At 69.3% G+C, this 109,202-nt stretch carries 111 protein-coding genes, 1 tRNA gene, 1 other RNA gene and 36 pseudogenes (1 of these 149 cut by a window edge); 93 read left to right on the top strand and 56 right to left on the bottom strand.

Features of this window, described 5'->3' with window-relative positions; translation table 11 throughout:
- Positions 1-1,534, bottom strand: a pseudogene (gene aceE, locus LP418_RS22195) (pyruvate dehydrogenase (acetyl-transferring), homodimeric type) (it extends 1,245 nt beyond the left edge of the window).
- A 257-nt stretch (positions 1,535-1,791) separates the two neighbouring features.
- On the opposite strand from aceE, the pseudogene LP418_RS22200 reads away from it, so the two are divergent.
- From LP418_RS22200 to LP418_RS22230, 8 genes and pseudogenes are all read left to right on the top strand, one after another.
- Positions 1,792-2,165 (top strand): annotated as a pseudogene (locus LP418_RS22200) (DUF3052 domain-containing protein).
- Between the two features lie 116 nt (positions 2,166-2,281).
- A pseudogene (locus tag LP418_RS22205) lies at positions 2,282-2,986 on the top strand (AMP-binding protein); the annotation flags it as partial.
- Positions 2,987-3,074: 88 nt separating this feature from the next.
- Positions 3,075-3,434 (top strand): annotated as a pseudogene (locus LP418_RS31320) (AMP-binding protein); the annotation flags it as partial.
- 81 nt (positions 3,435-3,515) lie between these two features.
- Positions 3,516-3,899, top strand: coding sequence for an AMP-binding enzyme (locus tag LP418_RS31325; RefSeq protein ID WP_336276117.1), 384 nt, complete (start codon positions 3,516-3,518; stop codon positions 3,897-3,899).
- Between the two features lie 99 nt (positions 3,900-3,998).
- Positions 3,999-4,404: pseudogene (locus LP418_RS22215) on the top strand (redoxin domain-containing protein).
- Positions 4,405-4,500: 96 nt separating this feature from the next.
- Positions 4,501-4,573: transfer RNA gene (locus LP418_RS22220), tRNA-Val, on the top strand.
- A 126-nt stretch (positions 4,574-4,699) separates the two neighbouring features.
- The gene (locus tag LP418_RS22225; protein ID WP_257953717.1) at positions 4,700-5,086 is read left to right on the top strand and encodes a hypothetical protein; all 387 of its coding nucleotides are present in this window, start codon (positions 4,700-4,702) and stop codon (positions 5,084-5,086) included.
- Between the two features lie 2 nt (positions 5,087-5,088).
- Positions 5,089-5,970 carry a serine/threonine-protein kinase gene (locus LP418_RS22230; protein WP_257953718.1) on the top strand — a complete coding sequence of 294 codons (882 nt, stop codon included), beginning with the start codon at positions 5,089-5,091 and terminating at the stop codon, positions 5,968-5,970.
- On the opposite strand, the gene LP418_RS31330 is transcribed toward LP418_RS22230, so the two are convergent.
- The 5 genes and pseudogenes from LP418_RS31330 to LP418_RS22250 form a co-directional block, all read right to left on the bottom strand.
- Entirely contained in the window at positions 5,971-6,129 is a 159-nt protein-coding gene (locus LP418_RS31330) for a winged helix-turn-helix domain-containing protein (protein WP_336276118.1), read from the bottom strand.
- Positions 6,130-6,362: 233 nt separating this feature from the next.
- Positions 6,363-6,644, bottom strand: a pseudogene (locus LP418_RS31335) (response regulator); the annotation flags it as partial.
- Entirely contained in the window at positions 6,629-7,168 is a 540-nt protein-coding gene (locus LP418_RS22240) for a sensor histidine kinase (RefSeq protein ID WP_257957142.1), read from the bottom strand. The gene LP418_RS22240 and the pseudogene LP418_RS31335, both read right to left, overlap by 16 nt.
- Before the next feature lie 82 nt (positions 7,169-7,250).
- Positions 7,251-8,123, bottom strand: a pseudogene (locus LP418_RS31340) (HAMP domain-containing protein); the annotation flags it as partial.
- Positions 8,062-8,826, bottom strand: coding sequence for a hypothetical protein (locus LP418_RS22250; RefSeq protein ID WP_257953719.1), 765 nt, complete (start codon positions 8,824-8,826; stop codon positions 8,062-8,064). The pseudogene LP418_RS31340 and the gene LP418_RS22250, both read right to left, overlap by 62 nt.
- 49 nt (positions 8,827-8,875) lie before the next feature.
- On the opposite strand from LP418_RS22250, the gene LP418_RS22255 reads away from it, so the two are divergent.
- The 5 genes and pseudogenes from LP418_RS22255 (at position 8,876) to LP418_RS22280 (ending at position 12,803) form a co-directional block, all read left to right on the top strand.
- Positions 8,876-10,147 carry an AMP-binding protein gene (locus LP418_RS22255; RefSeq protein WP_257953720.1) on the top strand — a complete coding sequence of 424 codons (1,272 nt, stop codon included), beginning with the start codon at positions 8,876-8,878 and terminating at the stop codon, positions 10,145-10,147.
- Positions 10,148-10,202: 55 nt separating this feature from the next.
- Positions 10,203-10,902, top strand: a pseudogene (locus LP418_RS31345) (CHAD domain-containing protein).
- Positions 10,903-10,912: 10 nt separating this feature from the next.
- Positions 10,913-11,167 (top strand): annotated as a pseudogene (locus tag LP418_RS22270) (Nif3-like dinuclear metal center hexameric protein); the annotation flags it as partial.
- Positions 11,168-11,288: 121 nt separating this feature from the next.
- Positions 11,289-12,032: a Nif3-like dinuclear metal center hexameric protein gene (locus tag LP418_RS22275; protein WP_257957143.1), complete on the top strand. Its 744-nt coding sequence runs from the start codon at positions 11,289-11,291 to the stop codon at positions 12,030-12,032.
- Positions 12,033-12,059: 27 nt separating this feature from the next.
- Positions 12,060-12,803 (top strand): zinc ribbon domain-containing protein, encoded by a 744-nt coding sequence (locus LP418_RS22280; RefSeq protein ID WP_257953723.1) that lies wholly within the window; start codon positions 12,060-12,062, stop codon positions 12,801-12,803.
- A 24-nt stretch (positions 12,804-12,827) separates the two neighbouring features.
- On the opposite strand, the gene yaaA is transcribed toward LP418_RS22280, so the two are convergent.
- The gene (gene yaaA / locus LP418_RS22285) at positions 12,828-13,160 is read right to left on the bottom strand and encodes a peroxide stress protein YaaA (RefSeq protein WP_257957144.1); all 333 of its coding nucleotides are present in this window, start codon (positions 13,158-13,160) and stop codon (positions 12,828-12,830) included.
- Positions 13,161-13,291: 131 nt separating this feature from the next.
- Positions 13,292-13,351: pseudogene (locus LP418_RS22290) on the bottom strand (hypothetical protein); the annotation flags it as partial.
- Between the two features lie 409 nt (positions 13,352-13,760).
- Here LP418_RS22290 and LP418_RS22295 point away from each other — a divergent pair.
- The 4 genes from LP418_RS22295 to LP418_RS22310 all read left to right on the top strand — a co-directional run bounded on the left by LP418_RS22295 (position 13,761) and on the right by LP418_RS22310 (position 16,398).
- Entirely contained in the window at positions 13,761-14,528 is a 768-nt protein-coding gene (locus LP418_RS22295; RefSeq protein WP_257953724.1) for an RNB domain-containing ribonuclease, read from the top strand.
- A 20-nt stretch (positions 14,529-14,548) separates the two neighbouring features.
- Entirely contained in the window at positions 14,549-15,109 is a 561-nt protein-coding gene (locus LP418_RS22300) for a hypothetical protein (RefSeq protein ID WP_257953725.1), read from the top strand.
- 107 nt (positions 15,110-15,216) lie between these two features.
- Positions 15,217-15,804 carry a protoglobin domain-containing protein gene (locus LP418_RS22305; RefSeq protein ID WP_257953726.1) on the top strand — a complete coding sequence of 196 codons (588 nt, stop codon included), beginning with the start codon at positions 15,217-15,219 and terminating at the stop codon, positions 15,802-15,804.
- Between the two features lie 9 nt (positions 15,805-15,813).
- A complete protein-coding gene (locus tag LP418_RS22310; RefSeq protein ID WP_257953727.1) occupies positions 15,814-16,398 on the top strand; it encodes a MarR family winged helix-turn-helix transcriptional regulator in 585 nt (194 codons plus the stop codon).
- A gap of 25 nt (positions 16,399-16,423) precedes the next feature.
- Here LP418_RS22310 and LP418_RS22315 read toward each other — a convergent pair whose 3' ends face one another.
- On the bottom strand, positions 16,424-17,341 hold the full coding sequence (locus tag LP418_RS22315) for a 1-phosphofructokinase family hexose kinase (RefSeq protein ID WP_257953728.1): 918 nt from the start codon (positions 17,339-17,341) through the stop codon (positions 16,424-16,426).
- Positions 17,342-17,555: 214 nt separating this feature from the next.
- Here LP418_RS22315 and LP418_RS22320 point away from each other — a divergent pair.
- The 10 genes and pseudogenes from LP418_RS22320 to LP418_RS34250 form a co-directional block, all read left to right on the top strand.
- A pseudogene (locus tag LP418_RS22320) lies at positions 17,556-17,936 on the top strand (DUF4874 domain-containing protein); the annotation flags it as partial.
- Entirely contained in the window at positions 17,933-18,526 is a 594-nt protein-coding gene (locus LP418_RS22325) for a DUF4874 domain-containing protein (protein ID WP_257953729.1), read from the top strand. The pseudogene LP418_RS22320 and the gene LP418_RS22325, both read left to right, overlap by 4 nt.
- A pseudogene (locus LP418_RS22330) lies at positions 18,411-19,015 on the top strand (DUF4832 domain-containing protein); the annotation flags it as partial. The gene LP418_RS22325 and the pseudogene LP418_RS22330, both read left to right, overlap by 116 nt.
- Before the next feature lie 301 nt (positions 19,016-19,316).
- Positions 19,317-20,426, top strand: coding sequence for an ABC transporter substrate-binding protein (locus LP418_RS22335; protein ID WP_442939978.1), 1,110 nt, complete (start codon positions 19,317-19,319; stop codon positions 20,424-20,426).
- Between the two features lie 10 nt (positions 20,427-20,436).
- Positions 20,437-20,811: a hypothetical protein gene (locus LP418_RS22340; RefSeq protein ID WP_257953731.1), complete on the top strand. Its 375-nt coding sequence runs from the start codon at positions 20,437-20,439 to the stop codon at positions 20,809-20,811.
- Positions 20,745-21,356 (top strand): carbohydrate ABC transporter permease, encoded by a 612-nt coding sequence (locus LP418_RS22345; RefSeq protein ID WP_257953732.1) that lies wholly within the window; start codon positions 20,745-20,747, stop codon positions 21,354-21,356. The genes LP418_RS22340 and LP418_RS22345 overlap by 67 nt, the downstream gene beginning before the upstream one ends.
- Positions 21,357-21,363: 7 nt before the next feature.
- Positions 21,364-22,179 (top strand): carbohydrate ABC transporter permease, encoded by an 816-nt coding sequence (locus LP418_RS22350; protein WP_257953733.1) that lies wholly within the window; start codon positions 21,364-21,366, stop codon positions 22,177-22,179.
- Positions 22,176-23,474, top strand: a complete 1,299-nt coding sequence (locus LP418_RS22355; protein WP_257953734.1) for a Gfo/Idh/MocA family protein — start codon at positions 22,176-22,178, stop codon at positions 23,472-23,474. The genes LP418_RS22350 and LP418_RS22355 overlap by 4 nt, the downstream gene beginning before the upstream one ends.
- Entirely contained in the window at positions 23,411-24,085 is a 675-nt protein-coding gene (locus tag LP418_RS22360) for an SIS domain-containing protein (RefSeq protein WP_257953735.1), read from the top strand. Before LP418_RS22355 ends, LP418_RS22360 begins: the two co-directional genes overlap by 64 nt.
- Before the next feature lie 297 nt (positions 24,086-24,382).
- Positions 24,383-25,051: pseudogene (locus tag LP418_RS34250) on the top strand (ROK family protein); the annotation flags it as partial.
- 435 nt (positions 25,052-25,486) lie between these two features.
- On the opposite strand, the gene LP418_RS22370 reads toward LP418_RS34250, so the two are convergent.
- Positions 25,487-26,185 carry a DeoR/GlpR family DNA-binding transcription regulator gene (locus LP418_RS22370; protein WP_257953737.1) on the bottom strand — a complete coding sequence of 233 codons (699 nt, stop codon included), beginning with the start codon at positions 26,183-26,185 and terminating at the stop codon, positions 25,487-25,489.
- A gap of 266 nt (positions 26,186-26,451) precedes the next feature.
- On the opposite strand from LP418_RS22370, the pseudogene LP418_RS22375 reads away from it, so the two are divergent.
- Positions 26,452-27,293: pseudogene (locus LP418_RS22375) on the top strand (class II fructose-bisphosphate aldolase).
- Between the two features lie 82 nt (positions 27,294-27,375).
- Positions 27,376-28,457: pseudogene (locus LP418_RS22380) on the top strand (ABC transporter ATP-binding protein).
- Positions 28,458-28,473: 16 nt separating this feature from the next.
- Here the strand turns inward: LP418_RS22380 and rnpB are convergent.
- Both rnpB and LP418_RS22390 read right to left on the bottom strand, forming a co-directional pair.
- Positions 28,474-28,862: RNase P RNA component class A (gene rnpB / locus LP418_RS22385), an RNA gene on the bottom strand.
- A gap of 17 nt (positions 28,863-28,879) precedes the next feature.
- Complete coding sequence (locus LP418_RS22390) at positions 28,880-29,164, bottom strand: hypothetical protein (protein WP_257953738.1); 285 nt, start codon at positions 29,162-29,164, stop codon at positions 28,880-28,882.
- An 87-nt stretch (positions 29,165-29,251) separates the two neighbouring features.
- Between LP418_RS22390 and LP418_RS22395 the strand changes: the two genes are divergently transcribed.
- Positions 29,252-30,121: a hypothetical protein gene (locus tag LP418_RS22395; RefSeq protein ID WP_257953739.1), complete on the top strand. Its 870-nt coding sequence runs from the start codon at positions 29,252-29,254 to the stop codon at positions 30,119-30,121.
- Positions 30,122-30,250: 129 nt separating this feature from the next.
- Here the strand turns inward: LP418_RS22395 and map are convergent.
- Positions 30,251-31,098, bottom strand: a pseudogene (map, locus tag LP418_RS22400) (type I methionyl aminopeptidase).
- Between the two features lie 24 nt (positions 31,099-31,122).
- Between map and LP418_RS22405 the strand changes: the two are divergent.
- Positions 31,123-31,347: a hypothetical protein gene (locus LP418_RS22405; protein WP_257953740.1), complete on the top strand. Its 225-nt coding sequence runs from the start codon at positions 31,123-31,125 to the stop codon at positions 31,345-31,347.
- Between the two features lie 7 nt (positions 31,348-31,354).
- On the opposite strand, the gene LP418_RS22410 is transcribed toward LP418_RS22405, so the two are convergent.
- The gene (locus LP418_RS22410) at positions 31,355-31,552 is read right to left on the bottom strand and encodes a hypothetical protein (RefSeq protein WP_257953741.1); all 198 of its coding nucleotides are present in this window, start codon (positions 31,550-31,552) and stop codon (positions 31,355-31,357) included.
- Positions 31,553-31,645: 93 nt separating this feature from the next.
- Between LP418_RS22410 and LP418_RS22415 the strand changes: the two genes are divergently transcribed.
- Entirely contained in the window at positions 31,646-32,026 is a 381-nt protein-coding gene (locus tag LP418_RS22415) for a hypothetical protein (protein WP_257953742.1), read from the top strand.
- 154 nt (positions 32,027-32,180) lie between these two features.
- Positions 32,181-32,414 carry a hypothetical protein gene (locus LP418_RS22420; protein WP_257953743.1) on the top strand — a complete coding sequence of 78 codons (234 nt, stop codon included), beginning with the start codon at positions 32,181-32,183 and terminating at the stop codon, positions 32,412-32,414.
- A gap of 4 nt (positions 32,415-32,418) precedes the next feature.
- Here LP418_RS22420 and LP418_RS22425 read toward each other — a convergent pair whose 3' ends face one another.
- The 10 genes and pseudogenes from LP418_RS22425 to LP418_RS22470 form a co-directional block, all read right to left on the bottom strand.
- Entirely contained in the window at positions 32,419-33,567 is a 1,149-nt protein-coding gene (locus LP418_RS22425) for a PQQ-dependent sugar dehydrogenase (RefSeq protein ID WP_257957145.1), read from the bottom strand.
- 38 nt (positions 33,568-33,605) lie between these two features.
- A complete protein-coding gene (locus LP418_RS22430; RefSeq protein WP_257957146.1) occupies positions 33,606-33,995 on the bottom strand; it encodes a 3-methyl-2-oxobutanoate hydroxymethyltransferase in 390 nt (129 codons plus the stop codon).
- Positions 33,996-34,074: 79 nt separating this feature from the next.
- Positions 34,075-34,164, bottom strand: a pseudogene (locus LP418_RS22435) (3-methyl-2-oxobutanoate hydroxymethyltransferase); the annotation flags it as partial.
- Positions 34,165-34,234: 70 nt separating this feature from the next.
- Positions 34,235-34,474, bottom strand: a pseudogene (locus LP418_RS31350) (3-methyl-2-oxobutanoate hydroxymethyltransferase); the annotation flags it as partial.
- A gap of 196 nt (positions 34,475-34,670) precedes the next feature.
- Positions 34,671-35,162, bottom strand: coding sequence for a hypothetical protein (locus LP418_RS22445; RefSeq protein WP_257953744.1), 492 nt, complete (start codon positions 35,160-35,162; stop codon positions 34,671-34,673).
- The gene (locus tag LP418_RS22450) at positions 35,159-35,668 is read right to left on the bottom strand and encodes a hypothetical protein (protein WP_257953745.1); all 510 of its coding nucleotides are present in this window, start codon (positions 35,666-35,668) and stop codon (positions 35,159-35,161) included. Before LP418_RS22450 ends, LP418_RS22445 begins: the two co-directional genes overlap by 4 nt.
- 38 nt (positions 35,669-35,706) lie before the next feature.
- Positions 35,707-37,023, bottom strand: a complete 1,317-nt coding sequence (locus LP418_RS22455) for an alpha/beta hydrolase (protein ID WP_336276119.1) — start codon at positions 37,021-37,023, stop codon at positions 35,707-35,709.
- Positions 36,981-37,886 (bottom strand): hypothetical protein, encoded by a 906-nt coding sequence (locus tag LP418_RS22460; RefSeq protein WP_257953746.1) that lies wholly within the window; start codon positions 37,884-37,886, stop codon positions 36,981-36,983. The genes LP418_RS22455 and LP418_RS22460 overlap by 43 nt, the downstream gene beginning before the upstream one ends.
- 7 nt (positions 37,887-37,893) lie before the next feature.
- A complete protein-coding gene (locus LP418_RS22465; RefSeq protein WP_257953747.1) occupies positions 37,894-38,235 on the bottom strand; it encodes a hypothetical protein in 342 nt (113 codons plus the stop codon).
- 224 nt (positions 38,236-38,459) lie between these two features.
- Positions 38,460-38,810, bottom strand: coding sequence for a ribonuclease E inhibitor RraB (locus LP418_RS22470; protein WP_257953748.1), 351 nt, complete (start codon positions 38,808-38,810; stop codon positions 38,460-38,462).
- A gap of 155 nt (positions 38,811-38,965) precedes the next feature.
- Here LP418_RS22470 and LP418_RS22475 point away from each other — a divergent pair.
- The 7 genes and pseudogenes from LP418_RS22475 to LP418_RS22505 all read left to right on the top strand — a co-directional run bounded on the left by LP418_RS22475 (position 38,966) and on the right by LP418_RS22505 (position 47,442).
- A pseudogene (locus LP418_RS22475) lies at positions 38,966-41,005 on the top strand (NAD(+) synthase).
- Positions 41,006-41,143: 138 nt separating this feature from the next.
- A complete protein-coding gene (locus LP418_RS22480; RefSeq protein WP_257953749.1) occupies positions 41,144-41,665 on the top strand; it encodes a hypothetical protein in 522 nt (173 codons plus the stop codon).
- A 61-nt stretch (positions 41,666-41,726) separates the two neighbouring features.
- Positions 41,727-43,064, top strand: a complete 1,338-nt coding sequence (locus LP418_RS22485; RefSeq protein ID WP_257953750.1) for a glutamine synthetase family protein — start codon at positions 41,727-41,729, stop codon at positions 43,062-43,064.
- Positions 43,065-43,509: 445 nt separating this feature from the next.
- A pseudogene (locus LP418_RS22490) lies at positions 43,510-43,854 on the top strand (bifunctional [glutamine synthetase] adenylyltransferase/[glutamine synthetase]-adenylyl-L-tyrosine phosphorylase); the annotation flags it as partial.
- A 118-nt stretch (positions 43,855-43,972) separates the two neighbouring features.
- Complete coding sequence (locus LP418_RS22495; protein ID WP_257957148.1) at positions 43,973-46,039, top strand: bifunctional [glutamine synthetase] adenylyltransferase/[glutamine synthetase]-adenylyl-L-tyrosine phosphorylase; 2,067 nt, start codon at positions 43,973-43,975, stop codon at positions 46,037-46,039.
- Between the two features lie 128 nt (positions 46,040-46,167).
- On the top strand, positions 46,168-46,623 hold the full coding sequence (locus tag LP418_RS22500) for a SatD family protein (RefSeq protein ID WP_257953751.1): 456 nt from the start codon (positions 46,168-46,170) through the stop codon (positions 46,621-46,623).
- Positions 46,624-46,728: 105 nt separating this feature from the next.
- The gene (locus LP418_RS22505; protein ID WP_257953752.1) at positions 46,729-47,442 is read left to right on the top strand and encodes a hypothetical protein; all 714 of its coding nucleotides are present in this window, start codon (positions 46,729-46,731) and stop codon (positions 47,440-47,442) included.
- 83 nt (positions 47,443-47,525) lie between these two features.
- On the opposite strand, the gene LP418_RS22510 is transcribed toward LP418_RS22505, so the two are convergent.
- Complete coding sequence (locus LP418_RS22510; protein WP_336276120.1) at positions 47,526-47,837, bottom strand: alkaline phosphatase PhoX; 312 nt, start codon at positions 47,835-47,837, stop codon at positions 47,526-47,528.
- Positions 47,838-47,850: 13 nt separating this feature from the next.
- Positions 47,851-49,527: a PhoX family protein gene (locus LP418_RS22515; protein ID WP_257953753.1), complete on the bottom strand. Its 1,677-nt coding sequence runs from the start codon at positions 49,525-49,527 to the stop codon at positions 47,851-47,853.
- Positions 49,528-49,646: 119 nt separating this feature from the next.
- Here LP418_RS22515 and LP418_RS22520 point away from each other — a divergent pair, with 119 nt between their 5' ends.
- The 3 genes from LP418_RS22520 to LP418_RS22530 all read left to right on the top strand — a co-directional run bounded on the left by LP418_RS22520 (position 49,647) and on the right by LP418_RS22530 (position 51,880).
- The gene (locus LP418_RS22520) at positions 49,647-50,327 is read left to right on the top strand and encodes a hypothetical protein (RefSeq protein WP_257953754.1); all 681 of its coding nucleotides are present in this window, start codon (positions 49,647-49,649) and stop codon (positions 50,325-50,327) included.
- A gap of 79 nt (positions 50,328-50,406) precedes the next feature.
- Positions 50,407-51,459: a PepSY-associated TM helix domain-containing protein gene (locus tag LP418_RS22525; protein ID WP_257953755.1), complete on the top strand. Its 1,053-nt coding sequence runs from the start codon at positions 50,407-50,409 to the stop codon at positions 51,457-51,459.
- A complete protein-coding gene (locus tag LP418_RS22530; RefSeq protein ID WP_257953756.1) occupies positions 51,410-51,880 on the top strand; it encodes a PepSY domain-containing protein in 471 nt (156 codons plus the stop codon). The genes LP418_RS22525 and LP418_RS22530 overlap by 50 nt, the downstream gene beginning before the upstream one ends.
- Here the strand turns inward: LP418_RS22530 and LP418_RS22535 are convergent.
- From LP418_RS22535 to LP418_RS22545, 3 genes are all read right to left on the bottom strand, one after another.
- Positions 51,867-52,145: an HU family DNA-binding protein gene (locus LP418_RS22535; protein ID WP_257953757.1), complete on the bottom strand. Its 279-nt coding sequence runs from the start codon at positions 52,143-52,145 to the stop codon at positions 51,867-51,869. The genes LP418_RS22530 and LP418_RS22535 overlap by 14 nt on opposite strands.
- A gap of 274 nt (positions 52,146-52,419) precedes the next feature.
- Positions 52,420-52,917, bottom strand: a complete 498-nt coding sequence (locus LP418_RS22540; RefSeq protein WP_257953758.1) for a macro domain-containing protein — start codon at positions 52,915-52,917, stop codon at positions 52,420-52,422.
- Positions 52,918-52,971: 54 nt separating this feature from the next.
- The gene (locus tag LP418_RS22545) at positions 52,972-53,610 is read right to left on the bottom strand and encodes a phosphotransferase (protein WP_257957150.1); all 639 of its coding nucleotides are present in this window, start codon (positions 53,608-53,610) and stop codon (positions 52,972-52,974) included.
- Between the two features lie 255 nt (positions 53,611-53,865).
- Between LP418_RS22545 and LP418_RS22550 the strand changes: the two genes are divergently transcribed.
- Complete coding sequence (locus tag LP418_RS22550) at positions 53,866-54,378, top strand: nucleoside deaminase (protein WP_257953759.1); 513 nt, start codon at positions 53,866-53,868, stop codon at positions 54,376-54,378.
- A 108-nt stretch (positions 54,379-54,486) separates the two neighbouring features.
- Here LP418_RS22550 and LP418_RS22555 read toward each other — a convergent pair.
- Both LP418_RS22555 and LP418_RS22560 read right to left on the bottom strand, forming a co-directional pair.
- Positions 54,487-55,726: pseudogene (locus LP418_RS22555) on the bottom strand (ISL3 family transposase); the annotation flags it as partial.
- A gap of 143 nt (positions 55,727-55,869) precedes the next feature.
- Positions 55,870-57,275, bottom strand: a pseudogene (locus LP418_RS22560) (IS1380 family transposase).
- Positions 57,276-57,649: 374 nt separating this feature from the next.
- On the opposite strand from LP418_RS22560, the gene LP418_RS34255 reads away from it, so the two are divergent.
- Positions 57,650-58,117, top strand: coding sequence for a glycosyltransferase family 2 protein (locus tag LP418_RS34255; protein ID WP_442939979.1), 468 nt, complete (start codon positions 57,650-57,652; stop codon positions 58,115-58,117).
- Positions 58,000-58,650, top strand: coding sequence for a hypothetical protein (locus tag LP418_RS22565; protein ID WP_257953760.1), 651 nt, complete (start codon positions 58,000-58,002; stop codon positions 58,648-58,650). Before LP418_RS34255 ends, LP418_RS22565 begins: the two co-directional genes overlap by 118 nt.
- 99 nt (positions 58,651-58,749) lie before the next feature.
- Here LP418_RS22565 and LP418_RS22570 read toward each other — a convergent pair whose 3' ends face one another.
- The 5 genes and pseudogenes from LP418_RS22570 to LP418_RS22590 form a co-directional block, all read right to left on the bottom strand.
- The gene (locus LP418_RS22570; protein WP_257953761.1) at positions 58,750-59,196 is read right to left on the bottom strand and encodes an integrase core domain-containing protein; all 447 of its coding nucleotides are present in this window, start codon (positions 59,194-59,196) and stop codon (positions 58,750-58,752) included.
- 545 nt (positions 59,197-59,741) lie between these two features.
- Positions 59,742-60,074 (bottom strand): annotated as a pseudogene (locus LP418_RS22575) (integrase core domain-containing protein); the annotation flags it as partial.
- Positions 60,075-60,738: 664 nt separating this feature from the next.
- On the bottom strand, positions 60,739-61,365 hold the full coding sequence (locus LP418_RS22580) for an endonuclease/exonuclease/phosphatase family protein (protein WP_257953762.1): 627 nt from the start codon (positions 61,363-61,365) through the stop codon (positions 60,739-60,741).
- Between the two features lie 1,147 nt (positions 61,366-62,512).
- Positions 62,513-63,914 (bottom strand): annotated as a pseudogene (locus LP418_RS22585) (IS1380 family transposase).
- Between the two features lie 817 nt (positions 63,915-64,731).
- Positions 64,732-65,280: a hypothetical protein gene (locus LP418_RS22590; protein ID WP_257953763.1), complete on the bottom strand. Its 549-nt coding sequence runs from the start codon at positions 65,278-65,280 to the stop codon at positions 64,732-64,734.
- Here LP418_RS22590 and LP418_RS34260 point away from each other — a divergent pair.
- On the top strand, positions 65,195-65,722 hold the full coding sequence (locus tag LP418_RS34260) for a hypothetical protein (protein WP_442939980.1): 528 nt from the start codon (positions 65,195-65,197) through the stop codon (positions 65,720-65,722). The two genes, LP418_RS22590 and LP418_RS34260, sit on opposite strands and share 86 nt — an antisense overlap.
- Positions 65,723-65,894: 172 nt before the next feature.
- On the opposite strand, the pseudogene LP418_RS22595 reads toward LP418_RS34260, so the two are convergent.
- Positions 65,895-66,926, bottom strand: a pseudogene (locus LP418_RS22595) (DUF222 domain-containing protein); the annotation flags it as partial.
- Between the two features lie 154 nt (positions 66,927-67,080).
- Positions 67,081-67,617 carry a ceramidase gene (locus LP418_RS22600; protein WP_257953764.1) on the bottom strand — a complete coding sequence of 179 codons (537 nt, stop codon included), beginning with the start codon at positions 67,615-67,617 and terminating at the stop codon, positions 67,081-67,083.
- On the opposite strand from LP418_RS22600, the gene LP418_RS22605 reads away from it, so the two are divergent.
- The 6 genes and pseudogenes from LP418_RS22605 to LP418_RS22625 all read left to right on the top strand — a co-directional run bounded on the left by LP418_RS22605 (position 67,616) and on the right by LP418_RS22625 (position 70,700).
- Positions 67,616-67,882 carry a hypothetical protein gene (locus LP418_RS22605; RefSeq protein WP_257953765.1) on the top strand — a complete coding sequence of 89 codons (267 nt, stop codon included), beginning with the start codon at positions 67,616-67,618 and terminating at the stop codon, positions 67,880-67,882. The two genes, LP418_RS22600 and LP418_RS22605, sit on opposite strands and share 2 nt — an antisense overlap.
- Before the next feature lie 10 nt (positions 67,883-67,892).
- Positions 67,893-68,117 (top strand): annotated as a pseudogene (locus LP418_RS34265) (arginine deiminase-related protein); the annotation flags it as partial.
- Positions 68,056-68,373: pseudogene (locus tag LP418_RS34270) on the top strand (arginine deiminase-related protein); the annotation flags it as partial. The pseudogenes LP418_RS34265 and LP418_RS34270, both read left to right, overlap by 62 nt.
- A 46-nt stretch (positions 68,374-68,419) precedes the next feature.
- Positions 68,420-68,929: an arginine deiminase-related protein gene (locus LP418_RS22615; RefSeq protein WP_257953766.1), complete on the top strand. Its 510-nt coding sequence runs from the start codon at positions 68,420-68,422 to the stop codon at positions 68,927-68,929.
- A gap of 7 nt (positions 68,930-68,936) precedes the next feature.
- On the top strand, positions 68,937-69,551 hold the full coding sequence (locus LP418_RS22620; protein WP_257953767.1) for a hypothetical protein: 615 nt from the start codon (positions 68,937-68,939) through the stop codon (positions 69,549-69,551).
- Positions 69,552-69,599: 48 nt separating this feature from the next.
- Positions 69,600-70,700 (top strand): methyltransferase domain-containing protein, encoded by a 1,101-nt coding sequence (locus LP418_RS22625; RefSeq protein ID WP_257953768.1) that lies wholly within the window; start codon positions 69,600-69,602, stop codon positions 70,698-70,700.
- Positions 70,701-70,873: 173 nt separating this feature from the next.
- On the opposite strand, the gene LP418_RS22630 is transcribed toward LP418_RS22625, so the two are convergent.
- A complete protein-coding gene (locus LP418_RS22630) occupies positions 70,874-71,281 on the bottom strand; it encodes a TetR/AcrR family transcriptional regulator (RefSeq protein ID WP_257953769.1) in 408 nt (135 codons plus the stop codon).
- 95 nt (positions 71,282-71,376) lie between these two features.
- Here LP418_RS22630 and LP418_RS22635 point away from each other — a divergent pair, with 95 nt between their 5' ends.
- On the top strand, positions 71,377-71,832 hold the full coding sequence (locus LP418_RS22635) for a cupin domain-containing protein (RefSeq protein WP_257953770.1): 456 nt from the start codon (positions 71,377-71,379) through the stop codon (positions 71,830-71,832).
- 15 nt (positions 71,833-71,847) lie between these two features.
- On the opposite strand, the gene LP418_RS22640 is transcribed toward LP418_RS22635, so the two are convergent.
- Together LP418_RS22640 and LP418_RS22645 are read right to left on the bottom strand one after the other, a co-directional pair.
- On the bottom strand, positions 71,848-72,714 hold the full coding sequence (locus LP418_RS22640) for a 5'-3' exonuclease (protein WP_257953771.1): 867 nt from the start codon (positions 72,712-72,714) through the stop codon (positions 71,848-71,850).
- Positions 72,632-72,859: a hypothetical protein gene (locus LP418_RS22645; RefSeq protein WP_257953772.1), complete on the bottom strand. Its 228-nt coding sequence runs from the start codon at positions 72,857-72,859 to the stop codon at positions 72,632-72,634. Before LP418_RS22645 ends, LP418_RS22640 begins: the two co-directional genes overlap by 83 nt.
- Before the next feature lie 131 nt (positions 72,860-72,990).
- Here LP418_RS22645 and LP418_RS22650 point away from each other — a divergent pair, with 131 nt between their 5' ends.
- Genes LP418_RS22650 through LP418_RS22660 form a run of 3 tightly spaced genes read left to right on the top strand, consistent with a single transcriptional unit; the run spans position 72,991 to position 74,937 of the window.
- Positions 72,991-73,698 carry a hypothetical protein gene (locus LP418_RS22650; RefSeq protein WP_257953773.1) on the top strand — a complete coding sequence of 236 codons (708 nt, stop codon included), beginning with the start codon at positions 72,991-72,993 and terminating at the stop codon, positions 73,696-73,698.
- Positions 73,674-74,261 carry a hypothetical protein gene (locus LP418_RS22655; protein ID WP_257953774.1) on the top strand — a complete coding sequence of 196 codons (588 nt, stop codon included), beginning with the start codon at positions 73,674-73,676 and terminating at the stop codon, positions 74,259-74,261. Before LP418_RS22650 ends, LP418_RS22655 begins: the two co-directional genes overlap by 25 nt.
- A complete protein-coding gene (locus LP418_RS22660; protein WP_257953775.1) occupies positions 74,212-74,937 on the top strand; it encodes a hypothetical protein in 726 nt (241 codons plus the stop codon). Before LP418_RS22655 ends, LP418_RS22660 begins: the two co-directional genes overlap by 50 nt.
- A 78-nt stretch (positions 74,938-75,015) precedes the next feature.
- Here LP418_RS22660 and LP418_RS22665 read toward each other — a convergent pair whose 3' ends face one another.
- A complete protein-coding gene (locus LP418_RS22665) occupies positions 75,016-75,333 on the bottom strand; it encodes a hypothetical protein (protein ID WP_257953776.1) in 318 nt (105 codons plus the stop codon).
- A gap of 34 nt (positions 75,334-75,367) precedes the next feature.
- Positions 75,368-76,345, bottom strand: coding sequence for an FAD-dependent oxidoreductase (locus tag LP418_RS22670; RefSeq protein ID WP_257953777.1), 978 nt, complete (start codon positions 76,343-76,345; stop codon positions 75,368-75,370).
- 92 nt (positions 76,346-76,437) lie between these two features.
- Here LP418_RS22670 and LP418_RS22675 point away from each other — a divergent pair, with 92 nt between their 5' ends.
- From LP418_RS22675 to LP418_RS34275, 11 genes and pseudogenes are all read left to right on the top strand, one after another.
- Entirely contained in the window at positions 76,438-77,409 is a 972-nt protein-coding gene (locus tag LP418_RS22675) for a LysR family transcriptional regulator (protein ID WP_257953778.1), read from the top strand.
- A 51-nt stretch (positions 77,410-77,460) separates the two neighbouring features.
- Positions 77,461-78,178, top strand: a pseudogene (locus tag LP418_RS22680) (DUF3375 family protein); the annotation flags it as partial.
- A gap of 64 nt (positions 78,179-78,242) precedes the next feature.
- Entirely contained in the window at positions 78,243-78,962 is a 720-nt protein-coding gene (locus LP418_RS22685; protein ID WP_257953780.1) for a DUF3375 family protein, read from the top strand.
- A gap of 76 nt (positions 78,963-79,038) precedes the next feature.
- Positions 79,039-79,599 (top strand): DUF4194 domain-containing protein, encoded by a 561-nt coding sequence (locus LP418_RS22690; RefSeq protein ID WP_257953781.1) that lies wholly within the window; start codon positions 79,039-79,041, stop codon positions 79,597-79,599.
- Positions 79,600-79,775: 176 nt separating this feature from the next.
- On the top strand, positions 79,776-80,129 hold the full coding sequence (locus LP418_RS22695; RefSeq protein WP_257953782.1) for an ATP-binding protein: 354 nt from the start codon (positions 79,776-79,778) through the stop codon (positions 80,127-80,129).
- Complete coding sequence (locus LP418_RS22700) at positions 80,126-82,909, top strand: ATP-binding protein (protein ID WP_257953783.1); 2,784 nt, start codon at positions 80,126-80,128, stop codon at positions 82,907-82,909. Before LP418_RS22695 ends, LP418_RS22700 begins: the two co-directional genes overlap by 4 nt.
- Positions 82,845-83,231, top strand: a complete 387-nt coding sequence (locus tag LP418_RS22705) for an SbcC/MukB-like Walker B domain-containing protein (RefSeq protein ID WP_257957152.1) — start codon at positions 82,845-82,847, stop codon at positions 83,229-83,231. Before LP418_RS22700 ends, LP418_RS22705 begins: the two co-directional genes overlap by 65 nt.
- A gap of 377 nt (positions 83,232-83,608) precedes the next feature.
- Positions 83,609-83,992, top strand: a complete 384-nt coding sequence (locus tag LP418_RS22710) for a hypothetical protein (protein ID WP_257953784.1) — start codon at positions 83,609-83,611, stop codon at positions 83,990-83,992.
- Positions 83,946-85,310 (top strand): hypothetical protein, encoded by a 1,365-nt coding sequence (locus LP418_RS22715; RefSeq protein ID WP_257953785.1) that lies wholly within the window; start codon positions 83,946-83,948, stop codon positions 85,308-85,310. Before LP418_RS22710 ends, LP418_RS22715 begins: the two co-directional genes overlap by 47 nt.
- Positions 85,301-85,828: pseudogene (locus tag LP418_RS22720) on the top strand (thrombospondin type 3 repeat-containing protein); the annotation flags it as partial. The gene LP418_RS22715 and the pseudogene LP418_RS22720, both read left to right, overlap by 10 nt.
- 29 nt (positions 85,829-85,857) lie before the next feature.
- Positions 85,858-85,983, top strand: coding sequence for a thrombospondin type 3 repeat-containing protein (locus LP418_RS34275; protein ID WP_442940306.1), 126 nt, complete (start codon positions 85,858-85,860; stop codon positions 85,981-85,983).
- A 114-nt stretch (positions 85,984-86,097) separates the two neighbouring features.
- On the opposite strand, the pseudogene LP418_RS34280 reads toward LP418_RS34275, so the two are convergent.
- Positions 86,098-86,744 (bottom strand): annotated as a pseudogene (locus tag LP418_RS34280) (SDR family oxidoreductase).
- Between LP418_RS34280 and LP418_RS34285 the strand changes: the two are divergent.
- The 5 genes and pseudogenes from LP418_RS34285 (at position 86,733) to LP418_RS22750 (ending at position 89,585) form a co-directional block, all read left to right on the top strand.
- Positions 86,733-86,918: a hypothetical protein gene (locus LP418_RS34285; RefSeq protein ID WP_442939981.1), complete on the top strand. Its 186-nt coding sequence runs from the start codon at positions 86,733-86,735 to the stop codon at positions 86,916-86,918. The pseudogene LP418_RS34280 and the gene LP418_RS34285 overlap by 12 nt on opposite strands.
- 247 nt (positions 86,919-87,165) lie before the next feature.
- Positions 87,166-87,396, top strand: coding sequence for a YciI family protein (locus LP418_RS22735; RefSeq protein ID WP_257953788.1), 231 nt, complete (start codon positions 87,166-87,168; stop codon positions 87,394-87,396).
- A 227-nt stretch (positions 87,397-87,623) separates the two neighbouring features.
- Positions 87,624-88,481, top strand: coding sequence for an RNA polymerase sigma factor (locus LP418_RS22740; protein WP_336275789.1), 858 nt, complete (start codon positions 87,624-87,626; stop codon positions 88,479-88,481).
- Positions 88,482-88,816: 335 nt separating this feature from the next.
- Positions 88,817-89,011, top strand: a pseudogene (locus LP418_RS22745) (SPFH domain-containing protein); the annotation flags it as partial.
- A 79-nt stretch (positions 89,012-89,090) separates the two neighbouring features.
- Positions 89,091-89,585 carry an SPFH domain-containing protein gene (locus tag LP418_RS22750; RefSeq protein WP_257953789.1) on the top strand — a complete coding sequence of 165 codons (495 nt, stop codon included), beginning with the start codon at positions 89,091-89,093 and terminating at the stop codon, positions 89,583-89,585.
- Here LP418_RS22750 and LP418_RS22755 read toward each other — a convergent pair.
- Positions 89,572-89,967, bottom strand: a complete 396-nt coding sequence (locus LP418_RS22755) for a VOC family protein (protein ID WP_257953790.1) — start codon at positions 89,965-89,967, stop codon at positions 89,572-89,574. The two genes, LP418_RS22750 and LP418_RS22755, sit on opposite strands and share 14 nt — an antisense overlap.
- Before the next feature lie 463 nt (positions 89,968-90,430).
- Here LP418_RS22755 and LP418_RS22760 point away from each other — a divergent pair, with 463 nt between their 5' ends.
- Genes LP418_RS22760 through LP418_RS34290 form a run of 3 tightly spaced genes read left to right on the top strand, consistent with a single transcriptional unit; the run spans position 90,431 to position 92,242 of the window.
- A complete protein-coding gene (locus LP418_RS22760; protein ID WP_257953791.1) occupies positions 90,431-91,720 on the top strand; it encodes an HNH endonuclease signature motif containing protein in 1,290 nt (429 codons plus the stop codon).
- Positions 91,721-91,761: 41 nt separating this feature from the next.
- Complete coding sequence (locus tag LP418_RS22765; protein WP_257953792.1) at positions 91,762-92,052, top strand: hypothetical protein; 291 nt, start codon at positions 91,762-91,764, stop codon at positions 92,050-92,052.
- Positions 92,027-92,242 carry a hypothetical protein gene (locus tag LP418_RS34290; RefSeq protein WP_442939982.1) on the top strand — a complete coding sequence of 72 codons (216 nt, stop codon included), beginning with the start codon at positions 92,027-92,029 and terminating at the stop codon, positions 92,240-92,242. The genes LP418_RS22765 and LP418_RS34290 overlap by 26 nt, the downstream gene beginning before the upstream one ends.
- Here the strand turns inward: LP418_RS34290 and LP418_RS22770 are convergent.
- Complete coding sequence (locus tag LP418_RS22770; RefSeq protein ID WP_257953793.1) at positions 92,208-92,483, bottom strand: GlsB/YeaQ/YmgE family stress response membrane protein; 276 nt, start codon at positions 92,481-92,483, stop codon at positions 92,208-92,210. The genes LP418_RS34290 and LP418_RS22770 overlap by 35 nt on opposite strands.
- A 105-nt stretch (positions 92,484-92,588) precedes the next feature.
- On the opposite strand from LP418_RS22770, the gene LP418_RS22775 reads away from it, so the two are divergent.
- The 13 genes and pseudogenes from LP418_RS22775 to LP418_RS22835 all read left to right on the top strand — a co-directional run bounded on the left by LP418_RS22775 (position 92,589) and on the right by LP418_RS22835 (position 100,160).
- Positions 92,589-93,071, top strand: coding sequence for a DUF6986 family protein (locus tag LP418_RS22775; protein WP_257953794.1), 483 nt, complete (start codon positions 92,589-92,591; stop codon positions 93,069-93,071).
- On the top strand, positions 92,968-93,972 hold the full coding sequence (locus LP418_RS22780) for a DUF6986 family protein (protein ID WP_257953795.1): 1,005 nt from the start codon (positions 92,968-92,970) through the stop codon (positions 93,970-93,972). Before LP418_RS22775 ends, LP418_RS22780 begins: the two co-directional genes overlap by 104 nt.
- Before the next feature lie 32 nt (positions 93,973-94,004).
- Positions 94,005-94,340: a hypothetical protein gene (locus tag LP418_RS22785; protein ID WP_257953796.1), complete on the top strand. Its 336-nt coding sequence runs from the start codon at positions 94,005-94,007 to the stop codon at positions 94,338-94,340.
- Positions 94,333-95,166: a hypothetical protein gene (locus LP418_RS34295; RefSeq protein WP_442939983.1), complete on the top strand. Its 834-nt coding sequence runs from the start codon at positions 94,333-94,335 to the stop codon at positions 95,164-95,166. Before LP418_RS22785 ends, LP418_RS34295 begins: the two co-directional genes overlap by 8 nt.
- Positions 95,163-95,507 carry a cupin domain-containing protein gene (locus tag LP418_RS22795; RefSeq protein ID WP_257953797.1) on the top strand — a complete coding sequence of 115 codons (345 nt, stop codon included), beginning with the start codon at positions 95,163-95,165 and terminating at the stop codon, positions 95,505-95,507. The genes LP418_RS34295 and LP418_RS22795 overlap by 4 nt, the downstream gene beginning before the upstream one ends.
- A 12-nt stretch (positions 95,508-95,519) precedes the next feature.
- A pseudogene (locus tag LP418_RS22800) lies at positions 95,520-96,053 on the top strand (cupin domain-containing protein); the annotation flags it as partial.
- Positions 96,054-96,060: 7 nt separating this feature from the next.
- Positions 96,061-96,774 carry a PAQR family membrane homeostasis protein gene (trhA, locus tag LP418_RS34300; RefSeq protein WP_442939984.1) on the top strand — a complete coding sequence of 238 codons (714 nt, stop codon included), beginning with the start codon at positions 96,061-96,063 and terminating at the stop codon, positions 96,772-96,774.
- Positions 96,775-96,975: 201 nt separating this feature from the next.
- The gene (locus tag LP418_RS22815) at positions 96,976-97,278 is read left to right on the top strand and encodes a tRNA (cytidine(34)-2'-O)-methyltransferase (RefSeq protein ID WP_257953798.1); all 303 of its coding nucleotides are present in this window, start codon (positions 96,976-96,978) and stop codon (positions 97,276-97,278) included.
- Between the two features lie 36 nt (positions 97,279-97,314).
- A complete protein-coding gene (locus LP418_RS22820) occupies positions 97,315-98,013 on the top strand; it encodes a condensation domain-containing protein (RefSeq protein WP_257953799.1) in 699 nt (232 codons plus the stop codon).
- A complete protein-coding gene (locus LP418_RS22825) occupies positions 98,010-98,621 on the top strand; it encodes a hypothetical protein (protein WP_257953800.1) in 612 nt (203 codons plus the stop codon). The genes LP418_RS22820 and LP418_RS22825 overlap by 4 nt, the downstream gene beginning before the upstream one ends.
- Before the next feature lie 272 nt (positions 98,622-98,893).
- Positions 98,894-99,082 (top strand): annotated as a pseudogene (locus LP418_RS34305) (GNAT family N-acetyltransferase); the annotation flags it as partial.
- A 237-nt stretch (positions 99,083-99,319) separates the two neighbouring features.
- Positions 99,320-99,838, top strand: a complete 519-nt coding sequence (locus tag LP418_RS22830) for a hypothetical protein (protein ID WP_257953801.1) — start codon at positions 99,320-99,322, stop codon at positions 99,836-99,838.
- Between the two features lie 16 nt (positions 99,839-99,854).
- Positions 99,855-100,160 (top strand): nucleotide disphospho-sugar-binding domain-containing protein, encoded by a 306-nt coding sequence (locus LP418_RS22835; protein WP_257953802.1) that lies wholly within the window; start codon positions 99,855-99,857, stop codon positions 100,158-100,160.
- Positions 100,161-100,322: 162 nt separating this feature from the next.
- Here the strand turns inward: LP418_RS22835 and LP418_RS22840 are convergent, their stop codons facing one another.
- From LP418_RS22840 to LP418_RS22865, 6 genes and pseudogenes are all read right to left on the bottom strand, one after another.
- Positions 100,323-100,514, bottom strand: a complete 192-nt coding sequence (locus LP418_RS22840) for a hypothetical protein (protein WP_257953803.1) — start codon at positions 100,512-100,514, stop codon at positions 100,323-100,325.
- Positions 100,511-100,786, bottom strand: a pseudogene (locus LP418_RS22845) (nucleotidyltransferase domain-containing protein); the annotation flags it as partial. The gene LP418_RS22840 and the pseudogene LP418_RS22845, both read right to left, overlap by 4 nt.
- Before the next feature lie 149 nt (positions 100,787-100,935).
- Positions 100,936-101,586, bottom strand: a complete 651-nt coding sequence (locus LP418_RS31355; RefSeq protein ID WP_336276121.1) for a replication initiator — start codon at positions 101,584-101,586, stop codon at positions 100,936-100,938.
- A 106-nt stretch (positions 101,587-101,692) separates the two neighbouring features.
- Positions 101,693-102,415 (bottom strand): annotated as a pseudogene (locus LP418_RS31360) (replication initiator); the annotation flags it as partial.
- Between the two features lie 33 nt (positions 102,416-102,448).
- Positions 102,449-102,655: a hypothetical protein gene (locus LP418_RS22860; protein ID WP_257953806.1), complete on the bottom strand. Its 207-nt coding sequence runs from the start codon at positions 102,653-102,655 to the stop codon at positions 102,449-102,451.
- A gap of 79 nt (positions 102,656-102,734) precedes the next feature.
- Positions 102,735-102,881 (bottom strand): hypothetical protein, encoded by a 147-nt coding sequence (locus tag LP418_RS22865; protein WP_257953807.1) that lies wholly within the window; start codon positions 102,879-102,881, stop codon positions 102,735-102,737.
- A 305-nt stretch (positions 102,882-103,186) separates the two neighbouring features.
- Here LP418_RS22865 and LP418_RS34310 point away from each other — a divergent pair, with 305 nt between their 5' ends.
- The 3 genes from LP418_RS34310 (at position 103,187) to LP418_RS22880 (ending at position 104,507) form a co-directional block, all read left to right on the top strand.
- Positions 103,187-103,372: a type II toxin-antitoxin system RelE/ParE family toxin gene (locus tag LP418_RS34310; protein WP_442939985.1), complete on the top strand. Its 186-nt coding sequence runs from the start codon at positions 103,187-103,189 to the stop codon at positions 103,370-103,372.
- A gap of 1 nt (position 103,373) precedes the next feature.
- Positions 103,374-103,694, top strand: a complete 321-nt coding sequence (locus LP418_RS22875; RefSeq protein ID WP_257953809.1) for a helix-turn-helix domain-containing protein — start codon at positions 103,374-103,376, stop codon at positions 103,692-103,694.
- A gap of 285 nt (positions 103,695-103,979) precedes the next feature.
- Positions 103,980-104,507: a hypothetical protein gene (locus LP418_RS22880; RefSeq protein ID WP_257953810.1), complete on the top strand. Its 528-nt coding sequence runs from the start codon at positions 103,980-103,982 to the stop codon at positions 104,505-104,507.
- A gap of 84 nt (positions 104,508-104,591) precedes the next feature.
- Here LP418_RS22880 and LP418_RS22885 read toward each other — a convergent pair whose 3' ends face one another.
- Together LP418_RS22885 and LP418_RS22890 are read right to left on the bottom strand one after the other, a co-directional pair.
- Complete coding sequence (locus LP418_RS22885) at positions 104,592-105,050, bottom strand: GNAT family N-acetyltransferase (protein WP_257953811.1); 459 nt, start codon at positions 105,048-105,050, stop codon at positions 104,592-104,594.
- 244 nt (positions 105,051-105,294) lie between these two features.
- Positions 105,295-105,489: a hypothetical protein gene (locus LP418_RS22890; protein ID WP_257953812.1), complete on the bottom strand. Its 195-nt coding sequence runs from the start codon at positions 105,487-105,489 to the stop codon at positions 105,295-105,297.
- A gap of 659 nt (positions 105,490-106,148) precedes the next feature.
- Here LP418_RS22890 and LP418_RS22895 point away from each other — a divergent pair.
- Positions 106,149-107,390 (top strand): annotated as a pseudogene (locus LP418_RS22895) (IS110 family transposase).
- A 423-nt stretch (positions 107,391-107,813) separates the two neighbouring features.
- Here LP418_RS22895 and LP418_RS22900 read toward each other — a convergent pair.
- Positions 107,814-108,098, bottom strand: a complete 285-nt coding sequence (locus LP418_RS22900) for a hypothetical protein (protein ID WP_257953813.1) — start codon at positions 108,096-108,098, stop codon at positions 107,814-107,816.
- 70 nt (positions 108,099-108,168) lie between these two features.
- A complete protein-coding gene (locus LP418_RS22905; protein ID WP_257953814.1) occupies positions 108,169-109,098 on the bottom strand; it encodes a hypothetical protein in 930 nt (309 codons plus the stop codon).
- Positions 109,099-109,202 lie beyond the last annotated feature (104 nt).

Below are 109,202 nucleotides of genomic sequence, written 5' to 3' on the forward strand. Positions count from 1 at the left end.
GTAGATCTCGTCGCCGGGGGAGCTTGAGCGAGCTGGCGCGCACCACGCGGCGTGGCACCGCACCGCCGAGCTGGCGACGGCGCTCCATCATGTACTCGATCTCGGGGGACTTCTCGCCCGGGTGGAAGAACGGCGCCCCGCCGGTCTTCTCGTAGGACGCCTCGAGGTCGCGGTCGCTGATCGGGAGGTAGAGACGGTCGCGGAACTTCTTCAGGTCGTCGGGGGTCAGCTTCTTCATCTGGTGGGTCGCGTTCTTGCCCTCGAGCGCGTCGATCGTCCAGCCCTTGATGGTGTGGGCGAGGATCACCGTCGGCTGGCCGACGTGCTTGGTGGCGGCGTCGAACGCGGCGTAGACCTTGCGGTAGTCGTGGCCACCGCGCGGCAGCTTCTCGATCTGCGAGTCGGACATGTGCTCGACCATCGCGCAGCCGCGGGTCGACGCCGAAGAAGTCCTCGCGGACGAAGCCGCCGTCCTCGGTGGAGTAGGTCTGGAACTGCCCGTCGGGGATCGTGTTCATCCGGTTGACGAGCACGCCGTCGACGTCCTTGGCGAGCAGGGCGTCCCACTCGCGACCCCAGATCACCTTGATGACGTTCCAGCCGGCACCGCGGAAGTTGGACTCGAGCTCCCGGATGATCTTGCCGTTGCCGGTGACCGGTCCGTCGAGCTGCTGCAGGTTGCAGTTGATGACCCGTGTGAGGTTGTCGAGCTCCTCGCGGGCGGCGACGCGGATCGCGCCGAGCGACTCGGGCTCGGCCATCTCGCCGTCACCCATGAACGCCCAGACGTGCTGCTGCGAGGTGTCCTTGATGTTGCGGTTGTGCATGTAGCGGTTGAAGCGTGCCCGGTAGATCGAGTTGATCCCGGTCAGGCCCATCGAGACGGTCGGGAACTCCCAGAAGTCCGGCATCAGGCGCGGGTGCGGGTAGGACGGCAGCCCCGCACCGACTCCGTGCTGAACCTCCCGGCGGAAGCGGTAGAGCTGCTCCTCGGTCAGACGCCCTTCGAGGAACGCGGGGAGTAGATGCCCGGCGAGCCGTGACCCCTGGATGTAGAGCTGGTCGCCGCCGCCGGGGTGGTCCTTGCCGCGGAAGAAGTGGTTGAAGCCGACCTCGTAGAGGCTCGCCGAGCTCTGGTACGTCGCAATGTGCCCGCCGACCTCGAGGCCCTTGCGGTTGGCGCTCGAGACCATGACCGCGGCGTTCCAGCGGATGAAGGCGCGGATGCGGCGCTCGACCTCCTCGTCGCCGGGGAACCACGGCTCACGCTCGGGCGGGATCGTGTTGATGTAGTCGGTGCTGCGCAGCGCAGGAACGCCGACCTGCTTCTCGCGCGCACGCTCGAGGAGACGCAGCATGACGTAGCGGGCGCGCTCGCGGCCCCGGTCGTCCAGCATGGCGTCGAACGAGTCGAGCCACTCGTTGGTCTCGTCGGGATCGATGTCGGGCAACTGGGTTGGCAGGCCCTCGTGGATCACGGCCCGCGCGGTCGGCGCGGGGGCTGGCGTGGGGGTCTGGGTAGGGGTGGCCTCATCACTCACCCGAGCATCGTTGCACGCCGTCAGGCGGGGAAAATCTACTGACGAGTTGCACAAGGAACGGGCCACCCAGCGGGACAGGGTTGCGTCGTCGGCACAACTCCGGTGGACTACCCCCACTCCGCCCCGGCCAGTGCCGAGCGGAGGAACGCAAGCCGCCATTGTGGCGGACATCGACGAACGGAGGCGTGGCGTGAGCTCGACGGTGGGTGGCGGAGCTACCCGGGCAACAGGTGCCGCAGAGCGGCTGGGCATGACGCCCGGCATGGTCATCCAGGGAACTCGGCTGGGACAACGACACCGACGACGAGCTCAGGGTCGCGATCGAGGACGCCATCGATGCGGACATGGTCGACGGTGACTACGGCAATGTCGTCGATGCGGTGCTCCTGTGGTGGCGCGAGGACGACGGCGATCTGGTCGACGGCCTCGTCGACTCCCTGACGGATCTCGTCGGTGGTGGCGCCATCTGGCTGCTCACCCCCGAAGGTCGGTCGCCCCAACTCCGTGGACGCCGCGGACATCGCGGAGGCGGCCCCGGTGGCCGGCCTCGCCCAGACGACGACGGCTGCGGTCAGCAAGGACTGGCAGGCCACGCGGCTGGTCACGCCGAAGACCCCTGCGTGACCCACACAGTCCAGTTCGACGACCCCGGGAACCGCTCATGAGTGAGCGAAGCGAGCGAATCATCCAACGCAGCAGCGTGGTGCCTCATGCGCGCACGGAGCGAAGCGAGTACGTGCATGAGCAAGTTGTCCGAACGCGCCGCAAACGTGGCCACCTCCGTCAAGGTGCTGGCGGGTGCGGGCATCATCCGGCCCTACGGGCCGCGCACCCCGGCCGGCCTCGGCAAGACGGTGCTCCGTTGGGGCACCGGCCCCGCGGGTGGGTTCGCGACCCTCGCCGTACGACACCCCGACCGGGTGGGGCTCATCGACGAGCTGGGTGAGCTGACCTTCGGCGAGATGCACGCGCGCAGCAACGCCCCGGCCCGGGGGTTGGTGGGGCTCGGCGTCAAGGAGGGCGACTCGGTCGCGGTGATGTGCCGCAATCACCGCGGGTTCGTCGACGCCACCATCGCGGTCGCCAAGCTCGGTGCCGACATCCTCTACCTCAACACCGCCTTCGCCGGCCCCCAGCTCGTGGACGTCATCGCGCGCGAGAAGCCGGCCGTCGTCGTCCACGACGAGGAGTTCACTCAGCTGCTGGGCGACGCCGATGTCGCCCGCCGGGTGATCGGCTGGAGTGACGGCGCCGAGCACGGCGGTGTGGAGACGCTCGAGTCACTCATCAGCGCCAACGACCAGTCCGACGTCGCGCCCCCGACGAGGCACGCCCGGATCGTGATCCTCACGTCGGGCACCACCGGCACCCCGAAGGGTGCCCCGCGCAGGGAGGCCGGCATCCCGGCCGCGGTGTCGCTGCTCTCCCGGATGCCGCTGGAGTTCGGCTGGCGCACGCACATCGCCGCGCCGCTGTTCCACACGTGGGGTTTCGCCCACTTCGCGCTGTCCATGCTGCTCGGGGTCGACGGTCGTGCTTCGTCGCCGCTTCGACCCGGAGGACGTCCTGCGCGTCGTCGAGGAGAACCACTGCGAGTCGTTGGTCGTCATCCCGGTCATGCTCCAGCGCATCCTCAATCTCGACGACTCCGTGCTTGCCGGCTACTCGATGCCCAGCCTGAAGGTCGTCGCCTCGTCGGGCTCGGCGCTGCCCGGCGAGCTGGCGCTCAGCTGGATGAACCGCTTCGGCGAAAACCTCTACAACATCTACGGCTCCACCGAGGTGGCGTGGGCGACCATCGCCACGCCCGAGGACCTGCGCGCTGCGCCCTCCTCGGCCGGCAAGCCCCCGCACAACACGATCGTGCGGCTCTTCGACGACGCCGACCAGCCGGTGCCCATGGGTGGCACGGGACGCATCTTCGTCGGCAACAGCCTGCTCTTCGAGGGTTACACCGGTGGTGGCTCCAAGTCCATGATCAACGGCCTGATGTCGAGCGGTGACGTGGGCCGCTTCGATGCCAACGGTCGTCTGTACGTCGAGGGGCGCGACGACGAGATGATCGTCTCGGGCGGCGAGAACGTCTTCCCCAAGGAGATCGAGGACTGCCTCGTGGGCCACGACGCCGTGGTCGAGGCGGCCGCGATCGGCATCGACGACCCCGAGTTCGGTGCTCGACTGCGGGCCTTCGTCTCCGTGTCCGCCGAGGTCACCGAGGACGAGCTCAAGGAGCACGTCAAGGCCAACCTCGCACGCTTCAAGGTGCCCAAGCAGATCGTCGTGATCCCCGAGCTGCCGCGCAACGCCACCGGCAAGGTCCTCAAGCGAGAGCTCGCGGCGTGGGAAGACCCCGCGTGACGGGCCTCCAGCTCGGAAGTCCGGCCCCCGACTTCACGCTGCGCGACCAGTTCGGCCAGGGACGTCACGCTGAGCAGCTACCGCGGCAGCAAGGCGGTGGTGATCCTCTTCTACCCCTACGCCTTCTCCGGAGTGTGCACCGGCGAGATGGCGGGCATCCGCGCGCCTCGACGAGTTCCTGACCTTCGACACCGAGGTGCTGGCAATCTCCTGCGACCCGGTCTACTCCCTGCGGGCCTTCGCCGACGCGGAGGGACTCAACTTCCCGCTGCTCTCGGACTTCTGGCCGCACGGTGAGATCTCGCGGGCCTTCGACGTGTTCAACGACGCCAAGGGGACCCCTCGCAGGTCGTCCTACGTCATCGACCGCGACGGCATGCTCGCCCGGGCGGTGCACAACGCCAACCCCGAGGGGCGCGACTCGGACGAGCACCCTGGCGCAGCTGCGGGCACTGGTCTGAACCACTTGGGAGAATTTTCACCCTGTTTTTGCACAAACCGCTGACAAGGCTTGGGTGCCCCATTAATCTTCTGGTTGTTGAACCGCTGGTGACCCGAGACGCCAGCGGTTCAGCCTCATTCTCATAGGGTGTTGCCCTGCGCGTCGGTAGCTCAGCGGTAGAGCACTCGGTTTACACCCGAGCGGTCGGCGGTTCAGAAACCGTCCCGACGCACTCGCTTCTCGATGAGAGTCCTCTCATCAACGCCTCATGGCGGCCTCACACCTCACGTCCACTGTGGATCCCGAGAGAGATCAACGGATCACCGGAGCCCGACAGGCTCCCGACGAGAGGAACCCCATGAAGAAGTTCATCCCCACCGCCCTGCTGGGCGTCGCCGGCGCCACCGTGATCGGGCTTCTCGGCATGCAGGCCCCGGCCGTGCAGGCCGGCCCGGCGGACGAGGCGCTCAAGCGCGAGGACGGCGCGGTCGAGCTCGTCCCGGTCGCCGACGACGATGACGACGACACGAACGATGACGACGACGGTGACGACGGGGACACCAACTCCCGCAGTCGTGAGACCAACGACAACACCGCCAGCAACTTCACCGGTGTGAGCCGCGACCGGGACAACAGCCGCGGTGACAAGACCCGGGACTGGACCCGCGACGGTGCGGGTGACAAGAAGCGCGACTGGTCGGCCAACCAGACCAACGACCGCAGCCGCAACGACACGCGCCGCTGACCGTGCGGACGACACCCGACAGCTGGCACCTGCACGAGGGTGACGCGATCACCACGGAGCTGACCGCCGTCCGCAAGCTCGGTGGCGGTGCGGCGTACGAAGCCCGGCTCTCGTTCGACGAGGTGACCTATGCGCCCGTCGTGGTCAAGCTGCTCCGGCCCGGTCAGCTCGACAGCTCCTCCTCCCGGCGCGGCCTGCGCCGGGAGGTCGCGGCGCTGGCCGCCGTCAACCACCCGGTGGTCGTGCGCGGCCTGCGCCACGACCTCGACGGGCCGCGACCGCACGTCGTTCTCGAGCACATCGACGGTCCCCGGCTCTCCTCGCTGGTACGCCGACACGGACCGCTGCAGGAGCAGCAGTACCTCCCACTCGCCATCGACATCGCGTCCGCCCTGCACTACCTGCGTCACATCGGTTGGACCCACCTCGACATCAAGCCGAGCAACGTGATCATGGGCTCCCCGGCTCGTCTCATCGACCTGTCGGTCGCGCGGCCGGCCCAGGACGCGCTGGAGCTGCGGCACCTGATCGGCACGGACGCCTACATGGCGCCCGAGCAGTGCGATCCGGGCGAGCGGGCGCCGTCCGCGGCCAGCGACGTGTGGGGACTGGGGGCGACGCTCTTCGAGGCCGTGGCCGGGCGACGCGCCTTCGCCGATCCGCGACCGCGGGCCGAGCTGCTGACGGAACGCTTCCCGCAGCTCACGGCGGACCCAGCCCCGCTGCCGGCCGGCGTGCCCGGCGAGGTGGAGAAGACGATCCCGGCGATGCTCGCGCGCGATCCGGCTGCCCGCCCGGCGCCGTACGAGATCGTGGACGCGCTGGTCCCGGTGCTCGAGCGCCAGCCGCGGGGGAGCCTTGCGGGCTTCAAGGTCCGTGGGTGATCAGGCGGGCCTGAAGCGGTAACCCACCCCGCGCACGGTCTCGACGGCGTCGCTGCCGACCTTCTTGCGGAGGTAGCCGACATAGACGTCCACGACGTTGGAGCCGGGGTCGAAGTCGTAGCCCCAGACGTGGTCGAGCAGCTGTTCGCGGGTGAGCACTGGCCGGGGTTGAGCATGAAGATCTCGGCCAGTGCGAACTCGCGGGCCGACAGGTCGAGCACGTTGCCGTTGACGGACACGCGTCGGGTACGGCGATCGAGCATCACCCCCGCCACCCGGAGGATCTCCTCGTGCGGGCGGGGGTCGCCGGCGTCGGCGGTGCGCAACCGCAGTCGCACCCGCGCCATCAGCTCGGCGAAACGGAACGGCTTGGCCATGTAGTCGTCGGCGCCGCTGTCCGGGGCAGTGACGGTGTCGGTGACCGAGTCGCGCGCGGTCAGGACGATCACCGGCATCCGGCTGCCCCGGGCGCGGAGCTGGTCGAGGACCGCGAAGCCGTCCGGGCCGGGCAGCCCGATGTCGAGGACCATCAGGTCGAACCGTCCGGAGAGCGCCTCGTCGAGGCCGGTGGGACCGTCGCCGACGACGGTCGGCCGGTGGCCCTCGGCGCGCAGGCCCTTGGCGACGAACGACGCGATGCGCTGCTCGTCCTCGACGATCAGGATCTGGGCCATGGTGTGGTGACCTCCTCGGTCGGCAGGGTGAGCTCGAAGCGAGCACCCTCGGGTTGGTCGTGGGGGTTCTCCGCCACCGAGACGGTGCCGCCGTGGGCCTCGGCGATCGCACGGACGATGGAGAGGCCGAGCCCGAAGCCCTCGTCGCCGGGTCGCACGGTGCCGCGCCCGAAGCGCTCGAAGATCAGCTCGCGGATCTCGGCGGGCACCGCCGGTCCGGTGTCGTGGACCCAGAGGGTCGCCGTGCTGCCGGAGATCGCGGAGCCGATGGCGATGGTGTCTCCCTGCTCGGTGTGCTTGACGGCGTTGTCGGTGAGCTGCAGCACGGCCCGGGTGATGCGCTGCTCGTCGACGACCACGGTGCCGTCGGCCGCGGCGTCGAGCACCCAGTCCCGATCGCCGAGGACGCGAGCCTTGGCCGGGAGGGCGGCGGTGAGCTGCCCGAGGTCGACGTGGGCGGTGGCCGGGAAGTCCGGGCGGCGGGTCTTGGCCAGCACGATCAGGTCGCCGACGAGTCGCGACATCCGGTCGACCTCGTCGAGCACCGGGTTGCAGGGTCTCGCCCACCTCGGTGGGGTCGCCGGGGTCGAGGAGCTCGAGGTGGCCGCGCATCACGGTCAGTGGCGTCCTGAGCTCGTGGCCCGCGTCGTCGAGGAACCGCCGCTGGTCGGTGAAACCCGCGTCGAGGCGTTCGAGCATCAGGTTGATGGTGCGCGTCAGCGCGGTGATGTCGTCGTTGCCCTGCTCCGGGATCCGGCGCGACAGGTCGGTCGCGGTGATGTCGCGCGCCGTCTCCTCGAGCGTGCGCAGCGGCGCCAGCAGGCGCCCCGACTGCAGTCCAGCGATGGCGGTGATCAGCCCCGGGGACAGCAGCGCCACGAGCGTGTAGGTGCGCAAGGTGCGGTCGAGCTCGGTGTGCTCGTCGGCCGGGAAGTTGACCAGCACCAAGGCGCCATTGCCCTGCGCGTTGCTGACCGGGACCAAGGTCACCCAGACCTCGCCGAACTGCTCGGACTCGATGACGCTGGTGCCGCCCTCGCGCGACGTGTCGTCGACCGCCCGCTGGTAGGCCGGTTCGTCGAGGACCTCCCGGCCGTAGCGGTTCTTCGTGGCGAGGGGCCGGGTGCCCTCGACGTAGCCCACCAGCATCTCGTCGTCGTCGGGCACGTTGCGGGTGAGGAAGACGTGCAGCAGCCGCTCGACGTCGTCGAAGCGCTCGCCGGTGCGTGGATCGATGCGCAGCTCGCGGAACTCGGCGATCTCCTGATCGATCTGCTCGTTGACCGCGCGCTCGATGCGCGACGACTCCAGCGTGTGCACCAGCAGTCCGGCGCCGGACATGGCCGGGGCGGTGAGCACGGCGATGACGACGGTGATGCGGGTTCGGACGGAGACTCGGGAGAACCGCCGCGGACGCTCAGTCGTCCCCGGCGTCGTCAGCGTCGTCCCCGCTCCCTGAGTCGTCATCGGCTCCATCATCGTCCCCGTCGTCCACCGTGGTGGGGTGCGGCGTCACCACACGTGCCGTGTCGTCGACGGGCTCCTCGGCGTCGTCGTCCGGCGCCCGGGTCGTCGTCGGTGGCGGTGCGTGCGTGGTGGCGGGCGGGGCGCTGCTGCCGCTCGGTGCGGTGGGCGAGCCCGGATCGGTCGGGGCAACCGGTGCCGTGGACGGGGTGGCAGGGGCGGTCGGGGCCGTCCGGCCCGGCGCCTTCGGCGTCTTCGGCGACACCGGCGAGGTGGCGTCGTTGATGATCAGCGGGCTCCTGTCGGCCGGCTCGCGCGCACCCGAGGGGGAGAGCGACACGGCGACGTACGCCGCGATCGGCACCACGAGGACAAGGGCGACAACGGCCTTCAACCGGGGGCTCATGAGGCCACGATGGACGAGCAGCGTGGCCACGAGGTGAGACGAGGATGAGAACTCTCTCATCGGAGGGTTCTGGCCGTGGGTGAGCCGTGCCAGAGTGGGCGCATGTTCGTGCCCTTCTCTGTCACTGACTTCCTCGATCGGGCGCGTGTCGTCTACGGCGAGCGGGTGGGGGTGATCGACGAGCCCGACCAGCCCGCGCCGTCGCTCGGCGACCTCACGTATGCCGAGGTGGCCGCGCTGGCCAAGCGGCAGGCGGCCAAGCTCGACGAGCTCGGCCTCGAGGTGGGTGACCGGGTCGCCGTGGTCTCCCACAACAGCGCGTCTGCTGACGTCGTTCTTCGGTGTCGCCGGTTCCGGTCGGGTGCTGGTCCCGGTGAACTTCCGGCTGCGCCCGGACGAGGTGTCCTACATCGTCGAGCACTCCGGCGCTCGGGTGTTGTACGTCGATCCCGAGCTCGAGGAGGCCCTCGCCGGTGTCGAGGCGGAGCACAAGTTCGTGCTCGGCAAGGACGACGACCTGTATGCGCCCGAGGGCGTCGAGCCTCGCGAGTGGGAGCCGGACGAGGCCGCGACCGCGTGCATCAACTACACCTCCGGCACCACGGCACGCCCCAAGGGCGTGCAGATCACGCACCGCAACATCTGGGTCAACGCGGTCACCTTCGGCATGCACACCGGAGTCACCGACCGCGACGTCTACCTGCACACGCTGCCGATGTTCCACGCCAACGGCTGGGGCATGCCCTACGCCATGACCGGCCTCGGGGTCCCGCAGGTGGTGCTGCGCAAGATCGACGGGGCCGAGATCCTTCGCCGGGTCGAGAACCACGGAGTCACCGTGATGTGTGCGGCCCCGGCCGTCGTGGCCTCGGTGCTGGCGGCGGCCGCTGACTGGGACGGCGAGATCCCCGGTCGCGACACGGTCCGGATCATCTGCGCCGGTGCGCCGCCGCCGACCAAGACGATCGTGCGGGTCCGGGAGGAGCTGGGCTGGGAGTTCATCCAGATCTACGGCCTCACCGAGACGTCGCCGCTGCTCACCATCAACCGCACCCGCGCCGAGTGGGACGACCTGTCCGCGGAGGACCGGGCGGCGAAGCTGGTGCGGGCGGGCGCGCCGGCCCTCGGCGTACGCCTGACGACCGATGCGGAGGGGGAGGTGCTCGCGAGGTCCAACGTGGTCCTCGAGGGCTACTGGGCGCAGCCCGAGGAGTCCACGACCGCCCCGGCGGGCGGCTGGTTCCACACCGGCGACGGTGGCGTGATCGGCGACGACGGCTACCTCACGATCAGCGACCGCAAGAAGGACGTGATCATCACCGGCGGCGAGAACGTCTCCTCGATCGAGGTGGAGGACGTGCTCTTCTCGCACCCGGCCGTGGCCGAGGTCGCCGTGATCGGCGTGCCCAGCGAGAAGTGGGGCGAGACGATCAAGGCGCTCGTGGTGCTGGCGCCGGGGGAGCAGGTCGACGAGGCCCAGCTGATCGCGTGGTGCAAGGACAAGGCCGCGGGCTACAAGGCACCGACCTCGATCGAGTTCCGCGACGAGCTCGCGCGGACGGCGACCGGCAAGCTGCAGAAGTTCAAGCTGCGGCAGCCCTACTGGGACGGACAGGGCCGACAGGTCAACTGACGTGGCCCACGACCCGGCCGCGTTGCGTTCGTACCTCGCGGACCGGGTCGCGGTGATGCGTGCGGCCGGCGAGGGCGTCGCAGTCGACGCCGAGGAATCCGTCCACGACCTGCGGGTGGCGCTCGCGCGAGTCCGCAAGTCCCCGGCCACCTTCGGACCCGCCCTGCCCACCGACACGTCGCTCGAGCTCGCGCTGCGGCTCAAGCACTCCGCCTCGACGCTCGGGCCAGTCCGCGACCTCGAGGTGATCGGTGAGCTGCTCTCCTCGGTGGAGGCGGGGCCGCTGAGGGACCGCGAGCTCGCGGTCGTCAGGGCCGACTTGGCGTCGCGGCTGGACGCCACCGGGTCCGAGATCTCCGGCGTCGCCCACCACCGGTTGGTGGCCGACCTTGCGGCGTACGTCGACCTGCTGGAGCCGCGATCAGGCGACCTGCGACCACTGGCCCGCCGGGCGGTGGAGCGCGCCGACAAGAGGTTCGGACGCGGCGGAGCGTGACCCGATCGCGCTGCACCGGGCGCGGACGGCGGCCAAGCGGGCGCGGTATGCCGCGGAGGTGGTGGGCAAGCCGAAGCTGGCGCGTCGGCTCAAGCGGCGCACCGAGGGACTCGGCATCCACCACGACTGCCACGTCGCGTCTGCGCGGCTGCTCTCGCTCGACGTGACCGGCGACGAGGCGGAGGAGCGCGACCGGATCCTGACGTCGCTCGCCGCCCGGGCGGAGGACGGGCGGCTGCTGGCGATCGGTTCGCTCTAGAGTTCGAGCCATGCCCACGCTTGCCGATGTCGTCGACCTGATCCATGGCTGGTACCCGCCGGCCACGGCCGATTCCCGGGACGCGGTCGGCCTCGTCGCCGGCGACCCGTCCGCGCCGGTCGCGAAGGTGATGTTCGCGGTCGACCCGACGCTCGAGGTCGCGCGGGAAGCCGTCGAGTGGGGCGCCGACCTGCTGGTCGTTCACCACCCGCTCTTCCTCACGCCGGTGCACGGGGTCGCGGCGACCACGCCGAAGGGCCGGACGCTGCACACGCTGACGCAGGGTGGCTGCGCGTTGCTGACCGCGCACACCAACGCCGACCCGGGCTGTCGAGGGGGTCTCCGAAGCGCTGGCGCTGGCGCTCGGCCTCACCGACCTGACCCCGATCCGACCGGCTCCCGGGACGGCCCTCGACAAGGTGGTCACGTTCGTCCCGCACGCGCACGCGGAGGCGATGCGTGCCGCGCTGGCCGCGGCCGGGGCGGGCGCGATCGGCGACTACGACTCCTGCACGTTCTCGACGCCCGGCGAGGGCCGGTTCCGCCCCCTCGACGGAGCGGCGCCGGTGATCGGGTCCGTGGGTTCGCTCGAAGTGGTGCCGGAGACCCGGGTGGAGTCGGTGCTGCCACGCTCACGCCGGGGCGCCGTCGTCCGCGCCCTGCTCGCCGCGCACCCCTACGAGGAGCCTGCCTTCGACGTGATCGAGCTGGCCGACCCCCGGGCGTCCTCCACCGGCACCGGACGCATCGGCACCGTGCCGGAGATGTCGCTGCGGTCGTTTGCTGCCCCGGTCGCCGAGGCGCTGCCCGCCACGGCGCACGGTGTGCGGGTCGCGGGCGACCCGGACCGCGCCGTACGCCGCATCGCGGTCTGCGGAGGAGCGGGTGACTTCCTCCTCGACGAGCTGTCCGGAGCGGACGTCGACGCCTACGTCACCAGCGACCTGCGGCACCACCGCGCCGGCGAGTTCGTCGAGTCCGGGGGCCCGGCGCTGGTCGATGTCGCGCACTGGGCGGCCGAGTGGACGTGGCTCCCGGTGGTGGAGGCGAAGCTCCCGGCCGCGATGGGAGATACGGTGGGCACTCGCGTCAGCACGCACTGCACAGATCCGTGGCAGTTCCGTCTCTAAAAGAATCTCACCGAGGAGTTCCACGTCTTGAAGGCCGATCCGTCCGCACAGCAGCAGCTCCTCGCCGTACAGGAACTGGACTCGCGTGCCGACCAGCTCCGTCACCAGCGCGCCTCCCTGCCGGAGACCGTCCGCATCGCCGAGCTGGAGACCGGCCGCGGTGACGTCGACGACCGGCTCCGCGATGCCCGCATCGTCGTGGACGACCTGACGGTCGAGCAGAAGAAGGCCGACGCCGACGTGGAGCAGGTCAAGGTGCGGCGTACGCGCGATCGCGACCGCATGGACCGGGGGCTGATCACCAACCCCAAGGACCTCGAGCGGATGCAGCACGAGCTCGAGTCGCTCGAACGGCGCATCACGTCGCTGGAGGACGCCGAGCTCGAGGTCATGGAGAAGCTCGAGGAGGCGCAGAAGACCGCCGACACGCTGGCCGCACAGCTCGCCGAGACCGACGCGCAGGTCGCCGAGCTGGCCGTCGTCCGCGACGCCCGCTGGGTCGAGATCGACGCATCGCTGGCCGAGGCGGAGTCCGCACGAGCAGAAGCGGTCCGGGGCCTGCCCGAGGACCTGCTGGCGCTCTACGAGCGGCTGCGGGCGAAGAAGGGCGGCGTGGGCGCGGCCGCGCTCCGCGCGCGGCAGTGCGGCGGCTGCCAGCTCACGATCGACGCGGCCGAGCTCGGCGTGATCCGGGCGAAGGCCGCCGACGAGGTCGTGCGCTGCGAGGAGTGCGACCGGATCTCGGTCCGCACGTCCGAGTCCGGCATCTGAGCAACCGGTCCGACCCGGGATCGATCAGACCTCGCGCACGACCACGTCGAGCTGGGTGCCCCGCGGGGTCGTCTCACCGGTCTCGACGTGCCAGCCCAGGTCGCCGAGCGCGGTCGCGAGTGCCTGTGGCGTGCGTGGATTGGCGCCGTGCTCGAGCAGGTCGCGCACGATCCGGCCCTTGGTGGCCTTGTTGAAGTGGCTGACGACCTTGCGGGTGCCGTTGTGCTCGTGCAGCACCCGAACCGTTGCCACCCGGATCGGGCTCGTCGCCGGAGGTCGCCAGAAGGCGGCGTACATCGTGGACCGCAGGTCGACCGGGAGCCCCGTCCCGGCGGCCTCCTCGACGGCCGCGCCCATGCACTCGCGCCAGAGGCCGGCGACCGGGCCCCGGGCCGGGCAGGGAGACGTCGCCGGACAACCGGTAGGCGGGGGATGCGGTCTCCGGGGCGGACGAGCCCGAAGACCGAGCTGGTGATCGCGACCCGGCCGGTCGCGCGCCGCTTCGCCGCGCTGGACAGCGTCTCGAATCCGAGCGCGTCGTAGAGCACCCCGGTGTAGACGGCATCGGCGCGCGCGGTCGGGGGCGGTGCGGACGCGGGCGTTGAGCGCGACGAGGTCGGACTGGGTGCCGCCGAGGCCGAGCACGGCGGCCGCGTCCGGGCGCTCGGAGAGTCCGACCGGGGGCGTCGAGGATCCGCTCGCGCGTGGCCGTGAGCAGCGGCGCGGAGAGCGTGGCCGTCTCAAGCGCTCGGCCACGACGAGGGGAGGTCTTGCCCTCGCTGGGCGGCAGCAGGATCAGCACCGCGCAAGAGTAGGGGTCGGACTCGTCACCTCGGGTGGCTAGGGTGCCAGTCATGGCCAGCTCTCGTGTGCTCACTGTCCGTTCGTCTGCCGCCGACGCCGTTCTCGGCGAAGCCCTCCGCACCGGCATCGACGCCATCCAGGGACGAGATGAAGGTGTCCGCCGAGTTCCCCGCGGCCGTCGAGAAGGCCGCCGCCGCAGCGGCCGCCAACCCGCGACTGCCCGAGCTCGACCTGACCGACCTGCCGTTCGTGACCATCGACCCGGAGTCCGCGATGGACCTCGACCGGGCGATGTACCTCGAGCGCTCCGGCGACGGCTTCGTCGTGCACTACGCGATCGCCGACCTCGCCGCCTTCATCACCCCCGGCGATGCGATCGACGTCGAGGCCAACCGGCGCGGCGAGACCCTCTACGGCGCCGATTCCAAGATCCCGCTGCACCCGAAGGTGATCTCCGAGGACGCTGGCTCCCTGCTGCCCGACCCGGTTCGCCCCGCCCTCGTCTGGAAGATCCGGGTCGACTCGACGGGGGAGGGGACCGAGATCACCGTCGAGCGCGCCCCGGTGAAGTCGCGGGCCAAGCTGTCCTACGCCGCCGTGCAGGCCGACCTCGATGCAGGCACCGCCGACGAGATGTTCACGATCCTGCGCGAGCTCGGCGAGCTGCGGCTGGCCCGCGAGGCGGCTCGCGGCGGCGTCTCGCTGCCGCTGCCCGAGCAGGAGATCGTCGACGAGGACGGCACTCGGCACCTCGAGTTCCGCCAGATGCTGCCAGTCGAGAACTGGAACGCGCAGATCTCGCTGCTCACCGGCTTCGGCGCTGCCTCACTGATGGTCTACGCCCGCGTCGGGCTGCTCCGCACCCTGCCCCCGGCCGACCCCGCGACGTACAGCGGCTGCACCGCACCGCACGGGCGCTGAAGATCGACTGGCCCGCCGAGATGCTCTACCCCGACTTCATCCGCACGCTCGACGTCTCGCAGCCCAACCACGCCGCGATGGTGGTCGCGTGCACCCGGCTGCTGCGCGGCAGCGGCTACATCGGCTTCAACGGGGAGCTCCCGGAGCAGGCGCAGCACTCGGCCCCGGCGTCGGAATATGCGCACGTCACCGCGCCGCTGCGTCGCCTCGTCGACCGCTACGCCCTCGAGATCTGCGTCGCCCTGTGCGCCGGCGAGGAGGTGCCCGACTGGGTGCTGGCCAAGCTGCCCGACCTCCCCGACACCATGCGCGAGTCGGGCCGGCGGGCCAACCAGTACGAGAACGCCGTCCTCAACCTCGTCGAGGCCGCGGTCCTCGCGCCGCGCCCGGGGGAGGAGTTCGCCGGCGTCGTCGTGGAGGTCGACGAGAAGGACGACCATCGCGGCGACGTGACGATCCAGGACCCCGCCATCGAGGCCTTCGTCACAGGCTCGGCCCCACTGCCCGTCGGGCAGGACGTGACCGTGAAGCTGACGACCGCCGACGTGAAGATGCGCAAGGTGGAGTTCACGCTGGAGTGAGCGCGGGCGCTTGGCGCTGTTCGGCGACCCTTGCACTTCTATAGATAGGAGTCCTATGCTCCTTGGACTCCCCGGTCTCCGGGGTCACTCCGAGGAAAGGTCCTGCGATGAGCCCCACGCCCGCCGGCTACACCTACGACGACTCCAGCCCGGCTGCCTCCCCGGTCGGCGCCGCCGACCCGGCCGACCTCCGGGCCTCGGTGCTGTGGAGCGAGGCCGACGCCGCCGCGCTGCGTCGCGCAAGCGAGATCCCGGTCCCGCAGACCGACCAGATCCTCGATGTCTGGTATGGCTTCGTCGGGGCGAACCCCCACCTCGTGGCGAGCTTCGCCGGTGCCGACGGGCAGCCCGACGGCGCCTATCTCGCCGCGGTGCGCCCGCGCTTCGGGCGCTGGATCGCCGATGTCTGCACGCGTGAGTACGACGACGCGTGGCTGGCCTACCGGGAGGAGGTCGCCCTCAGGCACCACACCGCGGGGAAGAACCGCACGGACGGCGTGGAATCGCCCGCCGGCCACGTCCCGCTGCGTCACCTGATCGCCCTCGTGGTGCCGATCACGATGACGATCCGCGACTTCCTCGCTTCGGGAGGCGCCCCCACCGAGGAGGTCGACGCGATGTACAACGCGTGGTTCAAGGCCGTGACGCTCTCGGTCGCGCTCTGGGCGCGCCCGTACAATCCCGACCTGTGGTGAACCCGGGCGATGGAGACGTGCCGGAGAAGGTGGTCGCCGCCCCGGGATCGGATCGCCCGGGGCGTACGCGCACACCGACAGGCGATCGCCACCGGCGCCGGGCTCAGCCCGTTGCAGGCCGACGTGCTGCGCACCCTCGCGGAGGGACCGCCGCCGGAGGCGCTCGCCGGACGGCTTGCCACCGAGCTCGGCGTCAGCCAGCCCACCATGTCCGACTCGCTGGCGGCACTGGAAGCCAAGGGTCACGTTCGCAGGGAGTCGCTGGCCGCCGACCGCAGACGCACTACCATCGCGCTCACCGCGTCGGGAGCCCGTCTGGCCGCCGAGCTGTGCGCGGCCGACGAGACGCTGCGTGCACGGGTCGCCGAGCTCCCCGAGCAGGCTCAGGAGCGCGCCCTCGCGCTGCTGCTCGACCTCATCGGTGGACTCCTCGACAACGGGATCCTCGGCGTCGCTCGCACCTGCCCCAGCTGTCGCTTCTACGAAGCAGACGGGGACGCGGCTCGGTGCTCACTGCTACAGGTGTCGCTGGCACCCAGCCAGCTGCGCGTCAACTGCCCCGAGCACCAGCCGGCTGCGTCGGCCGCCGGCTGACTGCAACGGGGAACGAGAGCGGTCGTCAGTCAATGACCGGGCCGAGCCGGACTCGATCGGCGTCCGCGGGATCGAAGCACCCCGCGCCCGGAACCAGTGCGTTCGCGGTGGCCACGGCACAGGCCGGCACCGGGGCGTCGAGGATGTCTTCGCCGCGATCCAGACCGGTCACGAGCGCCGCGAGCATGGCATCGCCGCTCCCCACCGGGTAGGAACCCGACACGTCCGACCGGACGTGCCCGGCCCTTCCGACACGGTCGGAGCCGTGTACGCCCTCGACGCCGGCCGTGACGACGGCGCCGACCGTGGCTCGTCTGGCCAGCTGCTCCGCGAGGTCGGCGGGCGTGGTGCCGGCTGACGCCCGCAGCGCATCCGATGCCTCGTCGACGTTGACCTTGACGAGGTCGGGTCCGGCCGCGAGCGCGTCCAGCAGGGGTTGACCGTGCAGATCCACGGCTGCGCGACAGCCCGCGCCACGCACGAGTCGCAGCAGCGAGCCCACCCCATCCGTGGGGTGGCCGTCGGGGATCGAGCCGGAGACAGTGACCCATCCCGGCCGTGTCGAGAGCACGGCGGAGAGCATCCGCGTTGCCGCCGACCACTCCTGCACCGTGACCGGCGCAGACGGCTCGTAGACCTCTGTCATGCGGTGCCGCCCGTCGGCGATGGACACGCACATGCGGGTGCTGGAGGCGACATCGACGGCGTGGACGGGCAGTCCGAGCACGCCGAGCTGTTCAGCGATCCACTCGCCCGTAGCTCCGCCGAGCATGGCCGGGGCCGCGACGTCGGCGCCGAGCCGGTGGGCTGCTCGAGCAACGTTGAGGCCCTTCCCACCGGCGACCCGGTGCACGGCCGTGGGCCGGTTGATCGCGCCGACCTGCAGCCCCGGAACCGGGTAGGTGACATCGATGCTCGGGCTCAGCGCCACAGACGTGATCACGGGGACCACCCTTCATCGTTGACATCGATCCACATTGCGCGAATGTGCGTAGTAATGACGATACCTGAGCGAGTAGGTCTTGTCAGTGCGCGAACGCGCATCTACGGTCAAGCAGGGCCACCGTGGTCCGGAATGGAGCACTCGGAGATGTCACGACTCACAGGTGCGGCCCCCGGCCGCAGTTCACGGATCCTCGCCGGCGTCGCCCCCGGCGATGCTGACGGCAGCGGCACCGTCCCTCGCCTCGGCGGACGCGACCGACCCGTTGGTGCAGCGGCACACCTATCAGGTGGACGACGGCGTGGTCGCGAATCCCGAACGGGGGTTCTACCACCACACGGAGACGCACTACTTCCCCGACGGGTCGGGCTACGAGCCCCTGGACGTGGCCACTCTGCGCAGCTTCCGTGACGGGGGTGTCACCCGGGTCCTCCGGGTGTTCTACCTCGAGAAGTTCGTCGAGACCGACAGGCTGGATCCGGCCCGGCTCGAGCTGGTGGCTGCCGACTTCGACGCCGCGCGGTCCGCTGGCGTCTCCGTCATCGTCCGGTTCGCCTACGTGAAGGGCGGAGCCCGGCCGTACAGCCCGCCGTGCGGCGACGCCGCCCCGGCCATGGCCGTGCGCCACATCGCCCAGCTGGGGCCGGTGCTCCGGGGGCGTCCGACGTCATCGCCACCATCCAGTCCGGCTTCGTCGGGCTGTGGGGCGAGGGCTACTACACCGACCACTACGCGGCGGACCCCAGCGATCCGGGGAACGTCACCGAGGCCAACTGGGAGGACCGGGGAGCGATCGTGCGAGCCCTGCTCGACGCCGCCCCGCGGCTCACCGTGCAGGTACGCACGATGCAGATGAAGCAGAAGATCTTCGGCACGTCGTCCGGGACCGGGGGAGCCCTGAGCGAGGCGGATGCCTTCAGCGGCTCGGACATCTCGCGCGTGGGGCATCACAACGACTGCTTCTCGGCAGCGCCTGACGACTGGGGGACGTTCCTGACCGATCCGATCAGCCTCGACCAGGGACTACCTCGCGCAGGACACCCGGTACGCACCGATGGGTGGGGAGACGTGCAACGTCAACCCGCCACGCTCGGAGTGGCCGACCGCCTCGGCGGAGATGGCCGCTTATCACTACAGCTACCTGAACGCCGATTACCACCGGAGCGTGCTGGAGTCGTGGGGTGAGGGCGAGCAGATCGCCCGGCGCAAGCTCGGGTATCGGCTGTCCCTCAATCGGGCCGACTGGCCACGAGTGCGACGCAGCGCCGCTCCTTCCCGATCTCGGTCGAGATCGAGAACTCCGGATGGGCCGCCCCCTACAACCAACGGCAGGTGTTCTTGCTGATGGAGTCGGACGCCGCCACCTACCGGGTGGCGCTCGAGGACGATCCGCGGCACTGGGCGCCGGGTTCCACCGCGACCATCACGGCCTCCGTGTGCGCAGCCGTGCCAGCCGGCGACTATCGACTGCACCTGTGGCTGCCCTCCGACCACGAGCGGGCCGCCGCCAACCCGGACTACGCCATCCGGTTCGCGAACCGGCGGACCCGGGTGCCGGCTGCTGGTTGGAACGATCTCCAGCACACCGTGCGGGTGACCTCCTCCGGCGCCCACGCCGGCGACCACGGCTGTCCCGACGGCATTCGTCCGATCGAGCTGGGGGACCCGCGGTGAACCGGCTCAATGCGCGGAATGCGCAGAAGCGAAACAAAACGATCAGGAAAATGCTTGCATTCGCACAAAATTGGGCGTTAGCATCACAAGACCCGCTCGATCGGGCGGCGTCTCCGGCAGTTGCTCAGGAGGGTCGAAGAATGCGAATCTCGCGCACGATGGCCGCCATCACGATGGCGCTCACACTCAGGTGCGGCCGGCTGTGGCTCGGGGGCCGGCTCCGGATCGGGTGACGGAGACCAAGTGACCGTCACCTATGGGATCTGGGACCAGAACCAGGGCGCCCGCCCCGGAGAAGATCGTGGAAGGCTTCGAGGCTGATCATCCGGACGTGTCGGTCGACATCCGGGTGACTCCGTGGGACCAGTACTGGACCAAGCTCCGGGCGGCCGCGGGCGGCGGGGCCACACCGGACGTCTTCTGGATGAACGGCCCCAACTTCCAGCTCTATGCGGGCAACGACATCGTCGCCCCGCTCGGAGACCACGTGGCCGACGGTGACATCGAGGTCGACGACTATCCCGAGTCGCTCGTGGACCTCTACACCCCGGACGGGGAGCTCTATGGCGTTCCGAAGGACTTCGACACGATCGGCCTCTGGTACAACAAGAAACTCTTCGACGACGCCGGTGTCGACTATCCCGACAAGAGCTGGACTGGGGACGACCTGAGGTCCGCGGCTGAGAAGCTCACCGACAAGAAGGCCGGAACGTTCGGGATCACCGCGGCGCTCGAGGGCCAGCAGGACTACTACAACACCATCCTCCGGGCTGGTGGACACGTCATCTCCGAGGACGGAAGCTCCTCGGGCTACGACGACCCGGCAACCATCGAGGGCCTCCGGTTCTGGACCGACCTCATCGACGCCGGTCTGTCGCCCACGCTGCAGCAGATGACCGACACCCTCCCGTTGCAGTGGTTCGAGTCCGGCAAGACTGCGATGTTCTACGGCGGATCCCGGAACCTCGCCGAGTTCAAGAGCAACGAGTACACCGTGGACAAGGTCGATGTCGCACCCCTTCCCGTCGGGGAGGAGCGCGCCGTCGTGATCCATGGGCTCGCCAACATGATGAGCGCCCAGACCGAGCACCCGGAGGAGGCCCGGGAGTTCCTGCAGTACCTCGGGTCCGAGGATGCGGCCCGGGTGCTGGGTGAGAGCGGCACAGTGATCCCTGCCTACGACGGCACCCAGCAGGCTCGGGTCGAGGCTGCGCCCGAGTACGACCCGGGAGTGTTCCTCGACGCCGTTGACTACGCCAGCCCGCTCCCGGTCTCGGCGGACACGGCAGCGTGGAACGAGGCAGAGGCGAAGTACCTCACGAAGGCCCGGTCGGGCGAGATGCAGGTCGAGGAGGCCGCGCAGCAGCTCGCGGACGACATGGACGCGGTGCTCGCCGACGAGAAGAACTAGGGCGGACGACATGAGCGTCGCCGGCTCCGACGCCAGCACCGGCGCCGGACGCCGGCGCGCCCTCAGCGAGGCCGGATGGGCCCGGCTGATGGTGTCGCCGCTCCTGCTCGGACTGGGCGTCTTCTACCTCTGGCCGATCGTGCAGACGCTGTACTTCAGCTTCACCGAGTGGGGCCCCTTCGGCGGGCACACCCGGAGCGGCCCGGAGAACTACCGTCGGCTGGTCGCCGATGAGGAGGTGCGGGGGCCATCTGGAACACCCTGCGCTACACGTTCTTCTCCCCGGCCGGCATCCCGCTCGCCGTGGTCTTCGCCGCGATGCTCAACCACAAGGGAGTGCGCGGGGTGGGGCTCTACCGCGCGATGTTCTTCCTGCCCGTCGTGACGCTGCCCGCTGCGGTGGCGATGGTGTGGCGCTACCTCCTCAACGGTGACTTCGGGATCGTGAACCACCTGCTGTCCCTGATCGGGATCAACGGCCCCTCATGGGTGGCCGACGGCAGGTTCGCGCTCTACTCGCTGGTGGTGGTCGGCATCTGGAGCTCCCCGGGCTACAACATCGTCATCCTGCTGGCCGGGTTGCAGACCATCCCGACTGAGCTCTATGAGGCAAGTGCCCTCGACGGAGCAGGTCCGGTGAGGCAGTTCGTCTCGGTGACCATTCCGATGCTGAGCCCGAGCATCTTCTTCGTGAGCGTGCTGTCTGTCATCGGCTCGCTGCAGATGTTCGACCTTGTCTACGTCATGGTCGGGCGGACGAGCCCGGCGCTCGAAAGCACCCAGACCATCATCTACATCTTCTACGAGCGGGCCTTCGTGCAGAACGACCGCGGTTACGCCGCGGCGATCGTCCTCGTCCTGCTGCTCCTCGTCCCGGTCCTGACCTTCATCCAGTTCCGCTTGCAGAGACGGTGGGTGCACTATGCATGAGCAGTCCGTGGCTTCGCCCCGCGGCCGGTTGGTCACGGTCGTGCTCGCTGCGTGCAGCCCGGCGATGGTCTCGCCGTTCGTCTGGGAGCTGCTGACCACCATGAAGTCCCCGGGCGAGGCGACGCGAGTGCCCCCGGTGTTCATTCCTTCCGAGTGGCGGGTGGACAACTTCGCGCGTCTTCAACGCCGTGCCGTTCGCCGAGCAGTTCTTCAACACCGTCATCGTCACCGTCCTGCGCGTGATCGGACAGCTGCTGTTCTGCTCGCTGGCGGCCTATGCCTTCGCCCGACTGCGCTTCCGGGGAGCAACCTGGTTTTCCTCCTGTGCCTGTCGATCCTGATGGTCCCGGCACAGCTGTACGTGATTCCGCAGTACCAGATCATGGTCCAGCTCGACTGGCTGAACACCCTGAGGGCGCTGACCGTCCCGGGCCTCTTCAGTGCCTTCGGTGTGTTCCTGCTCCGTCAGTTCTTCATGGCGCTGCCGCGTGACCCGGAGGACGCGGCACGCATCGACGGCTGCAACCCCTTGCAGACCTACTGGTACGTCATGCTGCCCCCGGTCCGCCCGGGCCTCGTGGCACTGGGCGTGCTGACGACCATCTGGTCGTGGAACGAGCTGTTGTGGCCCCCGGTCGTCAACACAGACCCGGAGAAGATGACGCTCTCTGCGGGACTGGCCTCACTGCAGGGCCAACGCCTGACCGACTTCCCGGTGCTCATGGCCGGGGCCGTGATGGCCTCGTTGCCGATGATCGTCCTGTTCGCGGTCATGCAACGCCAGTTCATCGCCAGCATCGCCACGACGGGGGTGAAGGGATGACGACGGGGGCAGATCTCGCGATCGGGGTCGTGGGGGCTCGGCCAGCGGAGCATCCCCGGCCGACCCGGTCGACCGCCCGGGAGACGGGTCACGCGTCGTGGCCGCGGCGGACCCTGATCCCACCTCGAGGTCACGTTTCGCCGAGCGGTTCGGCCCGGACACGGAGCTGCACGACCACCACCTCGGCACTCACGGACCCGGGGCTGGACGCGGTGATCGTCGCGTCGCCCGACGACGACACCCACGAAGCCATCACCGTCGACCTGCTCGAGGCGGGTCTCACCGTCTTCGTGGAGAAGCCGCTGGCGACCAGCACCGAGGGCTGTGACCGCATCCCGGAGGTGGCGCAGCGCACGGGCAGTCGGCTCTACGTCGGGCACAACATGCGACACATGCCCGTGGTCCGTGCCATGCGCGACCTCATCGAACAGGGCGCGATCGGAGAGGTGCGGGCCGTGTGGTGCCGGCACTTCGTCGGCCACGGCGGCGACTTCTACTTCCGTGACTGGCACGCCGAGCGCAGCAGGAGCACGGGGCTGTTGCTGCAGAAGGGCGCACACGACATCGACGTCATCCACTGGTTGAGCGGTTCGGCCAGCCGCCGCGTCACCGCCATGGGTGGCCCGGTGGTCTACGGAGACATCACTGACCGCACGGCTCGGACCGGCCAGCTGATGCCGGACTGGTTCGACCCGAAGGGCCACTGGCCCTCGACCCGGGTGACGGGACTCAACGAGGTCATCGACGTGGAGGACCTGTCGATGATGCTGATGCAGCTGGGGAACGGCGTCCCGGCCAGCTACCAGCAGTGCCACTTCACTCCCGACTACTGGCGCAACTACACCGTCATCGGGACCGAGGGCCGGTTGGAGAACTTCGGCGACCGGGAGGGGCGCGACGGTCAAGGTGTGGTCGCAGCGATCGGGCTATGCCCCCGACGGCGACCGCACTGTGGTCCCGGCCGCAGGGACCGGCACCCACGGTGGTGCAGACGAGGCCCTGATGAGCGACTTTCTCCAGTTCGTGCGCACGGGCAGGACGACGGTCAACTCGCCGGTGGCGGCCCGAGACGCCGTTGCCGCGGCCTGCGCGGCGACCATCTCGCTGCGCAACGACGGTGCCCCGCAGGACGTGCCTGCTCTCGACCCGGCTCTCGAGGCCCGGTTCTCCGACGGCCAGCCGACCCGCGCCCAAGCTCCACTCCCCGAACGGGAAAGGTGACCACGAAGTCATGTTGCACGTTGCCGAAGAGATCGCCAGCCAACCTGACTGCTGGGCGCAGGCCCAGCGGCTGAGCCAGCGCGAGGCCGTGATGTTGCCCGGGCGGGGTGAGCGCGTGGCCGTCGTCGGCTGCGGAACGTCGCTGTTCGTCGGCCGGGCCTACGCCGTCCTCCGCGAGGCGGCCGGGGCGGGCCTGACCGATGCCTTCCCCGCCTCGGAGTTCCCGCTCGGCCGGGACTACGACAAGGTGGTCACGATCAGCAGGTCGGGTACGACCACCGAGGTGCTCGATGTCCCGGACATGCTGGGCGACCGAGTCCCCACCGTGGCCATCACGGCGGATCCGGCGAGTCCGGTCCTCGACCACGCCGGCCACTCGGTCGTGCTGGACTTCGCAGACGAACGGTCGGTGGTGCAGACCCGCTTCGCCACCAGCACCTTGGCCCTGCTGCGCGCCCACCCGGGGCATGACCTCGGGCCGGTCATCGCTGCCGCCGGCGAGGCTGTCGACGCGGCGCTGCCGGAGGGCGCCCCCGGCCGGGAGCCAGTTCACCTACCTCGGGCGCGGCTGGACCGTCGGCCCGGCGCACGAGGCCGCACTCAAGATGCGCGAGGCCGCGCTGGCCCGGTCGGAGTCCTACCCGGCGATGGAGTATCGCCACGGACCCATGAGCATCAGCGATGAACGCAGCCCGGTCTGGTCACTCGGTCCTGCTCCGCTCGGGCTGGCGGGCGAGGTCGCCCGCACCTCCGCCATGTGGGTGGAGTCGACCCCGGGAGCCGATGGCCGAGCTGGTGCGGTGCCAGAGGCTGGCCGTCGAGCTCGCGGTCCAGCGCGGGCTGGACCCCGATCGCCCACGCAACCTGAGCCGGTCCGTCGTCCTCCATCCGGGCGGGGGGTGACGCCGCGATGGGGCAGCGGGTCGTGGCACTCGACGTCGGCGGCACCCTGATCAAGGGTGCCCCGGTCGGTCGCGACGGCATGGTCCACCACGAGCTCCGGGCGCCGACCTCGCACGGCGTCCCGGCGTCCGTGGCACTGGATGACATCGCGCGTCACCTCGGATCGATCATCGAAGCCGCCGGTTCCGACGAGGTCGTCGGGATCTGCGTGGCCGTTCCCGGCATCCTCGACGAGGACTTCGGAACGGTGCGGAGTGCGGCCAACCTCGGGTGGTACGACGTGCCGGTCGCCACCGAGCTGTCGGCACGCCCGGACCGCGAGGTCAGGGTCACCCACGACGTCCGGGCCGGTGGGTTCGGGGAGAGTCGCACGGGCGCGTCCGCCGGCGTCCGGGACTCCCTCTTCGTGGCCATCGGCACCGGGATAGCGGCAGCCGCAGTGGTGGACGGGGTCCTGATCCGAGCACGCGGCTGGGCCGGTGAGATCGGGCACGTCCGGGTTTCCGGACACGATGTGTCGTGCGAGTGCGGCCGTCGCGGTTGCCTCGAGACGGTCGCCTCCGCCCGGGCGATCGCCCGCTCCTACGCGGCTCGCAGCGGCAGCGAGGTGTCCGGGGCCGCCGACGTGGCTGACCGGATGGACGCCGGTGACCCCGTCGCCAAGGACGTGTGGTCGCAGGCCACGGACGCGCTGGGAGAGATCCTTGCGGCGTGCGTCGCTGTCCTCGGCAGCGAGGTGGTGGTGCTGGGCGGCGGTCTCTCGAATGCGGGGGCATCGCTGGTGGACCCGGTGGCAGACAGGCTGTGCTCCGTGCTCGGGGGCTCGGCCGGCGCCACCGGTCGTCCGTGCTGCGCTCGGCGACGCTGCCGGCTGCCCGGGTGCCGCCATGCTGGCGTGGCCGACGACCGGGGACGGCACCCGATGATCCGGGTGGCGGCTCGTCGACTGGCGACTCCTCACCCGGTGCCGGGCTTCGTCGACATCCATGTCCACGGTGGTGGTGGAGCTTCGTTCGCCGACGCCTCGGAATCTGCCGTGCAGACGGTGGTGGCGCACCACCGCAGCCGCGGCACGACGACCGTGCGCGCCAGCCTGATGACAGCCGCCCCTGCCGATCTGGCAGCCCAGCTCCGTGCCCCGGCACCCATGGTCGAGGAGAGTCGGCGGGCGAGATCCCGGGCCTCAGACCACGGTCACCTTGACGCCTGCGGCGCGGATGGCGTCCGGGGCGACCGGATCGGCCGACTCGTCGGTGACCAGCTCGTCGACCTCCTCGAGCCCGGCGATGCGGGCCAGCAGCACCCGGCCGACCTTCGACCCGTCCGCGACGACGATGGTCCGCTTCGCGCGCCCGATGAGGGTGGCGTTCGTCTGGGCCTCCACCTCGTCGTGCGTGGTCAGGCCGCCGTCGGCGCTGATGCCGTCGGTGCCCACGATGGCGATGCCGACGTTGAGTCCGCGCAGTGTGTGCTCGGCCCACTGGCCGACGAGCTCGTAGGACTGCGGGCGACTCACGCCACCGGTGACCACCAGCTTGATGCGTGGCGAGATGGCGAGGTCGGCAGCGATGTTGAGCGCATTGGTGATCACCGTGAGGTTGCTGCGGTCCTTGAGCAGACTGGCCACCTCGCTGGTCGTGGTGCCGCCCGTGAGCCCGACAGCGATGGGCCCGTCGGGGATCCGCCGGTTTGCCTCGAGGGCGATGCGCTGCTTCTGCTCCTTGTGCTGCGCGTCGCGGTAGCGCACCGGCAGCTCGTGGGAGGCCCCCGGCGCCGGGACGCCCCCGTGGATCCGCTGGACCATGCCCTGCTCGGCCAGCACCTGCAGGTCGCGCCGAAGCGTCGCTTGCGAGACCCCGAAGAGGTCGGCCGGGTCCGTCACGCCCGGGGGACCGGTCGGAGGAGAGTCGCTCGATGATGGCGGCGAGTCGATCGGCTCTGCGCAGGCGGCTCCCCGACGTGCTGTTGTCCTCGACGTCCGCAGGGTCTGTCATGGCGTGGCCGCTCCTCCTGTGCTGTGGGTCCGCTGCCCGAGATTGCGGGACAACATCGCTCACTCTACCTGCTCACCTGCGCAAATGTTGCGACCGATCGTGCGCATATCCGCAATGGTTTCTGCTCGGAGACAGTCTCGCCCGGGGAGGACCGATGCCGCTGATCCCCACGGAAGCCCTCGTGACCCGGGCCGCGGCGGAACGGAGCTGCGTCGGTGCCTACAACGCGATCGGGATAGAGCACGCGGCCGCGATCGCCGCGGGCGCCGAGGCCGCCGGTCGGGTGGCCATCATCCGGGTGAGCGAGAACGCCGTCCGGTTCCATGGCGGGCAGCTCACCCCGCTGGCCGAGGCGTGCGCAGCCCCGGCGCGCTCGTCGAGCGCGGACCCGGCTCTGCACCTCGACCACGTGCAGAGTCCCGAGCTGTTGCGGCAGGCCGCCGACAACCACTTCGGCTCGGTGATGGTGGATGGCAGCACGTTGCCGTGGGAGGAGAACGTCCGGCTGACGCAGGACGCCTGCCACTGGGCCCACGCCCACGGCCTGTGGGTGGAGGCCGAGCTCGGGGAGGTGGGGGCAAGGACGGCGCGCATGCACCGACCGCCCGCACCGATCCCGACGAGGCCGAGCGCTTCGTGGCAGGGACCGGCGTCGACGCACTGGCGGTCGCCGTGGGGAGCTCGCACGCGATGACCGACCGCACAGCTGTCCCGGACCTCGGGCTGATCCGGCGACTGCACGCCGCAGTCCCGGTGCCGCTGGTGCTGCATGGCTCTTCGGGAGTTCCGGACGAGACCCTCCAACAGGCTGTGTCCGCCGGGATCGTCAAGGTCAACGTCGGTACTGCGCTCAACGTGGCCTTCACCTCGCAGGTGCGCAGGTCCCCGGCAGCCGACTCCACCATGGTGGACCCACGTCGTTACGTCGGTCCGGCCCGCGACGCCATGGCCGAGATCGTCGCAGCCTCCTTGATGACGCTCTCGCTCGGCCGATGAGGAGGAGTCCCGTGCCAGCACCCACCCAGACCCAACACCCACCGAAGGTCCGGCCTGCAACCGCCGGGGAAGGAGTGACGCCGTGGCTACCGTGACCTACCGGGATGCGCAACGGCTCTACGCAGGGGCGGATCGGCCGGCCGTCGACGACCTCAACCTCGAGATCGCGGACGGTGAGTTCATGGTGCTGGTCGGTCCCTCCGGATGCGGAAAGTCCACCAGCCTGCGCATGCTCGCCGGCCCGGAGGAGGTGACGCACGGCTCCATCCACATCGGCGACCGCGACGTGACCGCTGTTCCCCCGAAGGATCGTGACATCGCCATGGTCTTCCAGAACTACGCCCTCTACCCCCACATGACCGTCGCCGACAACATGGGCTTCTCACTGAGGTTGGCGAAGATCGGCAAGGAGGAGCGAACACGACGGGTCCGCGAGGCGGCGCGCCTGCTGGACCTCGAGGACTACCCGGACCGGCGACCCAAGGCGCTCTCCGGGGGTCAGCGGCAGCGTGTGGCGATGGGACGCGCCATCGTTCGCCAACCCTGTGTCTTCTGCATGGACGAGCCCTTGTCGAACCTCGACGCCAAGCTGCGCGTCTCGACGCGCACACAGATCGCCGCACTCCAGCAGCGACTCGGCGTCACCACCGTGTACGTGACGCACGACCGTGGGAGGCGATGACGATGGGGGACCGCGTCGCCGTGCTCAAGGACGGCATCCTCCAGCAGGCCGACACGCCCCTTCGCCTCTACGACGAGCCCGTGAACCTGTTCGTCGCGGGGTTCATCGGCTCACCCGCCATGAACCTGATGTCGGCGCAGCTCGAGGAGGGGAGAGCCACCATCGCGGGCCACACGGTGCCGATCGACCGCGCGGTCGCAGCCCGCGCCAGCGGGGCGGTCACCCCGGGCGTGAGACCGGAGGCCCGGCGTCTCGTGCGGGCGGAGTCCGGCGGTCTGCCGGTCACGGTGAACGTGGTCGAGGAGCTCGGAGCCGATGCCTTCATCTACGGCACTTGCGGGGTCGCGGGAACGCCCGACCGGGTCGTGGTGCGAGTCGACGGCCGGCAGGGCCACCAGAAGGGGCAGACCGTTCACGTGACGACCGACCCAGCGCGCGTCCACGTCTTCGACACCGCCAGCGGCGATCGCCTCGTGAAGTGAGGGGGTGAGGGGGTGGCGAATGGGCTGGCCTGTAGGCCGGGTTCTGTCCGCCCGGCCGAAACCGGGCGGGGCGACCATCCATCTACGAGAGCCGTTGCCGACTCCCTCCAGCGATCTACCCGTGCACTCGGGCGGGGCCGCCCTCGAACGCACACTGTCTGATCTTGCTCCGGGTGGGGTTTACCTAGCCGCACCGGTCGCCCGGCACGCTGGTGGGCTCTTACCCCACCGTTTCACCCTTACCTGCCTTCGCCGAAGCGATGACAGGCGGTCTGTTTTCTGTGGCACTGTCCCGCGGGGTTGCCCCGGATGGCCGTTAACCATCACCCTGCCCTGTGGAGCCCGGACCTTCCTCGGCCCACCGCACGTTGCCGTGCGGCGGAACGCGGTCGCCCGGCCAGCCCATTCGCAGGGACAGTCTGTCAGGTCTGCACCAACACGCGCGCAATCGGCGTCCCGCGCAGTCCGGGCGACGAGGCCGGGTCGGCCCACACCCGCTGCTCGAGGAAGGTCCGGAACGCCCGGGCCGCCTTGGCATCGGCGAAGTCGAGGTCAACGACGATGTAGGCCGGGTCGTCGTCGGGCTGCAGGATCCGCTCTGCGAGCACGCCGGCCCGGCGGCGGTGCTCGGCGAACCCGGAGAAGGCGGCCGTCCGGGTCGCCGTGTCGCTGATCGGGTGTTCGATGTGAAGGGTCGTCGTGGTCATGGAACGACGCTAGGGCGACCTCGAACGCTCCGGAATACCAGGAATCTGGGGACTCGGCACGGGCACGACGAGGGCTACGGTGAGCGCGTGGACTCCGCCCTCGAACGTGCGCTGGACATCGTGGCGCGTGGGTCGAGCCGTGGCCGCGAGCGTCGGGCCGCGATCCTCGATGCAGTACGCCGATGTGTGCCGTTCGACGCCTATGCGTGGATCATGACCGACCCGGAGACGGCAGTGGGCGCAGACCCGTTGGCCGAGGTGCCAGACCTGTCCCGGCTCCCGGAGCTGATCCGCAGCAAGTACCTCAGCACGCGCAACCACTGGCGGAGCATGCCGGGACCGGTCGCGACCCGGGCCGGGTGCGACGAGGGCGAGGACGATCCCCGGGTCGCGGTGCTGTCGACGTACGGCGTCACGGACGTGGCCTCGCTCGTGCTCGGGGACCGGTACGGCCTCTGGTCCTTCATCGACCTGTGGCGGATCGGCGGATCCTTCGGCGAGCAGGAGGTGGCGACCCTGACGGCGAGCGCCCCGCGGCTCACGCGCATGGCCCGCGGGCTCGCGGCCGAGGGTTTCGTCGACGACGCCCGAACGGGGCCCGATGGCCCGGCGGTGCTGATCCTCCAGCCCTCGCTCGTCGTCCAGCGGGCAACGTCGGCGACCGAGGAGTTCCTCGCCAAGCTGCTGCCCCACGAGGGACCGCCGGTGCCGGCTGCGGCGTACAACGTGGCAGCGCAGCTGCTCGCACAGCCCACCGATGGCGACCCGCCGGCGCGATCGCGCGTCCACCCGGGGGCAGGGCTGCTGGCTCACCCTCGAGGCGGCGTGGTTCGGCGCCGAGATCGCCGTCACGATCTCGCGAACGACACCGGAGGACCGGATCGACCTCTTCGCCGGGAGCCACGGGTTCTCGCAGCAGGAGGGCCGCGTGCTCGACGAGCTGGCGGTGGGCCATGACACCCGCGAAGCCGCCCAGAGCCTCTCGATCGCCGAGTCGACCGTCCAGGGAGCACCTCAAGTCGATCTTCGCCAAGTCCGGTGTGCGCAGCCGCGCCGCGGTGGTTGCCCGGGCGGTGGGAACGCCCGTCAGGGGTTCGTGAGGACCTCGGCACCGTCGGCGGTGACGAGGAGGGTGTGCTCGAACTGCGCGCTGCGCTTGAGGTCGCGCGTCACGACCGTCCAGTCGTCGTCCCACATCGTCCAGTCCGGCGTGCCGAGGTTGAGCATCGGCTCGATCGTGAAGGTCATCCCGACGCGGATCTCGTCGGCGTGGTGCTCGGAGTCGAAGTGCGGGATCACCGGGCCGGAGTGGAAGCTGGTGCCGATCCCGTGTCCGGTGAAGTCGCGCACGACGCCGTAGCCGAAGCGCGCGGCATAGGCCTCGATGACGCGCCCGATGATGTTGACCCGGCGCCCCGGCTTGACGGCCTTGATCGCCCGCTCGAGCGACTCCTTGGTGCGCTCGACGAGCAGCCGCGACTCCTCGTCGACGTCGCCGGCCGGGAAGGTGGCGTTGGTGTCGCCGTGGACGCCGTGGATGAAGGCGGTGATGTCGATGTTGACGATGTCGCCGTCCCGGACGACGGTGCCGTCGGGGATGCCGTGGCAGATGACCTCGTTGACGCTGGAGCACAGCGACTTGGGGAAGCCCTTGTAGCCGAGCGTCGAGGGGTAGGCGCCGTGGTCGCAGAGGAACTCGTGACCGATGCGGTCCAGCTCGTCGGTGGTGACGCCGGGTGCAACGGCGGCACCCACCAGCTCTCGCGCCTGCGCGGCCAGCCGGCCGGCGATCCGCATCTTCTCGATGGTCTCCGCGTCCTTGACCTCGGAACCGGTGAAGGGCGTGGGGAGGGCTGGTCGACGTACTCCGGGCGCACGATGTGCGCGGGCACGGCTCGACGCGGGGAGATGACGGCGGGGGCTACTGGACTCACGGAGGCGAGTGTAGTTTCTTGCTCATGAGCGACAGTGAGTACTGGTTCTGCCTCACCCACCACACCGTTGAAGGTGTCGACGGTTGCCGCAACCAGGACCGTCTCGGTCCCTATGCCTCCGCCGACGAAGCGGCTCGCGCCCTCGACAAGGTCGAGGAGCGCAACGAGGAGTGGGACAACGATCCCAAGTGGAACGACGACGGTCCGGGGTCCGGCGACGGACTTGCCGACGGGACCCCGGACAACTGACGTCGGGTTACTTCTTCGACTTCTTCTTGCTCTTCTTGGCCTTGGCCTTGGCCTTGGCCGACTTCGACGGCGCCTTGCTGGTGGCGAGCTTGCTCGCCTTCGTGGCCTGATCGAGCACGGCCCGGGTCGCCTTGGCGGCCTTGCGTGAGTTCTTCTCCATCGTCGCGGTGACGTCCGCGATCGCCTTGCGGACCTCGTCGGCCACGCGCTCGCGACCTCGCGGGCGACGCGCTCGGCGGTCTCCTGCGCGATCTTCTGGGCGGCCGGGGCCGAGTCGACGGCCTGCGTGCCGGCGGCGGTGGCGCGAGCGACGGGCGTACGGCGCGGCGTGCTCGCCGGGGGAGTGGCGGCGGCGATCTTGGCGGGAGCCTTGGCGGCCGGTGCCTTCTTCGCCGGGGCCTTCTTGGCGGCGGTCTTGGTGGCGGGAGTCTTCTTCGCGGCCGGTGCCTTCTTCGCCGGGGCCTTCTTGGCGGCGGTCTTGGTGGCGGGAGCCTTCTTCGCGGCCGGAGCCTTCTTGGCCGGGGCCTTCTTGGCCGGGGCCTTCTTGGCAGCCGCCGGGGTGGTGCTGCTCGTGGTCGCGGCCGAGGCTGAAGCCGGCGCGGCCGGTGCGGCCGGTGCGGCCGGCGTCGGCGTGGTGGGCGTGGTCGGGGTCTCGCTCATTGGATGTGTCTCCTCATAGAGCCGTGAATGGCTGAAGCCCCGATCTTGCCGGGACGGTCAAGCCCTGTCACTCGTGTACGGTGCGCCGCGTGTCACACCCGCCGATGCCAGATCGATCCCCAGAGGCCCCGCAGGGACGACGAGACGATGCCTCGCCGTGGGCATTCGCGGGGATGATCGGCATCGCATCCGTGTTCTTCCTGTTCGCCGCCACCCCCACGGTCATCCGGGCACCGTGGGGTGTCGTTGCGCTGCTGATGCTCGTCTGGGTGGTGGCGCTGGTTCAGGGATGCCGCTGGTTCGTCCGCCGGCCGGTGGCCGTGCTGGTGCTGGCAGTCCTGCTCGCCATCGGCTGGTTCGCGGTCGTGATGGCCGGTGCCCGCTGGCTCGGCTGGACGTCCGCCTGATTGCTCAACGGGGCGAGACGCGCAGGACCCGGTCGTTGCTGCCGTTGCTCGTCGTGACCAGCAGGTCGCCGTTGGGCAACGAGGTCACCGACCGCAACCGGCCGTAGCGCCGCATGACCGCAGGCGCGGTGACGTCGACCAGCCCGAGTGACTCGTCGAACCGCATGAGCAGCAGGCGCTCGCCGGCGAGCGCGGCGACGGCCAGCGCTTCGCCGTACGCACCCCAGCGGGAGCCGGACGTCCACGCGGCACCGGACGTCGCGATGGTGGGGTCGCCCGAGCTCCAGATCGCGTGGGTCTGCTGGCCGGGCAGCGACTGGTCGGTCATCGGGACGCTCTCGTCGTAGCCGGGTCCGGGGTTCCAGCCGAAGTCGGCGCCGGGGGAGAGCGCGTTGACCTCGTCGTCGCGATAGGTCCCGTGCTCGACGCTGACGATGGCGCCGTCGGACGGGCGCTGCGCGAGGCCCTGCACGTTGCGGTGGCCGTAGGTGTAGATCAGGCGTTGGCGCGGGTCGGTCGTGTTGCCGAACGGGTTGGCCGGCATCACGGTCCCCGTCCGGCGGTGGACGCGCAGCACCTTGCCGCCGAGCGAGGTGAGGTTGCGCGGGTTTGCCGGGTCGGCGGCGTCGCCGGTGCCGACGAGGAGGGCCGGCGTGCGGGCATCGAGGAGCAACCGGCACCCACCATGGCGACCGCTCGTGGTCGGCAGGCCGGTCACGATGTGTCGCACGAGCCGGGCCCGCCGCTCGCTGGGGGTCAGCTTCCACTTCGACACCCGGATGTCGTGACGGCCCTTGCTCTGCCACCCCCGGCAGGTCCAGAAGCGTCTCGTCTCCGCGAACTCCGGATCCACCGCGAGCGACATCAGGCCTGTCTCGCCGGAGACCCACACGTGGGCGCGGGGGAAGCGGACGGTGTGCCGCGTGCCGTCACGAACCACGCTGAGCCGGGCCCTGTCCCGCTCCGTGACCAGCAGCCCGCCGCCGCCGATGGGCTGGACGTCCCACGGGTTCTCCAGACCGGCGACCACGGTGCGCACCCGGAGCTCGACGGCTGCCACCGACGAGTCCTGTGCCGCGATCGGCGCGCCGGCCGCCAATGGCGACAGGCCGAGCAGGAAGGACAGCACGAGGACGACGCGACGTGAGGGCATGACCCCGACGCTACGCCGCCCTCGCGGTGGCCTTGGGGCTAGAAGGTGTGCTCCGCGCCCGGGAACGTGCCCGCCCGCACGTCGTCCGCATAGGCCCCGGCCGCGTCCAGGAGCACGGAGTGCACGTCGGCGTACTGCTTGACGAACTTGGCCATCCGGCCGGTGCGCAGACCGAAGGCGTCCTGCCACACCAGCACTCGGCCGTCGCAGCCGTTGCCGGCGCCGATGCCGATCGTGGGGATCGTGAGCTCCTTGGAGATCCGCTCGGCGACGTCGCCGGGCACCATCTCCATCACGACGGCGAACGCGCCCGCGTCCTGTACGGCGTGCGCGTCGGCGATGATCCGGTCGCTGCCCTCGCCGCGGCCCCGGACGCGGTAGCCGCCGAGGGTGTGCTCGGACTGCGGGGTGAAACCGATGTGCGCCATCACGGGGATGCCGCCCCGGGACGCACTTGGCGATCACCGGTGCCATCTCGGCGCCGCCCTCGAGCTTGATGCAGTGCGCGCCGGCTTCCTTCATGAAGCGCACGGCGGTGAGGTAGCCCTGCTCGGGCGAGGCCCGGTAGCTGCCGAAGGGCAGGTCGCCGACCACCATCGCGCGGGGTGACGCTGCGGGCCACCGCGCGGGTCAGAGGGAGGAGCTCGTCGACCGTCACCGGCAGGGAGGTCTCGTTGCCGTAGACGTTGTTGGAGGCGGAGTCGCCGACCGGGAGGAGCTCGATGCCGGCCTCGTCGAAGGTCTGCGCGGTGTACATGTCGTAGGCCGTCAGCATCGTGATCTTCTCGCCACGCTCCTTCATCTCCCTGAGGTGATGGGTGCGGATCTTCTTGATCGACGGGGGAGCGTCGGTCCCCGTGGTTGCGGGCTTGCTGCCGGCGCCGTACGGCGCGGTCTCTTCGGTCATGGGTGATCTCCTCCAGACATCTCGCGGCTCCCGGTCGGAGTCCACGGACGTGATCAGGCTAGACCCGAGCGTGGGTCTGCGCCCTGTGGTGGTGCTCACGGTCCCGCCGCCCAGACCTCAGTGGCCTCAGCGGCTGGCGTACTGGGGATCGACGACGAACGCGAGATAGTCGGCCGGCGGCGCGTTCTCGGCGTAGTCATCTCCCTCGCTGACGGTGCCGAGGTTGCCCATGCTGATGTTGAGCCCGGTCGATTCGCCCTTCAGCAGTGAGGCCTCGACCAGGGACAACAATCTCGCCCTTGTCGCCCCTCACCCGCCGTTGCTCATCGTCGGTCTCCACGGTGTAGCCGTGGTCCGCGAGCACGGCCGCAGACGCCGCAAGCGAATCGGTCGTCGAGGCAGCCGGGTCGAGGATGCCGCCCGATGCGGCGTAGTCCCAGATGCCGAAGCCGCCCCGCTCGTAGTAGGTCGCCTGCATCCCGCCGAGTCGGCCACCGACGGCCTCCATGAGGTCGGGCAACAGACGTGCCGCCTCTGTGTCCATCTCGGCCTTGAAGGTCTCAGCCTCGCTCGGCACGTCAGGGGTGTTCCTGCCGCTGCAGGTTGCCGCCAGTGCGGCAACGAGCCCGACGATCAGCATCCCGACGAGGCCGTTCAGCCCGGAGCGCGGCCCGGGTGTCCGAGTCACTTCAGCAGCTCCGTGGGGCCGGCGTTCTCGGCGAAGCCGTCCGACGAGGAGAGCCGGTCCTCCGAGCGGAATTCCACCTTCAGTGTCGAGACGGACTCGACGTCCGACTCGAGGGCGCGCAGGACGATGACCATGATGCCGTCCTTGCGACCGGCGATGTCCGAGGTGACGCCGGGGCGCGTGATCTCCATCCCCTGCTCGCGCAGGACTGCCTCGACCTTGTCGAGCACCTCCTTGCCGGTGCCGGGAGGCCTGCTGGTGCCACCGGCGGCGGAGTACTCCCACTGGCCGGTGTTGCCGCCCTTCTCGTAGAACTTCGCGGTGTATCCGCCCCACTCGCCGCCCACCTCTGTCTGGAGCTTCGGCAGCGTGTCGCGAACGAACGCATCCATCCGCGTCTTGAACACCTCGGCATCGCTGTCGCCGCCTCCCGGATCGGTGGAGCTGCCGGAGGTGCACGCCGTGGCCAGCGCAGCGAGCAGGACACCGAGCAGGATCCGAGTCATGCGCTTCACCTTAGGACGCGGTCTCGCGGCGCTCGGAGTCACGGCCAGAGGTCCTTGAAATCGTCCACCCGGTCGTCGACCCAGCCCTTGCCGTCGTTGTAGACATCCTTGGCTTCCTGCACCGTCGTGTCGATCTCCGTCTCGATCTGATATTTCACTTCGTCCTTGACCCAGTCCGTGGCCATGTCATTGGCGTCCCGGGTCCGCCCGCCCGTGAGGTTGGGCTGCTCGCCCTGCACGATGTCGGTGAGGTTGGCCGGGCTCTGGGACTCCGGCTCGAAGTAGGACGTGTGGTTGGTGACGCCCTGACCGATGTCGTCGGCATGGAACTCCGCGCCCGGGTCGACGGAGAAGACGTTGGCGCCGAAGTCGGCCTGTGTCGGGTCCTTGCCCATCCCGACATCGCCGTCCCTGCCGAGCCATGACACGAAGTCGTTGTCCGCGGCGCCGGCATAGACCTTGCCCTCGGGCATGTTGAGATCGCGCACGCTGTTGACGTCGTCCCCACCCGCTCCCGGGCTGCCGATCAGGGTCAGGGCGTCGGCGTCGAGCCCGTGGTCGTGCGCGGCGTGCGCGGCCGTGGTCGAGCCATAGCTGTGGCCGATGACCGTGAGGTTGGACTTGTTGTCGCCATTCTCGACGTCGATCGTGTCGGTGGCCCGCAGGCCGTCGACGAAGTCGGCCAGCAGCTTGCCACCGGCTTCGGCCTTGTCCTCGGTGATCACGCTGCCCATGTCGACGCCGTCGCCCGGCCAGTCAAGCGCGTTCTCGGGGTTCCAGCTCGGGGCGTCGTAGCCCATCCAAGCAATCGTGGCGGCTGATTCGCCGTTCCGGATTGCCTGCTGGTGGAGGGTGTAGGCGTCTCGGCCCTGCCCGGCGATGTTGGTGCCGTCGTTGGTGATGCCCGGAACGATGACGGCCGTGTTGTCGGCAGTGTCGGGGTCGCCGTAGCTGACGGCGACTGCTCCGTCGCCGCCGAAGGCACCGGGCTGGTAGACGAGGAGGTTGACGTCCGTCTCGGTGTCGGGTGGGTCGGCTGCCGCAGGGATGGCCGGGGAATCCCGGGCGGCCTTCGCCCGGTCGAGCAGCTTCTGCTCCTCCGTGCTCAGCTCCTCACCGGCATCCTGCTTCGCCTGCAGGTCGTCGAGGTCGCGCTCCAGCGAGGTGCGGTTGGCGTCGTCGCGATCACCGGTGGGGATGCCGTTGGTGTTGCCGATCAGGTCGGGGTCGGAGATCTTGAGCGCCTCGCGCTCGGCCCGCGTCAGGTCGTTCCACCAGAGGTTGATCGCCTCGGGGTCGCCGCCGAGCCGTGTCAGCTCGGCCCCGCAGGGCGGCGATGCCGGTGGTGTCGCGATCGGCGGCGTCCCGCCCCTCTGCCCTGCTGTCGACGGCCCGGAAGGCCGCCATCAACGTGTCCTCGGCCGACTCCACGTCGTCCCAGAGCCTCGTGATGGCCTCGATGAGCCGGTCGACCCGGCCCTGCAGGGCTTCGGCCTGTGCTTGCAGGCTCGCGAGGTCGTCGGCCGTGGACCGCCTCGATCTTCAGGGCGAGGGCGTCGATGTCGCCGTTGACTCGGGTACGGCGATCGGCGAGCCCGTCCCGCACGCCGGTGAGCGCCACGATCCGGTCGACGTATCTGTCGCAGGCGACAGCGACGCGGGCGAATGCGGCTCGTGCGCCGTCGGTGGCCCCGGCGACCCGGGTCATCGCGTGGGCGGCCGCCTCGGAGGCGTCACCTGTCCAGTCGGCCGGGGCGCCGTGGGCGGTCATCCACTCGGAGACGTCGGACAGGGTGGTGGCGGTCGAGCGGAGGGCCGTCGTGACGGTGGACGCATCGGCGGTGGCGTCCAGCTCGTCGACGGCGGAGACGTGCGCCGGCAGCATGATGGTTGTCATCACGGGCCTGCCGTCGGGGAGGCATTGCGGTCGGTCCACATCAACAGCTGCTGGCTTCGTTCGAGGACGTCCGTGTCGGCCCGGCGGACCGGGAGCCCGGCCTCGCGCAGCGTCGCCGTGGTCGGTGGCAGTGGTCTGGAGGGTCTTGATCTCGCTCAGCCGGGTGTCGATGAACGCCCGGGCGGCGGTGGCGACGCGTGGACCGAGCAGGCTGGCGTCGATGTCGGCCGGGGACTTGCGCGAGCCGCGGATCGTCTCGCCGGCGTCCTCCCGGGCCCGGGCCGACCGGCTCAGCGCGGCGAGGTAGAGGTAGAGGCTCATGGGGTGTTCACGCGCCGACTCGCAGGTCGTCGTGGAGGTCAGCCGGGATGTGGAGCGGATCACTGGTGATGTTGATCGAGACGGTGTCCCCGGCTGCGCTGGCGATGAGCTCGAACGGTCCCGCGACTCCGCGCAGCCGCGGACTGCCGTCGGCCGCAGGGCGCGGCTCCCACCCGAGTCGCACGAGCAGGTTGCCCACGGCCCGCAGCATCGGGATCGCAGCGTCGCCGAGGTCGGAGTAGCTGGCAGCGGTCACCCAGCGGCGTACCTCCGGATGGTTCTGGCTCCACCAGTAGTCCACCCGAGCCGACGGCTCGTGCTCGACGCCCCGGCTCAGCGTCGCCAGCACCGTGTCCGCGTGTTGCTGGAGGGCACGGCACTGCGCGGGAGTCGCGCTCGGCTGGTCGAGGATCGGCTCGACCGGGGGAGCAGCACGATGTTCACATCGGGGTGCCGCTCCCGCAGGGTCCGCATCATCGGATCAGCGGCGACGAGATCTTCGGGGTCCATGGGGAGAGAGTCACCGTTTGTGGGGGCCGCGAAACCTGCCGTCCTCCGCCTGTGGACAATCGGCTAGAGCCGGGCCCGCCAACCGTCGTACTCGCCACCGCGGCCCTGTGCCAGCGCGCTGAAGTCCCGACGGGCGTGCTTGACCGCGAGGGCGGACACCTGCACCGAGTCCTTCGTCAGCTGCAGGGTCCAGCCCGAGCCGTCCGGCGCCGCGAGGACGTCGACCTGCCACTCCGACTCGAGCTCGGCTCCGACTGCGCGCGTGGTCGCCTCGTCGGGGAAGAACAGGAAGTGCGTCCAGCGCCGCGGCGTCACCAGATGTATCTGCTCGGACATCTGCGTCAGCTGCGCGTCGTCTCCTGCGTGCCCGGTGTCGATGCGACGCTGCTGCGGGCGCGGACGTTCGATCGGCATGCTTCGAGCGTACGGCGAAGCGAGCCCGTGGAAAGTCGCGCCAACCTCCTGCCCTGACCGACCGCGTCGCCGGACCCGGGGTCAACCTGCGCCGACTCGGTGTGCAACTTGCGCCGACTCGGCGGTGGAGGACGAGCCGCCCCTAGAGTGGCGCCGTGGACTTCTACTCCGCCTATGCCCAAGGCTTCGCCCGGGTCGCGGCCATCACGTTGCCGGTGGCGATCGGTGATCCCGCCACCAACGCCCAGCGCATCATCGAGCAGGCGAGGGCGGCCTCCGAGGAGCACGTCGCGGTCGCGGTGTTCCCCGAGCTGGCGCTGAGCGGCTACTCGATCGACGACCTGTTCCTCCAGGACCCGCTGCTCGACGCGGTGCGCGAGGCGCTGGCCGAGGTGGTCGAGGCCAGTGCCGACCTGCTCTCCGTCCTCGTCGTCGGCGCACCGCTGGTGAAGGGCAACCGCGTCTACAACTGTGCGGTGGTCATCCACAGCGGCGAGATCCCGGGCATCGCTCCGAAGGCCCACCTGCCGAACTACCGCGAGTTCTACGAGCGCCGCTGGTCTGCCCCGGGCGACGACCAGCACGGGCAGTTCCTCACCCCGGGTGGTGAGGAGATCCCCTTCGGACCCGACCTGATCTTCGCGGCCACCGACGTCGACGGACTCCTGCTGCACGCGGAGGTCTGCGAGGACATGTGGGTGCCGATCCCGCCCAGCGCGGAGGCAGCCCTCAACGGCGCGACCGTGCTGGTCAACCTCAGCGGCAGCCCGATCACCGTGGCCCGGGCCGAGGACCGCCGACTGCTCGTGCGCAGTGCGAGCGCACGGTGCAATGCGGCGTACCTCTATGCGGCCGCAGGCCGGGGCGAGTCGACCACCGACCTGAGCTGGGACGGCCAGACGCTGGTCTACGAGTGTGGCGACCTGCTGGCAGAGGGGGATCGCTTCCCCGAGGGCGCGGTGCGCACGGTCGTCGACGTCGACCTCGACCGGCTGCGGCAGGAGCGGTTGCGGCAGGGCAGCTTCGACGACAACCGGCGCGGTGCCGGCGGCGACGAGGAGTTCCGGGTCATCGAGTTCGCGCTCGACCCGCCGGAGGGCGACATCGGGCTCGTGCGCAAGGTCGACCGCTTCCCGTTCGTGCCCGACGACGCCGAGCGGCTCGCGCTCGACTGCTACGAGGCCTACAACATCCGGGTGTCCGGCCCGGAGCGCCGCCCGGAGGCCATCGGTACGCCGAAGGCGATCATCGGTGTGAGCGGCGGGCTCGACTCGACGCACGCCCTGATCGTGGCGGCCAAGGCCATGGACCGGCTCGGCCGACCGCGGACCGACATCCACGCCTTCACGATGCCCGGCTTCGCGACCGGCGAGAAGACGAAGAGCTATGCCACCCGGCTGAGCCAGGGCGCTCGGCGTGACGTTCGAGACCCTCGACATCAGGCCCGCCGCCGAGCAGATGCTCAAGGACCTCGACCACCCCTACTCCGACGGCGAGAAGGTCTACGACGTCACGTTCGAGAACGTCCGGGCGGGACTGCGCTACGACTACCTCTTCCGCCTCGCCAACCACCGCGGCGGCATCGTCGTCGGCACCGGTGACCTGTCCGAGCTGGCCCCCGGGCTGGTGCACCTACGGCGTCGGCGACCAGATGTCGCACTACACGGTCAACGCCGGCGTGCCGAAGACGCTCGTGCAGCACCTGATCCGCTGGGTGATCACCAACGGCGAGTTCAGCGACGACACCAACGCGGTGCTCACCGAGATCCTCGAGCAGGAGATCACCCCCGAGCTGATCCCGACCGAGGAGGGCAAGAAGCCGCAGGCGACCGAGGACATGGTCGGCCCCTACAACCTGCAGGACTTCGCGCTCTTCCACGTCGTCCGGCGGGGATACCGTCCGCGCAAGATCGCGTTCCCGGCCCGGCACGCCCGGCGAGACGTCTCCGCGGGCGAGTGGCCGCCCGGCTTCCCCGAGAAGGCGCACGTGGCCTACGACCCGGCCGACGTCCGGACCCGGCTCGAGGTCTTCCTCAAGCGCTTCTTCGCCAACCAGTTCAAGCGCAGCGCTGCTGCCGAACGGGCCGAAGGTCAGCGCGGGCGGCACGATGAGCCCACGCGGGGACTGGCGGATGCCGAGCGACGCGACCGCGACGGCCCGGTTGGCCGACCCGGACTGGGTGCCGGAGAAGTGACAACTATCCGCGCGACACGTGCGTCGTAACTCTGAACACCCCTGACAGCGGAAGGTTTGCTTGTGTCCCGTCTCCCGGTCCGCCCCCTGACCGGTGTGCTGATCAGCACCCTGATGATCCTGATGACGTCCCTGATCGGTGCCGCGCCCGCGAGCGCAGTGCCGGAGCGCGTCGATCGAGCTCGACACCGACCTCACCCTCAAGATTGCCCGGTGTGAGGGCTGTGTCGTCACGCTCTTCTCGTACGACGGCGCCAACCCCGGCTACTCCTCGGTGCCCGAAGCCGTGGCCGGTGGATCGGTGACCGTCACCCTGCCGTCGGCCAAGACGGCCGGCATGAGCGTGCGGATCGAGCCGACGTGGCTCACCTCCAGCGTTCCGGCCGACACGCAGGTCGTGTGGCGTTATGCCGGCAAGGCCATCGGCGACGCCATCGGCTTCCGGGAGGCGCGCGGCAAGAGCCGGGCCAGTGGTTGCTGGGCGGGGACCGTCAACGAAGCGGTCACGCTCACGGTCAAGGTCCGCCGGGTCTGGTACCGCGGACGTCCGGGCGCGATCGCTCGGGCGCCGGTCACCGAGCCCTACCTGACGCCGATGGAGCGGGTGCGCAACGGCGTGCTGGTCAGTGACGACGTGCTGGCCTGCAACGTCTACCGCTGACAGGCCTCTCGGGCACAGACACCGCCACCGCTCGTTCAGGCGGGTGCGACATGATGTGCGCATGGGCAAGCAGGAAGACTTCGTACTCCGCGCACTCGAAGAGCGTGACGTCCGCTTCGTGCGGCTGTGGTTCACCGACGTCCCGGGCTTCTTGAAGTCCGTGGCGGTGGCCCCGGCCGAGCTCGAAGGGGCCTTCGAGGAGGGCATCGGCTTCGACGGCTCGGCGATCGAGGGACTGGCCCGTGTCTACGAGGCGGACATGCTCCTCAAGCCCGATCCGTCGACGTTCCAGATCCTGCCGTGGCGGGGCGAGGGACCGGCGACCGCGCGGATGTTCTGCGACATCGCGATGCCCGACGGCTCCGCGTCCTTCGCCGACCCGCGCCACGTCCTCAAACGGACACTGAGCGCCGCGGCCGACAAGGGCTTCACGTTCTACACGCACCCCGAGATCGAGTTCTACCTCTTCAAGGACCACCCCGAGCCGGGCGAGGAGCCGCGCCCGGTCGACCGCAGCGGCTTCTTCGACCACACCGCGCAGTCCAAGGGCTCCGACTTCCGTCGCGAGGCGATCTCGATGCTCGAGGCGATGGGCATCTCGGTCGAGTTCAGTCACCACGAGGGCGGTCCGGGCCAGCAGGAGATCGACCTGCGCTACGCCGACGCGCTCTCCACGGCCGACAACATCATGACCTTCCGCACGGTCATCCGTGAGGTCGCGCTCAGCCGGGACATCTGGGCCTCGTTCATGCCCAAGCCCTTCACCACCCACCCGGGCTCGGGGATGCACACCCACGTCTCGCTCTTCGAGGGCGACCGCAATGCGTTCTACGAGGCGGGCTCCGAATACCAGCTGTCCAAGACCGGTCGAGCCTTCATCGCCGGGATCCTGCACCACGCCAGCGAGATCACCTGTGTGACCAACCAGTGGGTCAACTCCTACAAGCGGCTGCTCGGCGGCGGCGAGGCACCGTCCTACGTCTCGTGGGGCCACAACAACCGCAGCGCCATGGTCCGGGTGCCGATGTACAAGCCCAACAAGGGTCAGTCGACTCGCGTCGAGCTGCGCACCATCGACGCCGCCTGCAACCCCTACCTCGCCTTCGCGGTCATCCTCGCGGCCGGCATGAAGGGCATCGAGGAGGGCTACGAGCTGCCGCGCGAGGCCGAGGACGACGTCTGGTCGCTCACGGAGCGTGAGCGCAAGGCGCTCGGCATCGAGCCGCTTCCCAAGAGCCTGTGGGACGCGATCGGCATCGCCGAGAACTCCGAGCTGCTGGCCGAGACCCCGGGCGAGCACGTCTACGACTTCTTCCTGCGCAACAAGCGCGCTGAGTGGGAGGAGTACCGCGGCCGTGTCTCCGCCTTCGAGCGCGACCGGATGCTGCCGGTCATCTGACGTGACCCCCACCGCCGGCTCCCCTGGTCCGGCTCGGTTTCCTCGACGGCGATGCCGCGCGTACGGGCATCGAGCGGCTGGGGGAGGCCGGCCCGGAGCTCGCACCACCGCTGGCCGCCTCGGCAGATCCCGACGCGGCACTCGTCGGACTGGTGCGCCTCGCGGACGCGGTCGAGGGGCGCGAGGAAATGTTGCGCGAGCTCGCCGACGACGAGGGTACGGCGATGCGCCTGTGCTCCGTCCCGGGCGCGAGCGAGGCACTCTCGGCCCACTCGGCGCGACACCCCGAGCAGTGGCACGAGCTGACCGACCCGACACTGGGCACGACCCGGCCCGCTGCGTTCGCCGTACGCGCGCCGCGCTGCTCGAGGCCGTCGGTGCCGACCCGGCTGCGGACCAACCGGTGGCCACCGTGCCCGACGCACAGGCCGTCGACGCGCTGCGCGTGGACTACCGGCGGATCCTGCTCCGGCTGGCCGCACGCGACCCGGCGCACCACCTCGCCGTCGACGACGCGGCGGCCGAGATCGCCGACCCGGCGGCCGGCACCCCGGAGGCGGCCCCGGCCGTGGCACGCGCCCGGGTGGGGGAGACGGCCGCCGCCGCACGTCTCGCCGTGATCGCGATGGGCAAGTGCGGTGGCCACGAGCTCAACTACGTCTCCGACGTGGACGTGATCTTCGTCTTCGAGCCCGCGGATGGCGCGGACGAGGGCGTGGCGCTGCGCGCCGCGACCCAGCTGGCCTCCCAGCTGATGCAGGTCTGCTCGGACCACACGGCCGAGGGGACGATCTGGCCGGTCGACGCCAACCTGCGTCCGGAAGGCGCCTCCGGGCCGCTCGTGCGGACCCCCGGCCAGCCACCGCGGCTACTACGAGAAGTGGGCCAAGACCCGGGAGTTCCAAGCGCTGCTCAAGGCCCGCCCGGTGGCGGGCGACCTCGAGCTGGGCCGGCGCTACGTCGAGATGATCGAGCCGATGGTGTGGAGCGCGGCCGAGCGCGACGGGTTCGTGCACGACGTGCAGGCGATGCGTCGTCGGGTGCTGGACCACATCCCCGCGCACGAGGCCGAACGCCAGCTGAAGCTCGGGTCGGGTGGCCTGCGGGACGTGGAGTTCGCCGTACAGCTCCTGCAGCTCGTGCACGGGCGTGCCGACTCCACGATCCGCTCCGGCACCACCTTGAGTGCGCTGGCCGACCTGACGCGAGGCGGCTACGTCGGGCGCGAGGACGGGGAGGCGCTGCACGAGGCCTATGCGTTCCTGCGGACCCTCGAGCACCGGATCCAGCTGCACCGGCTGCGGCGCACGCACGTCGTGCCCGAGGACGAGGTGTCGCTGCGACGGTTGGGGCGCTCGCTCGGGCTCTACTCCGAGCCGGTCGCCGAGCTCGACAAGCTGTGGAAGTACCACCGCCGCGAAGTGCGGCGGCTGCACGAGAAGATCTTCTACCGACCGCTGCTCGCGGCTGTCGCGAAGCTCGCCGGTGACGACGCCCGGCTGTCGATGGACGCCGCCGAGGCGCGACTCTCGGCGCTCGGCTACGGCGATCCGAAGGGCGCGCTGCGGCACCTCGAGGCGCTGACCAGCGGCGTCTCGCGCACCTCCGACATCCAGCGCACGCTGCTGCCGGTGATGCTGTCGTGGTTCGGGGACTCGCCCGATCCCGACGCCGGCCTCTTCGGCTTCCGTCGGCTCAGCGAGAGCCCGGGGCGCTCGTCGTGGTACCTCAAGATGTTGCGCGACGAGGGCGAGGTCGCCGAACGGCTCGCCTTCCTGCTCGGCACGTCGCGCTATGCCACCGACCTGCTCGAGCGCGAGCCGCAGGGCGTGCGGATGCTCGGCGGCGACCTCTCGCCGCTGTCCGCCGAGGCGCTGACGACCGAGATGCAGTCCGTCGCGTCGCGGCAGAGCGACCCTGAGGAGGCGGTGCGGGCGATCCGGGCCGTACGGCGCCGTGAGCTGCTGCGCATCGCGTGCGGCGACCCGGTGGGCGAGACCGACGTGGCGCTGGTCGGCGCCGGGCTCTCGCGCCTGACCGACGCCACCTTGGAGGCGACGCTGACGGCGTCGATGGACGCCGTGCGCGTGGCCCGCGGGCTGGACGCCGAGCCGTGCCGGATGGCCATCATCGCGATGGGGCGCTACGGCGGGTTCGAGCTGTCCTACGGCAGTGATGCCGACGTCATGTTCGTCCGGGAGCCGGTCGACGGTGTGGAGCCACAGGTCGCTGCGGCGTACGCACAGGCGGTGGTGGGGGAGCTGCGGCGACTGTTGTCCCTGCCCGCGACCGACCCGCCGCTGGTGGTCGACGCCGACCTGCGACCGGAGGGCAAGCAGGGACCGCTGGTCCGCACGCTGGCGTCCTACGAGGCCTACTACGCGAAGTGGTCGCACGTGTGGGAGTTCCGGGCGCTGCTGCGCGCCGACGCGGTGGTCGGCGACCCGGAGCTGCGCGCGAAGTTCACCGCGCTGATCGACCCGTTGCGGTTCCCGAGCGCAGGCATCGCGCCCGACGACATCGTCGAGATCCGCCGGATCAAGGCCCGCGTCGACGACGAACGGCTGCCGCGAGGCGCCGATCCCCACACGCACCTCAAGCTCGGTCGCGGCGGTCTTGCCGATGTCGAGTGGACCGTCCAGCTGCTGCAGATGCGGCACGCGGGCACGGTGCCGGGGCTGCGGACCACCCAGACCCTCGCCGCGCTCGAGGCCGCGGTGGCCGCCGGCCTGATCGAGAGCGAGGACGCCGAGGTGCTGGCCGCGGCCCGGCGGCTGGTGAGTCGGATGCGCAACGCGGTCACGCTGGTGCGCGGCAAGCCGTCGGACCGGGTCCCGCGCGACGCGACCGAGCGGGCCGCCGTCGCCCGGGTGCTCGGTTACGCCGCCGGGGACTCCGACCGGATGGTCAACGACTACCTCCGCACCACGCGTCGCGCGCACGTGGTCGTGGAGAAGGTCTTCTGGCGAGAGTGAAGAGCAATGCTTCATCATTATTTGAATGAAGTGATAGCCTTCTTCGTTGTGAGGTGAAGCCATGACATCAACCACTCTGATCGGCGACCTGATCGGGTCCCGCGGTTCGGAGGACCGGCAGGCACTGCATGCGCGCTTCGAGCGCGCTGGACGAGGTGAACGCGCAGTTCGACCCACCGACGCCGATGCGGATGCAGGTCGGCGACGAATACCGGGGCGTCTTCGCGACGCTGGGCGACGCGCTCGCTGCGTCGTTGCTGGTGCGGCTGGCCCTGCACCCCGAGGGCGACATCCGGCACGGGATCGGCCGCGGTGAGGTGGAGGTGCTGGGCACCTCGCCCCGGGTCGAGGACGGCCCCGGCTGGTGGGCGGCGCGGGCCGCCGTCGAGCGCGTCCGAGCAGAGCGAGGCGCGGGCGGCGACGCGGACGCTGCGCACGGCCTACGTCGCCGCCGGGCCGGACTCCGATCCCATCGAACCTCTCGTCAACGCGAGTCTGTTGCTGCGCGACGAGCTCGTCACCGGCCTGTCGGAGCGGTCGGTGTCGGTGCTGCGTGGTCTGCTGGCCGGACAGACGCAGCGTGACTCGGCCGAGGAGCTGGGCATCAGCCCATCGGCCGTGTCCCAACGGGTGCGTGCCGACGGCCTCGGCACGATCCCGGCTGCACACGAACTGATGGGAGGGCTGCCGTGAGCTGGTTGGCCGTGTTGCTGATCGGGCTGGCGCTGGCCGACCTGACCCACTCGGTGCGTCCCGTACGGATCCTGCCCGAGTCCGTCGGCGCCATCGGCGTGATCCCGGTGGGTCTGGCTGCCGGGCTCACCTCGGGCCGAGACATCGTCGCGCTGGTGCTGATCGCCGTCGCCGTGGTGGCGTGGGGCCAGACGGTGACCGGCGGCTTCGCCGGCCGGCTCCCGGCGTCGGTGCCACTGGCGGTGCTGGCCGGCTCAGTGGGCCCGGCCATCGCCTTCGCCGGGCAGGCGGGTGCTGCCGACGGACTGCTGGGCGACTGGCTGCGCTCGACGCCGGTGCCCGTTCTCGCCGGCCCGGACGCCGATCGCGCGCTGCTGCTGGCCGGCGCGTTCGCCGTACAGCTGAGCACGGGCAACGTCGTGGTGCGGCTCGTGCTGGCCGCGACCGACACCGTCAACCCCGCCCGGCACGGCCGGGTCGACGACCCGGAGATGCAGCTCAAGGGCGGGCGCCTGCTCGGGCCGATGGAGCGCGTCTTCATCCTCGGCCTCGCGCTGGCCGGCCGGGTCACCGCCGCCAGCATCGTGGTCGCGGCCAAGGGGTTGTTGCGGTTCCCCGAGCTGTCGTCGAAGCGTGACCGGGGAGCGGATCCACCTGCTGACGGAATACTTCCCCGGTCGGCAGCTTCGTGTCATGGCTGGTCGCTCTGAGCTCGCTGGTGCTGCTGCGCCAGTGAGTTGACGCCGAGGCCCCGGAGCGTGTCCGGGGCCTCGCCGTAGTGCGGTGGAACAGATCAGCCGCGCGTCACCCGGACGACGCTGGGGCGCGGGCCGGCGAAGTCGCCGGGGGCCGCGGTGCCGGTGGAGGGGACGTAGTCGGGGAAGCGCGAGTGCTGCGCCGCCCACGAGCCGTCCTCGCCCGGGTGCTGGACGGCGACGAAGACCGACCCGTCCTTGTCGTGGATCACCGGGCCACAGGTCTCGCCCTCGGTCGGGACGGCCGGGAACTGCTGCACGTGGCCGCGCTCCGGACCGGCGACGGGCACCTTGAAGAGGCCGTCGTTGAGGCCGATGGTGCCCGGCTGGCCGTCGGTGGAGACCCACAGGTTGCCGACGGAGTCAGAACGCGACGTTGTCGGGGCAGGAGATCGGGGAGACGGGACCGGTCCAACCGCCGAAGTAGGTGCCGGCCGTCGCGGCGTCGCCGCAGATGAGGATCAGGTTCCACGCGAACGTCGACGCGGTGTGGTCGCCGCCGGTCGGCTGCATCTCGACGACGTGGCCGTTCTTGTTGGCGTTGCGCGGGTTGGGCTCGGTAGCGGCCTCCTTGCCGACCTTGCCGCGGTCGGTGTTGTTGGTGCACGCGACGTAGATGAAGCCGTTGACGTAGTTGGGCTCGACGTCCTCGGGGCGGTCCATCTTGGTGGGCTGCACGGCGTCCGCGGCGAGGCGGGTGAAGACGAGCACCTGCTCGGTGGTGAAGCCGGGGACGACGGACTGGCCGCCGACCGATAGCTGGATCCACTCGCCGCTTCCGTCGCTGACGCCGTCCTCGAGTCCGTCGCCGGTGAAGCGGGCCACGGACAGGTCGCCGTGGGAGAGCAGCGTGAGGTTGTGCTTGCGGTCGCTGGCCTTGCCGCCGGCGCGGTAGGCGTCGCGGGAGACGAAGCGGTAGACGTAGTCGAAGCGCTCGTCGTCACCCATGTAGGCCACGACCTTGCCGTCGCCGTTGATGATGACGTTGGCGCCCTCGTGCTTGAAGCGGCCCATCGCGGTGTGCTTGACCGGCATGGACTTGGGGTCCTCCGGGTCGACCTCGACGATCCAGCCGAAGCGGTTGGGCTCGTTGGGGTTGGCGACCGCGTCCCAGCGACTGTCGACGGAGCGCCAGTTGCGTCCGTCCCGGGTGGCGCTCAGTCCGTAGCGCTTCTCCTCTGCACTGGTGCCGGCGGCGCGGAAGTACTGGTTGAAGTTCTCCTCGCCGGACAGGACGGTGCCCCACGGGGTGGTGCCGCCGGCGCAGTTGTTCATGGTGCCCAGCACCCGGGTGCCGGTCGGGTCGGCGGCGGTCTTGAGCAGGTCGGAGCCGGCGGCCGGGCCGTCGACGGTGAAGGGAGTCGTGAGGGTGATCCGGCGGTTGCGGGAGCCGTTGGGCACGTAGGTCCACGTGGAGCCGGCGGACTTGCGGCGGAGCTCGACGACGCTGAGACCATGGGCCGCCCACGCGGTGCGGATCAGCTCGGTGGAGTCCATGTCGGGCGGGAACATGATGTTCTCGTTGGTGTACTCGTGGTTGGCCACGAGCAGCGCGCGGGTGCCCTTGCGGTCGGTGACGATGATGTCGAGGTAGTCGCAGTTGTAGCCGAACTGCAGCTCCTGCGCGGTGGCGCTCTGGTTGGCGGCGTCGAAGACGGGCGCACCGTCGAAGATCGGGTCGCCCCAGCGGATGATCGGGTCCCAGCGATAGCCCGCGGGCACGGTGAACGCGTCGACGTTCTTCGCCACGGGGGCGATCGGCGCGAACTCGAGGGAGCCCGACGAGGCAGCGGCGCTGCTGGCGGCGATCGGACTGCGGAACAGGGCCGCCGCCGGCTGGCTGCTCAGGGCGACGCCGGCGGTGCCGACGGCGGCCGCGCCGAGGATGCTGCGGCGCGACAGGGCGCTCGCTGCGATGTCGCGGAAGTAGGAGGTCTTGGTGGTGTTGGGGACGTCCCGGGAAGCACGCGTCGCCGCACCGGAGGTGACAGGTGACGGGGCTGCGGTTGCCGTGGGCGAGGTCTGCCATCGGGAGGGCACGACGCTGAGGAGTGAGGGTCATGGGGCGACCCAACCGCCACCGACCGACGCGGAGGTGACGTCGACGTGAACACCGGTTGCGATTCAGGCGGGCGGCTGGCGCATGGGAGGATCGACCCATGCCCGGCCGTCCCGACTCGCTGCTGTGGTGGCGAGCAGTGATGGTCTCGGCGATGACGTTCCTGCTCGGCGCCGTCGGGCACGTGAGCACGGGCGGGCTGCTGCCGTCCCGGGCCGCCCTCGGCGCGATGTTCGCGGTCGGTACGGCGATCAGTGCCGCCTTCCTCGCCCACCCGGCCTCGGCCGGGCGCATAGTGGCGCTCGTGGTCCTCGGCCAGACGGCCTGCCACGCGTTGCTCAGCCTGACCGCGGGCCACGCCGGGGACGCGGCGGCCGCGCCCCACGCCGCCGCTCCGAGTGCCCTGCCGCTCAGCGGCGGCGAGCGGGTCGGGTCCTTGCACGACCACTACGAGGCCATTGTCGGGGCTGCTCCGTCCGCCGGCTCGGCGCTCACGTTGCCGGACCCCGCTGCCGTGCTCGACCACGCGCCGATGTTCCCGGCGCACACGGTCGTCGCCGTCCTCCTCGGGCTCTGGCTGGCCGCCGGTGAGCGCGCGCTGTTCTCCCTCCTGACCCTCGTCTTCACGGCCGTGGTCGCGCTCTTCGTGGGCCTCCTCCCCGTGCCGTTGCTTCTTCGCCGGGCCGCCCCGCTCCGCCGCCGCCCGGCCACGCCGCCGTCGCTTGCCCGCGTCGCGCGCATCGTCGTACGCCGCGGTCCACCGGCTCTCCTCGCCGCCTGACCTTCCCTTCCCGCGCGACGCGCGGTCGCTGACGTCTGCGACCGCGCCGCTCGCGCATCTCGTCACGTCGAGGAGAGACATGACCACCCAGCTCAACCCCGCGCCCGCACGCGCGTCCACGCCCAGACCAATGACCAGTGCCGGCTGGTTCCGTGCCTTCTGGCGCTGGCACTTCTATGCCGCGTTCTCGGTGGCACCGGTGCTGCTGGTCCCGGCCGCCACCGGGCTCATCTACCTGTTCCGCTTCCAGCTCGAGCCGCTCATCAATGCTGACCTCATGAAGATCTCCGCGCCGTCGGCGGACTCGATCCAGCAGCCCTACGCCAACCAGCTCGCCGCCGTCTCACGTACGTTTCCCGACGCCGACGTGGTGTCGATGACCGAGCCGCGATCCTCCGACCGCAGCACCGTCTTCTCGCTGGCGATGCCCGACGGATCGACGCGCGACGTGTTCGTCAATCCGTACGGCGCCGAGGTGCTCGGCTCCCTCGACCCGGACACCACCGTGTCGGGCTATGCGGTGCGGATCCACGGCGAGCTGATGGCCGGGACTCGGGGCGAGCGCCTGATCGAGCTCGCCGCGTGCTGGGCGATCGTCATGGCGATCACCGGCTACTACCTGTTCTGGAAGGGCCGACGCGCACGCTCGCGACGGCCCCGGTCCCTGCGGTCGCGGCACGCGCAGGTCGGGCTGGTCGCCGGTGTGGGGCTGCTGTTCCTGCTCGTCTCCGGGCTGCCGTGGACCGGCTTCTGGGGCGCGAAGGCACAGAGCCTCGCGTCGTCGTCCAGGGCACGTCGTTCTGGTCGCTCGACCACGGCGCGATCTCCGACCCGACCTCGACCCCTGGACGAGTCGCTGCCGCACACGCACGCCACCGACATCCCGTGGGCCCGGGGGCGTCGCCGGTGCCGCGGTCGTCTCCCCACGGGGGAGCGGTCGATCGCCAACCTCGACACGGCGTTGACCGTGGCCACCTCCGAGGGGCTGCGGCACCCCGATGACGGTCGCGCTGCCGTCGGCCGGCGACGGGGTCTTCTCGGTCATCGGCTTTGCGTTCGATGCGCCGACCGACGAGCGCACCGTGCACGTCGACCAGTACGGCGGCGGCGTCGTGTCGACGTACGGATATGAGGACTATCCGACCCCGGCGAAGGTGGTCTCGCACGGCATCGGCCTGCACGAGGGACGCTCGTTCGGCTACTGGTCGATGGCCGGGTCGACGCTGATGTGCCTGCTGGTGATCGCTTCGTGCGTCACCGGGCCGCTGATGTGGTGGAAGCGGCGGCCGTCCGGCTCGCTCGGCGCGCCACGTGGGCGGATGCCGGTGCGTGGGACGCCCTTGTTGCTGGTCGGGCTGGTCGCGCTCGGGATCTTCCTGCCGTTCTTCGGACTGTCCCTGCTGGTGGTGCTGCTGCTCGACCAGCTCGTGATCCGACGGGTACCGGCGCTGGCGGCCCGGTTCAACGCCTCCACCTCATCAAATGCGACGGGCGGCGCGACCCGTGAGGGTCACGCCGCCCGGAGCGGTGAAGCGGTGGTCAGCCCTTGTTGACGGCGGACTTGAAAGCGGCGCCGGCCTTGAAGGCGGGGGCGGTGCTCGCGGCGATCTCGATGGCCTCGCCGGTCTGCGGGTTGCGACCGGTGCGGGCGTTGCGCGACCGGGCCTCGAACGTGCCGAAGCCGGGCAGCGTGACCTTGTCGCCACCGGCGACGGCGCTGGTGATCGACGACAGAACGGCCTCGACGGCCTTGTCGGCCCGGGCGTTGGTCAGCTCGGCGTGCTGCGCGACGGCGTCGCGAAGTTCGGACTTGTTCACGTGGTCTCCTTACAGATCGTGGTTGTTACGGTCCCAACCCAACACCACGGCGCCGACAAACCCCAACGCGGCCCCGTTCTGCGGGGTTTCGGCGTGTTGCGGCGTCCGTCGCGCTGCCCCGGCTGGCGGTGAGTGAGCCACCTTCCGAGCCCGCAGAATGTGGGTGGCGCACCTCCGGGTCGGCGTGTCGTGGGCGGCTCGCCGAGCGGCGGTCACGGGACCACATTCCGTGCTCAGAATTTGTGGCTGACTCACCGCTGGGCAGGTGCCGATTTCAGCGCGCAGCGGTCAGGGTCGCCTCGACGACCTCGAGCGTCTCGGGCGAGAAGGCGACGATCCGCGCCTCTGTCACGGCCGACTTCGCCGTACGCAACGTGGTGACCGCGGCCAGCGCGGCGTCGTCGAGCGGCCAGCCGTAGATCCCCGAGCTGATGAGCGGGAAGGCCACGGTGGAGGCGCCGAGGGAGTCGGCGACGGCCAGCGCCCGCGCATAGCAGGAGACGAGCAGCTCGCGGTCGCCCGGATAGCGGGGCCCGACGGTGTGGATCACCCACTGGGCAGGCAGGAGACCGGCCGTCGTCCAGCCTGCGTCGCCCGTCGCCGGGCCGTCGGGAAACCGGGCGATGCAGTCATCGAGGATCGCCCGACCGCCGGCTCGGTGGATTGCGCCGTCGACGCCCCCGCCACCGCGCATGCGGTTGTTCGCGGCGTTGACGATCGCGTCGACGTCCTGCGTGGTGATGTCGCCGAGGACTGCGGTGACTCGAGTCATGTCTCCACTATCGCGCGACGAGCGCGGAGCGCCCAGCGTGGGAGATCCGGACGTTTACGTCGGTGACAGGGCTCGTCGCCAGTCACGTTGGTGTTCGCTGATGAACTCCTTGGTGCCGAGCCAATGCTGGCCATGATCGTCCGCGTACATCGATCCCCGGGGCTCGCGTCCGCCCTCGTGGGATCGCTTCAGCAATTCGTACATGGCTGCGGCACGCTCGGCCATGGTTGCCGGTAGCGCCGACCGCAGTGCGTGATCCGCGCCGTATCCATCCACGAAGGCGGCAAGACGCTCTGCTGCGGAGCCGGGCTGTTCCTCGGGAAATAGATGGCCGAAGGAGATTGCCGCGTACGCGAGGTCCCAAAGTCGCGTTGAAGGTCCGGCGCCGTCCCAGTCTATGAAGACGAGCCGATCACCGTCGATGATGAGATTCCATGTCGCCAGATCGTTGTGGCACAACAGCTCCGGTTGCTCGACTGGCAGGAGCACATCCCAGTCGTCCGGGAAGGGCAGACCGACACTGGCGTCATGGATGGAACGCACGAGTTCCCCAACAGCGTGGACCACATCGACGTCGAGTGGAGCCCGGTCTATTGCGAGTTCGCCGGGGATGAGCTCGAGGACCAAGCGGCCGTGATCATCCCGCCCGTGGACGTCTGGCAAATCGATACCTCGTCGTCCAAGGGCATCCATGTACGCCACCGTGTCGCCTGTCGTCGCGAGCCACGGTTTGCGAGATCGTGGTGCCGATCCGAAAGACCCGGCTCGAGGTGTTTCCCCCAGTCAGGCGCTCTTCCGCACCATCGTCACGGTCCATGACCGTCACGGTACAGGCTCGAACACAGCTGTCCTGCACCCGCCGTAGGGCGCGGGTGGCGGCATGATCGGATGGTCGCCCGCACTCGCCAGACACGTCTAGATGCCCGAGCGCTGTCCTGACAGGGCACGATGGTCCGCGTGATCACGCCAGAAGATGCCGTGGCGCTCGCCCTCGACGTCGCAAAGAGTGGTCTGGCTGCCGGAGAGATGCCGATCGGTGCCGTCGTGCTGAGTGGCGAGCTCGTCCTCGGGAAGGCGTTCACTCAGGAGCGAACGCTCGGGCGCCGGATCGTGCATGCCGACCTCATCGCGCTCGAGCAGGCCGATGCGATGCTCGGCTTCGCTCGGACGGAGGAGCCGCTCGTTCTGGCGGTCAACCCGGAGCCCTGCATCATGTGCCTCGGCGCCGCGGTCACGCTCGGTGTTGAACGCGTCTACTACGCCTTGGAATCCCCGAACGACGGGGGCGTCGACCTATTGGCGAAGTGGCATCCGCCGGTTGAACAGCCGTTCTTTTCCAAACCCACTGACATCCGCTCGGGATTCCATCGCACCCGCTCGCAGCAATTGTTCCGGCACTATGCCGACGGCAGCGGTCCGGCAGGGATGCGCCGATGGGCGGCAGGACTCGCTGGTCTTTGAACGCCCTCAATTCGACAGTTGAGTGCGCACCATGAAACGTGCACGTCTCGTGTTGGTCTACGTGCGCCCGGTGAAGCGGTAGTCGCCGTTAGGGAGTTGTTGGGCTCTTCACAATCCGGGGTGTAGTCGGGGTCTGAAGCCGCCGGACTCGAGCAGGGATCGGGCGATGTAGTTGGTGAGGTTGCGGAATCCGAGGGCAGAGCCGCGGAGGTGTTCGAGCCCGCCGTTGATCGCTTCGGTGGGTCCGTTGCTGGTGCCGGGTCTGTCGAAGTAGGCCAAGACGTCGTCGGCGCGCTTCTTCAGGGTCCGTCCCAGCGTGACGAGCTCGCTCAGCGCGGCCGGGACGCCGTGGCTGATCGACTCGATCAGCTTGACCATCAGCGCGGCCCCTTGGGCCGGTCGGGCTCGCGGTAGGCGGCGATCATGCGCTGGTAGATCCACCGGGTCACCTCGACCTCGACGTGGTCCTCGACCCCCAACAGGGCGTTCAGGCGGTCGTGCTGCTTGTCGGTGAGCAGGCCGGCGCCAGTGTGCAGCGTCCGGCGTGCACGGTAGAGCGGGTCGTCCTTGCGGCCGCGGTGCCCATGGATGGCCTGCTGTACCCGGCGGCGGCACTGGTCCAGCGCGTCGCCGGCCAGACGGACCACGTGGAACGGATCCATCACCGCGACCGCGTCGGGCAGTTCCTCGGTGGTGGCGGTCTTGAACCCGGTGAACCCGTCCATCGCGACGACCTCCACACGGTCGCGCCGGGACTGCTCGCGATCGGCCAGCCGGGTCTTGAACGCCTGTTTGGAGCGTCCCTCGACCATGTCCAGCAGCCGCGCTGGGCCGGTGCCGTCACGGATCCCGGTCAGGTCGATGATCACCGTGACGTACTTGTCGCCGTGCCCGGTGTGTCTCCACACGTGCTCGTCCACGCCGATCGCGCTCACGCCGTCGAGCCGGGCGGGGTCATCGATCAGAACACGCTTGCCCTCGGCCGGGGACGGCGTCGTTGGCGGTGTTCCACGCGACCCCGAGACCTTCGGCGATGCGGGCGACCGTGAGGTGCTGACGCACGATCCCTTCCAACGCCCACCGCAGCCCGCGGCGCGACAGCTTCGCCCCGGGCTCGGCCGCGCGGACTGGTGTCTTGGCGCCACCCATGTCGGCAACCGGTGCAGCTGTAGCGGCGCACCGTGACCAGCAGCGTCGTTGGTCGCCAGCCCAGCGGCTCGTGGGCTAGACGACGGATCACGGTGTCGCGCGGCACGCCCTCGCAGCCGCAGCGACGGCACCACTGGTCGGGCTCGAGGACCCGGCACGCGAGCACCGCCCGGTCGGGCTCGAGGCGTTGGCCGGTGACTTCGCCTCGATCCACCGATGAGCAGGGGCTGACTGGTCGGGGTCGCTGACGACGGGTCATCGGGTGTGTGGGCGTGGCCATCCGTCTGGCCTCGCTGCCGGGTTGTTCCGGGTTGGTCTTCGTGCCGGTCTCGGCTGGGGTGGTCAGGCCGTCGGTGTTGGTGGTGGGCGTCCGCAGGCCCGGGTGAACAGGTCGCTCCAATCTGTCTCCCGGGGCCAGTGCGCCGGGAGGTGCAAGGTCACCCGGCGTGCGGAGGACGCGACCCGGGCCGGCACCGTGATGACTTTGCGACGGATCGTCGCGGTCGTGGCCTTGGCCAGCCCGGGGCTGGTCAGGGTCGCGGCGGCTCAGGGTCAGGTTGAACGCCATCACGGCCAGCACGAGCCGGGCTGCGTTGGCGGCGAACTTGCCCGAAGGCAGGTGCGCCAGCGCGGAGTGCTTCAGATCGGCGTGGACCTGCTCGATGATCGCGTGACCACGGTGGGTCTTGTCCGCGGCCACGGTGTCGGCCACGGCCGGGTCGGTGGTGGTGAAGAACGCGTGGAAGCGCCGTGTGTCGAACAACGTCTCCTGCCCTGCGTTCTTGCCCGGGTTGAGGTCCGGGATCCGGCGCACCACGAGCCGTCCGGGGACCTGCTCGGCCTTCTTCTTCGAAGTGAACGCGGTGAACCCAATCTCGGAGACCTCGGCGCGAGAGACCCGGGTCTGGGTCTGCTCGTCGAAGACCGCGTCGGTGTACTCGATGGGAGTCCACGCATCGTCACCGATGCTGGCGATCGCCGCCTTGACCTTGGGATCCATCCGGACGGTTACCGACACATCGGCGCCGCCGCGGATCGCGGCACCAACGGTGGCGTGGCCGTAGAACGCGCTGTCGGCACGCACCAACACCTTGGCCGAGGACAACGAGGCGACCGTCTTCAACGCGTCCGCGACCAGCTCGGCCGCGCCCCTGCGGCGAACCACACGAGCCCTTCCGCAGTCGCTGAGCCACGATCACCGGTGCGGACTGGGTTGTGGTCGCCGTGGCGAGGAGTGCGTTGAGTCCGCGGACGCCGGAGTAGCCGTAGCCCGAACCCTGCTTGGCGTAGCCGTGGACCTCGATGATGGTGTCGTCGATGTCGAGCATCACCCGCTCAGCGGTGCCAGCCGAGGAGACGACCAGCGGGGTCCGGGCTGCCAGCCGGCCCAGGAACCGGGAGGCCACGGCGTCGAGCTGACGGACGTGACCGAAGGTGAACGACCGCAAGAACGAACCCAGCGTTGAGGGTGCGTAGGCGTTGGTGAAGACCCGGCCCATCCCGCCGTGACGCAACAGCGCCATGTCGTCGATGGAGTCGGCGCCAGCGACCATCCCGGCGACCAGCGAGGTGACCTTCAAGCCGGCGTTGGCGCCCTTGTCGGTCGGCACGCTCAGATGCGTGTGAGCGAGTTCTCGGAGCCCGGCGGACCGGGCGAGAGTCAGGACCGGGACCAACCCGGCGGACGACACGAGATTCGGATCGTCGAACACCGCTGAGGTCGCGGCCGACGTGTGGCAAAGTTGCATCTACGAGATGCCCTTCGTACTTGGTGGAATTGGGACCCTGAAGAAGTCCGATTTTCCCAGCACGTAAGGGCATTCTCACTTCACGACGCGCTCACAACCCCAAGTTCATCGGTGGATCGAGGCTTCGAGGCCGAGTTCGTCGAGTCGACAGAACGTGGTCAGGTCAGGGCGCGCGAAGGTAGCGTCAGGCATGTCGAGGTCTTCTGGATGGGCGGCGTAGGAACCTCCATCATCGGGAGACCTCGACGTCTACCTGGCCACCGGCCCCACAGCAGGGGCTACACCGTCATCTGTGAAGAGCCGGTATGTCGATCTGCAACTATGGGTTCCATGGGAGCCCTATCCTTCGACCACGAGACGGCGGAAACGCGGCGATGATCTGGACCGTCAGCACGGTGAAGGACACCCCGGCAAACCTCGAACGCTTCGTGGAGCGCAATCTCGCCGGAGGCGCCGACCACGTCGTCGTTTTCGTTGATGACGACGACGCCGAGGCGCTGGATTACCTCGCGAATCATCCGCACACGACGGGGGTTGCGGCCCTGAGTTGGTGGGGCGAGAGCCGACCTGCGGCGCTAAATAGTCGTCAGCGCATCGCGGCCAACGCGGTGCGTGCAATCGCAGCGGATCTAGGCGATGTCGATTGGCTCTTTCACCCGGACGGCGACGAGACTCTCCAGTCGATACGGCCCGAATTTCGACACTTAGCCTCGAGGTGCGGGCCGTGCGTCTCGACGTGCTGGAGTCGGTGGCCGAATGGGACCCGCTGCCGGCGCACGCAAACCTCTTCAAGCGGAAGCTCACCAAGAAGGAGTTGCGGGTGCTGGTCACCCGTGGACTAGTCGAACGCCCTCGAAACGACCACTACTTCCACGGCCACGTCAGCGGCAAAGTCGGGATTCGCCCAGCGCACGATGTGTGGCTGGGAATCCACAGAGCAATGGATTCGCAGCGAGAACCGATCGACGTTCGAGGCTCCGTGGCTGCGAATGCTCCACTACGAGTCGGCGTCTGGTCCGGACTTCGTGCGAAAGTGGCGCAACTTGCTCGAATCCGGGACGGAGGCCAGTATCCGGACGGCGCGCCCCCAATAGCCGATGCATTTCAGGCCGAAATCGATGCCGAAGCAACTGATGGGCAGGGGCTTAAGAGTGTCTTCCAACAAACAACCGCGGACGACGTGGAGACCCTGAGGGTGTTGGGCTACTTGGAGGAGATAGATCCCCTGAAGCACGGCCACGTGCCTACGGCGTATGCGAAGCAAGACGCTTTGCTCTACCAGCTCCGCGGACTGATCTCAGAAGACAAGCGTGTCTTTGAGCCTGAGCGCGATGTAATGGAAGTGCGCGAAGTGCTCCGACGCGCAGCAGGTTGACCTCACATCCGAGCGGGAGACGGACGCACTGACCTGATCAAGGGCTCGCGCGCCAGAAAGATACTCTTCCTGTCTGGTCTCGTTTTCGTCGGATTGGCCCTAGATTCGAGCGTTGCGGGCGTTGTCAAGCTGTCTGGAGTCGTTCGGCGGCGATCTTGCGTTCCTCGGGGAGGTTGATCCCCACGACTCCGGCTGGCGCCGGTGTCGATGGGGGTCTGCGAAATCGTTCGGGGTGGGCGTTGTAGTAGGCGTGCTGAACGCGTGCTCTTTGAGCCCATCGGTCGCGCCAGTGCCGTCGTGGACTTCGTCGGGTGAGAACAGCGCGATGCCGGAGTGCTTATGGTCCGCGTTGTACCGGGGCACGTACCAGTCCATGTAGGCACGGGCTTCGTCGAGTGTGGCGAAGATTCCCGGGTAGTTCGGGCGGTACTTCATGGTGCGGAACTCTGACTCCGAGAACGGGTTGTCGTTGGAGACCCGGGGACGATTGTGCGTCTGGGCCACGCCGAGCGGGCCGAGCAGGTCCGCCAGCAGGGTCGAACGCATTGCCGGACCGGAGTCGGCGTGCACCGCGTCGGGCAGACCGTGATCGGCGAACGTCGGTGAACATCTCCACCGCGAGGTGGTCGGCCTCGCGGTCCTCAACCCGGTAGCCGACCAGCTTGCGCGAGTAGATGTCGATGATCGAATAGGCCTTGAACGCCACACCTCGCCATGGGGAGCGAAGGTCGGTGATATCCCGGGACCACACCTGCCCGGGCCCGGTCGCTTCCAACACCGGCGCCGAACGAGGCGTCTTCGACTGCCGTCTGGTCGGCGCGAGTGGCCGCACGGACTGGTCTGGGATTTGGGCGGCAATCCGCCACCGGGTCCGGCGCGAGGCAAGCATCACCCCGTCGTCCCACGCAGTAGCGAACGCGTTGTCGACCGAGACTCCGTCCACCCAGCCCGCCGTGATCCGCTCGGTGACGAGCTCGCGGTCGGCGGCGCTGATACGCGAGGTGTAGGCCCGCTCGGCCTGCGGGACGGGCGCGGTAACCCGGGGGCGTGGACGTTGTCGGTAGTGAAGCGCCCCGGGTTCTCGGCCGTTCCTATACGGGGTGCGGCTCTCGGTTGAGAGCAGCGTAGTGGGCTTGCTCGAACTCGATGGGCGGGACATTGCCCAGCGAGCCATGGAGCCTTCGGACGTTGTACCAATCGACCCAGCCGGCGGTGGCGTACTCGACGTCGGCGATGGTCTTGTAGGGCCCGTCGTGGAAGACCGTGGTGCGGATGCACTCGGCCTTGTAGAGACCGTTGATCGTCTCCATCAGGGCGTTGTCGTACGCGTCGCCGACAGTGCCGATCGAGGGCCGTATCTCCTCGAGCGCGAGGTGCTCGGTCAGTCGAAGACTCGTGTATTGCGACCCGGCATCCGAGTGATGAGTAGTGCCACGTCGAACGCGACAGCCCCGTCAGCGTCAGCGCCTGCCGCTGCGACCCGGTCGCCGTGGACAGCTCGGTAACCGGGGTGTTCTCCGCACTCAGGAATCGGAGGGATCGCTCGTCGTCGGGGGCGCGACGGGCTCTTGCTCGTTCATCGAGTGCAAGAGCCCGATAGCTTTTCCCAACGCACCGTTGGTCTCCTCGAGCTCACGGATCCGCGCGTTCAGGCGCTCAACCTCGGCCTCATGCGCGGTGCGTTCCTTGGCATGATGCCTCTCCAAAGCCGCGCTGGCCGGGTGGGATCTTCACAGGACTACTGTCCCGCGGGACCAATCCCCGGTCGAGATCGCCGTCGAATACCGCCAGCCGCCACCTCCTCAGCCGGTCGTAGGACACGCCCCGGGCAGCCAGCCACGCGCCCTTGCCTCCGTATGGCTCAGCGGTGTACTCGTGCACAAACTCGCGGATCTCTTCAGCCGTGAACCCCGCGCTGATCGACACAACCCCGCCCTCCTCTGACTGTCGCGAACTGACTCACGATCAGCCCGGCGCAGAGGGTTGCCGACAGTTGTGCGCGGTTGTGCATGAGTGTCGCGGGGCCGGCCCGGTGAGCCGACCCCGCGACGTAGTAGTGCCCGGCGGCCGCTCCTCGAGTTCGAGCAGCTACGTCAGTAGTTGATCGTCCCGCTTATGATTCGGTGCCCGTCCCCGAGCGGGTTGTCCCAATAGGTGTCCTCCACGCTGTAGTTCGGCCGGTCCGCGAAGATGTAGTCCCACTTCTTGGTTTCGCCTGTCGTCGAGTTCCAGACGGTCCACGGGGCGGCCGCGTTCCGGGAAAGCAACCTCCTTGTACCGGGTGTAAAGGGAGTCCAGCACGGGAGTCGTCGGGATCATGTTGAGGTCGCCCGTGAACACCGCCGCCACGTTGTCGTCGTTGGAGAAGTTGTGGAGCCATGCCTTCGCTTCGTTGAGCTGCTGGTCCCGCGCGGTCGAGTCGGTCGCGGAGAGGTGTGTCGTGCACACCTTGAGCGGCTGCGAGGCACCCGACACGATGCCGGCAACGTCAACACACGTGAGCCTAAAGTCCTTGCCCGAGCCGTCACCGGAGAGCACGAGCTTCTGCTCGTTGGTCATTACGACCGTCGGGCGGGCGAGGATCGCCTGCCCCTTGTCTCGGCCAATGCACGCGTTGCCGTCGTTCTCGCCCCACGTCGTCATGGGCGTGAACACGCCCCACCAACCCCACTCGTTGTGCCACCTGTCGAACTCCGAGCGGCAGATTTCCTGCATCGTGACAACCTTGGGCCTGCGTCGCGTCGACGGCAATCGCCACATAGGCAGAGTCTCCGGTCTTGCCGGCCGACGATCCGACGTTGGCCCGGACGATCCTGAGCTGCCCGGTCACGTCGGCGTGAGCTGGCGCCCGGGTGCTCGTGAGCAAAGCGGCCGGCATGAGCAACGCCGCCAGCATTGCGAAGACAGACTTGAAAACACGTTGCATTTGTTGCTCCTAAATGGGGTTGTTGTGGTGCTCGGTCTATCCGTGGACACCGGCAGAGGCCCGCCGGGTGTGGCTGGCGCGGGGTGCGTTGCCCAGAGGCCGCGGGGCAGCGGGGTTGGTCACAAGCAGGTGGAGGGATTTGCCGTTCATCCGGCTCCGGGGCGAGTTGATGTCAAACCCGTAGCTGGTCGAGTCCCGCTTGGTCGGGAGGAAGCAGTCGGTGTGAAGCGTCCCGAAGTGCCCATTCGGATGGGCGAGGACGGCACGAACGTTCTTGTCGCCCGTGGCCCGTGCCGAGTAGCAGGTCGCGCTCGGGGCACGCAGCAGAGCCGAGCGGCGGCGGGCGGCACGCTCCACGTGAGCATGGTCAGGTCTGCTCGGGCGGCCGAGACGTCCGCGACGATCTCTGCAGGTGGCCCCGTGGTGCGCCGCTGTGGCGTGGGGTTGAAGTCACTGGCGAACCGGATGAGGTCGGTCCGCACATAGAAGATCCACCGGGGGTAGCCCCGGCGCTTTGCTCCAGTGTTCGCGGTTGGATGCGACTCGCGGATGATCTGCCAAGCCGTGTTGGGATCGCCGATTGCGCACACCATTTCGCAGGAACGGGCGGGCCCGATCAGTGACCGGTCCACGTCTACGGCGCCGCGGGTCGTGGTGGCCGCGGCGTCCCAGTGCCGGCGGGGGTCTGGCCGGTGACGAGGTGGCGCCGCCAGTCGGGGCGGGCGAAGACCACGTACCAACGGCCCCTTCGCCGCCCGACGGGAGCTCCAGGGACCCAGAAGCCGCACCGGCGCTAGCCCCGGTGATTCATGACGGCAGTGACGACGTCGCCGCGGTCTGAGGTGAGCCGGTGGTCGTCTGCGGGTACGACGCTGAGCCGGCTGGCGCTGCCGGGCTGCGGGTCTCCGGGTCGTGATCTCGTGGCGGACGGGCGGGTCAGGCTGGTGGTGGAATCGCTGCGATGTTCGCGAAGATCGCGACGATCACGGTCGCCCACGGCCGGGACTTGGGAACCCGGAGCCGTCTTCGGCGGGCGCCGTGGGTGAGTCGGGCCGGGACGTGGAGGAAGCGGTAGCGCAACGCTTTGGGTTCACAGCCTGCGAGGATCTCGGCGTCGCCGACAAGGGCGAGCATGCGGGTCCACGCGACGAGGTCGGCGGCGATCATCACCGCGGTCAGCCGGGCTCGGTTGATCTTGAACTCCCTCGACGGGAACCGCCCCGGGCCGGTGTCCTTGGCGTGCCGGATCCGGTCCTCGACTCGAGCGTGAGCACGATGCCGGGCTTCGAGGAACGCCAGCTGCACGCCGGGCTGGACGGGGGTGTTGGTGGCGATCGTCTGGTAGCGCCAGCCGTCACGCTCTTCGAACAACGAGAGTTGGGCGCCGGGGTGGGGGCGTTCGCGGCGCACGATGATCCGCATCCCCGCGGGCCAACTGGACAGGTCGAGCAGCCCGGTCAGTTCCGCGACGTCGCCGCCCTCACGGACGCCGCCGTCGGCATCGGACGCGGCCGTCCAGACGTCCTTGGGGACGAGCTTGATGGCGTCGCGGATCTTCTCGGTGACCGCGAACCCCACGGAGTACTCAACCCGGCGGCCACGGATCTTGCCTTGTTCGGTCAGCCAGTCCAGGGAGCTTGTGGGAGGAACCTGCACCGTCGGCGCGGATCAGCAGGTCTTTGCGATACGCGACCGGGATCTGGGCGATCGCGTCGGTGAGGACCGTGATGTGGTCGGCGGCGGTGTTCGAACCGGCCTTCCCGGTCCGCAGTTGCGCGGCCGGGAACTCTTGGCTGTTGTCGCACCACACGCCGAGCGGGTGGAAGCCGAAGGTCTTCTTGAACGTGGGCGAAGCGTTCTCTTTCTCGGAGTGTGCGACCACGATGGTGGCGTCGATGTCGAGCACGACCGTCGCGCCGAGGTCGGTCCCGGCAACCCGGGACGCTGGCAACCCGCCGGGCAGCTGTGCCCAAACGTGGCGCCGGGCGCGGGCACGCGCGGTGGCGATCTTCTTCAACCGGCCCGGCGTGACCTCGTCCGGGGTCCGCCACACCGTCGGGGGCGACGCGACCGGGCCGAGAACTGGAGCCCGGTGGCGCAGCACGTCGATATCAGCGATCGCCTCACCACCATCGGCAAGCATCACCGCGACATCGACCGGGACCCGACCGCGGTCGTGGACCGGGGAGAACGAGCGCCGCACCATCGCCTTCGACAACTCGGTCGTGAGGCCGGTCCGATCGGCCAGAAGACGGAGCCCGACACTGCCCGCGTGAGCCACCACGCCGACACCATCGGCAGATACGGACAAGCCAGCAGACCACGAAGTACGCTTCACCTACGGAGTGCCTTCCACGTTGGAGATCTTGAGTCGTCGTAAACCCAAGTTTCCCCTGCGGGGGTAGGCACTTCCGTGTTTCTACGCGCCGATCAGGCCGCTGCCTCGTGAACGATCCGGGCTAGTGGGGTAAACCCCCTCACGAGCAGCCTTACGACGATCTGGACAACACCGAGCAGACTTCTCTTCACCTGAGTCCCCCACAGGTTGGATGTCATCGGCACTTCCCGTGTGCGCCAAAGACGCGGGCAGCCAACCATTGCTCCCGCCTGCTGCGCTATGACCCGTTCTGACTATTGACTTTGAACCCCGACTCAGATTCGAGCACGCACTTGCGCCAGCGGCACGTCGTGAGTCACTTCAGGTCAACGGTGACGCAAGCAGCCCACGATGATGACCATTCCGCAGTGACGCCGGTTAGTTAGGTTCAGGCTGTCGACGTGGGGAGCTCGAGCGGTCTATGCCGATGATTTCGGCGACCGGCTCGAGTGCCTGAAGCGGTAGAGGGTCCTGTACGCCGGTGGCCCGGCAATAGGTGGGTCCTTCGATCGTTTTCGTCGCTCCTGAAACAGGGTCGTAGCTCGTCGGCGCCTACGTCTGTCGGTGCTGAGTGTTCTCATGGTGGCTCAAGCAGTCCATCAAGCACGACGATTGGGAAACAAGGAGCACCATGGTTCAGGCGATGGGCATCCTCCCTCGAGGCGACGACCGCGAGGTCCTCTACGGCAACCCGCGCACCTGCGGCTACTTCATCGGGGTGAAGCTATCCGGAGGGATCGATCGATCCTCGGCTGAGCAGTGGCTTGGCCGCATCGATTCACTCGTCGACGCCCTCGTGGCTCTGGAGGATCCCGAGGCCGGCAAGGACAAGGGCGCCAAGGTGGCGGCGGTAGCGGTCGGCTTCGCTCCCTCGTTCTTCATCACGAATGGGATGCCCCGGTGGTCGCCGCCAGTCGAGCCGCCGGTTGGCTTCCCCATGACCGGCGTGGTGAGCCCGCTTCGCAGCGGCATCCTGCAGCAAGTGCCGCCGGTCGACGTCGATGTCCTCTTCTACGTTGCCTCGGTCTATGAGGCACGGGTAAAACTGTTCCCGGCGGGATTGGACCAGTCGCCCGAGGTCGAGCGGATCACGCTGGAGCGTGGTTACCAGCGACTCGACGAGACGGAGCACTTCGGCTATCGGGATGGCGTTCGCAATGTGATGCCTCGAACCGAGCGCTCCGAGGTCGCGTTCGTGCACCGCGATCGTCGCGAACTCGACGAACCAGCCCGGGCGGACGGTGACAGCTACATGGCCTACCTCAAGATTCGCCGGGACCTCGACGTGTTCGGCCAACAGCCTCCCCGAACAGCAGGACGCGATCATCGGACGGCGTCGAGACGGCGCCCGCCTCGACCTCGAAGGTGTTCAACCGGGCCACGAGCCGACCGACGCCCCCAACTCGCTTCCCCCTTCCTCGCATGTCGCGAAGTCCGGCCCGCGCGGCCGTCACGACGACAATCAAATCTTCAGGCGTGACCTGCCGTATATGGAGACCACACCTGACGGCAAACTTGAGGTCGGCCTGCAGTTCTGCTCCTTCCGGGCCACGCTCGACCAGTTTGACGTGGTCTTCAATGACTGGTGCCTCGAAAGCAACTTCCCGATTCAGGGAGCCGGTCCTGATGCCCTGCTGGATCCAGCACGCGGGCTGACCCGTGTGCTGCGAGCAGGCCTCTTCTTCGTGCCGCCCTATCAAGAGGGTGGTCTCGTCGCCGCTGTCTTCGCGCAACCGATGGCGGAGCGGAAGCAGCCAGTTGTTGGGTGAGGTAGCGGGTGTCGTGGGCTCGGTGGTGGTGGTGGTGGCAGCAGAGGAGGGCGGCGTTGTCGAGGTCTGTTTTGCCGCCGGCGGACCGGGCGTGGGGGTGGTGGGTTTCGCACCGGGCGGCGGGGATGGTGCAGCCGTCGGTCTGGCATTGGTGGTGCTGGATCCGGATGGCCTTGCGTTGGGCGGCGGTGTGGAGCCGGCGGGATCGGCCGAGGTCGAGGATCTCGGACTTGCCGCTGAGGACGGCGGGCAGGATCTTGGCCCGGCAGGCGAGCCTGCGGGCCTGTCCGGCGGTGATGGTGTCGCCGGTGTCGAGGGTCGCGACGCCGGACTTCTCCAATGACGCGGTGAGTTGGTCGAGGTTGAGGTGGACGGTGACGGTGGTGGCGGTGCCGCCGTGGGTGGGGAGCACGTCGGCGGGGAGTGCTTCGAGGAGGTCGCCCAACGCGAGGCCGAGGAGTCTGGCGGTGGGGATGCGTTCGCCGTCGTTCTCGGAGGCGGTGCGTCGGGGTGAGGCGAAGGCTTCGAGGTAGGTCATGAGCCGGGCGGTGGTGGCGTTGGAGATGATGCCGCCGATCCGGTTGGTGCCGTCGCCGCGCGGGGTGACCGTCAGTCGGGTGTGTTCGGTGGCGCGTTGTTCTTCGCGTTCGAGGGCTTTGCGTTCGGCTTCTTCGCTGAGCTCGGGCGCGACGACTTCGAGGACCTTGCTCGCCGGGCGCTGTAGTTCGGTGGGGGCGAAGTCGTCGGCGAGGCTGATGAGGTGCAGCTCTGCCTGCTCGCGGACCTCGGTCGGGACTTCTTCTGGGAGGTCGTCGAGGGCGCGGGCGATGACGACGGCCCTGGTCGAGGTTGACCCGTCCGTCGAGCACCGCGGCACCCAGTGCACGTGGTCGGTGTCGAGGGACCGGGCGAGGTGGTCGAGGCCGATGCTGGGTCGGTGGTCGTGGCGGGTGGTGGCGGCGTACCAGTGGCCGATGCGTTTGGCGCCGTGTTCGTCGGCGACGTCAGCGGAGGCTGCCATGACGGTGAGCAGGAGTCCTTGGGCGCGGGTGATGAGCGTGGAGAGCTGACGCATCGTGGTGGCTTTGTCGGTGGTGGGGACGAAGGTCGGGTTGAAGGTGGTGGCCTTGTCGAGCTGATCGGAAAGGCTCGCGACAATGTTCAGAAGCGGGTGCTGGTGAACATTGTCGTGGGTGGTGTCCATGACGTGATTCTACGCCTGAAAAGCATAGATTAAAACAGGTGTTCGAGTTATCCACAGGCGAATTCGTGCATTCCGATATCCACAGGCATTTCGCCCGAAAGCGGCCCACGATTGATGGTTGCGGGGGTTTCGGAGACGCCGCCGTGAGATGCCATCACGGGGAGGAAGATCTCTCGGAGACGTACAGCCGGAAGAGGAAGTAGGCCGCGAGCGCGCACAACAGATGCCACACCGCGTGACCCCGGAGCAGCGAGCCGGGGGAGCACCAGCCGTGCTGCGACAGGTTCCAGATGAGGAACGCGACCAACATCGACGCCAGCGCCGCGAACCCGAAGCCGATCGTCCGCCGCGTCTCTCCTCGTCGCCACAGCCGCGCCTCCATCACCACGGCGGCGATCAGCAACAGGCCGAACGCCACTTTCCCGGCGTACTGCACGACCGGGATCGGCCGGGTCCACAGTCCCGCGAGCTCGCAGGCCAGCACACACACGGCATAGGCGGCGACGAACGCCGACGTCCCGCGACGGACGAGTCGCACCCGGGCGTACGCCGCGGCGAACCCGGCCACGAGATACATGCTGAGCAGGTCGAGGTGCCCGCCCAGCGAGCTCTGCGTCGCGTGCATGGCGGCGGAGGCGGGGCCGAGGACCACGACGACGCAGGCATAGAACGTCTGGAGGCCGACCGGCATGACACAGGAGGAGCGGCCCCGGGGAGGCGATCGTCAGGCCAGCGACCACGAAGCCGAGGTTCGACCAGCTGTTCGCCGGTTGTCGGACCACGCCCGAACGTGCGATCTCGCAGAAGTTGGCACCGCGCCCTACGTCCGGACCGAGCCAGCCGAAGCCCACGGCGAGCACCAACAGGCCGACGGACACCACCGCGACGACGCCGGTGGCGGCCGGGGGTCGGAGGCGCTGCACGCGGACATCACACCACGCCGGGTCATGGTCTAGATTCCGCTGCGTGAGTGCCCGGGCCCCTTCTGCTGTCATCCTGATCCGCGCCGAACGGTTCACCCCCAACCCCGCGACGGCCGCGGACAACGCCTTCCGGGCCGACGCCCCGGCGGGCCAGTCGGAGGACGCGACCTCCGCCAAGGCGCTGGCCGAGATGGACGCGTTGGCGGCTGCGCTGCGAGACGCCGGCGTCCGGGTCCACGTCTTCGACGACACCGACCACACCCGCCCGGACAGCGTCTTCCCCGAACAACTGGCTCTCCACCCACGCGGGCGGCTACGTCGCGGTCTACCCGATGTATGCGTCCAACCGTCGTCACGAGCGTCGCGCCGACGTCCTCGAGATGCTCAAGTCGGACTACCGCGTCCAGACGATCGTCGACTACTCCGGCCTCGAGCCCGACGGCATCTTCCTCGAGGGCACCGGTGCGATGGTCCTCGACCACGTCTCGCGGGTCGCCTACACCGCGCGCAGCCACCGTGCCGACATCGCCGTCCCGGGAGCGGTTCTGCACCGACTTCAACTACGAGCCGATGGCCTTCGATGCGGTGGACTCGGACGGCGTGCCGGTCTACCACACCAACGTCATCGCCTGCGTCGGCACCGACGTCGCGATGATCGCGCTCGAGATGATCCCCGACGAGACTCGCCGCGAGCAGGTCCGCGAACGCCTGAGCGTCAACGGCCGCAAGGTCGTCGAGCTCACCGAGGAGCAGGTCCGTGAGTTCGCCGGCAACGCCGTCGAGCTCTGTGGTCGTACGCCGGAGGGCAAGCGCCGCTACATCATGGCCATGTCCGCCCGTGCCCGTCGGAGCCTGCGACCCGACCAGATCGCGGTGATCGAGGAGTCCTGCGAGATCGTCGCGGTCGACATCCCCACCATCGAGCTGGCCGGTGGCTCCGTGCGCTGCATGATCGCCGGGGTGCACTCGGACCGGCGTCGGCCCATCGAGGAAGCCGGGCTCACCGAGGCGGTCGAGGCGATCAACGAGGACAACCCGGTCACGCCAGACGGTCGCTACGTCGCCCTCGCCGAGGCCTGACGCTCGCGTGCCTGCCTCCCTGCGCCGGGTCCTGCTGCTGCTCGGCGGCTGCGTGGTCCCGGGCATCGGGGTGGCCATGCTGCTCACCGCCGACCTCGGCTCGGACGGCTACTCCACCCCGGTCAACGGCATCGCGATGCGAGGTGACTGGACCTTCTGGCTCGTCAACATGGCGGTCAGCGTCGTCTTCGTGGCCATGGCCGCCGTACGGCGTGTGCGACCCGGCCCGGGCACGGTGGTCCAGATCGTCGTGGTCGGCGTGACGGTGTCGGTCCTGCTGGACGTGCTGTCGACCCCCGACACCCCGGTCGTGCGAAGCGTGCTGCTGGCCGCGGCGTTCCCGGTCCTCGCCGTCGGGATCGCGGCCTACCTCGGCAGCAACACCGGCGCCGGCCCGGCAGAAGCGGCCGCCCTCGCGTGGGACCCGCCGGTCGCGTTCAGGTGGAGCTACAGCGCGGTCCCGGGGCGGGGAGCACTGGTCGGGTGGCTCCTCGGAGCGACGATCGGCGTCGGCACCATCGGTGTCATCGTGCTGCTGGGGCCGCTGGTCGACCTTGCCAGTCGCCTGCTCCGCCTCGACGTGCACCAAGGGACCGTGGCTGCGGCCGATCGGGCTGACTAGCCGCCGGCGTGCTTGCCACGGGGTCGGGCGGTGCGCGATCGTCGTGCCATGGGAGTTCGCGACAGGCTCAGTGCCGGGCTCGCCCGTCAGCTCGGACACCCGTCCGGTCTCCACGGCAAGGTCGTGGCGCGTGGTCTCAACAAGGGCAACGGCACCGTCGTGCGCGAGGCCGTGGCAGCGAGCGGGGCGGCGCCCGGACAGACGGTCGCGGACCTCGGCTTCGGGGGCGGTGTCGGCCTGCGGTTGCTCCCGGACGAGGTCGGCTCCACCGGGATCGTGCAGGGCGTGGAGATCTCGCAGACGATGCTCGCGACCGCGCGACGCAGGTTTGCGGCCGACCTCGTCAGCGGCCGCCTCGTCCTCAGTCCCGGTGACCTCACCGCGCTGCCGTTGCCGGATGGGTCGCTCGACTCCGTCGTCACCACCAACACGGCCTACTTCGTCGAGGACCCGGCACGCGCCTTCTCGGAGATCGCGCGCGTCCTGCGACCCGGCGGTCGCGTCGTGGTCGGCATCGGCGACCCTGACCACATGCGCACCTTTCCCTTCACCGCCCACGGCTTCCGGCTGAGACCGGTCGACGACGTCGTCGAGCTGCTCACCGGGGCAGGATTCAGGGGCCGTGACCGACCGTCGCGTCGGCGACGGCAGGACCGCGTTCCATCTCCTCGTGGCGGATCGCGCGTGACGGCAGAGGCGATGTCGGCCCGCGTCGCCGCCAGCTTCGCCGCGCAGGGACTGATGGCGCACATCGGCGCCCGGCTCGGCCGTGTGTCGCCCGGTGAGGTCCACATCCACCTGCCGATGGGCCCGCACGTCACCCAGCAGCACGGCTACTTCCACGGCGGCGTCACCACCACGATCGCGGACAGCGCGGGCGGCTATGCCGCGTTGACGCTGCTGCCCGACGAGAGCGAGGTGCTGGCGGTCGAGCTGAAGATCAACCCTGGTTGCGCCGGCGATCGGGGAGGAGCTCGTCGCGATCGGCACCGTGCTCAAGTCGGGGCGCACCCTGACGGTCTGCCGGATGGACGTCTTCGCCGTCACGGGCACCCAGCGCAAGCTCGTCGCCGCGGGGCAGCAGACCAACATCGCCGTACGCCCCTGAGCGGCTCAGAACCCGGTCGGTGGTGGTGTGTGCGTTGCTGAGTCGAGGAGCGCGAGCCCTGCCCAGACCATTTGTTGGCGGGCCTCGTCCGAGGAGAGCCCGCCAACGTCGGTGAGCCAGACCCGGGGCCTCGATACCGGTCGCGCTGCGGATGGCCGGGACCGGGCGATGGAGCTGCTCGTCGTCGAGCTGGCCGCACAGCGGGGCGAGCGCCTCACCGATCCAGCCGATCGCGCGACCCCCGGCGCAGTGGCAGCTCGCCGCGCCCGGCAGGGTCGTCCTCCAGTGACATCCGGAGCATCACCCGCTGTTGTGGCTCGGTCTCGCCGACCATCGTCGTGAACCGCTCGAGCACGGCTGCCAGCCGGCCGCGTGCATCGTCCGGGGCGTCGCCGGGGAGCATGGACTCGGTCGCGGTCTCGGGATGCGCCGCGTGCAGCAGCGCCCGTCGGTTCGAGAAGTAGCGGTAGGCGGTGGTCCGGGAGATGCCGGCCAGCTCCGCGGCCTGCTCGACGCTCGGCGAGACGCCCTGCGCGACCAGCTCGCCGGCGGCGGCGACCAGCGCGTCACGGGTGCGGCGCTTCTGTCGGGCTCGTCCCGAGGACAGGTCGACTGTTGACATGGCCGTCATGATACGTCAGTGTCGCTTATGGGCACCTGAGTGCCACGAAGCGATGGGAGTCGCGATGCACACCACCAGCACGATCCCGCCCCCCGGTGCGGAACACGGATGAGACCGAGCGCCGGTGGTTCTACGGCGGCGGTGTCCACGACTGGTTGGTCACCGCTGCCGACAGCGGTGGCTCCTTCCTGCTCTTCGAGGACAGCATGGAGCGGGGCAAGCGCACACCGCTGCACACGCACCCGGTCGACGAGACGATGTATGTCCCGGACGGCGAGCTCACGATGCACCTCGACGGTGTCGAGCACGTCGTCTCCGCCGGCGGTGTCGTGATCGCGCCGCGTGGGGTTCCGCACGCGTTCCTCGTCACGTCCGAGACTGCCAGAGTGCTGTGGCTGCACACGCCGGGCTCCTGCGAGGCGTTCTACCGCGAGGCCAGCGAGCCACTGTCCGACACGACGCCTCGGGTCGTCGACTTCGACCGGATCCGGGCCGCCGCGCTCACGGCCGGCGGCATCGACATCATCGGCCCGCCACCGTTCGCTGACTGACTCCTGCGGGCGCCGTCAGCGACCGGTGCGGGACGCCGGCTCTCCGGTCAGCACGCGTACGGCGAGGTCGGTCGTCGCCTCGACGTTGAGGAACCCGACGACCCGGCTGACGCGATCGATGTCGAGCGGCAGCAGGCCGGGCGTGCCGGGGATGTCGGGGGTGAGACCGAGGTCGAGGTCGTCGTGCCCCGACATCATCCGCACGTTGAAGTCGTAGCGCTCGCGGGCGCCCGGTGCGGTGAGTCGGCGGACGATGTTGGCCCCGATGCGGCGACCGCCGGCATCGGCCGACCGGGCGTCGATCGCTGCGACCGGGGTGCGGCCCTCGTCGTGGTCGATGTCGGCCCACACCGCCGTCATCGAGCCGGCGGCGGCGAGCAGGGCTGCCGCGGTCTTCTCGCCGATCCCCGAGACTCCGGGCAGGTTGTCGCTGGCGTCCCCGCGGAGGGCGGCGTAGGCCGGGTAGTTCTCCGACGACACGCCGTACATGGCCTGCAGGCTGCGCGGGTTGAGCAGTGGCGATCCGTGGATGCCGCCGTTGATCAGTCGCAGCACCTGCGTGTGCTCGCTGATCAGCGCGAACGCGTCGCGGTCGGAGGTGATGATGACGCAGCTCCAGTCGTTCGCGGTCGCCCACGTCGCGGCCGAGGCATTGACGTCGTCAGCCTCGAGCCCCGGGGGAGTCAGCGTGGCGAGACCCGGGGCGTCGAGCAGCGCGCCCGCGCGCTCGAGCTGGTCGACGAGCTCGGCGTCCTTCTCCGCGCGACCGGCCTTGTAGTCGGGGTACTCATCTCGTCGCTTAGACGACGTGCGGTCGTCGAGCCCGAAGATCACGGCGTCGGGCGCGAAGCCCTCGATGGACTCGATGATCTGCCGCAGCATCCCGTGCAGCGCCCACGCCGGTCGGCCCGAGCGATCCGGGATCCGGGTGTGCGCACGCGCGTGGTGGTTGCAGGTGCAGCAGCGACGGGGCGTCGACGACGAGCAGCAGCTTGCGGCTGAGGGACGCGGAGGAGGGAGACGGCATGGGAATCGCGGCCATGTTATGCGGGCAGGGGACTACGCGATCTTTGACCCGGATTGGTGACGCGCCGGACCGGCGCCCAGTCCTAGCGTGATCCCGGGCGGGGGCGCCCTCCCATGGAAGGTCGCACCAAAATGCGCAAGATCAAGAAAATTGGTCTCGGGACGCAGAAGGTAGCTAGCACGCGAAGGTCACGACGCCGGGCGGTCATCGCCATCGCAGGTCTGATCGTCGGAGCGACAGCAGTCGTGCCGCTGACCGCATCGTTCGCAGAGGACGGGCCGTACGCGGTTGAGACGCCAGCGCAGGTACCCGATGACGGCGCCACCCAGATCGAGGATCCCGAGGGCAACGTCAAGGAGCTCGGTCCCGTCAACTCGAACACCACCAAGATCGGCGTCATCCACGACGATGCCGTGCCGACGCTCGACCTGACGAACCCGAATGCCCGGGTCGACCTCCGGCAGGCCCGGCTGGACGTCCAGCGCGACCCGATCACCAATGACGACTGGCTCTACTTCGCGTGGGAGCGCGACAAGGCCACCGGCAGCGGCTTCATCGCCTACGAGTTCATGCAGGAAGAGGCTCCCGTGGAGTGCGCGTACGACACCGCCACCCAGGACGACCTCATCGACTTCTGCAACCCGTGGGCCAACCGCCGGAGCCGGCGACTTCATGATCCTGTGGGACCAGCAGGGCGGGAGCCCGGACCTGTTCCTGCGCAAGTGGACCGGCACCGAAGGCAACCTTGGTCCTGCTGCCGGCAGAGGAGCTCAGCGCAGCCAATTCGCAGGCGGCATACAGCGCCGACGGCTTCATGGGTGAGGCGGCGGTCAACCTGACCGACACCATCTTCGGGGGCGAGACGACTTGTCTGTCGTTCGCCAACACCATCCCGAGCACCGTGACCGGCAACTCCGACACAGCCGACTACAAGGACACGATCCTCGCGACGACCCCGCCCATCACGAACTGTGAGACGACGACGGTCACCACGCCCAAGACGGGCGCCGGCGCCGACATCCCGGCAGACGGACTCTCGATCGGGACCGGCGTCGTGGGGGCCAAGGACTCCGCGGTCGTGAGCCTGACGGGTGGGTCGGCCACTCCGGCCGGTTCGGTCTCCTTCTGGCTCTGCAAGGTGGACAGCCCTGCGCTGTGCGACACCGGTGGAACATCCATCGGTTCAACGAACCTGAGCGGTGCGGCCTATCCAGCGACGGTCGTTTCGCCGCAGGCCTACGTCACCTCCGCAGGTCGCTACTGCTGGCGAGCAGTGTTCAGCGGTGATGCAGCCAATGGCATCCCGGGGTCGTCCGACTCCGGGGCCAACGAGTGCTTCACCGTCAACCCCGGTGAACCCGACGCTGTCGACCAATGCCAGCGCGGACGTGAACCTCGGTAGCAACGTCAGTGACACCGCCACCCCGGGTGGGACGGCGACGCAACCGACCGCGGCAGTGATCCACACGACGGAAACCTCCGGAGCGCCTGCGGGTGGGACGATCACCTTCAAGCTCTACGGACCGAGCACGACCGGCTGTGGCGACCTCGTCCACACGACGGCCGCCGTGAACGTCAGCGGGAACGGCGACTACAACTCGCCGACGTTCCAGCCGACAGTGGCCGGCACCTACCACTGGGTGGCGGTGTACAGCGGGAACTCGCCGAACACCAACGGCAAGACTCACAACGCTGACTGTGCGGATGCCAACGAGGACGTTGTCGTCAAGACCGTGAAGTCGTCGATGAAGACGGCACAGACCCGGGTTCCGAACGACTCGGCCGAGATCTCTGCGCCGGCGGGGAGTGGCAACCTGGCGGGCAACGTGTTCTTCACGCTCTACCCGTCGAGCGACTGCACGGGCACGCCCCTCTACACGTCGGGCGCGGTTGCCGTGGCGGGGGCTTCGCCCCAGACCGTGGGGACGTCCAACACAGCGGCCGTCTCCGCATCGGGCAGCTTCTCCCGGAAGGTGAGCTACGACAGCACCAACGCTGCGCAGGAGGACATCCCGAACAGCTGTCACGAGACGTCCGACCTGACCATCACCAACGGGGGGACGGTATCCAGCCCCTGAGATGACACACACAGCGCTGCCGCTGGACCAGTCCGGGTCCAGCGGCAGCGCTGCGTCATGTGTGGGTCATGTGCGGGTTCAGCGACCGGCCGCGAGCATCTCGTCGCGGGTTGCGACCTTGACCCGCGTCCGGCCGGACGGCTCGCCGAGGGCGATCTCGTGCTGGTCGAGGCGCAGCCAGTGATCGAGGTTGGCCACCTCGACGCCGCGCTCGAGCAGAAACGCGTCGACGGCTTCCGGCTCGCGCGATGTCGCGGTCGGCGTGGTCTCGGCAACGAGGTGCGACACCGTCTCGGCAGCGTCGCTCTTCGTGTGACCGATCAGGCCGATCGGGCCGCGCTTGATCCAGCCGGTGACGAAGGTGCCGGGGATCCGGTCGCCGTCCGGGTCGAGCACGCGCCCGCCGTCGTTGGGGACGACCGCCTTGCGGTCATCGAACGGCAGGCCGACGACCGAGGTGCTGCGATAGCCGACGGCGCGGTAGACGGCCCGGACGTCCCAGTCGGTGATCAGGCCGGTGCCTTCTGACCGAGTCGTCGCCGACGAGCCGGGTTCGCTCGGTGCGCAGCGTCTCGACGGCGCCGTCGCCGGTGATCTCGACCGGCTGCTCAAGGAAGTGCAGGTGGATGCGGTGCGGCTTGCCGGTGGGCTCGCGGCCGACCCAGTTGGACAGGGTGTCGAGCACCATCTTGGCCTGCTTGTTCTTCGCGATGTGGGCCATGCTCGCGTCGTCGACCTCGAACCCCTCGGGGTGCACGATCACGTCGACGTTGGGGGAGTGCGCGAGCTCGCGCAGCTCGAGCGGCGAGAACTTCGCGTACGCCGGACCGCGACGTGCGAAGACGTGCACATCGGTCGCGCGCTTGGCCTTCAGGCCCTCGTAGACGTGTGCGGGGATGTCGGTGGTGAGCATCTCGTCACCGGTCTTGGCGAGCACCCCGGCCACGTCGAGCGCGACGTTGCCGGCGCCGAGCACCGCGACGTGCTCGGCCTCGAGCGGCCGGGTCGTCGGTGCGTCGGGGTGCGAGTCGTACCACGAGACGAAGTCGGCGGCGCCGTACGAACCGCGCAGGTCCTCGCCCGGGATGCCGAGGTCGCGGTCGGCGCGCGCGCCGGTCGCCACGATGACGGCGTCGTAGAACTCGCGGAGCTCCTCGAGCTTGATGTCGTCGCCGAGGTCGACGTTGCCGAGCAGGCGGACCTCGGGGTGCAGCAGGACGCGCTGGAGCGCCTTGATGATCTCCTTGATCCGCGGGTGGTCGGGCGCGACGCCGTAGCGCACGAGACCGAAGGGCGCGGGAAGCCGCTCGAGGATGTCGATCGAGACGTCGACCTCGGACTTGACGAGCTGGTCGGCGGCATAGATGCCGGCCGGTCCACCGCCGACGATGGCAACACGAAGGGTCATGCCGAGAATTCTCGCCGATGCCCATGCGGTCACAGAACGAAGTTGTGGTTGTGAGACCACAAGAGTGGCTTGTGTCACGCTAGCCTCGGTGCGTGCTGGGATCCCATGTGCCGGAGCTGCGTGCCCCGGAGCTGCTCGTCGAGGTCGCTCGGTCCGGCAGCCTGAGTGCGGCAGCCGAGCTGTTGGGCATCACCCAGCAGGCGGCGTCGTCGCGGATCCGCACCATGGAGTCGCTGATCGGCGCGCCGTTGCTCGTGCGCACGCGACGTGGTTCGGCTCTGACGCCGACGGGCGACCTCGTCGTGCAGTGGGCCGCGCGGGTGCTCGAGGAAGCCGCCCAGCTCGATGCGGGCATCGCGGCACTCCGGTCCGATCGACGAGGCCACCTGCGTATCGCGGCGAGCCTGACGATCGCCGAGCACCTGCTGCCGGGTTGGCTGGTCGCCGTACGCGCCGATCAGGTGCGCGCCGGTCACGAGCCCACGGACTTCACGATGACCGCCACCAACAGCGAGCGCGTCGTCGCGCTCGTCACCGCCGGCGAGGTCGACCTCGGCTTCGTGGAGGGGCCCGACGCCCCGACCGGGCTGCACCACCGCCCGGTCGGTCGCGACGAGCTCGTGGTCGTGGTCGCGAAGGATCACGAGTGGGCCCTGCGCTCCCGCCGCCGGGTCGCTGCCGGCACGCTGGCGGCCACGCCGCTCGTCGTGCGCGAGGCTGGTTCGGGAACGCGCACCGTGCTGGAGCGCGCACTCACCGGCCTGCCCGTCGCGGCACCGGTGCTCGAGCTGTCGAGCACGGCGGCGGTGCGTGCCGCGGTCGCCGCCGGCGCCGGTCCCGCGGTGATCGGGGCGCACGCGGTTCGCGACGACCCGGCCACCGGACGACTCGTCGCGATCTCGGTGACCGGCCTCGACCTGACGCGCCGGCTCAATGCCGTGTGGCGCGACGGTGCGCAGCCACCGTCGGGCCCCGCGCGAGCTCGTAGCGCGCGCCGTGCGGAGCCACCGGGGACGCTGACCCGCCCCGTTCGTCGAGGGTGTCGGTGCCTTCTGGGATGCTGACCGCCGGTCAGGGCAGGAGCAGGGCAGCGACACCGGGAGGGTCGATCGGTTGTGAGCGAGATCGCCGGGGAGCTGGCGCGGGTCCGATCCGCGTTCGCGCAGCCCACCTTGACGCTGCTGCACCAGCGCCGGGCGCCGGTCGTCATCACGATCTTCCGAGCGGCGTTCGGCCGCAACAACAAGCCGATCGCGACCGCCCGGCTGCACACCCAGTGGGAAGACCACCTCGCGCAGATCCGGCTCGCCGGTGAGACCGACGTCCCCAACGGCAGCGGTCGCGAGATCTGTCATCGCTGGATGCGCGGCCAGTGGCTCGTGCGGTCGCTCGGACGAGGCCGGCCACGAGGTCTACTCGCTGACCTCCCACGCGCAGCAGGCGCTCGAGCTGGTCAAGAACCTCGCCCGCGACCGGGCCACCCTCAGCGAGCACCGGATCGCCACGATCCTCGGCACCGTGCGCCGGTTCAACGCCGAGGCCAACCCGGACCGCACGGCCCGGGTGACGATCCTCAACGGCGAGATCGCCCGGCTGCAGGCGGAGCGCGACCGGCTGGTCGAGGGCGCCGAGATCGTCAGCGCGACCGAGGACTACATGCTCGAGGGCTTCACCGAGCTGCTCTCACTGATCTCGGCACTGCCGAGCGACTTCGCCCGCGTCGAGGAGCGGTTCGCCACCATCCGCAGCGAGATCCCGGCCGCCTTCCGTGCCGAGGACCGACCGGCCGGCGAGGTCATCGACGACTACCTCGCACGCGCCGACGCGCTGGTGACGGCCACGCACGAGGGCCGCGCGTTCGAGGGCGCCTTCGCCCTGCTCCGCGACGACGCCCCCGGTGACCCAGCTGCGCGAGGACCTCACCGCACTGCTCGACCACCCGCTGTCCGACACGATCCCGGGCGAACCCGACCGTGCGGAGCTCCGCGGCACGGTCCGGCTCGTGCGCGACGGACTCGACCGGGTGCTCGCCCAGCGGTCGCGCGTCACGGCGACCCTGAGGGAATACATCGTCTCCCACGACGACGCCCGCGATCGTGAGCTCGAGCAGACCCTGCGCCCGGTGGAGTCCGAGCTGATGGCGTGGATGGCCACGACCGGTCCGCGCGCGAGCCACGACGTGCCCCTGCTGCCTGCCCGCGCCAACGTCGACCACCTGCGTGAGCGATTCCACGACCCGGCCGACGACGTGCTGCCCGATCGCATCGCCGTGGCCGACCCCGCTGACGCGCCGACCGTCTCCCTCGCCTCGCTGATGGCGCAGGGCGGTCCGCGGCTCGGATCCCTGCGCGAGCGCCTCGAGCAGGCGCTCATCGACCTGTTGCCCGCGGCGTCCCTCGGTGAGCTGTTCGACGGCCCGGAGCCGTCCATGCGCCGCCCGGTCGAGATCTTCGGCCTGCTGCACCTCGCCGCCGAGCACGGCTGGGAGTCGGACGACACGCTCGAGTCCTATGCCACCGTCCGGCACGACGGGTCGCGTCGCGCGTTCGCCGTACCCCGCATGCCGTTGCCCGACCCCGACCTCGCACACGACGACCAGCAGGAGACCCCAGCATGAGCGAGCGCAGCGAGCGAATCAGCAAGTACAGCGCGAATGGTGCCTCATGCGCGCACGGAGCGAAGCGAGTACGTGCATGAGCTTGGACATCGACATCGAGGCACCCGACGGCGAGGACTTCGACCTCGATCTCGATGACGCCTCCGTGTCGCTGTGGGAGGGCGACGAGGGCGGGCTGGAGCACGGCCAGCGGCTTGCCCCGGTGACGCTGCTCAAGCAGAGGTTCATCAGTGCCCGCACCCACCCGCGCGACTGGCGGGTGCTGGTCGAGCACGAGCGGGTGCTGCGCTCACGCCTCAACGACCTGTTCCTCGACCTCCAGATCGACCGGGCCCGCGAGGTCGCGTGGAAGCGGCAGGCCGTGTCCGAGACCGGCAGTCGCCTGCCGACCCTGCTGTACGACGCAGCGTGGTCGCGCGAGGAGACGCTGGTGCTCGTCCACCTGCGCGATCGCCTGCGCGCCGGCATGGCGGGCGGTGACGCGCGGGGTCTACATCGACCGCGAGGACATCGTCGAATACGTCGCGAGCTTCCGGCCGGCGCACGCCACCGACGAGGCCGGCGACGAAAAGCGTGCTCGCAATGCCGTGATCAGCATCGTCAAGACCGGGCTGTTGATCAGCACCGCCACCGATGACCGCTTCGAGATCAGCGAGGCCGTCGAGCCGTTGCTGCCCCTCGAGCTGCTCCGGGAGCTGCTCGAGGCCCTGCAGCGCGCCAACGGCGTGCCCCCGGAGGCGGAGGACGATCCGCTCTTCGACGACGGTGAGTCCGCGCTCATTGCCTCCTACGACGCACCCGAGGGGAGTGACGATGTCGATCGACGAGGTCGAGCAGATCCACGACGACGGGACCGTCGACGGTCTCTTCGAGCACGGGGTCGTCGCCGCCCCCGCGGACGACACGATGCAGTGGCGGGCGGCGCTGCTGCAGCTGGTCAACTGGGGCGGCTTCGGTGGCCTGACCACGGTCCCGCTCCGCGGCGAGGCAACGATGATCTCCGGCGGCTCCGGGGTCGGCAAGAGCACCATCCTCGATGCCTACACCGCGCTGATGATGCCCTCGGACACGAAGTTCAACGGCGCCTCCAACGACGCGGTGGCCGGCCGCGCGCGGCGTCGGACAGCGCAACCTGCTGTCCTACCTGCGCGGGAGCCGTCGACGTGATCGACGACCCGACGACCGGCCGGCCGGTCGAGAAGCTGCTGCAGGGGCAAGGGCGCCGACACTGGGGCGCGGTCGCGATGACCTTCGTCAACGACCGGGGCGGCCGCTTCACCGCGCTGCGCACCTACTACGTCCCGCGACGCGCGACGCGTTCGGGCGACGTCCAGATGCAGCTCGCCACCCACGAGGGTTCGCTCAGCCTCGAGACGCTGGAGGTCGCCGTACCCGACCACTTCCACGCCAACACCCTCAAGAAGATCTTCCCGGGGATCCGGGTGCACCGCACCTATGCCGAATACTCCGCCGTCCTGCACGCGCCCTCGGCATCGGTGCCAACGGCGACGGCGCGAAGGCGCTGCGGCTGCTTGCCCGTATCCGGGCCGGCAACCAGGGTGCGCAGCGTCGACGAGCTCTACAAGGAGATGGTGCTCGAGCGGCCGTCGACCTATGCGGCGGCCGACCGGGCGATCGAGCACTTCGACGACCTTGACGCAGCCCACACCGCAATGCGCACCGAGGAGCAGAAGCTCGAGCTGCTCGAGCCCATCACCGCGCTGCACGAGCGCAAGGTCGCGGCGCGTCGGCGACAGGCCGAGCTGGATTCCTACGGCGTCACCCTGACCGGTGACACGCCGCTGCGACTGTGGTTGCTGCAGACCCACCTGCGGCTGCTCGAGGCGGCCGTGGCCGCCAACCGCGACGCACGCTCGTCGACCGGTGCCGAGCTGGCCGCCGTCACCTCCGCGGAGGTGGCGCGCCACCGGGACCTCGAGGACGCCAAGGAGGCGCACCGCGCGTCCGGCGGTTCGACCCTGCAGGCACTCGGGTTGTCGATGGAGCAGGAACAGGTGGTCCGTGAGGACCGGCTCGGTCGGCGTGCCACGCTGCAGGAGCGCCTGCTGCCGCTGATCGATACGCTCTCGCCGACCGTCGAGGAGGCGCTCGGCTCGGCTGCCGACTTCGCTCGGTTCCGGGAGCAGGCGCGGCAGTGGCTGGCCGGGCGGGAGGCCGACCACGGCCGCCTCAAGCAGGAGCGCGATGCCGCGCTGCGACGCGGATATCCGCTGCAGCAGCGCCAGAGCGAGCTGCGCTCCGAACGCGCCTCGTTGGAGGGGCGGGCCAGCCGGGTGCCCGCGCCGCTGCACGAGATGCGGGCGGAGGTGGCGGCCGCGGGCGGGCTCGGCGTCGGCGAGCTGCCGTTCGTGGCGGAGCTGATCGATGTCGCGCCCGAGGAGGCGCGCTGGCGCACGGCGATCGAGACGGTTCTCGGCGGCACAGCGCGGGTGATGCTCGTGCCGCTCGACCGTCTCGACGACTTCTCGGCGGCCATCGACGGGCTGCAGCTGCGGGGTCGGCTGACCTTCGAGGGCGTGCAGCTCGACCTGCCGGACCCGGGTCCGGCCGACCCGGAGTCCATCGCGGGCAAGCTGAGCTTCAAGGACTCGGCATTCTCCGGGTGGGTGCAGGGGCACGTCTCGGACGCCGCGCGCAACGCGCTCTGCGTCGAGACCGCAGCCGGGCTGACGGGGCCCGGGCTGCGGGTCACGCTGGCCGGGCAGACCCGCAGCGGTCGACGGGGAGCCCACGGACGCGGCAGCCAGCGCAACATCATCGGCTTCTCCAACGAGGACGCGCTGGCCGAGATCGACGAGGAGCTCTCCGCGATCACCGAGCAGCTCGGTGCCGTGGACGGCCGTGTCGCCGAGCTCGACCGGCAGCTGCGGGTCTCGGACCGCCAGCGCGCTGCCTACGACGCCGTGGCGGCCGCGCGGTTCGATGACATCGACGTGGACGGCAGCGACCGCCGTCTCGCCGAGCTGGAGCGACGGCGCGGTGAGATCCTCGGTTCCGACGACAAGCTCCGGGTGCTGCAGCAGCAGATCGAGCAGCTCGCCGTCGACTCGGAGGAGGCCCGCGAGCAGCGGTTCGGCCCGGAGCAGCGGCAGCGAGAGCTCAACAACGCCCACGGCGAGCTGGTGGACTCCGAGGATCTCGTGAAGGATCGACTGGAAGCCATGCGGGCCACCGGGGAGGTGGTGCTGACCGCGGAGCAGGACGCCGCACTGTCGGTGGAGCTCGCCGCCGCGGTCGCTCCGGCCGATCCCGATGAGCTCGACCGGTTCAATGACAACTCGCAGCGGCTGGGGGAGCGGCTGCGCACCGCTGTCGCGGACGCCGAGGCCGAGATCAAGCGGGCGGAGGAGGACCTCGCGGGGATCTTCCGCCTGTACAAGTTCCAGTGGGACTCGCCCAACCCGGGCGAGACCGTCGACTCCTACCCCGACTATGCCCGCATCCTCGAGGAGATCCGTGGCAAGGGTCTGGCCGATCGCCGGTCGGAGTGGCGTCGCCGTCTCACCGAGTGGAGCGGCCGGGACCTCGTGCCCCTCGTCGGCGCCATGGCTGCCTCGATCGAGGACATCGAGGACCGGCTCGAGCCGATCAACGCGATCCTGCGACGACTCAAGTTCGGCGGCGCCGCGGGCGATCGACTCCGGATCCGGCTCCGGCGTCTGGCGCCGGCGCACGTGCAGGTGTACATGAAGGACCTTCGGGCACTGTCCGCCGGCGCGACCAGCGAGCTGGCCGAGGCCGACCCGGGACCAGCGCTTCATCGACCTGAGCCGTTTCATGACCCAGCTCCGCAAGCCCGCGCAGGTGGGCGACGGCACGAGCGAACGCGACCGGCTCCTCGACGTACGACGACATGTCGAGATCAGCGCCGAGCGCTACGACCACCTCACCGGCGAGCTGCGAGCGACCTACCGAACCCTCGGTGAGAAGAGTGGCGGCGAGAGCCGGGAGCTGGTGGCCTTCATCGTGGGCTCGGCCCTGCGTTTCCGCCTCGGCGACGAGATGCGCTCTCGGCCCCGGTTCGCGCCGGTCTTCCTCGACGAGGGCTTCGTGAAGGCCGACTCGGAGTTTGCCGGCCGCGCCGTGCAGGCCCGGCGCGGTCTCGGCTTCCAGCTGATCATCGGCGTCCCGCTCGACAAGGTGACCGGGCTCGAGCCGCACATGGACGAGCTGCTCGCGATCACCAAGAACAGCGCGACCCACCAGTCGTGGATCACCCCGATCACCGATGTGGCGGCGAGCCGGTAGCCGCGAGCATCGGCGCGTAACCAACAGATCCGAGTGGAGTTACCAGTCCAGAAGTGCTCGGGGGAGCATCCATCTGTGGCTGCGTCCCCCAGCGATCCGGAGGGGCGTTGCCCACGTCCCGAAGGAACATCGCATGCAACAGCGTCTGGGAGTCCTGCTCGCCGTCCTCCTCGTCTCCGTCTTCGGATGGGCGGGAGTCGGCTCGACCGGCACCGCTTCAGCCAGCCCGGGTGACGACTACGTCGGGCCCTACTTCGGTGACGGGAACTTCCCGCCGGGGTGCATCCGCGACAAGAGCGCGGACAACCCCGCCAACCAGTGCTTCCACGGCAAGGGCGGGCTCAACGGCCCTGGACTCGCCGAAGGTCGATGTCGCCGTGCTGGTGCCGGCGTCGCCGACGGCCGAGCGCGACCTGCGGATCATGCGCCGGGCCGCCGAGGCATGGGAGGGCGGGATCGACTACCTCTCCGACGAGATGGGGCTCGACTGGCTGCGTGACGGCGTCGACTTCCACATCACGCCCGACGTCGTCGGACTGACCGAGGGTGACGAGGTCAGCACCTTCCCGCTCTACGACCCCGAGATCGTCATCGTGGCGACCAACCCGGTCGGCGGCATCGGCATCGGGGGTGGACCCGGTCTACCTCACCGACGAGCTGGGCATCTTCGACGAGAACGGCGTGCCCTGCCACAACATCGAGAACCCGTTCTCCATGGAGACTCGGGAGGGCATGCCCGGCTACGACGGCCACCACGGTGACGGCGGCGGCGTCTTCGTCGAGGACTGCGGCGGCGCCGGCGGCAACGTCTGCTTCTCCGTCAACGGTGCGATCGACCCGGTCCCGGGCACGACTGACACCTTCTCCCTCTTCGACCTCGTGCTGCACGAGACCGGGCACTGCCTGACGCTGGGCCACGTGGGCGACGGCGCCGAGGGCGCCCGGGGCAAGGTCCCGACCACCGACATCATGGCCTACAGCGCCGACCCGCCCGGCCTGAACAAGTGCGTCTCGACCCTCAACGTCGAGGTCTTCGCCACCCGGATGAGCCACTACCTCGACGTCGATGCCGACGGCGCGGTCACCGAGGCCGACCACCTGGACCCCAACGACGTGCCCGGCGACGGCAGCAACTCCTTCCGGGTCCAGCACCCCGACGACCACCAGCACGCCTCCTCCACCGGCGCGGTCGAGGACTGCCCCCAGCCCGACCTCGGGACGGTTCCCGGCACCCCGACCGACTGGACCCCTGAGCCGGTGGACACCACCGACCCGGTGCTGAGCATCAGCACCCCGGCCCACGGCGCCGAGACGACCGACGGTCACGTGCACGTCGCCGGCACGGTCGAGCGTCGCCCGAAGGACGCCGCGCCCACCTCGCCGACGGCCTCGCACGACGACCCCGACAGTGACTCGCTCACTCCGCTGACCGACATCACCAACGTCCGGGTCGAGGTGACCCCGCCTCGACGTCGTGACCACGATCAAGGTGAGCCGGCTGTGGCCCGACGACATGGTCAGCCTGCCGAAGTACGGCGTCAGCATCGGTGGCCGCGAGATCGAGTCCTTCGTCACCGAGCCCGACACCTCGGAGGTCGTCACCCGCGACCACTCCAGCGAGACCAACCTGCCGAGCGAGTGGTCCGAGTGGGACACCGTGGCCAACACGGTGACGTTCCGCATCCCGCGCAGCTACCTCGCGCAGCAGCGGGTCGAGGCGCCGTACGCCGTCTTCGCGCTGACGAGCTATCGCGCGCCGACGAAGCTGTGGACGGTCGTGGCCGACGACCGCGCCCCCCGACGCGGGGGTCATCGACGTCGCAGCCCCGGCGGGCGAGACGACCGCGGCGAGCACCTCGACGTCCGGCTCGTCGTCCTCGACCGGCGACTCGGCCGTGGGCAGCGTCCCGGAGCCCGTGCTGCTCGAGCGGCCCGGGGGCAACACCTTCACGGTCGCCGACACCACGCTCGGTGTCACCGGCGGAGCGGGTCACACGTTCAACCCGGCGATCGCCGAGGCCAGCACGGTTGAGCTGCTGCTCTCGTGGCCCGACAGCAGCGACCTCGACATGGTCGTGACCGGAGCGGCTTCCGGCTCCGCGGCCTCGACCGGCCAGCCGGAGCACCTCGTCCTGACCGACGTCCGGGGGACCCTCGACATCGCGATCGACCCCTACCTCGTCGTGGGCGTGCCCTCGACGACCTACACCCTGCAGGCGACCGTGGTCCCCAAGGGCACGGTGGGCGGAGACCTCACGGACACCGACGGTGACGGCGTCGTCGACGACGCCGATGCCTGCCCGGACGTGGCCGGTGTCGGCAGCACGGGTTGCCCGGTGCCGTCCGACGAGAAGGTCACCGTGCACGTCGACGGCACGCCCGTCGCGAGCGAGGACGTCGAGTCCAGCCATGGTGCCGACGCCTTCGCGATCGACGTGACGGTGCCGACCGGCACGCACGAGGTCCGCACGGTGTGGACCCGGGACGGCGAGGTCCTCGCGACCGACGTCCGCACCGTCGTGCACGCGGCCGCCGGCGTCGACCGGGACGGCGACGGTGTCGCCGACACCGGCGACAACTGCGTGCGCCAGTCAACGCCGACCGGGCCGACCCGGACCGCGACGGGCTGGGGGACGCCTGCGACTCCGACATCGACGGAGACGGGCACTCCAACTCGAAGGAGCGGGCACAGGGCACGGATCCCTACGACGCCGCCTCCTACCCCGGGCGCAGGAAAAGCGGTCTCATCTAGGCGCAGTCAGCCCCGCGTGCTCACGGAGGCCGGTGCCCCGTGAGCACGCGGACGGCGCGGTCGGTGACCCCGGACGTCCTCCGCACGGTGATCGTGTCCGCCCGGGACCAGACATCACAGGATGGGACGCCCGCCGGTCACCGCGACGCGCGCACCGGACACGTAGCTCGCCTCGTCGGACGCGAGCAGGACGTAGACCGGGGCGAGCTCGACCGGCTGTGCCGGTCGCCCCATCGGAGTGTTGGAGCCGAAGCTCTCCACGCGCTCGGTGTCCATCGTCGAGGGGATGAGCGGTGTCCACACCGGCCCGGGAGGAACGCTGTTGACGCGGATGCCCTGCTCTCCGAGGAGCTGGGCGAGGCTCGCGCAGAAGTTCGCGATGGCGGCCTTCGTGGCCGCGTACGGTGCCGGGGTCGGAACAACGCCGAGAGGTTCGTGGCGATCGTGTGGTCCCACTCCTCGTCCGGGATCTCCGCCAGCGAGTTGCGGGGCATCTGGTACGCCGCATTGCTGACCAGCACGTCGATCCGGCCGAGCTCCTCGACGGCTCGCGCGATCACGTCGCGGCAGTGCTGGGGATCCGACAGGTCCCCGGCGACCGGGACGGCCCGGCGACCCGCCTTCTCGACGTAGCCGGCGGTCTCGGACGCGTCGTCGTGCTCCTCGAGGTAGGAGATCAGCACGTCGGCGCCCTCGCGGGCGTAGGCGATCGCGACGGCTCGGCCGATCCCGCTGTCTACTGCCGGGGCATGAGCCACCACCGGGAAGAACCCATCCAGATCGAAGGCATTCCGGAAGAGGAAGGAGTCTCCGGCGAGGACGCGGAGGAACAGCTGGCCGAGTCACGCGAGGAGAAGCGGAACTACACCGAGACCCACCCCGACGAGGCCCGTCGGGAACGGGAGCGGCGGGGCGAGGAGGAACCACGCGGCTGACCCGCCCGGGCAGAATCTCCTGTGGCCGATGTCGAAAGGCGCGCCGGCCGTTCGACGTACGTGCGAGAAGCAATCACCGCCCTACCAACAGGAGTGATCACGATGCCGCGTTTCATGGGATTCGTCAGGATGGAAGAAGGCGTTGGCACGCCGCCGCAGGCGCTGTTCGACGCGATGGACGTCCACATCGGCGAGCGCGCCGCCAAGGGGGTCTTCCTCGACGGCGGCGGGCTCTACGGGACTGAGGATGCTGTCAACTTCGTCGTCCGCCGGGGGCGAGGTCAGCAGGGTCGACGGGCCGTACGCCGAGGCCAAGGAGGTCGTCGGCGGCTGGGCGATCATGCAGTACGACTCGCTGGAGGAGGCCGTCGCCGACCAGCAGGAGTTCGCCGAGCTGCACGCGAAGCACTGGCCCGAGATCACGGTGATCTCGACCCTGCGTCAGATCTCCGAGGGCCCGGAAGCGCCCGACGCCTGATCCGGGGTCACTACGCTGGACCGGTGCCGGCACAGACCAGTCCGGATGACCCCACCGAGGCCGTCCACGCCGCGTGGCGGGCCGATTCCGGCCCGCCTCGTCGGTGCTCTCACGCGGATCACCGGTGACGTGGAGCTCGCCGCGGACTCGGCCCCAGGGATGCGCTCGTCGCCGCACTGGAGCAGTGGCCGACCACCGGCATCCCCGAGAACCCGACTGCGTGGTTGATGACCACCGCCAAGCGGCGTGGCATCGACCACTTCCGGCGTGCCGACAATCTCCGCCGCAAGGTTGCGGAGCTCGAGCACGCCCGTGGGGGAGAGGAGGATGAGATGCCCGACGTCGACAGCCGGGTCGACCACATCGAGGACGACGTCCTGCGGCTCATCTTCTTGTCCTGCCACCCCATCCTGACGCCGGACTCCCGGGCCGCACTGACGCTTCGTCTGGTCGGTGGGCTGACCACGGCGGAGATCGCCCGTGGCTTCCTGACCACCGAGGCCACCATGGGCCAGCGCATCTCCCGTGCCAAGAAGAGCCTCTCCGCGGCCCGTGCTGAGTTCGAGCTGCCGACCGGGCCGGAGCGGACCAGTCGTCTCGACGACGTCATGGCCGTGATCTACCTGATCTTCAACGAGGGCTATGCGGCCACCGCCGGCGAGGACTGGATGCGCACCGAGCTCGTCGCTGAGGCGACCGGGCTCGCCCGGATGCTGTCCGCGCTCGCGCCCGACGAGCCCGAGGTGCTCGGGCTGCAGGCGCTGCTGGAGCTGCAGGGCTCGCGGCTGGCCGCCCGGCTGGACTCGCTGGGGGCTCCGGTGTTGCTGGAGGCGCAGGACCGGACGCAGTGGGACCGGCTGATGATCCGGCGCGGGCTGGCTGCCCTCCGGCAGGCCGAGCAGCTCGCCACCAGCGGGACACCGGTCGGGAAGTACTTCCTCCGGGCATCGATCGCCGCGCAGCACGCACGCGCGCATCGGGCCGAGGACACGGACTGGCGCCGGATCGCGGCCTTGTACGACGTCCCGGGCGGGCGCCGCGCCGGGCGCGGTCGTCGAGGTGAACCGCGCCGTCGCGCACGGTAGGGCGTTCGGTCCGGACGCCGGGCTCGCCGTGCTGGCGGCGCTGGACGCAGACGCGCTCGGCGACTCACCCATCGTTCCGAGTGTCCGCGGTGACCTGCTCGAGCTGGCGGGGCAGCATGCGGAGGCGAGCGAGGCGTTCACCGAGGCTGTCGCGCGCAGCAGGAACGAAGGTGAGCGGGCAGTCCTGTCCCGGCGTGCCGCGCACAACACCGCGCTGGCGTCGGAGCCCGGGTGACGCAGGCAGCCCGGCGACGTACTCTCGAAGAAGAGGTGTCGTCATGGATGTGGCGTTGTACGTCGTGGGATCGCTGGCCGCGCTGTGCGGACTGACCGGCATGCTCAGCGTGCGAGTGGTCCAGCAGATCGAGCGCGGCGTCGTGTTCCGGTTCGGCAGGGTGCAGCCGGGACTGCGGCGCCCGGGGCTGACCGCGATCGTGCCGATCGCCGACCACCTCAGACGGGTGAACGTCCGGGTGGTCACGATGCCGGTGCCCGCCCAGGACGGCATCACCCGTGACAACGTCACGGTGCGCGTGGATGCGGTCGTCTACTTCAAGGTGATCGACCCGGTGCGCGCCGTCGTGGAGGTCCAGGGACTACCTGTTCGCCATGGCGCAGGTGGCGCAGACCTCGCTGCGCTCGATCATCGGCAAGAGCGAGCTCGACGACCTGCTCGCCAAGCGCGAGCCGATCAACGAGGGACTCGAGCTGATGCTGGACACTCCGGCCGCGGCCCGGGGGATCGAGATCGACCGGGTCGAGATCAAGGACGTGGCGCTGCCGGACACGATGAAGCGCTCGATGTCTCGCCGGGCCGAGGCCGAGCGCGAACGGCGCTCGAGGATCATCACCGCGGACGGCGAGAGGCGGGCGTCCAAGGGGCTGGCCGAGGCCGCGACCACGATGGCGGACACCCCGGGAGCCCTGCAGCTGCGGCTGCTCCAGACGATGGTCGAGGTGGCGGCGGAGAAGAACTCCACCCTCGTGCTGCCCTATCCCGTGGAGATGCTGCGCTTCTTCGACGCGGTGTCGAAGGGAGTCGCGCCACAGGTGCCGACTCCCCGGGCCGAGGAGAACGTGGACGAACCGATCATCGAACGGTGAAGTCCGGGCTGCTCGACACCATGTGCACGACCTCGACCCGGTTGCCGAACGGGTCGTGGGTGTGGAACCGCTCGAACGACCCGGCGTTGTGGCGCTGTGACCAGTCCACCTCGTAACCGGTGGCTTCGAGATGCGCGCCCAGTCGTTCGAGCTCTGTCGCCGTACCGACCTCGAGAGCCGGGTGCGCCTTGCGTCCAGGCGCCGGTTCCTCGATACCGAGATGGATCTCGGCGCCTCCCTCGTGTCGGAACCGGGCGCCACCGCGCGCGGCGAGCTCTGCCGGCTTGGCGATCTCGGAGAAGCCGAGGCCGTCGACGTAGAAGTGTCGGCCTCGGTCCTCGTCACCGGGTGGACAGGACACCCGGACGTGGTGGATCCTCATGGCCCCGAGCCTAGGACCTTGGCGGGCCACGTCGGCGGCTCAGTGTCGGGTTTCCGTTGAACGGCCGGGACCCGCTTCCCGGCTGCATCGAGCAGCACCAGCCAGTCAGCTTCGTCAAGACTGCCGTCGCTGGGCGGTTCGTCGCCCTCTCGATAGTGCAGGCCGAGGAGCTGCCGGTAGAACTCAGCGAGCCTCCGGCAGTCCGCGGCGAACGTCGCGGTCGGGACGGACCGTTCGCTGGCAGCGAACGAGGCGGATTCCTGACCCCGAGGCCCTTCCATGGCTGCTCGAACGGGCGTACGATTGCTTCAGCAAACGGCCCAAAGCGGACCAGATCAGCGGGTGAGCAAACTGCGGCTCATCCCGTCAGGGAACTGCTGATCGAACCACCACCCGGACAAGGCGCCCCGGACTCCGAGTCACTCGACGTCGGGGTTGGTTCGAGCCGATCCGGGGGGTGCCGATGTCGATCGATGAGGATTGGCGTGCACCCGGTGCCGCGGTCCCGCCGTCACCGGTGCTGACCTCTGTGCTGGCGCGGTTGGAGGCGGCGTACGACGACGTGGGCTCGATCGCGGTCACGACCCTGACTGACGAGGACCTCACTCGGCTGGTCGATGCGGCCACCCGGCTCGTGGACCGCTCTACCGGTGTGGTGATGGCTGCGGTCGGGGAGGCGGATCGCCGCCGACTCGGCGACAGCATTGGTGCCCGGCACACGGGGCAGTGGTGGGCGCAGCGCTCGTTGCTGACCCGTCCGGAGGCGAACCGGTTGACCCATCTGGGTCGGCGGTTGTCCGAGGAGCTGTATTCACCGGTGCAGGCGGCGTTGGCCGCGGGTGGGGTGCATGTGGATCAGGCGTGGGTGATCGTGAAGGCCGTCGATGCGGTCCCGGCCGAGCACGGCGACGTGAAGCCCGCGGCGGTCGATCACCTGCTGATCCCGGCGAAGGACCACGACGCCAAGGCCCTCAAGGTCCCGGGGCGGCGGATCCCGGACACGGTGGCCCCGGAGGTGGGCGAGGCCGCCGCGGCGAAGGCCCTCGCTGATGAGGAGGCCGCCGCGGCCCGCAAGGTCACCCTCACGCTGCGCGACCATCCCAACGGCACCACCACCGGCAAGTTCACGCTGCCCACCGCCGGCGCCGGAGAGATGCTCCGCAAGCAGCTGATGGCGATTGCCGCCCCCCAGCACCAGAACGCCACCCGGGACCCGGACCCCAAGGCCGAACGGGATGCGCGGCCGCTGCACGAGCGCCTCGGGTGGGCCTTCATCGAGTGGATCGAGCGCTACGCCGCGGACCGTCTTCCCACCAGCGGTGGGGTGTCGGCGACCGTCGTGGTGACGATGGGCCCGGGCACGCTGATGGGTGGCCCGGCCGCCGCGTCGTTGGACACCGGTGGCCGGATCAGCGCCGGACAGGCCCGGCGGCTCGCGTGCGAGGCCGGGATCATCCCGGCCGTGCTCGGCGGGGCCTCGGAGGTCCTCGACCTCGGCCGCACCCGTCGGTTCCACTCCGGGGCGCAGCGGGTCGCGATCGCGCACCGCGACGGTGGTTGCACCGCCGAGGGGTGTGACCTGCCGCCCGCGGCGTGCCATGTCCACCACGACCTGCCGTGGTCCCGGGGCGGACCCACCGATACCACCACCGGGCGGTTGTTGTGTCACCGCCACCACCGGGTGATCCACGACGACCGCTACGAGACGACGCGCCCGGCCAACGGCAAGGTCAGCTTCCACCGGAGGACGTAGGCCGAGCCGTGGGTCGAGGGAAGAACCGACAGACTGTCGTCATGGAGTCCACGAGCGTGACGGCCGACGACGGTGTGCAGCTCCGTGTGTCGAGCTGCGGGTCAGGTCCCGGTGTGGTCGTGCTGTCCGGCGGTCCCGGGTGCGTGCACTACCTCGGGGACGAGTCGCTGGCACCGGTCGGCTTTCGCTCCCGGTTCCCGGATCCCCGAGGAGTGGGGCTGTCGGGTGGGGGTCCGCACGACATGGGGCAAGCGATCGAAGACTCCGGAATCCATCCGTCGGGCGATCGGCGTCGACGAGTGGATCGTGCTCGGACACTCCCGGGGCCCTGACCTCGCCGTTCGCTACGCATTCGATCATCCTGATCGGGTCAGGGGCGTCGTCGGAAGCCATCCCCGACGTGCCGCACGACTTCTGGCCACTGATCCCGGTCTCTGGCGGACGACCTGTACTGCGGCCTGCGTCGAGGTGCCCGGGCGATCGGACGTCAGCGCAGCTGCTTGGGACCCGACTTCCCGGTGATCGCCTCGGCGGTGCCGACGAGCAGCATCGCTGCGACGACGGCGACCACGAACCCGAGGATGTTGAGCTCACCCATGTCACCGGTGCCGAGCGCGCTCGCGATCAGGCCGCCGATCACGGAGCCCACCACGCCGAGGCCGAGGGTGGCGATGATGCTGAGGTTCTGCTTGCCGGGCTTGAGCAGGCGGGCGAGCGCCCCGATGACGAGGCCGGCGACGAGGAAACCGATGATTCCGAACACGGTGACTGCTCCTGCGGTGAGTGGGCGACCCCGGAGGGGTTGGCCGGGTACTTCCAACCCTAGCCGGATGGCCTGCACGCAGGGTTGGGGAGCGAGGGAGCAGCGATGGGCGGCACCGAAGACAGGACTGCTGCCCTCGCCGACGACCTCGACCGGCGGCTCGCCGACGCCGACGCCGACCTGCTCGCGCACTACCCGGGCGACCGCGGCGTCCGTCAACCCGTGCACACCGTCTACGTCCCGGGTGATCGGTTCGACGCTGACACGGTGACGAGGTGGGGTGCGGAGGCGACTGCGGCCCTGACAGAGATGGCCGGACTCGGGCTGGACTCGGACGAAGGCGTCCTCGACCGGGTCCGCGCCAAGCTCGAGCGTGAGCCGATCGAGGACCTGCGGATCGACTTCGAGGACGGGTACGGCGTGCGGCCCGACGACCGGGGAGGACGCCGACGTCGTCTCGGCGGCGCATGCTCTCGCGTCACAGGTGCTGGTGGGTGGCGGGTCGCCGTACAACGGGATCCGGATCAAGTCCTTCGAGGCCCCGACGCGGCGTCGCGGTCTGCGCACGCTCGACCTGTTCGTGGGTGAGCTGGGCGATGGGCTCACCGACGGCTTCCGCATCACGCTGCCCAAGGTGACCTCGGTCGATCAGGTCGCGGCGATGGTGACCGCGCTCGAGGTCGTCGAGTCGGCGCACGGGCTGAGAGCCGGATCGTTGCTCTTCGAGATCCGTGTCGAGACCCCGCAGGCGATCCTCGGTGCCGACGGATCCACGTCCATCGCGCGGATGATCCGGGCCGGCGACGGGCGGGTGACGGGCCTGCACTACAGGACCTACGACTACTCGGCATCCCCGGGCGTCGCCGCGGAGCAGCAGAGCATGGAGCACCCGGTCGCCGACCATGCCAAGGACGTCATGCAGGTGGCCGCCGCCGGCACCGGTGTCTTCGTCTCTGACGGCTCGAGCAACCGGCTCCCGGTCGGCGACAGCGACGCGAAGCGGGCGGCGTGGGCGCTCCACCTGCGGCTGGTGCGCAGGTCGCTCGAGCGCGGCATCCACCGGGGCTGGGACCTGCATCCGGCGCAGCTTCCGAGTCGGTTCGCGTCGACGTACGCCTTCTTCCGCGACGGTCTGCCGTCGGCGGCGACGCGCCTCCGGGCCTATGTGCACGGCGGTCAGTCGGGCTACCTCGACGAGCCGGCGACCGCGGCGGCACTGGCCGGTTTCCTCCTCCGCGGTCTGGAGTGCGGCGCCGTCGACGCGGGGAGATCGACAGCCTCATCGGCATCGATCGTGCCGAGCTCGCGCGACTCGCGCGGAGGCCGGCGCATGGCTGACCTCGACCTCGTGATCCGCGCCGAGCGTGTCATCAGCAGCACCGGCGAGGTCGGCCGCCAGATCGGGATCAAGGACGGCACGATCGTCGCGATCGAGCCACTCGGGTCCGACTCCGGCCGGTGGGGAACGCCTCGAGCTCGCGGACGATGAGGTGCTCATGCCGGGCTCGGGTCGACGCGCACGTGCACGTCAACGAGCCCGGTCGCACCGAGTGGGAGGGCTTCGCCTCGGCCACACGGGCCGCGGCCGCCGGCGGCGTGACGACCATCGTCGACATGCCGCTGAACAGCATCCCGCCCACCTGCGACGTGCCCGCGCTCGAGCTCAAGCGCAGCGTGGCGGAGCGCCGGGCGTTCGTCGACGTCGGCTTCTGGGGCGGCGCGATTCCCGGCAACGTCGCGGAGCTGAGGCCGCTGTACGACGCGGGCGTGCTCGGCTTCAAGTGCTTCCTGCTGCACTCGGGGGGTCGAGGAGTTCCCGCACCTGCACCCCGACGAGCTCGAGGCAGCGATGCGTGAGGTGCGGTCCTTTGACGGGCTGATGATCGTCCACGCCGAGGACACGCACGCGATCGACCACGCGCCATCGGCCCACGGCGAGACCTACGTCGACTTCCTGAGGAGCCGACCGCGCGGCGCCGAGAACCTCGCGGTCGCGCAGGTGATCGAGCTGGCCCGCTGGACCGGCTGCCGCGTGCACGTCCTCCACGTCTCGAGCTCCGACGTGCTGCCGATGCTCGCGTCGGCACGACGCGACGGCGTGCGCATCACCGCCGAGACCTGCCCGCACTACCTGACCTTCGAGGCCGAGGAGATTCCCGACGGCGCCACGCAGTTCAAGTGCTGCCCGCCGATCCGCGAGGCCGCCAACCGCGAGCTGCTGTGGGACGGCCTGCGCGACGGTGTGATCGACTCGGGTCGTGACCGACCACTCGCCGTCGACGATCGACCTCAAGTGCCTCGACACCGGCGACTTCGGCGTCGCCCGGGGGCGGCATCTCCTCGCTCCAGCTCGGCCTCTGCGCCGTGTGGACCGAGGCCCGCCGACGCGGCTTCACCCCCGGGGTCGACGTGGCCCGCTGGATGTGCGAGGCGCCCGCCAGCCACGCCGGGCTGCGGCGCAAGGGCCGGATCGAGGTCGGCTTCGACGCCGACTTCGCGGTCGTCGCCCCCGACGACGCGTTCGTCGTCGACGTCGCGCGCCTGCATCACAAGAACCCGATCTCGCCGTACGGCGGTCGCCCGCTCTCCGGAGCGGTGCGCAGCACTGCTCCGTGGCCGACGCATCGACACAGCTGAAGGCGCCGAGCCGTTCGGAAACCTGCTGACCCGAGGAGGAGCATGACCAGCTACTACGTGCCGAAGGGCGGCCTGCCCGCACAAACCGAGCTGACCACCGATCGGGCGACCTTGACCGAGGCCTATGCAGTCCTGCCGCGGGGGACGATGCGGGACATCGTCACCAGTCAGCTGCCGTTCTGGGAGGGCACCCGGCTCTGGGTGATCGCCCGCCCGCTGTCCGGCTTCGCGGAGACCTTCTCGCAGTACATCGTCGAGGTCTCGCCGGGCGGCGGCAGCGACAGGCCGGAGCTCGACCCGGGCGCCGAGGGCGTGCTCTTCGTTGTCGACGGCGCTCTGTCCCTGACGGTCGAGGGGGAGTCACATGCCCTCGTCGCTGGCGGCTAGGCGTTCCTCCCACCCAGCTGCACGTGGTCGTTGCACAACACGAGCGACGTCACCGCGAGCTTCCACTGGATCCGCAAGGCCTACGAATCGGTCGACGGGATCGAGGTGCCCGAGGCCTTCGTGACCCACGAGGGCGCCGTACAGGCTGGAGAGATGCCGGGCACCAACGGCGCCCGGACCACGCAGCGCTTCGTCGATCCGCTCGACGTGCGCCACGACATGCACGTCAACATCGTCAGCTTCGAGCCCGGCGGGGTGATCCCCTTCCCGGAGACGCACGTGATGGAGCACGGGCTCTACGTCCTCGAGGGGAAGGCGGTCTACCTCCTCAACAACGACTGGGTCGAGGTCCGGGAGGGCGACTTCATGTGGCTGCGGGCGTTCTGCCCGCAGGCTTGCTACGCCGGGGGCCCCGGGCGCTTCCGCTACCTGCTCTACAAGGACGTCAACCGGCACGCCAACCCTGGGCCGCCCGTTCGCGTAGCGCCGCGCTCCATGGCACCGATGCCGGGGCGGGGTGCCGGTGGGACGCCCGAACCGCCATGATGGCGCCGTGAGCAAGTTCCTCGACCACGACGCCGCCCCCGGTCGTGATGGCCGACAAGATGGCCGAGCTCAAGCCACGACTGCGGGGGTGGCTCCACGCAGGCTCGATCCCGTTCGTGCTCGCGGCCGGCATCGTGCTGATCGTGCTCTCCCCGACGACGGAGACGAAGGTGGGTTCCGCCGTCTTCATCGCGTCGGCCCTGCTGCTCTTCGGCACCTCGGCGATCTATCACCGCGGCACTGGCAGCCGGCGATCTGGGCGCTGCTGCGACGCCTTGACCACTCGAACATCTTCGTCCTGATCGCCGGCACCTACACGGCGTTCGCGATGCTGTTGCTGGAGGGCAGCTCGCGGGTCTGGCTGCTCGTGGGCATCTGGGGAGGAGCGCTGCTCGGCGTGCTCTTCCGGGTCTTCTGGACCGGCGCTCCGCGCTGGCTCTACACGCCGATCTACATCGGCCTCGGCTGGTTCGCGGTCTTCTTCATCCCCGACTTCATCGAGGGCGCCGAGCGGATGAGCACGGCGATGGCGATCGCGACCCCGGTCCCGGTCGCGGCCGGTGGGGTGCTCTACACACTCGGCGCGGTGATCTACGGCCTCAAGCGGCCCAACCCCAAGCCCGAGTGGTTCGGCTTCCACGAGGTGTTCCACACCTTCACGATCCCGGCGTTCGTCGCGCACTACGTGGCGGTGTCGCTGGCGACGTACGCGCTGCGCTGACGCTTTCGGCCAGCCCCCTGCGCTACCGTGAGGCGTGTTCCACGTGATGTTCCTCGAGCCCCGGATCCCGCCCAACACCGGCAACGCGATCCGGATGGTGTCCGGCACCGGAGCCACCCTGCACCTCGTTGAGCCCCTCGGTTTCGACTGGCGGAGCCCAAGCTGAAGCGCGCGGGACTGGACTACCACGACCTCGCTTCCGTGGTGGTTCACTCCGACCTCGAGGCCGCCCCGGCGAGCGATGCGCTGGTGTCCTCCGGGGTCTTCGCGTTCACGGCCGGGGCGACGAGGTGGTACACGGACGTCGAGTTCCGACCCGGCGACGTGCTGCTCTTCGGACCGGAACCGACGGGACTCTCCGACGAGGTGCTGGGCCATGCCCGGGTCACGGAGCGGGTCCGGATCCCCATGCTGGCAGGGCGCAGGTCGCTGAACCTGTCGAACTCGGCGGCTGTCGTGACCTACGAGGCCCGGCGCCAGCAGGGATTCGCTGGGGCGGAGTGAGTGCACCGGCGCTCGTGCCACGGCAGGATGGGCGACATGACGACCACGACGCCGGTGAACCCTCTCGACGAGGTCTTCATCAACCTCGCAACCCGCGCACTGATGTCGGTGCACTTCGAGGTGCGCGTGGCAGGGCGCTTCGACGTCGACCGGTTGACCGAGGCGTTCCGAGCGGCACTCGGCAAGCACCCGATGGCCCGGGCCCGTTTGGCGCCCAGCTCGTTGGTGGCCCGGCAGCTCCAGTGGGAGGTCCCTGACGAGGTGGACCACCCGGCGTTGTCGGTCTCGGAGGAACCGATCGATGTCGTGCGGTCCCGGCTCCTCTCACGTCAGCCGGACCTGGACGTCAGCCCGACCTTCCTTGCGGTCGTCGTGCGCGACCCGGAGGGAGACCACCTCCTGCTCAACCTGCACCACGCGATCTTCGACGGGATGAGCACGGTGCGGCTCTTCACGAGCATCGCCCGTGCGTACGCCGGTGAGCCCGATGAGACCGGCGGACCAGACCTCGCGGTGGCGCGGGACCTGAGGACCCTCCTCGGATCGCGCAGCCTCAAGGAGCTCGCTCCCCGCGCCGCCAAGGTCGGGAAGGACATTCTCGACCGGGCCGGGCTGACCCGGATCGCCGAGGACGGGGGCGTGCCCGACAGCACCACGTCCGCAGTCACGACCTTGCGCTTGAGCCCCGAGGAGACCGCGACGGCGCTGGCCGTGCGTCCACTGGTGCGACCGTGAACGACCTCGTCCCGGCCGCCCACGCACTGTCGATCCTGCGCTGGAATCGCGCGCACGGCGCGAAGCTCGGTGACCGGGTGTCGATCATGATGCCGGTCAACCTGCGTCCCGCCGAATGGTCCACCGAGGTGGTCAGCAACTTCGCCAGCTATCTCGCCATCATGATCCCGTCGAAGGTTCCGGACGACCTGACGGCCGCGACGGCGGTGGTGCTGGAGCACACGGGTCCGGTGAAGGAGAACGGCGCAGCCGGCTGGGTGGTCGACCTCCCGGCGCCCAGCAACGTCATCCCCGCGGCCGCCCGCAAGGCATTCACCGGGCTGCTGCCCCCGGTGCAGAAGCAGTTCATCGAGACCACCGTGCTCTCCAATGTCGGCCGTCTCTCCCTGCCCGGCTTCGGGGACGCGGGCGAGGTCACCGAGGTCTGGTTCAGCCCGCCGGGCATGGCGGTGTCGGGACTGATGCCCATCGGGGTGGGTGTCGTCGGTGTGGGCAAGGAGCTGTTCATCGCGTTCCGCACCGATCGTCGGGTGCTGAGCGATCAGGCTGCCGCCGAGTTCGTCGAGCTCTTCCGCCAGACCCTGACGGGTGCGCCACCCGCCGGCTGATCCCGTGTTGCCTGATCCCACGTCACGACTCCGCTTCCGTGAGACGACGTACAAGACATCGCGACGTTGGACATCGCCTCGCGCGGGCCGCAGGGCTGGATCGCCCTGGAACCGGAGCAACTACGCCGAGCACGGGTTCGGGTTGTGGGTGATGGAGACCCTCGCCGGGGAGTTCGTCGGTGACTGCGGCCTGACGATGCAGGAGGTGGGCGGCAGTTGGCTGGTCGAGGCAGGTTGGCACGTGCGCTCCGACCTGCGTCGACAGGGATACGACGACGGAGGCTGCGATTGCCGTCCGGGAGGCCGCTCGCGTCGCCGGGATCGGTCACCTGATCGCGATCATTCGTCCGGACAATGTTGCCTCGCAACGCGTGGCGGTGAAGGTCGGGCTCGTCCTCGAGCGTGAGATCGAGAAGGTCGGTGGTCCGGCCCCGGTCTTCGGCGCCGATCTTCAGACGTGACGCGCGGGTCTCGCTGCCCGACTCCTAGGCTGAGACATCATGCGTCTTCTCATCACCTTCGTAGGCGGCCTCGGCCACTTGGCGCCACTCCTCCCACTGGCACGCGACGACGCGAGGCCGGACATGTAGTGGCGATCGCCGGGTCAGGCGGTTTGGTCGCGCGGATCGAGGGAGCCGGGTTCGCAGCCTTTGCGACCAGCCCAAGGCCGCACCACGACCAAACCCCCGCGAGGCAGGATGCGCAAACCGCTCGAGGTGATGAATGCTCGCGCGACCGAGATCGAGTTCGCCGACAACTTCGCCGACCGAGGCGCACGTCGGATGGCACTGGCCATGCCGGCCGTCATCCGCGCATTCAGGCCCGATCTCATTCTCCGCGATGAGACCGATCTGGGTACGACGATCGCCGCGGAACTACTGGACGTACCCGTCGCAAGCCACCTCGTGCTGGCCGCTGGCCTGTTGATCCGGCCCGAGCTTGTCGCGCCACGCCTCGACTCCGTACGCGCCGAGTACGGGCTGCCGCCCGATCCAGAACTGACACGACTGACCACAGGGCTGGTGTTGACCGACGCAGCGCCCTCGTTCCGGAGTCCGAGGTCGACGTTGTCACTGCAGTCGACGCCCTACAGACCGTCGGTGATCTCCAGACCGGCCTCACGCCCCGGCCGACCGGGCGTCTACGTCACACTCGGCACGATCTTCAACAACGCATCCGGCGATCTCTTCGAGCGCATCCCGGGCTGGGCTCGCTGACCTCGACGTGGACGTCGTGGCGACCGTCGGACAAGGGACTGACCCGGCCGACCTCGGACCCCAGCCGACCAACGTGCGAGTGGAACGATTCCTGCCACAGGGCGATGTCCTCTCAGCCGTCGACCTCGTCGTCTCGCACGGTGGCTCGGGAAGCCTGATGGCCACGCTCGCACACGGACTCCCGTCCCTGCTCCTGCCGCTGGGCGCGGATCAACCGCACAACGCTATGCGCGCCGGTGAGCTGGGCACCGGCGACAACCCTCGACGCCACCACCGTGACGCCCGACGAGATCGGAGCTCGCTCCCGCGAGGTGCTCGCTGACGACGCCATGCGCGCTGCGTGCGTCGACTTCGCCGACGCGTGCAAGGCACTACCGGGTCCGTACGCCGCAGTCGCGGCGCTGGAAGCAGCCGCTTGTTGACTCATGCCAACGCGACGCGCCTGCGTCGAACTCCGGCCGCTGGGGGAAGCATGCGCACGACCTCAGTGGCCGGGGTGCACGATCTGCGTCGCCATGGCCACGAGGGTCTGCGCCCGCCGGACGAGTGGCTCAGCCCTTGCGAGCGTGACGAGTGCGGTGCCGTACTCCACATCGCCCCTGATCGCGATCAGCTCGCGTAGGGCAGCCTTCTGGAGATAGCGCTTTGCGTAGTTGGTGCTCTCGGCGGAGGTCATGACGCCTTCCCTCGACTGGGCCGCGGCAGGCTGCCGACCAGCGCGAGGCCGTCACGGAGGATCTCGGCGACGGCAGGCTCCCGCTCCTGCGGAGCGCGGGCGAAGTCCTCGCGGGTCAGGTGGAGTACGTCGCAGGCATTGCCGAGACGCTCGTGCACAGCTTGCTGGATGTCCGCTCGGCCGGCCCACTCCACCGGAGCAATCACCACGAGGTCGATGTCGCTTTCGTTGCGTGCTGTCCCGCGGGCCACGGATCCGAACACGATGACGGCCTCGACGTCCGGCGCCGCCCGGCCCTCAAGGGCCTTCGGTCACTTCGTGATTCGCTGTCGCTCACCCTTGACCGCCGGGACGGAGACCTTGCTGGCTGGCTATCGGGCGGGCCGCGGGGGACTGGTTGCCGAACGAGTTGTCCACAGGCTCATGGTGGTCGCGCGGCGACGAGCTCCTTCGCTTGCTCGTACTGGGTCCGCCACTGCCTCCGCTGCCGGATGGAGGCGGAGATCGTGCGCGTGTAGTTGCGCTCCCGGACAGGGACGTCCTCCCAGACGAACCGAGGCTGCCCATCCGCGTGCAGCACTTCCGCGGCCAGCCGGCGAACATCTGGCGCATCGATACCGGCCTCCTCAAGCACGGCCCGTACGACGGTCGCCCGATCGGCGCGGTGATCCTCGAGCGTCTTCCCGGTCCAGTGCCGCGACACGAGCACGCGGCGCCCACCGAGCCCCGGGCATTCTCGCGTGTGCGCCTTGGAATCACATTCGCCGGGCACCGGGCCCGGCGCCGGATCCTTCGGGTTGATCCCGTAGCGAAGCCAGTTGGCGCACGACTCCGAGCACGGCAACCACCGCAGCTCGGCGTGCAGCCGGTCGGTGTGCGCCCGGTATTCGACGTCGACGTGGTCCTCGTCGGCGAACGTGTCCACGATCGACTTCGTCAGGTACTTGCACAGGTAGCCGACGGCACGACCGGCCTCTTCGCGATCTCCCACCGGGCCCCGGATGTCGACCTGCTCCCCGAAGGACAGGACATGGAACGGCTCCGCGGTCTCGTCGGCGTCGACCCGGCCCAGTGCCGCTTCCCCGGGACATCAACAGTTCTCCGGTGGTGGGGTCGACATAGCCGCCGAGATCGGCGTCCCGGGCGGGCAGCTGCTTCGCGTCGGGGTAGCGGACCCGGTCGATCGAAGGCCACCACAGAGCGCAGTACGTCCCGGCTGTGACGTCCTTGATCACGCGTCGCGGAATCGCACCTCGCAACGCTGCGTGGAGGTGGGGAGCCAGCCGCTTCTGAGGCTCGACCGCGGCGAAGTACTGCACCTTGTATCCCGCGCAGCGCCGCAGGTTCTGCCACCAGCGATCCACGAGGCGCGGGAAGAACAGCGCATCGAGCGCAGCGCGGCGATAGTCGTAGCGACCCGCTCGTCGAGGGGTGCCCGTGCCCGGCGTGATCGGGCCGTACGACGGCAGCGTGAGCGTCACGAACATCGAGGGGCGGAACTCGGCGCCGGTCTTCGGGTCGGTGAAGGTACGCCCGATCGAGCAATTCTCGGCCGGGACCTTGGGCAGCTCCGGGAAACCGCTCAGGCGCCGGGTCGAACGGATGCGCCGTTTGGCTCCATCGTCTGCGTCGTCGTCCCGGCAGTCCTCGGGATCCGGGGGAGTGTCAACCTCCGGCAGCGGATCCTCGCTCAGGTGCCAGCCCTCGCGGCACTGCTGCATCCGGAGCCGTCGGGCCTTCTCCGCGCAGGACTTGCAAGCGTTCTCCCGGGTCGAGCCGCACAGGATCGGGACGGAGGTGACTTCGCCCGTCAGGCGGTCGGTGACCCGACGGAGGATCGGCCGCTCACACACGCCCTCAATGCGCGCAGCGGCCACCACGAGCTCGTTACTGAGTCTCATGATATTTCCCCGCGCGGGCGCATGACGTCCGGACTACTCAGTCCGCGCGGGGGACTCGCCCCGATCGATGGACAAGACTCGCCGTGCCTCCGCGATCCGCTCCTCGAGCAGCTCGACGTCGCTGTCGTCGTAGAACGTTCGTGTGCCGGAGATCGACATGCCTGTTGCGTTCGCGATCTGCTGCAGTGTGTACGGCCGCGGCTTCACCTTCTCCCGCATGTACGCGACCGGGAGAATCATCTGCTGCTCGATCTCGGTGCGCTTCCGCCGCAGCGACTCGAGTTCGGACAGGAGTGGGTCACGCTCTGACTCGCGCACCTCACGGATGGCAATCCGCGCGGTCCCGGAGACGCTCGGTCCAATCTGCCCTTACGTCGTTGACGACGTCGTCGTCGAAGGTGGCCGGGTCCGGCTCGACCGTGACGATCGAGGCGACCTCGAGGTCGGTCCCGCTGAACTCACCCATGCCTACGAATCGCATCATGCAACGAGAATGACACGCAAATGCGATGATCGCAAGAGTCGGCGTGAGTCCACTTGAAATTGCGCGACGATGTCGTCTTGAACCGCTACAACGTAAGAGTTATATTCGTATGGTGTCTTGGGAGGTGATCCTGCTGAGCGAGGTCGAGGAGTGGTTCCTCGGGTTGGCCCAGCAGGACGACGATCAGATCAACGCCGTGACCGCGGCCATCGACATGCTCGCCGCCAACGGACCGACCTCTGGGCCGGCCGCTCGTCGATCGCATCAAGGGATCGGCGAGACACAACATGAAAGAACTTCGGCCATCGAGGACGACCATCCGCATCCTGTTCATCTTCGACCCGGCACGAAGCGCAGTCCTCCTCGTAGCTGGCGACAAGGCCGGTAACTGGAAAGGCTGGTACGACAAGAACATTCCGGTCGCCGAGCACAGGTACAACACTCGGCTGGCCGAACAGCACGGAGGTGAATGACATGGCTCGAAACTGGAAGGACGTGCGTGAGGAAGCCGCAGCGGCCGGCCTCATCGACGAGACCCGTGTCGAGGACGCCCGCGAACAGATGACCGGTGAGGTCCGCGCCTACCGTCTCGCCGAGATCCGCAAGAACCAGCACGTCTCGCAAAGGACCCTCGCCGCTGGCATGAAGGTCTCGCAAGCACGCGTGTCCACCATCGAACGCGGAGAGATCAGCCGCACCGAGCTCGGCACCCTCCGGGCGTACGTCGAGGGCCTCGGTGGCCACCTCAAGATCGTCGCCGACTTCGGCGACGAGACACTCGTCGTCCGCGACTGAGGCGAACCCGCCTAGCTGCGAACCACGCAACAGATCCGGACGCTCGTCACCCATGCAGCGGTAGCCTCCCACCATGGGGAAAGAGCCGACCGCGGGACCTCTCGACGACATGGCGGCAGCCGACTGGTTGGTGTCGGCGATCCCCGACTTTCGAGGCCGGGTCATCGACGTGGCAACGGACACGTTCTCCGCGTACGTCCGGATTTTCCATCGCCCCGACCCGGGGCCTCCCCAGCAGCGACTATCCAGCCACCTGGGGCCGCGATCGCCGAAGAGCGCGGCACCGTGTTCCATCCCGCCGCGCAGTTCACTGACTTGGCGCGGGAGGCCCACCAACCGGAGGCAGAACGGATCCCGGGACCGCTTTTGGGGACACTCGATCGAATCACCCTTCCGTTCCTGCTCAGTCACCCGGCGGCGAACACTGCCACTCCCAAGCTGTGCTGGTCCGCCTTGTGGGTCGGCTTCGGGAGCGCTCCTGACCGATGGCGCGCCAAGCCCGGATTTAGGCTGCCCGGGCGCGAGTACTGGCTCTTCTCGAGTGCCGTGGCGGACGTAGCCGAACTGTCATCCGAGTTCCAGACGGGCCTCGTGCACTCACCCACGATCTGGTGGCCGCACGACGGGTCTTGGCTGGTCAACTCGGAAATCGACTACGACTCGACGATTGTTGGCGGCACTCCTTCGCTGATCGAGGCGCTCGTTGCTGACCCAGAAATCGAGGCGTTGCAGGTGGACCGAGACGTGTCGCTGTACGCGAACGGCGACACGATCAACGGCTCGTATCCCAGCGGCTGGCCACAGCGCGACTGAGGCTTTGCTCGCGCTCGCGACGGATGCGCGATATCAGAATCTCGGCATGTCCGTGCACGGTCAGCGGCGGATCAGCGCATCAGCTCACGCGCCCGTAAGACCGAGTGAGAAGTGGAGAAACTCGTCGTCGAGTTCGTATCCTTCAGACTCATAAAGCGCCTGCGCAGTCGCATTGTCTGGCGCGGTCTCGAGCGCGATATAGACGGCATCCGCATCGCGAGCGGCGTCGGCAGCCGCCCGAACCAGCGCACGCCCAGCCCCTGATCCTCGACCCTCTTGAGAAACAAACAAGTCGTTTAGCACCCACGCTGGCGCGAGCGCAAGGGACGACCGGGTTGGGTAGCACTGTGTGAACCCGACCAGCCGTCCGCCAATGTTGGCCGTGAGGATCACGCTGTCCCCATTGGCGACTCGGTCACGAAGGAAGCGCTCGACACTGCTTGCATCTTGCCGGCGCCCGTAGAACTCCGGGTAGCCCATAAAGAGCTGGACGAGTTCACTGAGATCCTCCGGGGTGGCGCCTGCGACGGTCACATCATCCATGCCGCGAGCGTAGTCACTACCTCTGGCTCCGCTGATGAATCGTCGGCAGAGCGCGCGGATCGCGGCCGATCCGGATGTTGGCGCCGTCCTACGCGCGGGCGTGCGTAACCGTGCGCGACATGGCTTCCCTTCGCGTTGAGAGGGCAGTCCACCCGACGAGGGCAAGCAGGCCGCCCACGCCCATGATCGTGAATACGAGCACTCGGGACTCATGAACGACGGGCCCGCAGGCTGTCTCACGCTTCTAATCGTCGGTGGCCACCGAGCCCGGCTGCGCTTCATAGTCGGTTCCGGACATCAGCCGGGATGTGGGGATCGCGAGGCCGCGGTGCTGGGTCTGGCCCATGACCACAGTGGACAGCGCGTTCTCCGTGCCGATGCCAAAGGTCGCGAGGAGCACAAGCAACCCACCCGTCAGCGCAGCCTTGGCCCAGGTCATTCACCGAGTATGGTCCCGCGCACCCGGTTGCGCGAGGCACACGCTCATGTGGGTGCGGATATCTGACTATGTCATCCGACCCGGAACGGATGGCCTCCGGCGGGTGCAGCACTCGGATTTGCTGGACATGGCTCTAGAGGATCAAGGGCGCCGGCTCCGCCAGCGCCGCCGCGGGCCCCGCGCTCCGGGCATGCGGCCCGGTGGCCGGTCCCTTCGCGCACCCCGCGGCCCCTGAAGAAACCGGTGCCTCGAGGCAGCTGTTTCGCCTGCTCCAGCCGGGTCTCATACCGCCCGCTGAAAAGTCCGCTGGTTACACACTGGGTACACCAGAGGACGAAAAACGACCCCTGACCGCGGAAGCCGCTGGAAGGCGTTTTCAGGGTCAGCAGCACGGCGCCGTCTTCGAGGCTCACCATGGTGAGCGAAGATTCGGCGCCGTTTGCTGTTGCTGGTCGCGTTGGTGGCGGCACAGACTGACGTTGTTCGTCGTGGTCGACCCCGTTGCCTCTGTGGTGCCTGTGAGCCTGAAGGTCAGCATGCGGGCGGAGGGCTTCCACGGGAACCGTGGATTGGTGCCGTAGAGCCCGTGCGTCAGACTTTCGTTTCTCCCTGCCCTCCCCACGACGGACGCCGTGAGTCCGTGCGAGAAGGAGACCGAGATGGAAGTCGTGCACCCGCGGTGTGCGGGGATGGACGTGTCGAAGAAGGACGCCAAGGTATGTGTCCGAGTCGCCGGAGCCGGGCGGCGCAAGACGGTCGAGACCGTCACGACACCGGGGGTCGGTGACCGGTCAGATCCCGGCGCTGCGTGAGCATCTGGTCGCCGAGCACGTCACGTGTGTGGTGATGGAGGCGACCGGGGACTACTGGAAGCCGTTCTACTATCTCCTCGAAGACCTGCCCGGCGTCGAGGTGATGCTGGTCAATGCGCGCCATGTCAAGACCGTGCCCGGTCGCAAGAGCGATGTCGCTGACGCGACTGCTCGGCTCGCGCAACTCGCGCGCACGGCCCGGTGAGGGCCTCGTTCGTGCCGCCCGAGCCGATCCGGCAACTGCGGGACCTGACCCGAACGCGGACCGCGATCACCGGGGAGCGAGCTCGTGAGGCCCAGCGACTGGAGAAGCTGCTGGAGGACTCCGGGATCAAGTTGTCGGCTGTCGCATCCGACATCCTCGGTGTGTCCGGCCGGGCGATGCTTGATGCGCTGATCGCCGGTGACCACGACCCCGCGGCGCTTGCCGATCTGGCCAAGCGCCGGCTGCGGAACAAGATCCCCGAGCTGACCGAGGCGTTGAACGGGCGGTTCAACGAGCATCACGCGTTCTTGGTCCAGGTCCATCTGGACCTGATCGACCGGCACACCGACGCGATCGACAAGCTGACCTCCCGGATCGAGGTGATGATGGAGCCCTTTCAGGGATTCCACGACCTGATCTGCACCATCCCCGGCATTAGCACCCGTACCGCCGACGTCGTCGTGGCCGAGACCGGTGCGGATATGTCGTGGTTCCCGTCCGCCAAGCACCTCGCGTCCCGGGCCGGGACGACGCCCGGCAACAACGAGTCCGCCGGGAAGGTGAAGTCCAGCAAGTCGCGGCCCGGCAATCCCTACCTGCAAGGAGCGCTCGGTGCGGCAGCGATGGCATGCGCGCAGAACCCGCGCACCTACTACGGCGCCCGCTACCGACGCATCGCGAGCCGGCGGGGACCCAAGAAGGCCAACGTCGCGATCCAGCACTCCATGCTCATCGCGATCTGGCACATGGGCACCACCGGAACCCTCTACGACGACCTAGGTGGCGACTACTTCACCCGACTCAACCCCGGCCGAACCAAGAAGCGTGCCATCCACCAACTCGAGGCGATGGGCTATCGCGTGACCCTCGACAACGTGTCCTGAAAGCCCTGACGCGAAGACCCAACCTGCTCGGGGTGAATCTTCGCGTCAGGGGCCATTTCAGGCACCTAACGGCAACGGTCGAAAACCGTTGAATCAGATGTCGTAATAGAGCTCGAAGTCCCCGGAGCCGTGTTGACGGGTGTCGGAGATCGACGAAAAACATGCTCTGAACTGCGGAAACGCTGATTTCGGCCGTCGGCCAAAGTTGGCTGATTTTGGCCCCTAGCGATTCTCCTGCGGAATCCCTGCGGAATTTCAGCGCCTCAGTGGAGGGCCGTCTTGTGATTGCCGATGTCCGCGACGTAGGCAAAACAGGTGGGGCAGACTTCGGCGTCGGCCGGCACTGTGGCGGCCTTGGTCGGGGCGGACCCGGTGCTGACCGCGCCCAAGAGGGCGTCGCGGTAGCGGAGGTGTCGCTTGTGTTCAGGGAACGTCCTGTTCGGGGGCAGGCTTGCCGGCATCCCGAAGCATTCGAGCGCAGCGATTGAAGTTGGCCGGGTTGTAGTCAGCGCTCTTCGGATTCGAGGAGAACACGAGTCGCAGGCCCGGCTTCTCGCCGAGGTCGTCGGTCATACGGCCGTCTGCAACAACGAAGTGGATGCGCTCCGGCTCGGTCGTCGCCCACCACACGTTGATAGATGACAAAGACCCACTGCCGAGGTTGTCGGCGAGCAGGTCCGGGTAGGTGTTGCTGGGGGAAGTCGACATGACTTTCTCCGTTTCTCTCCCAAGGGAGTGTTCATTTCGCCCGACGTGGGCTTGCGCGACGTGCGCAGGCTCAGACTATCGGTAGTTGTCCAAGCGTGGGAGCGGAATGGCTACGTCTGCTCGCTTTGGATAAGCGCGTCATACGTGCCGGTTGGGAAGGGCACCTCGAAGTAGCGCTTCTCGCGACGGCGATCCAGAAGTTGCGCGAGAGTTGCTCGCCGTGAACGTCGATGATGCGCGGGTGCTTGGACCTGATCGCCTCGACCACAACGAGATGGAATCGCGTCGGTTCGGATAGGGCAGCATCGACTCGGCGCGTCTCCAGCCACAGGTCGGCGCCACGTGCTGACCCTCCGAACGCCTTTACCTCGATGAGCCAGTCTCCTTCGATGTCGGCGAGCGCGCCCTTACCCCGGGTGTCGATGGCGGAGCGGCCAGCTGCGTGTTCGCGTTCCAGGACAAGTTGGATCGTCAAGTCCTCGACCTGCCGGTTTGTCATCGGGACGTCGATCATGCCGAGCCCTCGTAAACGGAGCCGCCCAGGGCGTGCTCGGACGTACATCTCCAACTGCGGGATCAGCTCCGCGCTGGCAGATGGCACGTAGACGTTCGCCCTGTCGAGGTGCGTGAGCATCCATTCACGGATCGTTGACGAGTCCATGTCATCGATTCCGAGCCACGACCACAGTGCCGGGTAGCCCGGGATTGAGTTCGCGAGGTTCGATCGGCTCGAGGCTGGTGAGTAATGCTGACTCTGGAATCGGGCATTCGAGTTGGGACCGACGCGACCCACCTTCAGGACGCGTCCGCGGCCCGCCTCGCTTGTGACGTCGTCAGCCAGTGCGAAGACATAGATCGCCCCGTGACCGGGGCGCAAGGCCTTGGGTTTGTGAGGGGCCGCCAGATACTCGACGTCGAACTTCGCGGGCCACCCGGGAAGCCCGAGTTGGTTCGCGATCGTGGAGAAGTCGCTGATGATCCCGTCGAGTTCGATGCCCACAGGGGGACAGTAGTAGCGAGAGGCGACAGGTTCGGGGTCACGTCGGTCAGGGCCTTCGTCGGCGTTGACAGATAGGTTCGTATATATGAGACTATCTGTCATGG

Source organism: Nocardioides sp. B-3 (assembly GCF_024703895.1).
Classification (GTDB): Bacteria; Actinomycetota; Actinomycetes; order Propionibacteriales; family Nocardioidaceae; genus Nocardioides.

Excerpts from the sequence above, each read along its gene's own strand:
- LP418_RS31325 (WP_336276117.1), top strand. The coding sequence starts at position 3,516 with ATGATCAACGGCCTGATGTCGAGCGGTGACGTGGGCCGCTTCGATGCC.
- LP418_RS22225 (WP_257953717.1), top strand. The coding sequence starts at position 4,700 with ATGAAGAAGTTCATCCCCACCGCCCTGCTGGGCGTCGCCGGCGCCACC.
- LP418_RS22240 (WP_257957142.1), bottom strand. The coding sequence starts at position 7,168 with ATGTCGCGACTCGTCGGCGACCTGATCGTGCTGGCCAAGACCCGCCGC.
- yaaA (WP_257957144.1), bottom strand. The coding sequence starts at position 13,160 with ATGGGCGCGGCCGTCGAGGAGGCCGCCGGGACGGGGCTCCCGGTCGAC.
- LP418_RS22300 (WP_257953725.1), top strand. The coding sequence starts at position 14,549 with ATGCTCTACCCCGACTTCATCCGCACGCTCGACGTCTCGCAGCCCAAC.
- LP418_RS22305 (WP_257953726.1), top strand. The coding sequence starts at position 15,217 with ATGAGCCCCACGCCCGCCGGCTACACCTACGACGACTCCAGCCCGGCT.
- LP418_RS22310 (WP_257953727.1), top strand. The coding sequence starts at position 15,814 with ATGGAGACGTGCCGGAGAAGGTGGTCGCCGCCCCGGGATCGGATCGCC.
- LP418_RS22340 (WP_257953731.1), top strand. The coding sequence starts at position 20,437 with ATGAGCGTCGCCGGCTCCGACGCCAGCACCGGCGCCGGACGCCGGCGC.
- LP418_RS22345 (WP_257953732.1), top strand. The coding sequence starts at position 20,745 with ATGCTCAACCACAAGGGAGTGCGCGGGGTGGGGCTCTACCGCGCGATG.
- LP418_RS22355 (WP_257953734.1), top strand. The coding sequence starts at position 22,176 with ATGACGACGGGGGCAGATCTCGCGATCGGGGTCGTGGGGGCTCGGCCA.
- LP418_RS22360 (WP_257953735.1), top strand. The coding sequence starts at position 23,411 with ATGTTGCACGTTGCCGAAGAGATCGCCAGCCAACCTGACTGCTGGGCG.
- LP418_RS22390 (WP_257953738.1), bottom strand. The coding sequence starts at position 29,164 with ATGACCACGACGACCCTTCACATCGAACACCCGATCAGCGACACGGCG.
- LP418_RS22405 (WP_257953740.1), top strand. The coding sequence starts at position 31,123 with ATGAGCGACAGTGAGTACTGGTTCTGCCTCACCCACCACACCGTTGAA.
- LP418_RS22420 (WP_257953743.1), top strand. The coding sequence starts at position 32,181 with ATGATCGGCATCGCATCCGTGTTCTTCCTGTTCGCCGCCACCCCCACG.
- LP418_RS22425 (WP_257957145.1), bottom strand. The coding sequence starts at position 33,567 with ATGCCCTCACGTCGCGTCGTCCTCGTGCTGTCCTTCCTGCTCGGCCTG.
- LP418_RS22430 (WP_257957146.1), bottom strand. The coding sequence starts at position 33,995 with ATGGCGCACATCGGTTTCACCCCGCAGTCCGAGCACACCCTCGGCGGC.
- LP418_RS22450 (WP_257953745.1), bottom strand. The coding sequence starts at position 35,668 with ATGACTCGGATCCTGCTCGGTGTCCTGCTCGCTGCGCTGGCCACGGCG.
- LP418_RS22460 (WP_257953746.1), bottom strand. The coding sequence starts at position 37,886 with ATGAGCCTCTACCTCTACCTCGCCGCGCTGAGCCGGTCGGCCCGGGCC.
- LP418_RS22470 (WP_257953748.1), bottom strand. The coding sequence starts at position 38,810 with ATGCCGATCGAACGTCCGCGCCCGCAGCAGCGTCGCATCGACACCGGG.
- LP418_RS22485 (WP_257953750.1), top strand. The coding sequence starts at position 41,727 with ATGGGCAAGCAGGAAGACTTCGTACTCCGCGCACTCGAAGAGCGTGAC.
- LP418_RS22500 (WP_257953751.1), top strand. The coding sequence starts at position 46,168 with ATGCGCGCTTCGAGCGCGCTGGACGAGGTGAACGCGCAGTTCGACCCA.
- LP418_RS22520 (WP_257953754.1), top strand. The coding sequence starts at position 49,647 with ATGCCCGGCCGTCCCGACTCGCTGCTGTGGTGGCGAGCAGTGATGGTC.
- LP418_RS22525 (WP_257953755.1), top strand. The coding sequence starts at position 50,407 with ATGACCACCCAGCTCAACCCCGCGCCCGCACGCGCGTCCACGCCCAGA.
- LP418_RS22540 (WP_257953758.1), bottom strand. The coding sequence starts at position 52,917 with ATGACTCGAGTCACCGCAGTCCTCGGCGACATCACCACGCAGGACGTC.
- LP418_RS22545 (WP_257957150.1), bottom strand. The coding sequence starts at position 53,610 with ATGGATGCCCTTGGACGACGAGGTATCGATTTGCCAGACGTCCACGGG.
- LP418_RS22550 (WP_257953759.1), top strand. The coding sequence starts at position 53,866 with ATGGTCCGCGTGATCACGCCAGAAGATGCCGTGGCGCTCGCCCTCGAC.
- LP418_RS34255 (WP_442939979.1), top strand. The coding sequence starts at position 57,650 with ATGATCTGGACCGTCAGCACGGTGAAGGACACCCCGGCAAACCTCGAA.
- LP418_RS22570 (WP_257953761.1), bottom strand. The coding sequence starts at position 59,196 with ATGCGTTCGACCCTGCTGGCGGACCTGCTCGGCCCGCTCGGCGTGGCC.
- LP418_RS22580 (WP_257953762.1), bottom strand. The coding sequence starts at position 61,365 with ATGCAGGAAATCTGCCGCTCGGAGTTCGACAGGTGGCACAACGAGTGG.
- LP418_RS22590 (WP_257953763.1), bottom strand. The coding sequence starts at position 65,280 with ATGATCGCGTCCTGCTGTTCGGGGAGGCTGTTGGCCGAACACGTCGAG.
- LP418_RS22605 (WP_257953765.1), top strand. The coding sequence starts at position 67,616 with ATGACACAGGAGGAGCGGCCCCGGGGAGGCGATCGTCAGGCCAGCGAC.
- LP418_RS22600 (WP_257953764.1), bottom strand. The coding sequence starts at position 67,617 with ATGCCGGTCGGCCTCCAGACGTTCTATGCCTGCGTCGTCGTGGTCCTC.
- LP418_RS22615 (WP_257953766.1), top strand. The coding sequence starts at position 68,420 with ATGGCCTTCGATGCGGTGGACTCGGACGGCGTGCCGGTCTACCACACC.
- LP418_RS22625 (WP_257953768.1), top strand. The coding sequence starts at position 69,600 with ATGGGAGTTCGCGACAGGCTCAGTGCCGGGCTCGCCCGTCAGCTCGGA.
- LP418_RS22630 (WP_257953769.1), bottom strand. The coding sequence starts at position 71,281 with ATGTCAACAGTCGACCTGTCCTCGGGACGAGCCCGACAGAAGCGCCGC.
- LP418_RS22640 (WP_257953771.1), bottom strand. The coding sequence starts at position 72,714 with ATGCTGCGGCAGATCATCGAGTCCATCGAGGGCTTCGCGCCCGACGCC.
- LP418_RS22645 (WP_257953772.1), bottom strand. The coding sequence starts at position 72,859 with ATGCCGTCTCCCTCCTCCGCGTCCCTCAGCCGCAAGCTGCTGCTCGTC.
- LP418_RS22650 (WP_257953773.1), top strand. The coding sequence starts at position 72,991 with ATGCGCAAGATCAAGAAAATTGGTCTCGGGACGCAGAAGGTAGCTAGC.
- LP418_RS22655 (WP_257953774.1), top strand. The coding sequence starts at position 73,674 with ATGGGTGAGGCGGCGGTCAACCTGACCGACACCATCTTCGGGGGCGAG.
- LP418_RS22670 (WP_257953777.1), bottom strand. The coding sequence starts at position 76,345 with ATGACCCTTCGTGTTGCCATCGTCGGCGGTGGACCGGCCGGCATCTAT.
- LP418_RS22690 (WP_257953781.1), top strand. The coding sequence starts at position 79,039 with ATGAGCTTGGACATCGACATCGAGGCACCCGACGGCGAGGACTTCGAC.
- LP418_RS22695 (WP_257953782.1), top strand. The coding sequence starts at position 79,776 with ATGTCGATCGACGAGGTCGAGCAGATCCACGACGACGGGACCGTCGAC.
- LP418_RS22715 (WP_257953785.1), top strand. The coding sequence starts at position 83,946 with ATGGAGACTCGGGAGGGCATGCCCGGCTACGACGGCCACCACGGTGAC.
- LP418_RS34285 (WP_442939981.1), top strand. The coding sequence starts at position 86,733 with ATGAGCCACCACCGGGAAGAACCCATCCAGATCGAAGGCATTCCGGAA.
- LP418_RS22735 (WP_257953788.1), top strand. The coding sequence starts at position 87,166 with ATGCTGTCAACTTCGTCGTCCGCCGGGGGCGAGGTCAGCAGGGTCGAC.
- LP418_RS22740 (WP_336275789.1), top strand. The coding sequence starts at position 87,624 with ATGACCACCGCCAAGCGGCGTGGCATCGACCACTTCCGGCGTGCCGAC.
- LP418_RS22750 (WP_257953789.1), top strand. The coding sequence starts at position 89,091 with ATGGCGCAGGTGGCGCAGACCTCGCTGCGCTCGATCATCGGCAAGAGC.
- LP418_RS22755 (WP_257953790.1), bottom strand. The coding sequence starts at position 89,967 with ATGAGGATCCACCACGTCCGGGTGTCCTGTCCACCCGGTGACGAGGAC.
- LP418_RS22760 (WP_257953791.1), top strand. The coding sequence starts at position 90,431 with ATGTCGATCGATGAGGATTGGCGTGCACCCGGTGCCGCGGTCCCGCCG.
- LP418_RS22765 (WP_257953792.1), top strand. The coding sequence starts at position 91,762 with ATGGAGTCCACGAGCGTGACGGCCGACGACGGTGTGCAGCTCCGTGTG.
- LP418_RS22775 (WP_257953794.1), top strand. The coding sequence starts at position 92,589 with ATGGGCGGCACCGAAGACAGGACTGCTGCCCTCGCCGACGACCTCGAC.
- LP418_RS34295 (WP_442939983.1), top strand. The coding sequence starts at position 94,333 with ATGCGTGAGGTGCGGTCCTTTGACGGGCTGATGATCGTCCACGCCGAG.
- LP418_RS22795 (WP_257953797.1), top strand. The coding sequence starts at position 95,163 with ATGACCAGCTACTACGTGCCGAAGGGCGGCCTGCCCGCACAAACCGAG.
- LP418_RS22820 (WP_257953799.1), top strand. The coding sequence starts at position 97,315 with ATGACGACCACGACGCCGGTGAACCCTCTCGACGAGGTCTTCATCAAC.
- LP418_RS22830 (WP_257953801.1), top strand. The coding sequence starts at position 99,320 with ATGCGCAAACCGCTCGAGGTGATGAATGCTCGCGCGACCGAGATCGAG.
- LP418_RS22840 (WP_257953803.1), bottom strand. The coding sequence starts at position 100,514 with ATGACCTCCGCCGAGAGCACCAACTACGCAAAGCGCTATCTCCAGAAG.
- LP418_RS22860 (WP_257953806.1), bottom strand. The coding sequence starts at position 102,655 with ATGATTCTCCCGGTCGCGTACATGCGGGAGAAGGTGAAGCCGCGGCCG.
- LP418_RS22865 (WP_257953807.1), bottom strand. The coding sequence starts at position 102,881 with ATGGGTGAGTTCAGCGGGACCGACCTCGAGGTCGCCTCGATCGTCACG.
- LP418_RS34310 (WP_442939985.1), top strand. The coding sequence starts at position 103,187 with ATGAAAGAACTTCGGCCATCGAGGACGACCATCCGCATCCTGTTCATC.
- LP418_RS22875 (WP_257953809.1), top strand. The coding sequence starts at position 103,374 with ATGGCTCGAAACTGGAAGGACGTGCGTGAGGAAGCCGCAGCGGCCGGC.
- LP418_RS22885 (WP_257953811.1), bottom strand. The coding sequence starts at position 105,050 with ATGGATGATGTGACCGTCGCAGGCGCCACCCCGGAGGATCTCAGTGAA.
- LP418_RS22890 (WP_257953812.1), bottom strand. The coding sequence starts at position 105,489 with ATGACCTGGGCCAAGGCTGCGCTGACGGGTGGGTTGCTTGTGCTCCTC.
- LP418_RS22900 (WP_257953813.1), bottom strand. The coding sequence starts at position 108,098 with ATGTCGACTTCCCCCAGCAACACCTACCCGGACCTGCTCGCCGACAAC.